The sequence below is a fragment of the Arcobacter lacus genome (genome assembly GCF_003063295.1).
Classification (GTDB): domain Bacteria; phylum Campylobacterota; class Campylobacteria; order Campylobacterales; family Arcobacteraceae; genus Aliarcobacter; species Aliarcobacter lacus.
Genome location: NZ_MUXF01000010.1, coordinates 1 through 115,343, shown reverse-complemented (window position 1 = coordinate 115,343; position 115,343 = coordinate 1). Strand labels below are relative to the sequence as shown.

General features: G+C 26.3%; 119 protein-coding genes and 1 pseudogene (1 of these 120 running past the window's edge). 62 read left to right on the top strand and 58 right to left on the bottom strand.

The annotated features are described in order from the left end of the window. From hslU to B0175_RS06110, 4 genes are all read right to left on the bottom strand, one after another. Window positions 1–983, bottom strand: the 5' portion of a protein-coding gene (gene hslU, locus B0175_RS06125) for an ATP-dependent protease ATPase subunit HslU (RefSeq protein WP_108527757.1). It extends 346 nt beyond the left edge of the window; 983 of the gene's 1,329 nt are visible here — the first part of the coding sequence; its start codon is at window positions 981–983; the stop codon falls past the left edge of the window. 7 nt (window positions 984–990) lie between these two features. Continuing rightward, window positions 991–1,527, bottom strand: a complete 537-nt coding sequence (hslV, locus tag B0175_RS06120) for an ATP-dependent protease subunit HslV (protein WP_004509157.1) — start codon at window positions 1,525–1,527, stop codon at window positions 991–993. Between the two features lie 5 nt (window positions 1,528–1,532). Then, a complete protein-coding gene (gene rplI / locus B0175_RS06115) occupies window positions 1,533–1,979 on the bottom strand; it encodes a 50S ribosomal protein L9 (RefSeq protein ID WP_108527756.1) in 447 nt (148 codons plus the stop codon). A 73-nt stretch (window positions 1,980–2,052) separates the two neighbouring features. Beyond that, window positions 2,053–2,679, bottom strand: coding sequence for a recombinase family protein (locus B0175_RS06110; protein ID WP_108527755.1), 627 nt, complete (start codon window positions 2,677–2,679; stop codon window positions 2,053–2,055). A gap of 210 nt (window positions 2,680–2,889) precedes the next feature. Here B0175_RS06110 and B0175_RS06105 point away from each other — a divergent pair, with 210 nt between their 5' ends. The 7 genes from B0175_RS06105 to B0175_RS06075 are packed head-to-tail and all read left to right on the top strand — an operon-like array spanning window position 2,890 to window position 9,009. Continuing rightward, window positions 2,890–3,444, top strand: coding sequence for a UbiX family flavin prenyltransferase (locus B0175_RS06105; protein WP_108527754.1), 555 nt, complete (start codon window positions 2,890–2,892; stop codon window positions 3,442–3,444). Between the two features lie 3 nt (window positions 3,445–3,447). Then, window positions 3,448–3,942, top strand: coding sequence for a pantetheine-phosphate adenylyltransferase (gene coaD / locus B0175_RS06100; RefSeq protein ID WP_004509152.1), 495 nt, complete (start codon window positions 3,448–3,450; stop codon window positions 3,940–3,942). Next, on the top strand, window positions 3,933–4,502 hold the full coding sequence (gene tmk, locus B0175_RS06095) for a dTMP kinase (RefSeq protein ID WP_108527753.1): 570 nt from the start codon (window positions 3,933–3,935) through the stop codon (window positions 4,500–4,502). The genes coaD and tmk overlap by 10 nt, the downstream gene beginning before the upstream one ends. Continuing rightward, window positions 4,492–5,733, top strand: coding sequence for a histidine--tRNA ligase (gene hisS / locus B0175_RS06090; protein ID WP_108527752.1), 1,242 nt, complete (start codon window positions 4,492–4,494; stop codon window positions 5,731–5,733). The genes tmk and hisS overlap by 11 nt, the downstream gene beginning before the upstream one ends. Beyond that, on the top strand, window positions 5,734–7,545 hold the full coding sequence (speA, locus tag B0175_RS06085) for a biosynthetic arginine decarboxylase (RefSeq protein WP_108527751.1): 1,812 nt from the start codon (window positions 5,734–5,736) through the stop codon (window positions 7,543–7,545). Beyond that, window positions 7,535–8,269 (top strand): serine O-acetyltransferase, encoded by a 735-nt coding sequence (gene cysE, locus B0175_RS06080; RefSeq protein ID WP_108527750.1) that lies wholly within the window; start codon window positions 7,535–7,537, stop codon window positions 8,267–8,269. Before speA ends, cysE begins: the two co-directional genes overlap by 11 nt. A gap of 2 nt (window positions 8,270–8,271) precedes the next feature. Continuing rightward, window positions 8,272–9,009 (top strand): sulfite exporter TauE/SafE family protein, encoded by a 738-nt coding sequence (locus B0175_RS06075; RefSeq protein ID WP_108527749.1) that lies wholly within the window; start codon window positions 8,272–8,274, stop codon window positions 9,007–9,009. 24 nt (window positions 9,010–9,033) lie between these two features. On the opposite strand, the gene B0175_RS06070 is transcribed toward B0175_RS06075, so the two are convergent. Further along, on the bottom strand, window positions 9,034–9,288 hold the full coding sequence (locus B0175_RS06070; protein WP_020847789.1) for a helix-turn-helix domain-containing protein: 255 nt from the start codon (window positions 9,286–9,288) through the stop codon (window positions 9,034–9,036). A gap of 93 nt (window positions 9,289–9,381) precedes the next feature. Beyond that, on the bottom strand, window positions 9,382–9,789 hold the full coding sequence (locus B0175_RS06065) for a PAS domain-containing protein (protein WP_108527748.1): 408 nt from the start codon (window positions 9,787–9,789) through the stop codon (window positions 9,382–9,384). A 424-nt stretch (window positions 9,790–10,213) separates the two neighbouring features. Here B0175_RS06065 and B0175_RS06060 point away from each other — a divergent pair, with 424 nt between their 5' ends. Both B0175_RS06060 and uvrA read left to right on the top strand, forming a co-directional pair. After that, window positions 10,214–10,615, top strand: coding sequence for a hypothetical protein (locus B0175_RS06060; protein WP_228156073.1), 402 nt, complete (start codon window positions 10,214–10,216; stop codon window positions 10,613–10,615). Window positions 10,616–10,716: 101 nt separating this feature from the next. After that, window positions 10,717–13,530: an excinuclease ABC subunit UvrA gene (gene uvrA, locus B0175_RS06055; RefSeq protein ID WP_108527747.1), complete on the top strand. Its 2,814-nt coding sequence runs from the start codon at window positions 10,717–10,719 to the stop codon at window positions 13,528–13,530. Window positions 13,531–13,588: 58 nt separating this feature from the next. Here the strand turns inward: uvrA and B0175_RS06050 are convergent, their stop codons facing one another. Next, entirely contained in the window at window positions 13,589–13,960 is a 372-nt protein-coding gene (locus B0175_RS06050) for a hypothetical protein (RefSeq protein WP_108527746.1), read from the bottom strand. 129 nt (window positions 13,961–14,089) lie between these two features. On the opposite strand from B0175_RS06050, the gene B0175_RS06045 reads away from it, so the two are divergent. Further along, window positions 14,090–16,453: a helicase HerA domain-containing protein gene (locus tag B0175_RS06045; protein WP_108527745.1), complete on the top strand. Its 2,364-nt coding sequence runs from the start codon at window positions 14,090–14,092 to the stop codon at window positions 16,451–16,453. A 15-nt stretch (window positions 16,454–16,468) separates the two neighbouring features. Here B0175_RS06045 and B0175_RS06040 read toward each other — a convergent pair whose 3' ends face one another. The 4 genes from B0175_RS06040 to B0175_RS06025 are packed head-to-tail and all read right to left on the bottom strand — an operon-like array spanning window position 16,469 to window position 19,715. Further along, a complete protein-coding gene (locus B0175_RS06040; protein ID WP_108527744.1) occupies window positions 16,469–16,873 on the bottom strand; it encodes a DUF4878 domain-containing protein in 405 nt (134 codons plus the stop codon). Beyond that, window positions 16,870–17,445: a YiiX/YebB-like N1pC/P60 family cysteine hydrolase gene (locus B0175_RS06035; protein ID WP_108527743.1), complete on the bottom strand. Its 576-nt coding sequence runs from the start codon at window positions 17,443–17,445 to the stop codon at window positions 16,870–16,872. The genes B0175_RS06040 and B0175_RS06035 overlap by 4 nt, the downstream gene beginning before the upstream one ends. A gap of 19 nt (window positions 17,446–17,464) precedes the next feature. Continuing rightward, window positions 17,465–18,550: an AI-2E family transporter gene (locus B0175_RS06030; protein WP_108527742.1), complete on the bottom strand. Its 1,086-nt coding sequence runs from the start codon at window positions 18,548–18,550 to the stop codon at window positions 17,465–17,467. Window positions 18,551–18,584: 34 nt separating this feature from the next. Continuing rightward, the gene (locus B0175_RS06025; RefSeq protein ID WP_108527741.1) at window positions 18,585–19,715 is read right to left on the bottom strand and encodes a hypothetical protein; all 1,131 of its coding nucleotides are present in this window, start codon (window positions 19,713–19,715) and stop codon (window positions 18,585–18,587) included. A gap of 154 nt (window positions 19,716–19,869) precedes the next feature. On the opposite strand from B0175_RS06025, the gene B0175_RS06020 reads away from it, so the two are divergent. The 3 genes from B0175_RS06020 to B0175_RS06010 all read left to right on the top strand — a co-directional run bounded on the left by B0175_RS06020 (window position 19,870) and on the right by B0175_RS06010 (window position 26,183). Then, the gene (locus B0175_RS06020) at window positions 19,870–22,764 is read left to right on the top strand and encodes an Eco57I restriction-modification methylase domain-containing protein (RefSeq protein ID WP_108527740.1); all 2,895 of its coding nucleotides are present in this window, start codon (window positions 19,870–19,872) and stop codon (window positions 22,762–22,764) included. A 5-nt stretch (window positions 22,765–22,769) separates the two neighbouring features. Then, on the top strand, window positions 22,770–25,124 hold the full coding sequence (locus tag B0175_RS06015; protein WP_108527739.1) for a DUF2971 domain-containing protein: 2,355 nt from the start codon (window positions 22,770–22,772) through the stop codon (window positions 25,122–25,124). 177 nt (window positions 25,125–25,301) lie between these two features. Continuing rightward, entirely contained in the window at window positions 25,302–26,183 is an 882-nt protein-coding gene (locus B0175_RS06010) for an ORF6N domain-containing protein (protein WP_108527738.1), read from the top strand. 22 nt (window positions 26,184–26,205) lie between these two features. Here B0175_RS06010 and B0175_RS11245 read toward each other — a convergent pair whose 3' ends face one another. Continuing rightward, the gene (locus B0175_RS11245) at window positions 26,206–26,358 is read right to left on the bottom strand and encodes a hypothetical protein (RefSeq protein ID WP_210004284.1); all 153 of its coding nucleotides are present in this window, start codon (window positions 26,356–26,358) and stop codon (window positions 26,206–26,208) included. Window positions 26,359–26,390: 32 nt separating this feature from the next. Here B0175_RS11245 and B0175_RS06005 point away from each other — a divergent pair, with 32 nt between their 5' ends. Next, window positions 26,391–27,209: a hypothetical protein gene (locus tag B0175_RS06005; protein ID WP_108527737.1), complete on the top strand. Its 819-nt coding sequence runs from the start codon at window positions 26,391–26,393 to the stop codon at window positions 27,207–27,209. A 47-nt stretch (window positions 27,210–27,256) separates the two neighbouring features. Here the strand turns inward: B0175_RS06005 and B0175_RS06000 are convergent, their stop codons facing one another. Next, entirely contained in the window at window positions 27,257–28,753 is a 1,497-nt protein-coding gene (locus B0175_RS06000) for an autotransporter outer membrane beta-barrel domain-containing protein (protein WP_108527736.1), read from the bottom strand. A gap of 105 nt (window positions 28,754–28,858) precedes the next feature. On the opposite strand from B0175_RS06000, the gene B0175_RS05995 reads away from it, so the two are divergent. Next, window positions 28,859–30,724: a 7TM diverse intracellular signaling domain-containing protein gene (locus tag B0175_RS05995; protein ID WP_108527735.1), complete on the top strand. Its 1,866-nt coding sequence runs from the start codon at window positions 28,859–28,861 to the stop codon at window positions 30,722–30,724. Continuing rightward, on the top strand, window positions 30,714–31,421 hold the full coding sequence (locus B0175_RS05990) for a response regulator (RefSeq protein ID WP_108527734.1): 708 nt from the start codon (window positions 30,714–30,716) through the stop codon (window positions 31,419–31,421). The genes B0175_RS05995 and B0175_RS05990 overlap by 11 nt, the downstream gene beginning before the upstream one ends. Window positions 31,422–31,431: 10 nt before the next feature. On the opposite strand, the gene B0175_RS05985 is transcribed toward B0175_RS05990, so the two are convergent. The 9 genes from B0175_RS05985 to B0175_RS05945 all read right to left on the bottom strand — a co-directional run bounded on the left by B0175_RS05985 (window position 31,432) and on the right by B0175_RS05945 (window position 38,827). Continuing rightward, entirely contained in the window at window positions 31,432–32,133 is a 702-nt protein-coding gene (locus B0175_RS05985) for a glutamine amidotransferase (protein WP_108527733.1), read from the bottom strand. A 74-nt stretch (window positions 32,134–32,207) separates the two neighbouring features. After that, complete coding sequence (locus B0175_RS05980) at window positions 32,208–32,858, bottom strand: energy-coupling factor ABC transporter ATP-binding protein (protein ID WP_108527732.1); 651 nt, start codon at window positions 32,856–32,858, stop codon at window positions 32,208–32,210. Further along, complete coding sequence (locus B0175_RS05975; protein WP_108527731.1) at window positions 32,855–33,499, bottom strand: energy-coupling factor transporter transmembrane component T family protein; 645 nt, start codon at window positions 33,497–33,499, stop codon at window positions 32,855–32,857. The genes B0175_RS05980 and B0175_RS05975 overlap by 4 nt, the downstream gene beginning before the upstream one ends. After that, window positions 33,496–33,972: a hypothetical protein gene (locus B0175_RS05970; RefSeq protein WP_108527730.1), complete on the bottom strand. Its 477-nt coding sequence runs from the start codon at window positions 33,970–33,972 to the stop codon at window positions 33,496–33,498. The genes B0175_RS05975 and B0175_RS05970 overlap by 4 nt, the downstream gene beginning before the upstream one ends. After that, window positions 33,969–34,571 carry a cobalt transporter CbiM gene (cbiM, locus tag B0175_RS05965; RefSeq protein WP_108527729.1) on the bottom strand — a complete coding sequence of 201 codons (603 nt, stop codon included), beginning with the start codon at window positions 34,569–34,571 and terminating at the stop codon, window positions 33,969–33,971. Before cbiM ends, B0175_RS05970 begins: the two co-directional genes overlap by 4 nt. 1 nt (window position 34,572) lies before the next feature. Continuing rightward, entirely contained in the window at window positions 34,573–35,298 is a 726-nt protein-coding gene (locus B0175_RS05960; RefSeq protein ID WP_108527728.1) for a DUF4198 domain-containing protein, read from the bottom strand. A gap of 97 nt (window positions 35,299–35,395) precedes the next feature. Beyond that, window positions 35,396–36,643 (bottom strand): L-lactate MFS transporter, encoded by a 1,248-nt coding sequence (locus B0175_RS05955; protein ID WP_108527727.1) that lies wholly within the window; start codon window positions 36,641–36,643, stop codon window positions 35,396–35,398. Window positions 36,644–36,682: 39 nt separating this feature from the next. Further along, complete coding sequence (locus B0175_RS05950) at window positions 36,683–37,597, bottom strand: class I SAM-dependent methyltransferase (protein ID WP_108527726.1); 915 nt, start codon at window positions 37,595–37,597, stop codon at window positions 36,683–36,685. A gap of 42 nt (window positions 37,598–37,639) precedes the next feature. Further along, window positions 37,640–38,827, bottom strand: a complete 1,188-nt coding sequence (locus B0175_RS05945; RefSeq protein ID WP_108527725.1) for an acyltransferase family protein — start codon at window positions 38,825–38,827, stop codon at window positions 37,640–37,642. 185 nt (window positions 38,828–39,012) lie between these two features. Here B0175_RS05945 and B0175_RS05940 point away from each other — a divergent pair, with 185 nt between their 5' ends. Both B0175_RS05940 and B0175_RS05935 read left to right on the top strand, forming a co-directional pair. Continuing rightward, window positions 39,013–40,182 carry a FecR family protein gene (locus B0175_RS05940; RefSeq protein WP_108527724.1) on the top strand — a complete coding sequence of 390 codons (1,170 nt, stop codon included), beginning with the start codon at window positions 39,013–39,015 and terminating at the stop codon, window positions 40,180–40,182. 4 nt (window positions 40,183–40,186) lie between these two features. Beyond that, window positions 40,187–41,500: a tetratricopeptide repeat protein gene (locus B0175_RS05935; protein ID WP_108527723.1), complete on the top strand. Its 1,314-nt coding sequence runs from the start codon at window positions 40,187–40,189 to the stop codon at window positions 41,498–41,500. Here the strand turns inward: B0175_RS05935 and B0175_RS05930 are convergent. From B0175_RS05930 to B0175_RS05915, 4 genes are read right to left on the bottom strand one after another with little or no spacing between them, the layout of a single operon-like run. Then, window positions 41,497–43,668, bottom strand: a complete 2,172-nt coding sequence (locus B0175_RS05930; protein ID WP_108527722.1) for a CHASE2 domain-containing protein — start codon at window positions 43,666–43,668, stop codon at window positions 41,497–41,499. The two genes, B0175_RS05935 and B0175_RS05930, sit on opposite strands and share 4 nt — an antisense overlap. After that, on the bottom strand, window positions 43,655–45,988 hold the full coding sequence (locus B0175_RS05925; protein WP_108527721.1) for an HD domain-containing phosphohydrolase: 2,334 nt from the start codon (window positions 45,986–45,988) through the stop codon (window positions 43,655–43,657). The genes B0175_RS05930 and B0175_RS05925 overlap by 14 nt, the downstream gene beginning before the upstream one ends. 58 nt (window positions 45,989–46,046) lie before the next feature. Beyond that, entirely contained in the window at window positions 46,047–46,940 is an 894-nt protein-coding gene (locus B0175_RS05920; protein ID WP_210004282.1) for a cation diffusion facilitator family transporter, read from the bottom strand. A 3-nt stretch (window positions 46,941–46,943) separates the two neighbouring features. Then, complete coding sequence (locus B0175_RS05915) at window positions 46,944–48,110, bottom strand: pyridoxal phosphate-dependent aminotransferase (protein WP_108527719.1); 1,167 nt, start codon at window positions 48,108–48,110, stop codon at window positions 46,944–46,946. An 81-nt stretch (window positions 48,111–48,191) separates the two neighbouring features. Between B0175_RS05915 and B0175_RS05910 the strand changes: the two genes are divergently transcribed. Continuing rightward, on the top strand, window positions 48,192–48,785 hold the full coding sequence (locus B0175_RS05910) for a M48 family metallopeptidase (protein ID WP_108527718.1): 594 nt from the start codon (window positions 48,192–48,194) through the stop codon (window positions 48,783–48,785). Here B0175_RS05910 and B0175_RS05905 read toward each other — a convergent pair. After that, the gene (locus B0175_RS05905; protein ID WP_108527717.1) at window positions 48,769–49,185 is read right to left on the bottom strand and encodes a DUF721 domain-containing protein; all 417 of its coding nucleotides are present in this window, start codon (window positions 49,183–49,185) and stop codon (window positions 48,769–48,771) included. The genes B0175_RS05910 and B0175_RS05905 overlap by 17 nt on opposite strands. Window positions 49,186–49,283: 98 nt before the next feature. On the opposite strand from B0175_RS05905, the gene B0175_RS05900 reads away from it, so the two are divergent. The 3 genes from B0175_RS05900 to B0175_RS05890 all read left to right on the top strand — a co-directional run bounded on the left by B0175_RS05900 (window position 49,284) and on the right by B0175_RS05890 (window position 53,106). Beyond that, window positions 49,284–50,735, top strand: coding sequence for an L-aspartate oxidase (locus B0175_RS05900; protein WP_108527716.1), 1,452 nt, complete (start codon window positions 49,284–49,286; stop codon window positions 50,733–50,735). A gap of 64 nt (window positions 50,736–50,799) precedes the next feature. Further along, a complete protein-coding gene (gene guaA / locus B0175_RS05895; protein WP_012012645.1) occupies window positions 50,800–52,335 on the top strand; it encodes a glutamine-hydrolyzing GMP synthase in 1,536 nt (511 codons plus the stop codon). Between the two features lie 48 nt (window positions 52,336–52,383). Continuing rightward, window positions 52,384–53,106 (top strand): hypothetical protein, encoded by a 723-nt coding sequence (locus B0175_RS05890; RefSeq protein ID WP_108527715.1) that lies wholly within the window; start codon window positions 52,384–52,386, stop codon window positions 53,104–53,106. 157 nt (window positions 53,107–53,263) lie between these two features. Here B0175_RS05890 and B0175_RS05885 read toward each other — a convergent pair whose 3' ends face one another. Further along, window positions 53,264–54,967, bottom strand: coding sequence for a protein adenylyltransferase SelO family protein (locus B0175_RS05885; RefSeq protein ID WP_108527714.1), 1,704 nt, complete (start codon window positions 54,965–54,967; stop codon window positions 53,264–53,266). Window positions 54,968–55,054: 87 nt separating this feature from the next. Here B0175_RS05885 and B0175_RS05880 point away from each other — a divergent pair, with 87 nt between their 5' ends. The 4 genes from B0175_RS05880 (at window position 55,055) to B0175_RS05865 (ending at window position 57,680) form a co-directional block, all read left to right on the top strand. Further along, on the top strand, window positions 55,055–55,510 hold the full coding sequence (locus tag B0175_RS05880) for a hypothetical protein (RefSeq protein WP_108527713.1): 456 nt from the start codon (window positions 55,055–55,057) through the stop codon (window positions 55,508–55,510). Window positions 55,511–55,519: 9 nt separating this feature from the next. Next, on the top strand, window positions 55,520–55,867 hold the full coding sequence (locus B0175_RS05875; RefSeq protein WP_108527712.1) for a hypothetical protein: 348 nt from the start codon (window positions 55,520–55,522) through the stop codon (window positions 55,865–55,867). Between the two features lie 69 nt (window positions 55,868–55,936). Then, the gene (locus B0175_RS05870) at window positions 55,937–56,302 is read left to right on the top strand and encodes a RidA family protein (protein ID WP_108527711.1); all 366 of its coding nucleotides are present in this window, start codon (window positions 55,937–55,939) and stop codon (window positions 56,300–56,302) included. 76 nt (window positions 56,303–56,378) lie between these two features. Further along, window positions 56,379–57,680, top strand: coding sequence for a M99 family carboxypeptidase catalytic domain-containing protein (locus B0175_RS05865; RefSeq protein WP_108527710.1), 1,302 nt, complete (start codon window positions 56,379–56,381; stop codon window positions 57,678–57,680). A 26-nt stretch (window positions 57,681–57,706) separates the two neighbouring features. Here B0175_RS05865 and B0175_RS05860 read toward each other — a convergent pair whose 3' ends face one another. After that, entirely contained in the window at window positions 57,707–57,901 is a 195-nt protein-coding gene (locus B0175_RS05860; protein WP_108527709.1) for a YgaP family membrane protein, read from the bottom strand. 156 nt (window positions 57,902–58,057) lie between these two features. Between B0175_RS05860 and B0175_RS05855 the strand changes: the two genes are divergently transcribed. Continuing rightward, window positions 58,058–58,759, top strand: coding sequence for an alpha/beta fold hydrolase (locus B0175_RS05855; RefSeq protein WP_108527708.1), 702 nt, complete (start codon window positions 58,058–58,060; stop codon window positions 58,757–58,759). Between the two features lie 81 nt (window positions 58,760–58,840). Then, window positions 58,841–59,434 carry an FAD-dependent oxidoreductase gene (locus B0175_RS05850; protein ID WP_108527707.1) on the top strand — a complete coding sequence of 198 codons (594 nt, stop codon included), beginning with the start codon at window positions 58,841–58,843 and terminating at the stop codon, window positions 59,432–59,434. 16 nt (window positions 59,435–59,450) lie between these two features. On the opposite strand, the gene B0175_RS05845 is transcribed toward B0175_RS05850, so the two are convergent. After that, window positions 59,451–60,059 (bottom strand): hypothetical protein, encoded by a 609-nt coding sequence (locus B0175_RS05845; RefSeq protein WP_108527706.1) that lies wholly within the window; start codon window positions 60,057–60,059, stop codon window positions 59,451–59,453. 157 nt (window positions 60,060–60,216) lie between these two features. Here B0175_RS05845 and abc-f point away from each other — a divergent pair, with 157 nt between their 5' ends. The 3 genes from abc-f to B0175_RS05830 are packed head-to-tail and all read left to right on the top strand — an operon-like array spanning window position 60,217 to window position 63,785. Beyond that, the gene (abc-f, locus tag B0175_RS05840) at window positions 60,217–62,166 is read left to right on the top strand and encodes a ribosomal protection-like ABC-F family protein (protein WP_108527705.1); all 1,950 of its coding nucleotides are present in this window, start codon (window positions 60,217–60,219) and stop codon (window positions 62,164–62,166) included. Window positions 62,167–62,204: 38 nt separating this feature from the next. After that, the gene (locus B0175_RS05835) at window positions 62,205–62,648 is read left to right on the top strand and encodes a GatB/YqeY domain-containing protein (protein ID WP_108527704.1); all 444 of its coding nucleotides are present in this window, start codon (window positions 62,205–62,207) and stop codon (window positions 62,646–62,648) included. A gap of 21 nt (window positions 62,649–62,669) precedes the next feature. Next, the gene (locus B0175_RS05830) at window positions 62,670–63,785 is read left to right on the top strand and encodes a GGDEF domain-containing protein (RefSeq protein ID WP_108527703.1); all 1,116 of its coding nucleotides are present in this window, start codon (window positions 62,670–62,672) and stop codon (window positions 63,783–63,785) included. Between the two features lie 5 nt (window positions 63,786–63,790). On the opposite strand, the gene B0175_RS05825 is transcribed toward B0175_RS05830, so the two are convergent. The 11 genes from B0175_RS05825 to B0175_RS05775 form a co-directional block, all read right to left on the bottom strand. Beyond that, on the bottom strand, window positions 63,791–64,936 hold the full coding sequence (locus B0175_RS05825) for a sensor histidine kinase (RefSeq protein WP_108527702.1): 1,146 nt from the start codon (window positions 64,934–64,936) through the stop codon (window positions 63,791–63,793). Beyond that, window positions 64,926–65,585 carry a response regulator transcription factor gene (locus B0175_RS05820; RefSeq protein WP_014468550.1) on the bottom strand — a complete coding sequence of 220 codons (660 nt, stop codon included), beginning with the start codon at window positions 65,583–65,585 and terminating at the stop codon, window positions 64,926–64,928. The genes B0175_RS05825 and B0175_RS05820 overlap by 11 nt, the downstream gene beginning before the upstream one ends. Next, complete coding sequence (locus tag B0175_RS05815) at window positions 65,582–66,517, bottom strand: cache domain-containing protein (protein WP_108527701.1); 936 nt, start codon at window positions 66,515–66,517, stop codon at window positions 65,582–65,584. Before B0175_RS05815 ends, B0175_RS05820 begins: the two co-directional genes overlap by 4 nt. Window positions 66,518–66,543: 26 nt before the next feature. Continuing rightward, window positions 66,544–67,536: a c-type cytochrome gene (locus tag B0175_RS05810; protein ID WP_108527700.1), complete on the bottom strand. Its 993-nt coding sequence runs from the start codon at window positions 67,534–67,536 to the stop codon at window positions 66,544–66,546. Between the two features lie 74 nt (window positions 67,537–67,610). Next, a complete protein-coding gene (locus tag B0175_RS05805) occupies window positions 67,611–70,469 on the bottom strand; it encodes a type I restriction endonuclease subunit R (RefSeq protein WP_108527699.1) in 2,859 nt (952 codons plus the stop codon). Window positions 70,470–70,471: 2 nt separating this feature from the next. Continuing rightward, window positions 70,472–71,503 (bottom strand): RhuM family protein, encoded by a 1,032-nt coding sequence (gene rhuM / locus B0175_RS05800; RefSeq protein WP_108527698.1) that lies wholly within the window; start codon window positions 71,501–71,503, stop codon window positions 70,472–70,474. Window positions 71,504–71,539: 36 nt separating this feature from the next. Further along, window positions 71,540–71,947 (bottom strand): hypothetical protein, encoded by a 408-nt coding sequence (locus tag B0175_RS05795; RefSeq protein WP_108527697.1) that lies wholly within the window; start codon window positions 71,945–71,947, stop codon window positions 71,540–71,542. Continuing rightward, window positions 71,948–72,739, bottom strand: a complete 792-nt coding sequence (locus B0175_RS05790) for a hypothetical protein (RefSeq protein WP_108527696.1) — start codon at window positions 72,737–72,739, stop codon at window positions 71,948–71,950. It lies immediately after the preceding gene. A 10-nt stretch (window positions 72,740–72,749) separates the two neighbouring features. Continuing rightward, the gene (locus B0175_RS05785) at window positions 72,750–74,006 is read right to left on the bottom strand and encodes a restriction endonuclease subunit S (protein ID WP_146175185.1); all 1,257 of its coding nucleotides are present in this window, start codon (window positions 74,004–74,006) and stop codon (window positions 72,750–72,752) included. A 13-nt stretch (window positions 74,007–74,019) separates the two neighbouring features. After that, window positions 74,020–75,579: a type I restriction-modification system subunit M gene (locus tag B0175_RS05780; protein ID WP_108527694.1), complete on the bottom strand. Its 1,560-nt coding sequence runs from the start codon at window positions 75,577–75,579 to the stop codon at window positions 74,020–74,022. A gap of 52 nt (window positions 75,580–75,631) precedes the next feature. Beyond that, entirely contained in the window at window positions 75,632–76,411 is a 780-nt protein-coding gene (locus B0175_RS05775; RefSeq protein ID WP_108527693.1) for a TIGR02757 family protein, read from the bottom strand. Between the two features lie 72 nt (window positions 76,412–76,483). Here B0175_RS05775 and B0175_RS05770 point away from each other — a divergent pair, with 72 nt between their 5' ends. Further along, complete coding sequence (locus tag B0175_RS05770; RefSeq protein WP_108527692.1) at window positions 76,484–77,305, top strand: SDR family NAD(P)-dependent oxidoreductase; 822 nt, start codon at window positions 76,484–76,486, stop codon at window positions 77,303–77,305. On the opposite strand, the gene B0175_RS05765 is transcribed toward B0175_RS05770, so the two are convergent. Genes B0175_RS05765 through B0175_RS05745 form a run of 5 tightly spaced genes read right to left on the bottom strand, consistent with a single transcriptional unit; the run spans window position 77,302 to window position 81,467 of the window. Continuing rightward, window positions 77,302–77,943 (bottom strand): hypothetical protein, encoded by a 642-nt coding sequence (locus B0175_RS05765; protein ID WP_108527691.1) that lies wholly within the window; start codon window positions 77,941–77,943, stop codon window positions 77,302–77,304. The two genes, B0175_RS05770 and B0175_RS05765, sit on opposite strands and share 4 nt — an antisense overlap. A gap of 12 nt (window positions 77,944–77,955) precedes the next feature. Further along, the gene (locus B0175_RS05760; RefSeq protein ID WP_108527690.1) at window positions 77,956–78,756 is read right to left on the bottom strand and encodes an ABC transporter permease; all 801 of its coding nucleotides are present in this window, start codon (window positions 78,754–78,756) and stop codon (window positions 77,956–77,958) included. Window positions 78,757–78,761: 5 nt separating this feature from the next. Next, window positions 78,762–79,355 (bottom strand): 16S rRNA (guanine(966)-N(2))-methyltransferase RsmD, encoded by a 594-nt coding sequence (gene rsmD, locus B0175_RS05755; protein WP_108527689.1) that lies wholly within the window; start codon window positions 79,353–79,355, stop codon window positions 78,762–78,764. A gap of 18 nt (window positions 79,356–79,373) precedes the next feature. Then, entirely contained in the window at window positions 79,374–80,918 is a 1,545-nt protein-coding gene (rny, locus tag B0175_RS05750; protein ID WP_108527688.1) for a ribonuclease Y, read from the bottom strand. Between the two features lie 12 nt (window positions 80,919–80,930). Beyond that, on the bottom strand, window positions 80,931–81,467 hold the full coding sequence (locus B0175_RS05745; RefSeq protein WP_108527687.1) for a 5-formyltetrahydrofolate cyclo-ligase: 537 nt from the start codon (window positions 81,465–81,467) through the stop codon (window positions 80,931–80,933). Window positions 81,468–81,528: 61 nt separating this feature from the next. On the opposite strand from B0175_RS05745, the gene B0175_RS05740 reads away from it, so the two are divergent. From B0175_RS05740 to B0175_RS05730, 3 genes are read left to right on the top strand one after another with little or no spacing between them, the layout of a single operon-like run. Then, on the top strand, window positions 81,529–82,080 hold the full coding sequence (locus tag B0175_RS05740) for a TlpA family protein disulfide reductase (protein WP_108527686.1): 552 nt from the start codon (window positions 81,529–81,531) through the stop codon (window positions 82,078–82,080). Between the two features lie 12 nt (window positions 82,081–82,092). Further along, window positions 82,093–83,022, top strand: a complete 930-nt coding sequence (ftsY, locus tag B0175_RS05735; RefSeq protein ID WP_108527685.1) for a signal recognition particle-docking protein FtsY — start codon at window positions 82,093–82,095, stop codon at window positions 83,020–83,022. A gap of 19 nt (window positions 83,023–83,041) precedes the next feature. After that, window positions 83,042–83,887, top strand: a complete 846-nt coding sequence (locus B0175_RS05730; RefSeq protein ID WP_108527684.1) for a hypothetical protein — start codon at window positions 83,042–83,044, stop codon at window positions 83,885–83,887. Here the strand turns inward: B0175_RS05730 and B0175_RS05725 are convergent. Next, window positions 83,884–84,447, bottom strand: a complete 564-nt coding sequence (locus B0175_RS05725) for a YqiA/YcfP family alpha/beta fold hydrolase (RefSeq protein WP_020847728.1) — start codon at window positions 84,445–84,447, stop codon at window positions 83,884–83,886. The genes B0175_RS05730 and B0175_RS05725 overlap by 4 nt on opposite strands. 117 nt (window positions 84,448–84,564) lie before the next feature. Between B0175_RS05725 and radA the strand changes: the two genes are divergently transcribed. Next, on the top strand, window positions 84,565–85,914 hold the full coding sequence (gene radA / locus B0175_RS05720) for a DNA repair protein RadA (RefSeq protein ID WP_004509068.1): 1,350 nt from the start codon (window positions 84,565–84,567) through the stop codon (window positions 85,912–85,914). Window positions 85,915–85,928: 14 nt separating this feature from the next. On the opposite strand, the gene B0175_RS05715 is transcribed toward radA, so the two are convergent. Then, on the bottom strand, window positions 85,929–86,333 hold the full coding sequence (locus B0175_RS05715; protein WP_108527683.1) for a thioesterase family protein: 405 nt from the start codon (window positions 86,331–86,333) through the stop codon (window positions 85,929–85,931). Between the two features lie 94 nt (window positions 86,334–86,427). Here B0175_RS05715 and ybeY point away from each other — a divergent pair, with 94 nt between their 5' ends. Beyond that, complete coding sequence (gene ybeY / locus B0175_RS05710) at window positions 86,428–86,850, top strand: rRNA maturation RNase YbeY (protein ID WP_108527682.1); 423 nt, start codon at window positions 86,428–86,430, stop codon at window positions 86,848–86,850. A gap of 25 nt (window positions 86,851–86,875) precedes the next feature. Here ybeY and B0175_RS05705 read toward each other — a convergent pair whose 3' ends face one another. Further along, the gene (locus tag B0175_RS05705; protein ID WP_108527681.1) at window positions 86,876–87,277 is read right to left on the bottom strand and encodes a Fur family transcriptional regulator; all 402 of its coding nucleotides are present in this window, start codon (window positions 87,275–87,277) and stop codon (window positions 86,876–86,878) included. 195 nt (window positions 87,278–87,472) lie between these two features. Here B0175_RS05705 and B0175_RS05700 point away from each other — a divergent pair, with 195 nt between their 5' ends. The 11 genes from B0175_RS05700 to B0175_RS05650 are packed head-to-tail and all read left to right on the top strand — an operon-like array spanning window position 87,473 to window position 98,743. Further along, window positions 87,473–89,041, top strand: a complete 1,569-nt coding sequence (locus B0175_RS05700; protein WP_228156072.1) for an endonuclease/exonuclease/phosphatase family protein — start codon at window positions 87,473–87,475, stop codon at window positions 89,039–89,041. Beyond that, the gene (murJ, locus tag B0175_RS05695; protein WP_108527679.1) at window positions 89,041–90,342 is read left to right on the top strand and encodes a murein biosynthesis integral membrane protein MurJ; all 1,302 of its coding nucleotides are present in this window, start codon (window positions 89,041–89,043) and stop codon (window positions 90,340–90,342) included. The genes B0175_RS05700 and murJ overlap by 1 nt, the downstream gene beginning before the upstream one ends. A gap of 57 nt (window positions 90,343–90,399) precedes the next feature. After that, window positions 90,400–92,109: an ABC transporter ATP-binding protein gene (locus tag B0175_RS05690; RefSeq protein ID WP_108527678.1), complete on the top strand. Its 1,710-nt coding sequence runs from the start codon at window positions 90,400–90,402 to the stop codon at window positions 92,107–92,109. Window positions 92,110–92,154: 45 nt separating this feature from the next. Next, window positions 92,155–93,213: a quinone-dependent dihydroorotate dehydrogenase gene (locus tag B0175_RS05685; protein WP_108527677.1), complete on the top strand. Its 1,059-nt coding sequence runs from the start codon at window positions 92,155–92,157 to the stop codon at window positions 93,211–93,213. Continuing rightward, the gene (locus B0175_RS05680; RefSeq protein WP_004509059.1) at window positions 93,213–94,547 is read left to right on the top strand and encodes a M16 family metallopeptidase; all 1,335 of its coding nucleotides are present in this window, start codon (window positions 93,213–93,215) and stop codon (window positions 94,545–94,547) included. Before B0175_RS05685 ends, B0175_RS05680 begins: the two co-directional genes overlap by 1 nt. Window positions 94,548–94,570: 23 nt before the next feature. Continuing rightward, window positions 94,571–95,458 carry a 4-hydroxy-tetrahydrodipicolinate synthase gene (gene dapA / locus B0175_RS05675; protein ID WP_004509058.1) on the top strand — a complete coding sequence of 296 codons (888 nt, stop codon included), beginning with the start codon at window positions 94,571–94,573 and terminating at the stop codon, window positions 95,456–95,458. After that, a complete protein-coding gene (locus tag B0175_RS05670) occupies window positions 95,458–96,237 on the top strand; it encodes an enoyl-ACP reductase (protein ID WP_108527676.1) in 780 nt (259 codons plus the stop codon). The genes dapA and B0175_RS05670 overlap by 1 nt, the downstream gene beginning before the upstream one ends. Continuing rightward, window positions 96,237–96,779 (top strand): CDP-diacylglycerol--glycerol-3-phosphate 3-phosphatidyltransferase, encoded by a 543-nt coding sequence (gene pgsA / locus B0175_RS05665; RefSeq protein WP_210004280.1) that lies wholly within the window; start codon window positions 96,237–96,239, stop codon window positions 96,777–96,779. The genes B0175_RS05670 and pgsA overlap by 1 nt, the downstream gene beginning before the upstream one ends. A 9-nt stretch (window positions 96,780–96,788) precedes the next feature. Further along, a complete protein-coding gene (rseP, locus tag B0175_RS05660) occupies window positions 96,789–97,847 on the top strand; it encodes an RIP metalloprotease RseP (protein WP_108527674.1) in 1,059 nt (352 codons plus the stop codon). 11 nt (window positions 97,848–97,858) lie between these two features. Then, complete coding sequence (locus B0175_RS05655) at window positions 97,859–98,539, top strand: YggS family pyridoxal phosphate-dependent enzyme (RefSeq protein WP_108527673.1); 681 nt, start codon at window positions 97,859–97,861, stop codon at window positions 98,537–98,539. Between the two features lie 3 nt (window positions 98,540–98,542). Further along, window positions 98,543–98,743: a hypothetical protein gene (locus tag B0175_RS05650; protein ID WP_004509025.1), complete on the top strand. Its 201-nt coding sequence runs from the start codon at window positions 98,543–98,545 to the stop codon at window positions 98,741–98,743. A 2-nt stretch (window positions 98,744–98,745) separates the two neighbouring features. Here B0175_RS05650 and B0175_RS05645 read toward each other — a convergent pair whose 3' ends face one another. Further along, the gene (locus tag B0175_RS05645; RefSeq protein ID WP_108527672.1) at window positions 98,746–99,390 is read right to left on the bottom strand and encodes a beta-carotene 15,15'-monooxygenase; all 645 of its coding nucleotides are present in this window, start codon (window positions 99,388–99,390) and stop codon (window positions 98,746–98,748) included. 113 nt (window positions 99,391–99,503) lie between these two features. On the opposite strand from B0175_RS05645, the gene B0175_RS05640 reads away from it, so the two are divergent. Genes B0175_RS05640 through B0175_RS05615 form a run of 6 tightly spaced genes read left to right on the top strand, consistent with a single transcriptional unit; the run spans window position 99,504 to window position 102,670 of the window. Continuing rightward, window positions 99,504–99,950 carry a phosphoribosyltransferase gene (locus B0175_RS05640; protein ID WP_108527671.1) on the top strand — a complete coding sequence of 149 codons (447 nt, stop codon included), beginning with the start codon at window positions 99,504–99,506 and terminating at the stop codon, window positions 99,948–99,950. 11 nt (window positions 99,951–99,961) lie between these two features. Then, window positions 99,962–100,345 carry a DUF423 domain-containing protein gene (locus B0175_RS05635; protein ID WP_108527670.1) on the top strand — a complete coding sequence of 128 codons (384 nt, stop codon included), beginning with the start codon at window positions 99,962–99,964 and terminating at the stop codon, window positions 100,343–100,345. After that, on the top strand, window positions 100,346–101,101 hold the full coding sequence (locus B0175_RS05630; protein WP_108527669.1) for a Rossmann-fold NAD(P)-binding domain-containing protein: 756 nt from the start codon (window positions 100,346–100,348) through the stop codon (window positions 101,099–101,101). 49 nt (window positions 101,102–101,150) lie between these two features. After that, window positions 101,151–101,651 (top strand): YajQ family cyclic di-GMP-binding protein, encoded by a 501-nt coding sequence (locus B0175_RS05625; protein ID WP_004509020.1) that lies wholly within the window; start codon window positions 101,151–101,153, stop codon window positions 101,649–101,651. An 11-nt stretch (window positions 101,652–101,662) separates the two neighbouring features. Then, complete coding sequence (locus tag B0175_RS05620; protein WP_108527668.1) at window positions 101,663–102,244, top strand: NUDIX domain-containing protein; 582 nt, start codon at window positions 101,663–101,665, stop codon at window positions 102,242–102,244. A gap of 3 nt (window positions 102,245–102,247) precedes the next feature. After that, the gene (locus tag B0175_RS05615) at window positions 102,248–102,670 is read left to right on the top strand and encodes a c-type cytochrome (RefSeq protein WP_014468488.1); all 423 of its coding nucleotides are present in this window, start codon (window positions 102,248–102,250) and stop codon (window positions 102,668–102,670) included. Between the two features lie 9 nt (window positions 102,671–102,679). Here the strand turns inward: B0175_RS05615 and B0175_RS05610 are convergent, their stop codons facing one another. Next, complete coding sequence (locus B0175_RS05610; RefSeq protein ID WP_108527667.1) at window positions 102,680–103,690, bottom strand: phospholipase A; 1,011 nt, start codon at window positions 103,688–103,690, stop codon at window positions 102,680–102,682. A 107-nt stretch (window positions 103,691–103,797) separates the two neighbouring features. Here B0175_RS05610 and rpe point away from each other — a divergent pair, with 107 nt between their 5' ends. The 3 genes from rpe to B0175_RS05595 are packed head-to-tail and all read left to right on the top strand — an operon-like array spanning window position 103,798 to window position 105,834. Further along, window positions 103,798–104,439 carry a ribulose-phosphate 3-epimerase gene (rpe, locus tag B0175_RS05605; protein ID WP_004509016.1) on the top strand — a complete coding sequence of 214 codons (642 nt, stop codon included), beginning with the start codon at window positions 103,798–103,800 and terminating at the stop codon, window positions 104,437–104,439. Further along, entirely contained in the window at window positions 104,436–105,029 is a 594-nt protein-coding gene (locus B0175_RS05600; RefSeq protein WP_012012589.1) for a phosphoribosylanthranilate isomerase, read from the top strand. Before rpe ends, B0175_RS05600 begins: the two co-directional genes overlap by 4 nt. Continuing rightward, the gene (locus tag B0175_RS05595; protein ID WP_108527666.1) at window positions 105,016–105,834 is read left to right on the top strand and encodes a 3'-5' exonuclease; all 819 of its coding nucleotides are present in this window, start codon (window positions 105,016–105,018) and stop codon (window positions 105,832–105,834) included. Before B0175_RS05600 ends, B0175_RS05595 begins: the two co-directional genes overlap by 14 nt. A 23-nt stretch (window positions 105,835–105,857) precedes the next feature. On the opposite strand, the gene B0175_RS05590 is transcribed toward B0175_RS05595, so the two are convergent. The 4 genes from B0175_RS05590 to B0175_RS05575 are packed head-to-tail and all read right to left on the bottom strand — an operon-like array spanning window position 105,858 to window position 108,750. Then, window positions 105,858–106,442, bottom strand: a complete 585-nt coding sequence (locus tag B0175_RS05590) for a 2-oxoacid:acceptor oxidoreductase family protein (protein ID WP_108527665.1) — start codon at window positions 106,440–106,442, stop codon at window positions 105,858–105,860. Between the two features lie 10 nt (window positions 106,443–106,452). After that, window positions 106,453–107,286: a 2-oxoglutarate ferredoxin oxidoreductase subunit beta gene (locus B0175_RS05585; protein ID WP_108527664.1), complete on the bottom strand. Its 834-nt coding sequence runs from the start codon at window positions 107,284–107,286 to the stop codon at window positions 106,453–106,455. Between the two features lies 1 nt (window position 107,287). Beyond that, complete coding sequence (locus tag B0175_RS05580; protein ID WP_108527663.1) at window positions 107,288–108,418, bottom strand: 2-oxoglutarate synthase subunit alpha; 1,131 nt, start codon at window positions 108,416–108,418, stop codon at window positions 107,288–107,290. An 8-nt stretch (window positions 108,419–108,426) separates the two neighbouring features. Further along, window positions 108,427–108,750, bottom strand: coding sequence for a 4Fe-4S dicluster domain-containing protein (locus B0175_RS05575; RefSeq protein ID WP_108527662.1), 324 nt, complete (start codon window positions 108,748–108,750; stop codon window positions 108,427–108,429). Between the two features lie 230 nt (window positions 108,751–108,980). On the opposite strand from B0175_RS05575, the gene B0175_RS05570 reads away from it, so the two are divergent. From B0175_RS05570 to trpC, 4 genes are read left to right on the top strand one after another with little or no spacing between them, the layout of a single operon-like run. Continuing rightward, window positions 108,981–109,697, top strand: a complete 717-nt coding sequence (locus B0175_RS05570; RefSeq protein ID WP_108527661.1) for a tRNA1(Val) (adenine(37)-N6)-methyltransferase — start codon at window positions 108,981–108,983, stop codon at window positions 109,695–109,697. Continuing rightward, window positions 109,690–110,073 (top strand): YkgJ family cysteine cluster protein, encoded by a 384-nt coding sequence (locus tag B0175_RS05565; RefSeq protein ID WP_108527660.1) that lies wholly within the window; start codon window positions 109,690–109,692, stop codon window positions 110,071–110,073. The genes B0175_RS05570 and B0175_RS05565 overlap by 8 nt, the downstream gene beginning before the upstream one ends. After that, window positions 110,049–111,356 (top strand): tetratricopeptide repeat protein, encoded by a 1,308-nt coding sequence (locus tag B0175_RS05560; RefSeq protein WP_108527659.1) that lies wholly within the window; start codon window positions 110,049–110,051, stop codon window positions 111,354–111,356. The genes B0175_RS05565 and B0175_RS05560 overlap by 25 nt, the downstream gene beginning before the upstream one ends. Continuing rightward, entirely contained in the window at window positions 111,353–112,144 is a 792-nt protein-coding gene (trpC, locus tag B0175_RS05555) for an indole-3-glycerol phosphate synthase TrpC (protein WP_108527658.1), read from the top strand. Before B0175_RS05560 ends, trpC begins: the two co-directional genes overlap by 4 nt. On the opposite strand, the gene B0175_RS05550 is transcribed toward trpC, so the two are convergent. Further along, window positions 112,141–112,968, bottom strand: a complete 828-nt coding sequence (locus tag B0175_RS05550) for a LysR family transcriptional regulator (protein WP_108527657.1) — start codon at window positions 112,966–112,968, stop codon at window positions 112,141–112,143. The genes trpC and B0175_RS05550 overlap by 4 nt on opposite strands. Window positions 112,969–113,060: 92 nt before the next feature. Here B0175_RS05550 and B0175_RS05545 point away from each other — a divergent pair, with 92 nt between their 5' ends. After that, window positions 113,061–113,273 (top strand): tautomerase family protein, encoded by a 213-nt coding sequence (locus B0175_RS05545; RefSeq protein ID WP_108527656.1) that lies wholly within the window; start codon window positions 113,061–113,063, stop codon window positions 113,271–113,273. Window positions 113,274–113,289: 16 nt separating this feature from the next. Here B0175_RS05545 and B0175_RS05540 read toward each other — a convergent pair whose 3' ends face one another. Together B0175_RS05540 and B0175_RS11390 are read right to left on the bottom strand one after the other, a co-directional pair. Beyond that, on the bottom strand, window positions 113,290–113,694 hold the full coding sequence (locus tag B0175_RS05540) for a PAS domain-containing protein (protein ID WP_108527655.1): 405 nt from the start codon (window positions 113,692–113,694) through the stop codon (window positions 113,290–113,292). 10 nt (window positions 113,695–113,704) lie between these two features. Then, window positions 113,705–114,454, bottom strand: a pseudogene (locus B0175_RS11390) (methyl-accepting chemotaxis protein); the annotation flags it as partial. Window positions 114,455–115,343 lie beyond the last annotated feature (889 nt).

Genomic DNA, 115,343 nt, shown 5'->3' with positions numbered 1-115,343 from the left:
CTTAAAGGAAATCTTCCTTGAAGTTCAGGAATCAAATCACTTGGTTTTGATACATGAAATGCACCAGCTGCTATAAATAAAATATGATCTGTTTTTATTTGTCCAAATTTTGTTTGAACGCTACTTCCTTCAACTATTGGAAGTAAATCTCTTTGAACGCCCTCTTTTGATGGATCTTGTCCATTATTTTTTTTACCAGAAGCGATTTTATCAATTTCATCTAAAAAGATTATTCCACCGTTTTCACATCTTTTTAAAGCTTCAATTTTTATTGCTTCTTGGTCAAGTAAACCTTCACTTGCAACACTTCTTAATAAAATTTTGGCATCTTTGATTGTAACTTCTTTTTTGATTTTATCTTTATTTAAACTACCAAGCATTTTATTTAAACTTTCTTGCATAGAGCTCATATCAAAAGGTAAACTTGAATCAATTATTTCAACATGTGCTTTTTTAGGAAGTTCTATCTCGATTTTCTTATCATCTAAAGAACCATCAAGAAGCTTTTTTTCCATAGTATTGTATGTTTTAATAAAAGCCTCTTTTGCACTATCACTCGCACTATCAGGAAGTGGTGGAACAAGTTTTTCTATGATTTTTTTATTTACTTCATCATCAATTTTATCTTTGATTTTTTCTTCAAATTCTTTTGTTACTAGATTAATTCCTTCATATACTAAATCTCTAATCATAGATTCAACATCACGACCTACAAATCCAACTTCAGTATATTTACTCGCTTCCACTTTTACAAAAGGTAATCCCATCATTTTAGCAAGTCGTCTTGCTATTTCAGTTTTACCAACACCAGTATTCCCTATCATTAGAATATTTTTTGGCATTATCTCTTCTTGAAGTTTTGGCTCAACTCTCATTCTTCTATATCTATTTCTTAAAGCTAATGCTATTGTTTTTTTTGCATCTTTTTGCCCAATGATATAATCATCTAAATAAGCAACTATTTGCTTTGGTGTCATATCCATATTATTTTTAATCCTCTAACTTTAATATTTTTATATTTTGATTTGTATAAATACAAAGTTCTCCAGCAATCATAAGTGACTCTTTAACTAATTCTTCTTCATCCAAACTTGAGTGTTTTGCTAAAGCTCGTGCTGCAGAAATAGCAAAGTTTCCACCACTTCCAATACTAGCAATTGCTCCATCTTCTGGTTCAACGACATCACCATTTCCACTTAAAATAAATATTTTTTCTTTATTTAAAACTATCATCATAGCTTCTAATCTTCTTAAAACTTTATCTTTTCGCCACTCTTTAGAAAAAGCAATAACTGATTTTAATAAATCACCTTTACAAGCTTCTAAATGTCCTTCAAACATATCAAAAAGATTAAAAGCATCAGCTGTACTTCCAGCAAATCCAGCTAAGATTTGGTCTTTATAAAGTGTTCTAATTTTTGTTGCGTTTCCTTTTAAAACAGTATTTCCAAAAGTAACTTGACCGTCACCTCCGATTACTGCTTTGTTTTTACCTTTATATGCAAGTATCGTTGTAGCATCAAACATACAAATTACTCCGCAATTACATCAATTTTTAATTTTGCATGAATTGAATGTCCTAATTTACAATCAACTTCATAAATTCCAATAGTTTTTATTTTATTATCTAATGCAATATTTTTTTTATCAATCATAATTGAAAATTGTTGCTCTAGTGCATCACTAACTTCTTTATTTGTTACACTTCCAATTAAATGCCCATTTGCTCCAACTTTATGTTTAATTGTTAATTTTGTAGCATTTAATTTTTCAGCTAATTCTTTAGCTTGTGCTATTTCTTGTTCTTCTTTAAGTGCTAATTTCTTTTGTTCTGCTTTATGTTTATTTAATACTTCAGTCGTTGCGTGTAACGCTAAACCTTTTCCTATTAAAAAATTTTTTCCATATCCATCAGCTACTTCTTTTATTTCACCAGCTTTCCCTAAACTTTTTACATCTTTGATCAATAATACTTTCATAAATTCTCCATTTTTTGTTAGTAATTTTTATTTTACTATATTTTTTTTAAATCATAATAAAGAGGTTTTTAACCTATTTATCATTTACTTTATCTTTTATTTTTCTTTTTTTAACATAATTATTAAGCCCAATATGATTGTTATAACCTAATAATTTTGATATTTTTCTTACACTTAATCCTACACCTAAAAGCTCTTCGATTTTATCTCTTTGTAAATCAAACTTAGATTTTTGAATTGTTCCTTTTGGTTTACCTAAAGCCATACCATTTAGTTTTTTGGCTGTTAGTGCCTCTTTTGTTCGTAGACTCATCAACTCTTTTTCTAAAGTTACAGTCATAGAAATAACGCCCAAAATCATCTGAGTTAACATATCTTTATCATCTAATAAATCAAGATTTTGTTCCACAACTAAAATCCTAATTTTGTTTGATAACAAAAATTTTACAATTTCTAAAATAGTATCTATTGTTCGTCCAAAAACATTTAGATTTGCAACTACAATTATTGAGTTTTTTTCACAATTTTCTAATAATTGTAAAATATTCTTTTCTTCAGCTGGTGTGCCTATATTTATCTCAATATTTTTATAAACTTGCAAATTTTGTTTAACAATATACCCTTGAATTGCTTCTTTTTGTTCTTGAGTATATTTATCGTTATTTTGATTATTTCTAATATAAGTAAAGATTTTTGACATAATAAATCCTTTTTTATTAAGTAAATTTAAAATATTTTTTATTAAACAATATGTTTAATTTTTATCAAAAATTTATACAAGATGTTAGCACTTATAAGATTAATTCAAACTTACAAATTACTACTTTTATAATTAAAGAAATTTAATCGATTGAATTCAAAGTTGTTTTTTGATACTATCAACTTTCATATATAAAATCAAAGGTTTTCATTGAAAATAACAGTGGCAATTTCAGGTGCTAGTGGAGTTAATCTTGCTTTAAACTTTATAAAACAAATTCCAAAAGATTTTGAGGTATTTGTAGTATTTTCTAAAAGTTCAAAAAGAGCTTTAAAACTTGAAAATAATATATCAACAAAAGAACTATTTAAAGATGAAAAAAATATAACAATATTTAAAGATTCTGATATTGGTGCAAGTATTGCATCTGGTTCTTTTAAAGTTGATAAAATGATTATTCTTCCATGTAGCCAAAATACTTTAGCAAAATGTGCAGTTGGAATAGCAGATAGTTTAATAACTAGAGCTTTTACAGTAATGCTAAAAGAAAAAAGAGAGATTATAATTGCTCCTAGAGAGATGCCATTTAATCCAATTTCATTAAAAAATATGTTGAAACTATCAAAATTAGGAGTTACAATTGCACCTCCAATTTTAGGATATTATAGTAATCAACAAAGTTTAGAAGATATGGAAAATTTTTTGATTGGAAAATGGTTTGATTTATTAAAAATAGATAATACCTTATACAAAAGATGGAAATAGATTATGTCAAAAGAGATAAATACAAATATTGGCTCATATAAAAAAGCTATTTATAGTGGTACTTTTGATCCAATTACAAATGGTCATTTAGATATTATAAAAAGAGCAACAAATATTTTTGATGAAGTAGTTATTGCTGTTGCAAAAAGTGAATTAAAAAAACCTATGTTTTCGCATGAACAAAGAGTAGCATTTGTAGAAGCTGCAACTTCTCATTTAGAAGGTGTTAAAGTTTTAGGTTTTGATACTTTGCTTGTTGATTTGGCGGCTTCTTTAGAGATTAATACAATTATTAGAGGATTAAGAGCTGTTTCTGATTTTGAATTTGAGTTACAAATGGGATATGCAAATTCATCAATAAACAAAAAATTGGAAACTTTATATCTTATGCCAACACTAGAAAATGCCTTTGTTAGTTCTACAATAGTAAGAGAAATCATAAGATTTAATGGTAAATTTGAACATTTGGTTCCTGCAAGAGTTGTGCAATGTATGTAAGTATCGAGGGAATTGATACTGCTGGAAAATCAACTCAATTAAATATCTTAGAAAAGAAGTTTCCAAATGCAATTTTTACAAAAGAGCCAGGAGGAACAGCTTTAGGTATAAAATTAAGAGCGATGGCACTTGGTGGTGAAGCAAAATCAAGTATTGCAGAGATGTTTTTATTTTTAGCTGATCGTGCTGAACATATTGAAGAAGTTATAAAACCAAATAAAAATAGTTTGGTTATTTCTGATAGATCGGTAGTTTCTGGAATTGCTTATGCAAATCAATTTGAAATAGATAAATTAGTAGAATTAAATTTAATAGCAACTTCAAATATTTTACCAACACATATAATTTTACTTGAATTAACACCAGAAGAGCTTAAATTTAGACTTTCACAAAAAGCAAATGATTCAATAGAATTAAGAGGAATTGATTATTTAATAAATATTCAAAATAGAATGAAAGAAACAATAAAAAAATTAAATGTTAATCATATTTTTATAGATGCAAGTTTAAAAATAGAAGATATAGCAAAAACAATAGAGGATTTTTTAAATGTCAAATAGTGAACAAAAGAGTACAAAAACTATTCAAAGTTTAAGAGGTATGAAAGATATAGTAAATGAAGAAAGCACTTTATTTACTTATTTTATTGAAAATGCTTCAAAAATTGCTAAAAATTATGGATTTTCATATCTTGAAACTCCACTTTTAGAAGAGACAGCTTTATTTAAAAGAAGTGTAGGAGAAAGTAGCGATATCGTAAATAAAGAGATGTATCAATTCATAGATAAAGGTGAAAATGATGTTTGTTTACGACCAGAAGGAACAGCAGGAGTTGTAAGACACTTTGTAGAAAAAAAACTTGATCGTGCTGGTGGAAACTATAAATGGTACTATTATGGGGCTATGTTCAGATATGAAAGACCTCAAAAAGGAAGACTAAGAGAGTTTCACCAATTTGGTTGTGAAGTATTTGGAATAGACTCAGTTTACGAAGATGCAAATATAATTATTATGATAAAAGAAATTTTAGACTTCTTTGGTATAGGTTTTATTTTAAAGTTAAACTCACTGGGTTGTAAAGAGTGTATGCCTCCATATAAAGAGAGCTTAGTAAAACATTTAACATCTTTTAAAGATGAACTTTGTGAAGACTGTAATAGAAGGATTTTGACAAATCCAATCAGAGTTTTAGACTGTAAAAATGAAAAATGTCAATCATTATTGGTAAATGCTCCAAAAATTACAAATAATTTATGTAATTCTTGTAATGATGATTTTGAAAAATTAAAAGAGATTTTAGATTTTAATAATATCTCTTATGAAATTGATTCAAATTTAGTAAGAGGACTTGACTACTATAACAAAACAGCTTTTGAGTTTGTAAGCAATGAAATTGGTGCTCAAAGTGCAATAGCTGGTGGTGGAAGATATGATAGATTGGTTGAGTTTTTAGGTGGAAAATCAACAGCTGGAATTGGATTTGCTATTGGTATTGAAAGATTATTAGAATTAATAAAAATGCCAAAAATAGAAGAGGATATAGTTTATCTTGGTGCGCTTGATGAGAAATCTTTAAATACAGTAATAAAAACTGCAACAAAAAAGAGAAAAACAACAAAAACTTTAGTAGAATACACGCCACGAAGCTTTGGAAAACATTTTGGAATAGCTGAAAAGCTAGGAGCAAATATTGTTGCTTTAATTGGTGAAAATGAACTTAATAGTGGAACAATTTATATAAAAAATATAAAAACACAAGAACAAACAAATAAAAAGTTAGAGGAATTTTAAGTGAATAGTAAATATGGTATAGACATCTGGAGTGATGGTAACTTTTTTATCGAAGATGGTGTTGCAAAAATAAATCATGATTGCAAACCTTCGATTATTTCAATTGTAAAAAAGATAAGAAAACAAGGGTTTAAAGGTCCTTTACTTCTTAGATTTCCACATATTACAAAAAAGCAGATAAAAACACTTTATACCACATTTAATTCAAGTATCAAAGAGTATGATTATAAAGGAAAATTTAATGCTGTTTTTCCTCTAAAAGTTAATCAATTACCAAACTTTGTTCATCCACTTGCAAGCGCTGGTAAAAAATACAATTATGGATTAGAAGCTGGAAGTAAAGCTGAATTAATCATAGCTATGACTTACAATAATTTAGGAAGTCCAATTACAATAAATGGATTTAAAGATAAAGAGATGATCCATTTATGTTTTATTGCAAAAAGTATGGGACATAATATCACTATTATTATTGAAGGTTTAAATGAACTAGAAATGATAATTGAAGTTTTAAATGAAACAAAATTAGAATCTCCAAATATTGGATTAAGAGTAAGACTTCATAGTGGAGGAAGTGGTTTATGGGCAAAAAGTGGAGGTATAAATTCTAAATTTGGATTAACTTCTACTGAAATTTTAGAAGCTTATGAACTTATGGAAGAGAATGATTTAGTAGACTATTTAACTATGATTCACTTCCATATTGGTTCAGCTATGAATTCAATCAAACCACTAAAAAAAGCTTTAAGAGAATCTGGTCATATTTACGCAGAACTTAAAAACTTAGGAGCGATTAATCTATCATCAATAAATATTGGTGGAGGATTAGCAGTAGAATATAGTGCTTATGAAAGAACAAGATTCTACTCTCTTTCAGAGTTTGCAAATGATGTTGTTTTTACATTAAAAGAGATTGCTAAACAAAAAGGTGTTGATGAACCAAATATTTTTACAGAATCTGGAAGATTTATAAGTGCGGCTTCAACTGTACTTATAACTCCAGTTCTTGAACTATTTTCAGCAGAATATGAATTAAGTCACTTGAAATTAAAAAAAGTAAATCCTCCTTTAATTGCAGAATTACATGAGTTATTTAAAGATATGACTAAAAAAACAGCTTATGAGTTTATGCACGATAGTATCGACCACATGGAATCACTTTTAACTCTATTTGATTTAGGATATATTGATTTACAAGATAGATCAAACGCTGAAATTTTAACTCATCAAATTATAAAAAAAGCTATTTCATTACTTCAAATAGATGATTATGAAGAACTTAAAAAATTTGATAAAAATATTCAAGAAAAATATCTATTGAATTTTTCATTATTTCAATCATTGCCTGATTATTGGGGAATAAATCAAGAGTTTCCTATCATGCCAATAACTCATTTGGATAAAAAACCAACAAGAAGTGCTTCGTTATGGGATATTACTTGTGATAGTGATGGAGAAATTCCTTTTGATATGAAAAAACCTCTATATTTACATGATGTAAATCTAAATAAAGAGGATTATTTCTTAGGATTTTTCAATGTTGGAGCATATCAAGATACTTTAGGAATGAAACATAATCTTTTTTCACATCCAACAGAAGTAAATGTTGTATTTAAAGAGGGAGAAGTTCAGCTTGAAAAGATTTTAGAATCACAAAAAATCATCGATATTCTTGAAGATATAGATTATGATACAGATGAAATAAAAATGATTTTAAATAAAAATCTAGCTCCTGAAATATATACAGAATTAGAAAAATATTTAAATCAAAATAGTTATTTAAAAACTATTTGGAGCTATTATGACGAATAAAAAAGACTTAACTTTATGGCAACAAATAAAAGAGGATTTTAGTGTTCCAAAACTAAATGACCCTGCATTTGACTCAAACTTTGAGATATTTTTTAACTATCCTGGAGTTTGGGCAATAATAAATCATAGAATTGCTAATAGACTATATAAAAAAGGGTTCAAAAAACTAGCAAGAATGATGACTGGTATTTGCTCTATTTGCACAAAAACAGATATTCATCCAGCTGCAACTATTGGCAGAAGAGTTTTTATTGATCATGCTATTGGTGTTGTTATTGGATCTACTACTATTGTTGAAGATGATGTTTTGATTTATCAAGGTGTAACTTTAGGTGGAGTAAGTCTTGATAAAGGTAAACGACACCCTACTATTAAATCAAATGTAGTTATTGGAAGTGGTGCGAAAATATTAGGAAATATTACAGTTGGGCAAAACTCAAAAATTGGAGCAAACTCTGTTGTTGTGGTAGATGTTCCTGATAATTCAACTGCAGTTGGAGTTCCTGCAAGAATTATTAGAAAAGATAAAAAGATTTGTAAACTTGCACATAATGAACTTCCAGATATAAATAAAGAGATGTTTAAATATTTAATAGAAAGAATCTCTATTCTTGAAGTAGCACTAAAAGAACAAGAGGGAATTGATGTGAGTGAAAAAGATGCAAAACTTGAAAAAGAGTATAACTCTTTTATAGAAACTTTAAACTCTACTAAAAAGGCGTGATTTTGGATTATACATTAGTTATTTTAGGGTTAATTACTGGATTTACTTCTGGTTTTTTTGGAATTGGTGGAGGAAGTATATTAATTCCTATGCTTTTAGTTTATGGATTTATGATGAAAGAAGCTGTTGCAATATCTATTATGCAAATGGTTTTTTCATCAATTTATGGTTCAATCATAAATGCGAAAAAAACTAAAGGGCTTTTAAGAGATGGAACTATTTTAGGAGTTGGAGCAAGTATTGGAGGAATAGTAAGTGGATATTTTTTACCTGCTGTTCCAGATATCTATTTACAATATCTTTTTATAGCTTCTTTACTTTATACAGTTTATACAATATTCAAAGCTCCAGCTTCACAAAGCATAGAACAAGATGATAAAAGCTTTTTAGTTTTACTTCTTATTGGTATGTTTGTTGGAGTTATGGCTATGAGTATTGGGATTGGTGGTTCTTTATTACTTCTTCCAATTTTAGTTGGATTTTTAAAATATGACTTAAAAGTTGCAACGGCTTTAGGACTATTTTTTGTAATTTTCTCATCTATTGGTGGATTTATTTCAACTTCAATCTTTGGAAATATGCTTTATTTAGAAGGAGCAATGGTTGGTATTGGTTCACTTATTGGAGTTTACTTTGGAATCAAAGTAAAGGACAGAGTAAAATCAACTTCATATAAAAAATATGTTTTACTTCTAAACCTTCTAGTTTTAACTGTAACAATTTATAAAACATTCTTTTAATTCAAAAGAATGTTTTAGCACTATTCATTCTTTAAAAAATTCTTCCATTTTTACATCAAATAACTTAGATAATTTAAGTAAATGAAGCAAATTAAAATGCTTTCCATGTGCATTATTTTCAGTGTTTGCATAAAATCCTGAGGATTTTTGTCCAATAGATAAAGCAACTTCCAACTGACTTAAATTTCTTTCTGTTCTCAATCTTTTAACATTTTTAGATATCAATTCAAAAAAATCTTCAATCTCTTTTTCTGTTACTATCTCTGGTAAATTTATCATATTATTCCTATTTTCAAAGATATTATTTACACGAAGCAGAAGAATTAATTATTTTATAATTTTTTATTAATTCTTCTTTTAACTAAAAAATTTTTAAGAAGCTTTCTCTTCTTTCATCCAACCTTTATATAAATATTCGGCTCTTTCTATTTCATCTCTTGAAGCTTTTCTTCTACAAGATAAATAACCATTTGCTCCATTTTGAGTAATAAAAGGATAAACAGTAGCATAAACCCAATAAAATCCTCCAGATTTTGTAGCATTTTTTACATATCCTGTCCATACTTTACCACTTTTTACAGTATCCCATAAATCTTGAAAAGCAACTTTTGGCATATCTGGATGTCTTACAATACTATGAGGTTGTCCTATTAACTCATCTATTCCATATTCTGCTATTTTACAAAAATCACTATTTGCAAATAATATAACACCCTCTTCATCCGTTTCACTAACTAAAAATGCATAATCATCTAATACCGTTTCTTTTTGCGCAACCACATTGAACTCCTTAGAATTTTTTATTTTAACCTAACAAAATTACAGATTAGCTACTTTATAAATTATTGAATTATTATATAAAAAATAATTAATAACACCCTTTTAAATTGTATAATTTTTAACATTTTATGAATATTCATTCAAATTTTTATTTATTTTATAATTTATTTTCTTTGTTAAAAATTAGTTTCATCAAAATATTTTCTTTTTTTCTCCTAAATTTTAGTCTCTATACTATATAATTCGGAAAAATTAAACCTAAAAAGGTATTCAGATAAAAAATTCAAAAATAAAAATAGTCCTTATTTTACTTTTTTTACTTATTGTAGGAATAATTAGTTTATTCTTCATTCCTCAAACGCAAGAGCATGTAGTTTATTCATTTGTATTAATTTACACTAGTACTATTTGGATTTATAATACATTGTTAACTCCATATCCACTTCCTATATGGTTATTATTAATTATCTCTATTTTAGCTTTTATTAGTGTAATAAAATTTTTATTGTTATTTACAAATAATAAAAAAGCAGAATATACTAAGTATGTAAAAGATTCTATCTATGATGCAACTTGGAGATGGAACTGGAAAAAAGATGGTATAGTTGATTTGCAATGTTATTGTCCAAAATGTGACTCAATGCTAATATATGATGAAAGTTCTTGCCACACGAGATATACAGATGTTATAAAAACAGATTTTATTTGCGAAAAATGTGACTCACAAATAATAACAAGTATTCATGGTGGAAATAAAAAATATGCTATTAATACTGTAAAAAGAGAAATTCAAAGACGAATTAGAACACAAGAATACAAAATCTAAGACATTTTAGATTTTGTTTTTTTAAAATTTAAAATATCTATTAATAGACAATTATATATATCTATCTTATAATATCAGCTTCAAAATTTTAAAGGCAAAATATGAACGATACAATAAAAATTTTTAATGCTAAAGAAAATAATTTAAAAAATATAAATCTTGAAATTCCAAAAAATCAACTTATAGTTTTCACTGGACTTAGTGGAAGTGGAAAATCAACACTAGCTTTTGATACACTTTATGCAGAAGGGCAAAGAAGATATATTGAATCTTTATCATCTTATGCCAGACAATTCTTAGATAAGGTTGGAAAACCTGATGTTGAAAGAATAGAAGGTTTAACTCCTGCAATTGCAATTGATCAAAAAACAACATCAAAAAACCCTCGTTCAACTGTTGGAACAATAACTGAAGTTTATGACTATTTTAGACTTTTATTTGCAAGAATTGGTAAACAACACTGTCATCAATGTGGAAAACCTATCTCTCAAATGAGTGCTAGTGATGTTATAAATCAAGTTCTAACACTTCCTGAAGAATCAAAAATAGTAATTCTTGCTCCTTTGGTAAATAGAAAAAAAGGAACATTTGCTGACCTTTTAGAAAGTCTTAGAAGCAAAGGTTATGTAAGAGCGATGATTGATGGTGTTATGGTTAGACTTGATGAAGATATTGAACTAGCAAAAACTCAAATGCACACAATCAAAGTTGTAATAGATAGAGTTACAGTAAAAGAAGAAAACAAAGATAGAATTGCACAAGATGTTGAAAAAGGTCTAAAAGAGAGCTTTGGAGAACTTGAAGTTGAAATAGCAAACTTTGAAGAAGTTGGAACTGAAAAATTAATCCACTACTCTGAACATATGGCTTGTTTTGACTGTAAAATTTCTTTTGAACCTCTTGAACCTCTATCATTTTCATTTAACTCACCCAAAGGTGCTTGTCCTGCATGTGATGGACTAGGTATTCGATATACACTTGATATGAAAAAAGTAATAGATGAAGATTTAACTATCGAAGATGGAGCTATCAAAATCATCTATGGATTTAACAAAGGTTTCTACTTTAAAATGCTGATTGCCTTTTGTGAACAAAATGATATAAATATAAAAATCCCTTTTGGTGATTTGGAAGAACATCAAAAAAAAGCAATACTTCATGGAACTGTTGATGAAGTAACATTCTTTTGGAAAAAACATAAGTTAGTAAGAAAATGGGATGGAATAGTAAAATTAGCCTATGATATGATAAAAGATGAAAAAGAGATGGCTGAGTTTATGACTGAAAAGAAGTGTGACGCTTGTAATGGAAATAGACTAAAACCATCATCTCAAAGTGTTTTTGTAGCAAATAGAACAATTCCTGATATTTTAAATATTCCTATTGAAGATGCCCATACTTTTTTCCAAGATGAAAAAAACTTCTCTTATTTAAGCGAACAAAATAGGATGATTGCAACACCTATTTTAAAAGAAATACGTGAAAGAATCTTCTTTTTATTTGATGTAGGACTTGGATATATAACTTTAGGAAGAGATGCACGAACTATAAGTGGTGGAGAAGCTCAAAGAATAAGAGTTGCTTCACAAATAGGAAGTGGATTAACAGGAGTTATGTATGTACTTGATGAACCATCTATTGGACTTCACGAAAGAGATACAAACAAGCTAATCAAAACTTTAAGAGCATTACAAGAAAAAGGAAATACTGTAATAGTTGTTGAACATGATAAAGAGACTATTCAAGCAGCAGATTTTATTGTTGATATTGGACCAAAAGCAGGTAAATTTGGAGGGGAAATTGTATTTGCTGGAACATTAAAACAGATGAATAAAGCAAAAACTTTAACTGCACAATATGTAACTGGAGCAAAAAAAATCGACTATGTTCACAACAGACCTCAAGAAGAGTTTATAGAAATAAAAAATGTAACTATCAATAATATAAAAAATCTTGATGTTCAAATTCCACTTAAAAATCTTGTTTCAATAACAGGAGTTAGTGGAAGTGGAAAATCATCTTTAATTTTACAAACTCTACTTCCAGTTGCAAAAGAGCTTTTAAATAGAGCTAAAAAAGTAAAAAAAGTAGATGGAGTTGAGATTGAAGGTTTAGAAAAACTTGATAAAGTAATCTATCTTGACCAAAGTCCAATAGGAAGAACTCCACGAAGTAATCCAGCAACTTATACTGGACTTATGGATGATATTAGAGATCTGTTTGCTAAAACAAAAGAAGCAATGCTTAGAGGTTATAAAATAGGAAGATTTTCTTTCAATGTAAAAGGTGGAAGATGTGAAAAATGTCAAGGTGAAGGTGAAATAAAAATAGAAATGCACTTCTTACCTGATATTATGGTGAAATGTGATGCTTGTCAAGGACAACGATATAATGCTCAAACTCTAGAAATTATGTATAAAGGGAAAAATATCTCTGATGTACTTAATATGAGTGTTGATGAAGCTTTAGAATTTTTTGCAAAAGTACCAAAACTAAAAGCAAAACTTCAAACATTAAGTGATGTAGGTCTAGGCTATATAACTTTAGGACAAAATGCTATTACACTCAGTGGTGGAGAAGCACAAAGAATAAAACTGAGTAAAGAATTAAGTAAAAAAGATACTGGAAATACTTTATATGTTTTAGATGAACCAACAACTGGTTTACACTTTGCTGATGTTGATAGATTAACAAAAGTTTTACATCACTTAGTTGAACTTGGAAACTCTGTACTTGTGATTGAACATAACCTTGATGTTATTAAAAACTCTGATTGGGTTATTGATATTGGACCAGAAGGTGGAAGTAAAGGTGGTAAAATTGTAGATGAGGGAACTCCTGAATTTTTAGCACAAAACCACAAAAATTCTGGATCATATACAGGTTATTATCTTGATAAAGAAATAAATAATTAAAATAAAAAAAGGATAAAGTATTAAAACTTTATCCTTTTTTACTTTTTACTCAAAAATTCTATGCTTGTGAATTTAAGCTCTCTTGTAAAGCTTGCATATTAGCTTTTACTTTCATCATTTGTTCAGTTGGATATTGATTTTCAACACTTCCTCTTTCAACTTTTACATAAAAATCTCTTGAACTAGAGTTATATCCAAAATTTGTATTTGATATAAGAACTTCGTATTTACTAGCTGTTGATGGCTGTTGATTTTGCACTTGTTGTGCTGCTGAACTCTCTTTTGTTTTTTCTATTGCTTTTTGCTGAATACTCTCTAAATTCTGCTTATTTTTTATTTCAGCCGATTGAGATGATGTTTGTACTTTTTGTACTTCCAAAGCTTGGTTATCTGTAAACTGATTTAGTTTAGGTACCATTCCATAGTCCATATTTAAGCCCTCCTTTCTTAATATTAGATTAGATATAAAATTATACTAAAAAAAAATAATTTTTACAAATAAAATTTATTATTAACAAATATATATTATAATAAATACATCAACTACTAAAGGTTTATTATGACTGACTCATTTGACTATGAAAAATTAAAACTTTTTTATATAGGAAAGGAAAAAATAGATGATAAATTTGTTCCTTTAGTTTATAAAAATAAAGATTTATTAACTCATGCAGCAATTATAGGAATGACGGGAAGTGGAAAAACAGGACTTGGAATTTCACTTTTGGAAGAAGCAGCAATTGATAATATTCCATCAATTATAATTGATCCAAAAGGTGATATGACAAATTTACTTTTAACATTTCCCTCTTTACAAGGAAGTGATTTTGAACCTTGGATAGAAGAACAAGATGCTTCAAATAATGGTTTATCAGTAAAAGAATTTGCACAAAACACTGCAAATTTGTGGAAAAATGGATTAGAAAAAGATTTTCAAAGTGCTTCTAGAATAGAAAAACTAAAAAACTGCGCTGATTTTACTATTTATACACCAGGAAGTGATGCTGGAGTTCAAATATCAATTTTATCATCATTTAAAGCTCCAAATAAAGAAGTTATTGAAGATAATGATTTACTAGTTTCTTTGGTAAACTCGACTGTTTCATCAATTTTATCTTTGATTGAAGAAAAAAGTGATACTACTTCAAAAGAGTCTATTTTAATCTCTTCAATTTTTATGAACTATTTTAGAGAAAATAAAGATTTAACTTTAGAAGAGTTAATTACATTGATTGTTACTCCTCCTTTTTCAAAAATTGGAGTTTTTGATTTAGAAACATTTTTTGCTCAAAGTGAAAGACTCAAACTTGCTTTAAAATTAAATAATATTATTGCAAATCCATCTTTTAAAACTTGGATTGAAGGTGAAAACTTAGATATTTCAAATCTTCTTTATGATGAAACAGGAAAAGCAAAAGTTTCGATTTTTTCAATAGCGCATCTAAATGACTCTCAAAGAATGTTTTTTGTAACTTTACTTTTAAATCAAATGGTTGCATGGATGAGAAGACAAGAAGGAACAACTTCTTTAAAAGCCCTACTTTATATGGATGAAATATTTGGATATTTTCCACCAAACTCAAATCCACCATCAAAACAACCTATGCTAACACTTTTAAAACAAGCAAGAAGTTTTGGAATTGGAATTATTTTATCTACTCAAAATCCAGTTGATATAGACTACAAAGGTTTAGCAAATATTGGAACTTGGTTTATAGGAAGACTTCAAACAAAACAAGATAAAGAAAAAGTAATTGATGGTTTAAGTAGTGCAAATGAAGGAAATCTAAATAAAGATGAAGTTATGAATCTAATATCAAATTTAGAAAAAAGAAACTTTATTCTTAAAAATATAAATGAAGATGGCATAAAAATATTTGAAACAAGATGGGCTTTATCATATTTAAAAGGTCCAATTTCAAAAGATGGCATAAAAAAACTTATGAGTGAAAAGAAAAAACAAAATATTCCAACTCAAAAAGTAGAAAATGAAAACCAAACAACGCAAATAAATATAGAAAAAGGTATTCCAAAACCTATAATAACTTCTAATGTAACTGAAAGATACCTATATAGTTCACAAAATAGTGCTTATTATTTACAACCTTATTTGATTTGTTCTTGTGATGTTCATTATATTGATGCACCAAAAAATATTGATGTTGAAGAAAAAATATCATATAAAATATATTTAGATGAAAATATGAAAAATATTGATTTTGAAGAAAAAGAAGAACTAGAAAATAACTCTTTTGAAGAAAAAGAAAAACCAAATTCTTTTTATTATGAGCTACCTAGTTTTGTACAAAAAGAGAAAGATTTAAAAGTAATAGAAAAAGATTTTATGGATTATATTTATAGAAATTCAAAAATTGCTTTGTATAAAAATGAATTTTTGAAAATAACTTCAAAACAAAGTGAAAGTTTAAATGACTTCAAAATTAGACTTCAAGATAGACTAAATGAAAAAATAGACTTAGAAGTTGAAAAACTAAAAATAAAATTTGTAAAAGAAAATGATTCTTTAGAAACTAAACTTTCAAAACTTTATGAAAAATTGCAAAAAGAGGAACTTCAAGCAACATCTACTACAACAGATACAATTATTTCGATAGGAACTTCTCTTTTAGGAGCTTTTTTTGGGAAATCAGTTATAAATAAAACAAACATTGGGAAAGTTGCAACTAGTGCAAAAGGTGCTTCAAAAATACTAAAAGAAAGAAATGATGTAAAACAAGTTGAAAATGAAATATTACAACTTCAAGAACAAAGAGATAATTTAAAAAGTGTTCTTGAAAATGAAATTGAGAAAATCAACTCAGCAAATCAAATCTCAAACTTTTCTATTGAAGAGATATTTATAAAACCAAAAAGAAGTGATATTTATAATACGAAACTTGCACTTTTATGGCAGGAGCAATAAAAAGAGAATCTCTTTTTATCTGCTATAAAAAGACTTTAGATTTAAGTTTACTTTCCATTGTTCTTCTATTTTACTTACATGAATTTTTTCTCTTATAATTTTTCCATCTTTTGTGTACTCTTCAACTGTTACAACTGTTGTTGTTGGATCAACTTCTAAACTATCAACAACTTTAAACTTTGAAAATTTTTGAAAACTATCTTTCATACAATCTGATAAATCTTTAGTACATTTTGCAAAAGATATATTCATAATATCTTGAGTTGATTCTGTTGAATACTTGTGATAATCTTCTACATTTCCCTCTTTTACAGAATAAAAAAAGTTTTCAGTTGCATCAGCTGCTGTTTCTTCAAAACAACCACTAAAAAAAGTTAAACTCACTAAGCTTAAAAAAATTATTTTTATAAAGTTTTTCATATTTTTTCCTTAAAATCTATCTCATATCTTTTTTTCAATTTACTATTTTTGATTATACTATCTACTGTAATAATTTTTTTGTTATCTATATTTTGTAAATCTGTATATAAATTTTCACCATGTAGTTTAAAAAAAACTTCATTAATAAATTCTGTATTATAAAGCTTATCATGGTTATTTTTATAAAATTCAAGAATAGCCAATAAAACATTTTTATCAATATCTGTAAAATATTTATAAACAGCTATTTTATCTGAAGATTTTACAAAATCTTCGACTTTTTGAGCCTTAAGAAAGCTTTGTTTTTCACCACTTTTTAGATAAAAAACAACTGCATCATCACCACTTGTTACAACTATTCCAACTTGAGAATAACCCAAATTATCAATACTAAAAGATTTATCGATAACATCATCATCTTTTTTTCTAAAGATAATATCACCATTTTGAAGTTTAGCTGATAATTTTGCATCTTCATTTATATTTTTATATTTATCTGAATGCATAAATTGGTTTAATTGATAAATTGCTGCAAAAAATAAAACTACTAATGCAAAAAGTCTAACTACCATTATTTTATTTTCCTGTATTTTATAATAACTTTTTTAAATTATCTTCTTTTTTATCGAATATTTTTCCATCTTCTGATAATAAAATAGCCAAAGTTTTTGTACTTTCAAATTGAGAAAGAATAATCAATAGAATCATCATTATTGGAACAGCTAAGAACATACCAATTGTTCCCCACATCGCTCCCCAAATAACTAAAGATAAAATCACTACAAATTGAGATATGTTTAATTTATTTCCCATAAGCTTTGGATAAATTATGTTCCCTACTACAAATTGGATAATAACTAAAGCCGTAAATAATCCCACTATATCAGAATAATCTGTAAATTGAATTAAAGCAAATATTGTAGGTATTAAAACTGCAATTATACTTCCAATAGTTGGAATGAAATTTAAAATAAAAGCAATAAATCCCCATAAAACAGCACCTTGCAAAGAAAAATATTGACAAATTATAAAAGTTAAAAATCCTGTTACTAAACTTACTATTGTTGTTATCAAAATATAAGTTCTAACACCTTTTGAAACAGAAGTTAAAATATGTTCTGCTTTTTGTCTATTTTCTTCTTTATTAAAAAGTGCATTTAGTTTTTGATTAAAAAACTGTTGGTCAATAAGTAAAAATAACACATATAAAAATATTTGTACTAAATTACTAAAAATTGAACTAAAAGCTATAAAAATTTTGTTTAAAGCACTTGATAAATTAAACTCTTGAAAAAACTTTTCTAATGGATTTTTTAAATCAATAGAAGTCATTATAGATACTTTTTCAATAACTATATTTATTTTTGAATCAAGTTGAGAAACAATAGAACTCAACTCCATCATACTTGAAGTTATAAATGCTCCAACTTTAATCATAAAATAGATGATTATAAATAAAGACAAAGGAATTGCAATTATATTTAATATCTTTTGTTTTATAAAAGGAACTTTTTTTATCTCATTTGCTAAAGCATTTATCAAAAACCAAATAAAAAACGCTATTGCAATAGGAGTTAAAATACTACTTAAACTGTTAAAAGAGTAAATCACCAAAAACATAAAAGCAAAAAAATAAAATGCTTTTGCAAAATTTGTATCATTTTTTAAGTTTTCCAAAATAACTCCTTTATCTTAAAATAAATATAATATTTTATTTAATAAGCGAAATATATTTTAAGATATGTTTTATATTATCAACTGTTAAATGGTGTTTTTCTTCTAAAATTTTCATAAAAAATCTAACTTCTGCATTTGTAAATCCATCAAGTTCTTTGTCTTTTATAGAAACTTCATTTTCTTGAAGTCTTACTCTTTTCAATTTATCATTTGTCTCTTTTACATAATAAACTATATCAATTTGTGTTTGATTTACTTTTTCTAAAGTTACAATAATCCTATTTGACCTTGCTTCTAAATCAAACTCTTCATATAAAACTTTGAACTCTTCACTTGTTGTATATCCAATATATAATTTTGTGTATATATCAAAATATAAAGACATCTTTGCTGATGAAAAAAATCTCAAATCAACCACAAATCTTGGATTTTGTCTTGAAGTATTTAATATCCATTCTAAAGTAGGAAAATATGGGAATTTTTTATATTTTATTTTATAAGCTTCAATATATTTATCATTTTTTGGAACTTCTAAAGTTTGAACATCGTTTTTTACTTTTTTTGCGAAAATGATTTTTTCTATTAGTTCTTTATCTTCCAAATCTTTTGTAACCCAAATAGTCGCATAAGATGGAAAATTTTTAAGTCCAACTGAACCTTGTGTTACAACTATCAAAGCTTTGATATTTAAAGTTGGAAAAATCATCTTAAGTAAAGCATACTTTTTAACTAATCTTTTATTTAAACTTGCTGTTTTTTTCGATGTGCTCATCTCTACAAAATATAAACTATCTTTTGTAAAAAATAGTGCGTCAAATTCGCTTATATCTTTATATGCTGATTTATATACTATTTGTGAACTACTATCTATTAAAAGTCCACTTTTTATAAAGTGATTTTCTTTAGCTTGATATGGTCCTTTTAATACAAACCTTGTAATTTCATCTTGAGTTAAAACATACTTTAGTAATAACTCATAAATGATATTTTCATAAATCTCTCCAATAAAACTGCTATATGCAGTTATATATGAAATATCATCTTTTGAAGTGTTGTTTTTTACTAAAGCTTTTAAACTTTTATTATCATAAGAGTAATGAAAAAGATTTTCTTTTATATCTTCTATTTCTAGTTGTTTTATTTTATCTGTAATTTCTAATTTCAAGTTTTCTCTTCTAAAATCTATATTTAAGTCTTTTCGATTATATCTAAAAAAACTTATTTTTCATAACATCAAAAATCTTATTATCAAGTTATTTTTTTATTGCATTTTGATAGAATAAATAAAACAATTAAAAACGAGTAAAGGTTTTATTTTTATGTCTATGTTTCAAAAATCAGTAATAAATAGTATCAAACAAGATGAAAGTTTGGTGGCTCTACGATGGGCAAAATTTCAAGAATTTTTATCAAAAGTTGATTATATAAAAACAGTAAAAGAAGAAAAATACCAAGATGGATTTTTAAAAGATGTTTTTGAAAGTTGTTTGGGTTATACACTTGATATGACTAATCCGTCTAATTTTAATTTAGAGCGTGAAAAGAAAAATGAAACAGATGGCAAAAAAGCCGATGGTGTTATTTATGTAGATGAAAAAATAGTTGGTGTTATCGAACTAAAAGCACAAGATACAAAAAATCTTGATAAGATTGAAGCCCAAGCTTTTAATTATCATGCATCACACTCAAACTCAAAATATATTATTATCTCAAATTTTGATGAACTAAGATTTTACATAGATAAAAAAACAGCTTATGAGAAATTTTCTCTTTTTAATCTTGATTATGAAGAGTTTAAAAAGCTTCATCTTCTAATTTCTTTTGAAAGTATTAAAAATGATATTCCTCTAAAAATCAAAGAAAAAACAGCAAGTTTTGAGCAAAATATTTCAAAAGAACTTTATAAAGATTTCTCACATTTTAGAAATCATCTTTTCGAAAATATTATAACAAACAATGAAAACATAGATAAATCAACGCTTCTGCGACTTACTCAAAAACTGTGTGATAGAATAATCTTCATACTTTTTGCAGAAGATAGAGGACTTTTAACTCCAAATACTATAAAACAAATCAGAGAACGACACAGTCAAGATGTTTTTGGTAATCCTATGTATGAATACTATAAAATCTATTTTGATGCTATAAATCAAGGAAATGAAAGATTAAATATTCCAAAATACAATGGTGGTTTATTTTCAAAAGATGAATTACTCGATAGTTTAAAAATAGATGATAATGTTCTTAATATGGAAGCACAAAAATTAAGTGATTATGATTTTGCTAGTGAAGTATCAGTAAATATTTTAGGACATATATTTGAACAATCTTTAACAGATTTAGAAGAGATACAAGCAAATATAAACAATACAGATTTTGACAAAACAAAATCAAAAAGAAAAAAAGATGGAGTTTTTTATACTCCTGAATATATCACAAAATATATTGTTGATAATACTTTAGGCAAGATGTGTACACAAAAAAGAGAAGAGTTAAACTTATCAAATGTAACAGCACCAACAAATCCAAAAAAACTTACAAAAGTAGAACAACAAATAAAAGATAATCTTGAAATATATAAAGATTGGCTTTTTAATCTAAAAATCCTTGACCCAGCGTGTGGAAGTGGAGCATTTTTAAATCAAGCGTTAGAGTATCTGATAAAAGAACATAAACAACTACAAAATGATTTAGCACTTATGGGAGATTTATTCTCATCTTATACAGTTGAAGAAAGCGTACTTGAACATAATCTTTATGGAGTGGACATAAATGAAGATGCTGTTGAAATAGCAAAACTCTCATTATGGCTTAGAACTGCTCAAAGAGGAAGAGCTTTAACTAATTTAAATGATAAGATTATTTGTGCAAATTCTCTTTTAGAAATGCCATTTGAAGAAAATAGTTTTGATGTAGTTATTGGAAATCCACCTTATGTGGTTTTAAATCCTGAATTACTAAAAGATTATAATTTTGTAAAAGGAAATTATAATACTTATATAGCATTTGTTGAAAAATCATTAAAATTATTAAAAGAAGAAAGATATTTAGGTTTTATAATTCCTAATACTTGGTTTTCAGGAGATAATTATTTAGATTTTAGAAATCATATAATTAACGAATTTAGTTTAGATGAAATCATTCAATTACCTTATGATATTTTTGAAGCTTATATTGATACTTCTATTGTATTAGTTTCAAAAAATAAAAATACAGATTATACAAAATGTTATAAATATGATATTAGAAATTATCAAAATGAAATTTCTATTGAAAATTTATTTTCTTTTCCAAATAAAGAATGGATAAGATATGGTAAAGTTTTTTTAAATAATCAATTATTGAAAATAGGAGAAAAGGTATTATTTTCAGAAAAAAATGTTAAATTAGGTGAAATTTCTTTTATAAATAGAGGTTGTTTACCACCAAAAGAAGATGAAAAATTTATTAAATCTGATGAATATGATTTAAGATGGTTTGAAGAACAAGTTTTTAGATACACCATTGAAAAATCTAATTTAATTTCTTATGTAAATTATAATAATTTACGAGAAAATAAACCAATAGAATTATACAAAGCTGAAAAATTATTGGCAAGACAACTTATGAGCAGACAATTTAGAATGAATATTACATATTTAAATGAGGAAGTCGCATTTAAAAAGAATTTATATGCTATTTATAATCTAAATTCAGATTATAAATATTTATATATACTTTCTATTTTAAATAGTACATTATTTAGTTTTGTTCAAATTAACTTTAATACATCTTTACAAAGAGATGATTTTCCTGCATTTAGTCTTAATGATTTTAAAAATTTCAATATTCCAAAAATTGATATAAATAATCAAAAGCCATTTATCCAAAAAGCTAACTTAATGCTTGAATTAAATAAAAAATTGCAAGAAACAAAACAAAACTTTTATGATGAATTAAAACTTGAAAAACTTACAACCAAACTACAAAAATTTGAAGAATTAGAGTTTGATGATTTTATAAAAGAATACACAAAATCAAAAAAAATAAAATTCGCCGATAAACTAGAAGAAAGAAATTTCAAAAACGCTTGGAAAGCCCTTTTTGAAAATGATAAAAAAGAAGTCCTAGAAATCCAAAATCAAATCAATAAAACAGATAAAGAAATCGACCAAATGGTTTATAAACTTTATGATTTAACAGAAGATGAGATTAAGATTGTTGAGGGAAATTAGTTGCTATGGAAGAATTAAAAAAAGCAATACTAGATAATTTATATAAAACAAACTTTTATGAAGCATTGAAAAATATTAAACAATTAGAAAATAATTTTCCAAATAAAGAAGAAATACTATTTTTTTACTATTATTTATATGATTTGATGTACTGGATTAGTAGAAATAAACAGAATGCTTCATTTGATGAAATAGAAAAATCTAAAAATAAATATTTTGAAAAAATAATACAAAAAAATGGAAATGATAAATCACAAAGTTATCTTCAATTATATTTATTTTTAAAAGAAAATTTTACAATATTTAACCGTTTTATATGGTTTAGAAAATATGAAAAAGAGAAAGATTTATTAAATCACGTATTACAAGAAAACCCTAAAAATCTTGATGCACAATTTTATTTGCTTTTTATTGATAAAGAAAATAAAAAGTGCTTTGATTTTTTGATGAAAAATATATTAGATACTCAAATTGTACAAAAATTTATAGATAATCTTCGGTACAAAGATGAATATTTAGATGATATTCAAAAACTTAGGGAAAAATACAATCTTACTACAGAACAAAGTGAGTTATTTTATAAAAAAGAAAAAAAAGACTATGAGGGTTTATATTGTTATTTCAATAAATATAAAGAAAGAAAAAATAAATATTTACATATTATAACTTATGGAAAAGTTTGTTTTGAATTACAAAAGTACGAGGAAGCAATAGAATATAATGAGAACAAAAAAGATAAGAGTAGTAATGATTTTTTTATACTTGGTGAATGTTATGAAAGAATAGATAACAAAAGAAAAGCAATTCAGTGTTATAAAAATTATTACAACAATTTTCGTTCAGGCTATTGGAAAAATGGTATTAATAAATTATTTGAACTTCACGCTTATGATGAAATAAAAGATATACTAAAAAAAGAAAAATCTAGTCTACATGAGATAGAAAAAACTTTTTTTGAAGCTAAGATATTAAATATTGAAAAACAATATACAAATAGCATAAATCATCTTAGCAGTTTAACTCATAAATTACAAAATCATCACGATGACTTGAAAAAAGATATTTATTTTTTGTATATACAAAATAATTATGAACTAACATTGGATTACATTGAAAAATCATACCAGAGAATAATTGATGAAAAAGATTTTGAAGCAGATGATATATTTGGATTAAGTTATTCTATTTTATCAACTTTTAACGAGATGAAAAAATATATAAAAAAGCTTAACATAGAATATAAAAATGAGTTTAGAAAAGAAGCTAAATCATACCTTGATAAAATTCGTAAGTTATATATCAAAAAAATAAGAATGATTTATAAGGAATCTAAAAAACAAAATATTAAACTTAGTGATGATAGAAAGCTTTATTATCTCTCTGCTTTTATAAATACAAAAGCAATAAAAGAAAGAATTGATATTTATAAAAATAAAATTAAAATAGAACCCGATAATCCTAAATATTTTTTAGAACTTGGAAAGTTAGAATATCAAAAATCAAAAAAAACAGACAAAAAGTATAAAAAAGCCGTCAAATCTCTTGAAAAATCTATAGAATTAGCAAATAAATATTTTGTAAATCTTGATGGTGAATCTGAATTATTATTGGTGAAAATCAAAAAATCAAAAGGAGAAAAAAAGAGTTATTTTGATAAAAGTATTAAAGACTATTTATTTTATAACTCTTTTCAAAAAGACATTTACACAATATTTTTTGAACAAACTTTATATAAATATCAAAGTTTCTCTTTAAATGCCTTATCAAGTTTATCGGAGAATTATTTATATTTTCCAACTCCCGAACAACTTAATGACCCTTTTGATGTTGCATCAGAATCTTTAGAGAAACAGTTTAAAAATTTGAAATTAAATAAAAGTGATTTTAAACTATGTTCTTTGTCACAAATTAATGATAATAAATTGATGTGGTCGCATTATACACAAGAGCATAGTGGAATATGTGTTGGATATAAATTTTTATATTTGCCAAATTATGTTGGAAAATCTAAGGTTAAATATCAAAATACTAATTTAGTTGAAAAAGATATATTTAATGGTATTTTAGATTATTGGACTATTAAATCGGAAGATTGGGAATACGAGCAGGAAGTAAGATTATTACATTATGGTGATAAACAAAAGATACATTATACTTTTGATGTTAGTGAAGCTATTGAAAAAAATATAATAGCATTACAAATAGAATCTATAATTTTTGGTTTAAAATTTCAATATGAAGCTAGTATAAAACCTATAATTTTAGAAATTGAAAAAAAGCAAAAGAAAAAAATAAATCTTTTTAAAGCAAATCAAAGAAAGCAAAAGTTGGTATTAGAAGAAGTAAATGAGAAAAAATAAAATGATAATAGATACAAGAATAAAAATAAAAGAAGCAACTTTTTGCTTTTTTTCAACTCTTGACTGAAACTTGTTTCGTGCTAAACAAAAATATTAAAAAAATAACAAATTGTAATATTTTTAATTATTACTTTAAAAAATTTATATAATTCTTGCATAAATTCAAAAGGCTAAAAAATGCAAGAACTTATAATAAATGAAAACAATATAAAAGATAAAATTCATACAATAAGAAACCAACAAGTAATTTTAGATAGAGATTTAGCAGAACTTTATGGAGTGGAAACAAAAGTTTTAAATCAAGCAGTAAAAAGAAATGAAGCAAGATTTCCAAATGATTTTATGTTTCAACTCTCAAAAGAAGAATTTGAAAATTGGAGGTCACAATTTGTGACTTCCAATTCTGATAAGATGGGACTAAGAAGACCACCTTATGCTTTTACAGAACAAGGTGTTTCTATGTTAAGTGCTGTTTTAAAAAGTGATATAGCAATTGATATAAGTGTCAAAATCATAAGAGCATTTGTGGAAATGAGAAAGATGATTAATTCAGATAATGCTTTATTTTATAAAATTGATTTTTTAGAAAAAAGACAAATTTCCTATGAACTAAAAACAGATACTAAAATAAACCAAATATTAAATGCATTAGAAGATAAATCTCTCAAACCTAAACAAGGGATATTCTACGATGGGCAAATATTTGATGCTTATGTTTTTGTAAATGATTTGCTAAAAAATGCAGTTGAAGAAGTAATTTTGATAGATAATTATGTAGATGACACAGTTTTTACTCTTTTTTCAAAATATCCAAATATTAAAATAAAAATCTATACATCAAATATCACAAAACAAATTAAACTAGATTTCCAAAAATATCAAACTCAATACAAAAATACGGAACTTTTTGAGTTCAGAAACTCCCATGATAGATTTTTAATTATTGATAAAAAAGAAGTTTATCATCTAGGAGCAAGTATTAAAGATTTAGGTAAAAAATGGTTTGCTTTTTCAAAATTTGAAATAGAAAATTTAAAGATTTTGGAGAGATTGAAATAACAAATTGAAATATTATTAAGTTCTAATCAAACCTTTTAAAATCATCATCTTCACTTCCATCTTTTTTTCTATTTTTAAATTTCCACATAGTAATAAAATACTTCACACTTGCAAAACTCAAAAACAAAGCTAAAATAAAAAAAACAACATACATCAATATCACAACCGTTTGCATATTTTTTCCTTTTATCTTGTATAATCTATTTTATGAAAACATTTATTTTAAATAACATAAACAAGCTTATTTTACTACTTTTTTCTTTGATTGTTTTATTTCTTGCTAGTTCTTTTACTATTGATGAAAGTGCAAAAAAGATGGTCGATGAATCATTTAAACAAGCTGTTATTGTATTTGGAAGTGCAAAAGCTTTAAATGGTGTGATTTCTCTAGCTCAAGGAACGCAAATAAATCTGCCTTTTGTGGTTGTAGCTATTGGGCAAATACTTGACCCAATAAATGACTTAGTAGAGCAATTTTCTCTTATAATGCTCGCTAGTTTAGTTTCACTTGGTATTCAAAAAATCTTACTAAATTTTGTAACAAATGAGATATTTAACTACATATTATTTACTTTTATTATCATCTTTAATATTTGGCTTTTCAAACGATTTACAAATGATGATAAACTAAGAACTCTTTTTTTCAAAATTACATTTATTTTTATCTTTTTGAGATTTTCTATTCCTATGATTAGTTATGTAAATGACTTTACCTATAACTATTTTGTAAAACCACAATACAACATAGAAGTTTTAAATGACAATATTTTAAAAGTAACAGATGATGTAAGTAAAATCAACCAAAATGCAATAGAACAAAAAGAAGAGAGTTCATTTTTTGGAAAAATAACTGAAAAATTTGATTTAAGCTTTTATGAAAAGAAAGTTGATGAGTATAAAAATGCAGTTGATAACTCAAGTGAATATATGATAGATTTGATTATAGTTTTTATATTCCAAACTATTTTATTGCCAATAGTTTTTTTATATATTTTGTATATTTTAGCTAGAAAGATTATTTTATAAGAAAAGATTTTACTACAAAGCTATGTAGTAAAACTCTCTTTTTTATTTTAGAATTTATATGTATATTTTAGTGAAACTACATGGTTCAAATAGTCTTCACCTTGTCCTTGTAGGTTATAATTCAAGCTTACATTTGACAATTTACTCAAATCATTCTCATACCCTACTCCTACATCATAACTCCATCTTCCATTATCTATTCCTTCTGTATCAAACGACAATCCACTTGCTCCTTGATAAGAAGAACTTACGATATTATTATCATCTCTCAAGTCATATCCTAATCCTACACTTCCTGTTAATCTTGACTCTTCATCTATTTTATAATATCCCATTGTTCCCAATCCTACTACAAATTCACTCGAACTAAATTTATTTACATTTAGGTTAAGAGCATCTGCTCCTGTCTCTGTATAACTTGGTGTTTCAAAGTGTCTATACAACGTCGAAACATATGGTTGCAATAAAATTTCTTCATTTACTCTAAAATCTCTTACTAATTTCAAGTCTACTGATGCTATTTTTGAAGTATAATCTGCTTTTGCTGTTTGGTTTACAAATTCGATATCTCTATTTGTATCTGTCTTTTGCCAAGAGTATCCTACTTGATACAAGAAGTTTGTTTTATCATCTATTACTGGTACATTCCCATATACAATTAAGCTATACACATCTATATCTGATTTTTGAGATACATTATTTACATCTACATCTGCATTTGTATAGAAAAATCCTAATCCTATCTTTTGGTTTGTTGCGTACTCACCATCTACTCCAAATCCCAATCCATATGTTTTTATATCAAATCCATTGATATTATCTTTATTATTTTGCTCTCCATAAGATCCATATGTTTTTATCCATACATTCTTCTCATTTATCATATCATCACCTGAGTTCAATCCTGTTCCATTTAGGTTTACATTTTGTCTTTGTGTGATTATATTACTTACATTATTTGAGATTTGTGTTGCTGCTGTAAAGCTTGAAGTTGTTGTTTGTGGTGTTGTACTATCTACTGCTCTTGCTACATCTTTATCTGTTCCTAATTTATTTAATGCACCTTGTACATCACTATTTGTATCATATAGTTTTTGTAGAACTCTTGCTGCATTCCCTGCATTTTTATTATCACTTGATAGTGTATTTACTGATTGTGATATTGTTTGTGCTTGAATTGCTGTTAAAGACAATTCATCTCTAGTACCATTATAAAGAGAATATTCAAAATCTAAAAGTGCTGAATTATCTTTTATTGTTAAATTATTAACCATAATACTATCAGCAGATAGAATCCAAAGAGTATTTCCCACATATTTTAAATTATCAGCATTAGAATCAACCAATACATTGATTGCTTCACCTGAAAATGATACTGCTGGAAGGTCATAGAGAGCTGCGAATAAACCATTTTGATCACCATAAACCCAAACATCAAATTGATCTGAACTTGTAAAATACTCTGGACCAGCTGCATTTGCAAAACTAAATGCACCACTTAAAAGTAAACTACTAACTAAAAATGAAACTCTATTCTTTTTCATTATTTTCTCCTTGTTTTTTATTTCCAACAATTATAAAAAAAAGTTGTCGGAATGCTGACGGATTTGAAATATATTTTTATGATATAATCACATTTTGGAGTTTTTATGCGTAAATTTTTTATTATTTTTTTTATATTCTTGTCTTTTTTGTATGCAAAAGATTTAACACTTAACTTAGATAATCAAACAGCTGTTTATGACAATTTTAAAATAGAGTATTTCTTCGATAAAACGGAACTTCTAACCATCAATGATTTAGAAAAAAAAGAGTTTGAAAATGTCTCTAAAAATAGTTTTTCTTTGGGCTATTCAAAACAAAATGTTTGGCTAAAAATAAACTTATTTAATCAAAGTGATAATGAAGATTTTATTTTGACATTAAATGAAACTTTTTATGAAAAAGCAAATTTATATTATAAAAAAGACGGAAAATTGATAGAAATAAATAATGGTTTATTTTTACCACTTGAAAAAAGAGAAGTTAGATACAACAAACTATCATTTAAACTAAATCTTGAAAAAAATAGTAAATATGAGATTTTTATTTTATTAAATGGAAAATATTCATATTTTGGAAAAGTTTCAATTTTAAAAGAGAACTATTTTAAAATAAACAGCTTTCTTGATATGAATAATATTTATTTACTTATATTTGGCACAACATCTATAATACTTATTTTTAGTCTAGGATTATGGATATCTTTAAGAGAAAAGATTTATTACTATTATTCAGGATATACATTTTTCAATATTATATATCTAATCAAAATGAGTGGTTTGTTATCTTTTGTAAATCTTGAAGAGTATATCTATGTTCTTCAATCATCTGCGGCATTTTTAGAAGGTTTTTTGATCCTTTTTTCGCTTGAATATCTAAATACTAAAAAATACTTAAGTAAATATCATAAATATTTAAGACTGTTTTCTATTCCATATTTTTTAATAGGTTTTATACTTATTTTTGATTATCAACCTTGGAATCAAATCTTAAATATAATGTCATTACTAATAATCGTTGTTTTTTTACCTTTATCTATATATCTTTATTTTAAAGGACACAAAAAAAGTGTTTACTATACTTTGGCTCTACTTTTATATTTTTGTTTAGCAATGCTATTTTTACTTATGATACAAGGAAAACTTGGATATACAAATCTAACTAGATATGGTTTAGTTTTTGCTACAACTTTGGAAAATATAATCTTTTCTATTATGATAATAAGTAGATATAACGATATGAAAAATAAAGAAATACAATCGCAAGAAGAACTTATAAATATCAAAATCAATCAAGAAAATATCTTAAAAAATGAAGTTATAAAAAGAACAGATGAACTAACACTTACAAATAACAAACTTTCAAATCTTTTAAAGGAAAGAGAACTTTTACTAAAAGAGATTTTACATAGAGTAAAAAATAACTTTCATATGATTATTGGTATTTTGCATTTTGAAAGTCAAAAACACAAAAATACAGATATATTTTCAGAACTAATGAATCGTATAAAATCTATGTCAAAAATTCACGAATATCTTTTATATACTTCAAAAGATTTGAAAAAAATAAAAGTAAAAGACTATTTAAAAGACATTATCCAAAATATAAGTCACTCCTACACAAATAGTAAAATAAATATCAGTTCTATTATCGAAGATTTACACCTAGAACTTGACGAAATAATCTCTTTGAGTATCATAATAAATGAAATAATAAACAATAGTATAAAACATCATAAGAACTCGGAAGATATAGTTATTTCTTTGTCTTTAAAAAAACAAAATAACAAATATGTTCTTGAGATAAAAGATAATGGTGCAGGTTTTAATCTTCAAGAAGTAGAAGAAGGTTTGGGATTGAAGCTTGTGAAAGACTTTGCTTCTAAATTGGCTAATTGCAAATATGAAAACTACTTTAATGAAGGAAATATTTTTATGTTATCATTTGAAATAAGAGGAAATTATGAAATTTGAGAATTATAATATATTGATTGTAGAAGATGAAATCATAGCTTCTGAATATTTAAAAAATATTCTTATTTCACTAAATTTTAAAAATATTTTTGAAGCTAAAAATTCGCAAGGTTGTTTAGAAAGTGTAAAAAATAATAAAATTGATTTAATTTTAATGGATATAAATATAGAAGGTAATTTAGATGGTATAAAACTAGCTAAATTGATAAATAAAAACTCTTTTATACCGATAGTTTACACTACTGCTTACGCAGATGCAGATACCATAAATGAAGCAAAAGAGAGTAATGTTTTTGGATATTTAGTTAAACCTTTTAGTTCTCAAGAAGTTGAAGCTACAATAAATGTAGCTATAAAAATCTTAAGTCGATTTAATGAAAAAACTAATAAAAGCATAGATGACAAATCAAGTATAGTACGAATAAATGAAGATTATTCTTATAACTTTGATACAAAAACACTCACAAGAAATGGTAAAGTTTTTGATTTGACAAAAAAAGAGCTAGTTTTATTAGACTTTTTTTGCCATAACTTAAATCAAAATGTCTCTTATGATGTTATGAGAGAATATATTTGGCATTCAACAAATGTATCATCATCAACTATAAGAGATATAGTTTCTAGACTTAAAAATAAAGTTCCTAATTTGAATATTGAAAATATCGTAAATTATGGATATATATTAAAAACTAATTAGAAGAGTTTTATCATAAAAATAGTTTTTCAAACTCTTTTAATATAGAAGTTGCAATATAAGTATCATCTACTTGATTTAAAAGTTTTTCACTATTGATATCCTTTTTTTTAGAAACTTCTTTTATATATAAACTCATAACATTTTTATCAAATTCAGGATGAAACTGAACTCCCCAAGCACAACTTCCAACTTTAAAACTATGATTTTTATCATGGCTATTTGAAGCCAATCTAATAGCACCTTTTGGAAGTTCTAAAACTGTTTGAGAATGTATAGTATGAGCTTTGAAACTATTTTCAAGTTTTGAAAAAATAGTGTCATTTTTAGCATTTTCATCTAAGTTTATCTCAACTGTTCCAATCTCCATACCAGCTTTATGATAACCAGAAACTCCTCCTAAACTTTTTGCTAGAAGTTGGTGTCCATAACAAATAGCTAAAAGTGGGATTTCTTTATTTACCACATCTTCTAACCATTTTTCAAGTTCTAAACTCCAAGTTTCTTCATCTGTAACCATACTATGAGAACCTGTTAAAATAACTGCATCTGTTTTAGTAAGAGTTGGTAAAATAGCACTTTTTTGAGCATCAATAACTGATACATCTATATTTTTATTTTCAAACTTATTTATAATCCAATCTTCAAAATCATAAAACTCACTTTTTATAGATTCAAAAGTTGAACCACATTTTATAATATATAATTTTTTCATAATTCCCTTATAATTTTAATTTTTGAGTATGAAAAAATAATACTTTGATTATAATTAAGAGTAGTTTATTTTTATTAAATTTTGTGTAACAACTCATTTTCAAGTTTATAAATAGTAGGAGCAAGTTTTTCTATAAAAGATTTATGATGAGAGATGATAATCATAGATTTTTTTTGTGAGTTTAAAATATCTATTATTTTATTTTGAGTTTGTTCATCTAAAGCATTTGTAGGTTCATCTAAAAGCAAGATTTTTGGATTTTTTATAAGTATTCCAGCAAGTGCAACTATCTTTTGTTCACCTCCACTTAACTCGTAAATAACCCTATTTTCTAAGTGTAAAATATCTAACTCTTTTAATATTTCTAAAGCTTTTGTTCTTGCTTCATCTTTGCAAGTTCCTAAAGTTCTTAAGCTAAACATCACATCTTCAATAACAGTTGGACATAAAAAAAAGCTACTAATATCTTGAGGTAAATATCCAACTTCAAAACGAAACTTTTTATAGTCATTTTTTGATTTTATAGGATTGTGAAAAAGTTCTAAAGTTCCATCAAAACAGCTTTCAATTCCTGCGATGATTTTTAAAAGTGTACTTTTGCCAACTCCATTTGAGCCTATGATTGCTATTTTTTCTTCGTGTCCTACATTTAGATTTATATTTTCAAATAAAATAGTATTTTCATTTTTATATGAAACATTTTTAAGTGTGATTGAACAACTCATAAAAAAACCTTTAAAATTAAAGTAAATATTGTAATAAATAGTAAAACATAGTCATATTTTGACAAAGAAAAATCACTATTTAGATAAATCTCTCCATTAAAACCTCTTAAATCAAAACTATCTTTTAGATTTTGTGCTTTTTGCATAGATTTTATAAAAAGTAAGCCCAAAATATTACCATAAGTTTGATAGGTAAAAAGGCTAGTTTTATTACTAAAATTTCTTGAAACCAAAGATATTTTGATATTTTTGAACTCATTTTGAAGTTCTATTATCATCTTCCAAGTAAAATAAAATGCACTTATGAATTTTTTTGGAAATTTAAGTAAAAAGAATCCTCTTATAATATCCAAACCTTTTGAGTCAAAAAACAGCAATAAGTTAAAAAATATGATGATATTTGTTCGTAAATAGATATTTATAGCTTCATAAAAATCAGCTTGAAACCAAACAAAAATAAAAATTGTAAAAATAAATAGATTTAAAAATAGTAGCTTTTTTAAAACTTCTAAAGAGTTAGAAAAATTAACAGCTACTAAAAAAATTATAGGTAATAAAAAATATATATTAAAGTTAGAAAAACTTGCACCTAAAGTAAAAATAAAAGCACAAATAAGTGAAATAGCAGGATTAAATCTCAACGTTTAACTCTTTTTAGAAAAATAAAAATTAATGCTATTAAAATAAGCCCAAAAATAACTTTAAAAATCTCAAAATAGTTTAGTTGTTCTTCTAAAACTTTGATATGATTTTTTAGTTGTCTATTCTCTTCTTGAAGTTTATTTATTTCATCATTGCTATTAACTTCAACTTTTTCATCTTTTATAGTCTCTTTTACCTCTTTTGAAACTATATGCCCTGCTCCTGCATCAACTAAAACAGTAAGTTCTTCGATATTTGTTTTGTAATTGTACTCGCCATTTTCATTTAAAACATCAGAAAATATAAGATTTCCATCTTTATCTTTTATCTCAAACTTACAGTTTATACAACCTTTTGCATTTGCAAAATATGAATTGATAAATAGATTTCCATTTTCATAATCTAAAAATAGATTTATTTTATGTGCAAATAGAAAAATAGGAATGATTGATATTAATAAAAACTTCTTCATAAACTTGTTTCCTTTAAAAGTTTTGGCATACTTTTTTTGATATAAAGTAGTAAAAACATAGTTACTATTCCTTCTAAAATCATAGTAGGAATATTTACTGCAATTATAGAATAAGCAACAGCTAGATATTCATCTTTTGAAAAAACTAAAACAGTAAATAAAAGTAAACTTGAGATAAAAACTCCTAAAAATCCAACTAAAAAGAATTTAACTTTTTCATTTAATTTTTTTAAAATTTCTAGTTTAAATATCAAATATACTAAATACGCTGGAAGTGCCATAACTAAAATATTTGCTCCAAGAGAGCTAATTCCTCCAAAACCTAAAAGTAAAGCTTGAAGTATCAAAGCAATAGCAATACTAATAAAAGCTAAACTTCCTAAAAAAATACCAATAAAACCTATAAGCATAAGATGTATTTGAGTAACTCCAAAAGGAATGTGAATAAATGAAGTTACAAAAAACAAAGCACTCATTGAAGCAACTAAAGCTATTTTTTCATTTGTTAAGTTTTTAAATGAGTAAACGCAAAAAGCTAAAGTAGCAACTGCACTAACAGTTGCTACTTCAATACTGATTATTCCATCGCTTATATGCATTTTAGTATGCTTTTATCCAAAGTAATGCACCATTTTCAATTGGATATTTTTTACCTTCAAAATCTTTTTCACCTTCTTCAATTAGTGCTGCAAATCCCCACCAACCTTTGTGATTCATAACAAATGAAAAAACTCCATTGTCATCAGTTTTTACAACTTGTGTTATATGAGCATCACTTGGAGCTTTTAGTCCAAATTCATTATATAATTCAACTTCCACTTCTACATTTGATGCTGGTTTTCCATCATGTAAAACTTTTCCTTGAAAAAGATTTCCAGAATATAAAGCAAAAGGTTTTACCATAGGAATAATCTCATATTTTAAACCTAATGGCTCATCCCAACCATCTTCAACTCCAAAAGCACTAACTATTATTTTTGGAACATGAGAAATATATTTTTCTTCTGCTGGTTCAAAATATGGTTGTGGTTCAACAAAAAATTTATAAACACCTGGTTTTTTAATCTCATAATTTGTAGCCCAAGCTTTATGATCAAACTTTTTTGTTTGAGTTAAAGGTAAAGCATTTTTTGTTGATTCTAAATAAATACCAACTGGTTTTTCCATAGTCATACCAGTTTGTTCAAATGGATGAATAAACATAGCATCTATTTTGATATTTGCCTCTTTTTTATCATTTACATTATCTGTACTTGAAATTGTTGTTAAAAAGTGTGCATTTGCAATAGCAGCAGCAACAAAAAAAGAAAATATTGTCTTTTTCATAGTGTTATCCTTATATAAAAATTGCTTCAGATTATATTTATAAGGCTTTTATATAAATATAAAAATTGACAATTCTTATATACTTTTGGAACAACTTTTAGTGTTTATTTGCTTTTTTTCTTTTTATTGACTTAATATTTATAATCATTGCTATTGAAACAATAAATGCAATTATAAAAAATCCTGCAAAAACATAAAGTGTTTCAGAATAACTTCCAGTTCTATCTTTTACTATTGAAATAATAAGTGGTCCAACAAGTCCAGCTGCCGCCCAAGCTGTTAAAATATAACCATGAATTGCACCAAGCTCTTTTGTACCAAAAATATCTCCAATATATGCAGGAATTGAAGCAAATCCTCCACCATAACAAGTCATTATGAAATATAAAACAACTTGAAATACTACGATTTCAGTAATCGATGGCAACATATAAAAAGCTACTATTTGAGTAGCAAAAAATATTACATAAACAACAGGACGAGTGATATAATCACTTATTGCTGCCCAAACAAGTCTTCCTGCTCCATTAAAAATTCCCATTAAACCAACAGCTGCAGCTGCTGCAATAGCAGATATTCCTAAAACTTCTTGTAATAAAGGAGATGCAACTCCAATAATAGCAATACCACAAGTAATATTTATAAATAGCATCACCCAAAGACCATAAAATCTTGGTGTTTTAATAGCTTGTGCTAAAGATAGATTTTCTAAATCCTCTTTTAGTTTTTTCTTACCCTCTTTGATTTTTTGCTCAAATTTTTTAGGTAAATACTCATCATGTGGTTTTTCTAAATAAAGTGCCGATGAAAACATAACCACAAAATAAATAGCACCTAAAATAAAAAATGTTCCAGCTATTCCAACTGCTTCAATTAAGATTTTGATTGCTGGTCCCCAAACAGCAGAAGCAAATCCAAATCCCATAATAGCAAGTCCAGTTGCCATACCTCTTTTATCTGGAAACCATTTTACAAGTGTTGAAACTGGTGAAATATATCCTATTCCTAAACCACAACCACCCAATACTCCATAAAAAAAGTATAAAAGCATCTTTGATTCCATCATTATTGCAAGTCCAGAACCCATAGTTCCTAAACCAAAAAGTGAAGCTGCGATGATTGCTGAAACTCTTGGACCATTTTTTTCAACAAATTTTCCCATAAGTGCAGCACTAAGTCCTAAAAAGAAAATAGCAATACTAAATGCAATAGTAACATCTGTTAAATCCCATTGCATTTGAGTTTGGATTGGTTTTACATAAACACTCCAAGCATATACTGAACCTATACAAATATGTACTCCTACAGCACTTAATGCCATAAGCCAACGATTTTTTTCTATCATTTTGTCTCCCTAAAATAAAGCTAAGATTTTAACTAAAAATTAATTAGAGTTCTGTTTTTTAAATATAAGATTCTTTAATGATTTTTCTTCATTATTTGTGATAAATTCTTTTAAATTTTCTAGTCTTTTTTCAAATTTAAAAGTAGGAGCAAACTCTTCAAATTTCTGTTTTATAAAATCACTATCAAGTTCAGGAGCATTTAAACACGATAAAACTATACAGTTTTCGCTTGCAAGTTCAGGAAGTTTTTTTATGATTTTTTCATAATCTTTTGTTGCTGCAAAACTTCCTTTTTGAAAAGATGGAGGATCAATTATGATAATATCATAAGGTCCTTCTTTTTTTATTCTATTCCATGATTTTAAAATATCATAAGGCATAAATTTTACTTTTTTAGTATCAAGGTTATTTAGATGATGATTTTCTCTTCCAGTTGTTAAAGCACCTTTTGCCATATCTACATTTACAACTTGTTTTGCTTTTGCATTTATTGCAACGACACAAAAGGCACAAGTATAAGAAAAAAGATTTAGAATATTTTTATCATTACAAATAGAACTTATATATTCACGCCCTATTTTCATATCTAAAAAAATTCCGATATTTTTGTTAAAAAAGTTAATTTTATATTTTAAACCATTCTCAACCACGATATAAAAAGGAGGAATTTCTCCAATAATAGCTTCATTTAATTCATCTTTTTTATATTTTTTTTGCACAATAAATGTTTTATAGTTATAAGCATTTGCAATATCTTTTAAAGCTTTTATGATTTCATTTTCATCGCTACTTTCTTCAAAAAAGGTAGCAAATAAAATCTCATTTAAACTATCAACTGTTAAATAATTAAAATCTTCGTAAAAATTGCCACGTCCGTGAAAAACTCTTTTGATTTCAAATGTTTTATTTTCGAGATTATTTTGTATAAGTTTTTTTAAGTTTTCTATTTTCATATGTTATAAAAAAAGTAAGCTTAAAAGCTTACTTTTAAAAGATTATTTTGCTATTTTATCAACCCAAGCGCTGATTGGTTTAACAATTTTATTTAATAACATACTTACTAAAATAAATGCAACTAACCAACAAATAACAGCAGCCCAAGATGGTAAATAGTCAAAGAAGAAATCATATCTTCCAATTAAAGGCCAGTGGATTAAATATACTTCGTAAGAATAAACTCCATAAATTGCTAAAAATTTATTATCAACTTTTTTAAGTACAAAAATCACAATAAATGCCATCATAATAACTAAAGACATTAATTGTTCAACATAGAAACCTTTTACAAAAATTGCACTTAGTGTTGGCCAAGAATTTGCTGTTGTATGTAGTGATACATAATAAACAACTACAAACATTAAAGCAATGATTAAATATCTTACTAATCCAACTTTTTTTAGTCTAAACTCTTTTATAAAAGTAACAAACTTGTTTTCTTCACCCTCTTTTACTTGAAGTAACCAAGCAGCGATTATTCCCATAGGAAACGCTAAAGTGTGTAATCTATGAAGCCAATTATCTCCTAAATCTCCAGGATTAAATGTTCCAATAATTGTTGCAATAACAGCTAATATAAGAGCTGTCAACCATGGTTTCTCTTTGAAAAATACGATTGGAAATAATAAATAAAACATTATCATCCATGTAATATACCAAAATGGTGAGTTAACATCTCCAAAACCTAATGCAGTTGGGAAAAATCCTAACATTGATCTAAATATATAAAGAGCAATTGAACCACCTTCACCTGTTGTAGTTAAAGATGTAGCCATATAATACTCTTTTAAAAATATTGCATCTGCTGCAAAAATGATGATTAAAGCTACCCAAAATGGAATAAAGATTTTTATTACTCTTTTTTTATAAAAATCAAGAGTTTTCATAGGTCTTTTAAGCATTCCAACACTTAGTCCATATCCTGACATAAATAAGAATAGATCAACTCCAACTCCAGCTATAATTGACAATGGAAATAAAAAGTCAGCATTTGTAACTTTCATATATGCAAAGTGTGCAAATACAACTGTTAATATTCCTAAACCTTTTAACTCATTTGTAACTGATATTGGAAAAACATCTGTATGTTGAGATTTCTTAAAAGTAAGAAATAAAACTAGTAATACAACTGCAATAACTATATTTGTAGATAATATCGTATCATCTGTAAGAGTAATTGGACCCATAAGTTATGCAACCTCCCTATTGTTTTTTTTAAAATCGGCGGATTATAGCCTAAAGTCGATTACAATTTAATAAGAAAAATAATTTTTTACCTATTTAATAATATTTTAAGATTATAAAAAAATTATTTTGATATTATTATAAATATCTTTTATTATTATTATTATAAAAAGCACAAGGGAAAATCATGCTAAAAATATTTACATTACTGCTTTTATTTGCTTCTTTTTTATTTGCAAATGTAGGAACAGTTTCTTTAGTTGAAGGGAAAGCTACTATTCTAAGGAATGGACAAACTCTTAATGCAAATATGGGTGATAAAGTAGAGAATAAAGATATTATTTCTACTCAAGTAAACTCAAAAATAAAAATTACTTTTATTGACAACACTATTGTTACTATAGGAAAAGAGTCTAGTTTAAATATAGAAGAGTATATATTTAACTCAAAAGAAGCTAAAACAGAATTAAATGTCTTAAAAGGAGCTTTCCATACAATAACTGGACAAATTGGAAAAGTTAATCCAGATAAATTTAAACTAAAAACAAAATCTGCTTCAATTGGTATTAGAGGAACTGAATTTTATGGTGATGAAAATAGAATAGTTTGTACACAAGGAAGAATCGTTGTTCTTTCAAATGGTATTTCAGTAGATGTTCCTGCTGGAAATTATATAAATATATTTGCAAATCAAAGACCATCTGTTGCTTTACCTCTTCAAAATGATACTTTAAATGATATAGATGAAAGATTAAATGTAAATAATCAAAATAATAATTCTAATACTAATAACTTCAATAACAATCCAAGTTCTCCTTTAGCCTTAGAAAATCCAGGTTTAAATAATCAAGAAAATGTTGATAATCAAAACTCTTGGGGAGATTGGAATGAAGATTTACAAGCTTTGCTAGATGAAAAGAATAATGCAGCTTTAAATAATTCGATTCAAGATGCAACTAATAATAGTGTACTCAGTGTAACTGATCCTTCTTATGTTCAAAGTTTAATAGATGCAGCAAATTCTACTCAACTATCTTTTTCAGGAACAATCTCTTCGACAAACTTAAATCCAGGGGAAACTATTGTAAGTAACTCTATTTTTCTTAATATTTATTTGGGAGGAGGTAGTAATTATATAGATGGAAATTATACTTTTAGTACGAACCAATTAAGAAATTATAGCGGTACTTTTTTCACTAGCACTATAGATAAAGATGGATTTTCGGCTTCAGATTATAGTGATAGCTACATAAATGGGAAATTTTATGGTCAAAACATTAGTAGTGTAAGTGGTACTATAAATATGCAAGATCCAGGTGTTTCATCACTAAGTGGAACATTCTCAGCAACAAGGTAAAACTATGAATAAAAAATTATTATCATCTTTCATTTTAAGTACTGTTTCTTTAACTTCAGTTTTAGCAAATGAGAATTACTCAAATGAGCATTTTCAAAAGGCTATTGAGAGTTATCAAAATAGATTATTTCAAGATAGTTATATCCTTCTTCAACAATATACAAAAGAAAATAAATTATCATCTGATACAACTTTTATGCTTGCAAGAAGCGCTTATGAAATAGGTAAATTTAGTGAAGCTTTAAATTTATACAAAAGTATGTTAAAAGAGAATCCAAATAACAATAGAGTAAAACTAGAACTTGCTCAAACATATTTTCAACTAAAACAATACGATGAAGCAAAAGCTTTATATGAAGAGGTTTTAAAAGAGCCTGATTTACCCCAAAATGTTAGAAAAAATATCGAATTTACTTTAAATTCACTTGACAAAAAATCTCAAAAAAATTTTATAAAAACAACTTTAGGTTTTGGATATGGATTTGACTCAAATGTAGATAATAATTCAAGTGATGATTATGCATATTGGGGAAATATTCCTTTAAGTATAGAAGATAAAAAAAGTGATCACGTTACAGAGTATATTCTTGCTTTAAATCATACATACAAACTAAAAGATGATTTAACTATTGATAATAGATTTGTTGGTTATATTCAAAAATATAACAACGAATATGATAATGATTTAAGTCTTACTGTTTTTGGAACTGGATTGTCTTACTATACGCAAAAATCGAAACTATCTTTAGCATTTGATTATAATTATGTTTGGTTAGACAATAGCACTTATTTGAATAATTATATTCTAACTCCATCATTTGACTATCAAATTGATGCAAATTTGATGTATAAAACTAAACTAAAATTAATCAAAAAAGATTTTAAACAAACGCAATATGAATTTAGAGATTCAACATATTATGAATTACAAAATAGTCTTGCATTCTTAACACAAGATTTTGGAATAAATACATTTAGTTTTACATTTGGAACAGATAATAAAGATAAAGGAAGCCACTATAATGTGGATTATGACTTTGCAAGTTTAAGATATGAAAATATGTATCCACTTACAAAAAGTACAATCTTAACAAATGGCATTGAACTATATAAAGATATTTATAAAGAAAATGAAGAGTTTTTATATGGAAACAAAAGAAAAAATGACAAAGTTATTTATGATTTAGGAGTTATTCAATCTATAAATAAAAATCTCTCTTTAGGAGCAACTTTTAGATATATAAATAATGACTCTAATCAAAATATCTATGAATATGATAAATATGTAGTAAAATCAAATATTTACTACTCTTTCTAAGCTTTTGTTGTATGCTCATAAACACCATCAAAATTCTTTGGTGGTGTTTTTATAAACTCTTTACATCTAGTTATATAAATCTTATAAATATTTTTATTTGTTTTATTTTCATTGTTTTCTAAACTTTCAAATATTTCTAATGCATTTATAAAATCACTATTTTTGTAAAACTCTATTGCTTTATGATATAAGTCTAACTCTTCTTTTAAACTTTCTTTTGCTTCACCTTTTCCTAAAACTTGCCAGATTTCAACTGGTTCATTTTTTCCTTTTACTTTTACCAAATCTAAAAATCTAAATATATATTTTTCTTGTAATTTATCTTTCGTAAAGTTTGAAATATTTAACTTAGAATCATAATATTTACATAAAGATTCAACTCTTGAACCAAGATTTATTGTATCTCCTATAACTGTATAATCACTTCTTAAACTACTTCCCATTTCACCAACGATAACAGTTCCTGTATTTAGACCTATTCCTATATCTATTTTTGGTAAATTCTCTTTTTGAAGTTCAACATTTAACTTTTCTAATACTTCAAGTTGTTCAAGACTTGCTTTTAAAGCTAAATCACAATGATTTTTTATATCAATTGGAGCATTCCAATAAGCCATAATGGCATCACCAATAAATTTATCAATAGTTCCTTGATATTTGATAATAATTTCACTCATAGGTTGCATATATCTATTTAAAAAACTTATTAACTCTTTTGCATCAAGTTTTTCCGAAATATTTGTAAATCCTCTAATATCACTAAAAAATATTGTTACTTCTTTACTTTTTGCACTAAACTCATTTTTATCAATATTTTTTAAAATATCATCCATAACATTTTTTGAAACTTTTGAGGCAAATTTTGCTTTTATAGCCTCTTCTTTTTTTATATTATAAAAATAATCAAATAAAGTAGTCATAATAGATGCAATTAAAACTGTAGCTATAGGAAAAAGTATATTTAAAACAATTCCATAGTCAAATAATAAGTTATAAACTAAAAAAAGATAACTTATAGTAAAAGAGACAAAAATTACAGGATTTGCCCAAAAAGCAGTATAAGTTGTAAACATTACTACTATAAAAGATAAAATAAATATTATTAAAATATTTGTACCATCAAGCCATGATGCTTTATAAATAAAATCTTGCATTAAAATATTATCTATTATATTTGCATGAACTTCAACTCCAGGAAAAATAGAATCAAATGGGGTTGCTCTTAAATCAAAAAGTCCAGCTGCACTAGTTCCTATAAGCACAATTTTTCCATCTATATCATTTTTATCAAAACTATTATTATAAACATCAACTGCACTAATATATTTAAAACTTCTTTCAGCACCTCTAAAGTTTATTAACATTCTTCCATATCTATCAGTTGGGATTGAAATATCATCCAAAACAATATTTGATATTCCATTTTCATCATATTGAACTACAACTTTTTGTACATTGTTTATAACTCTAATAACTTCCAAAGCTAAAGAAGGATAAATATTTTCATCATATGAAATAATCAATGGAACACTTCTTATAATTCCTGTATCATCTGGAATATTATTGAAAAAACCGCTTGAGTAACCTTTATTTTGAATTTGAGGTATATTTAAAATAGTATTATAAGCTTCTATTAAATAGTTTTTATCTTGAGGTTTGTCTTTTTCTATAAATATTGCTGGAATTTGAGGAACTTTAACATTTGAATTATCTTTTTTTACTAAATCAAACTGATAACCTAAGATAACTGGCGAATTCTCAACTGCATTTGCAAACTCCAAATCATAATTAGAAGCATCTTTTTTTACAATTTTTAAATCTTGTAAAATTTTATGTGGAGAAGTTCTATCTTCTTCTGCAAAAACAATATCAAATCCAACTATTCCAACATTAGCTAAAGTTAAATTTTCTAAGATTTTGGCTAGTTTATCCCTACTCCAAGGCCATTGTCCTAAATTTTTAATCGAATCTTCATCGATATCAACTATAACTATATTTTCATTATTAGGAAGTTCTCCTCTAATTGTAAATAAATAATCTCTTAATCTATTATCTAAAGAATCAGGCAAGGCAGGGAAAAATATATAAAAAGCTGAAAGAAACAGTGATAAAGATAAAGATAAAGTAAAATATATTGAAAACTTTTTTATTTTTTTATTTAAAATCATCTATTTGCTCTTTTAATAACTCTTCATCTATATAAGTTTTTAAAGCTTCACTATCTTTAAAAAAAGCTAATAATTTTCCATCAATTTCTCCATCTTTTACCATAAAATCCAAAATTCTAAATACTTCTGAAAGTTTTTTAGTCTCTTTATATGGTCTATCATTTGATGTCAAAGCTTCAAAAATATCAGCTAAAATCATAATTCTATCTTCTAAAACCAGCTCTTCTTCACTTAATCCTCTTGGATAACCTTTTCCATTTAATTTTTCATGATGATTTACAGCAATATGCATTACATTTTCATATTTTTTAGGGAAAGGCAAGACTGATAACATATCATAAGAAAGTTGTGCATGAGAGTTCATCTTATCTTTCTCTTCATTTGTCAAAGTACCTTTTTGAATTGATAGATTATATTTTTCTCTTTCATTTATTAAAGAAATTAATTCACCATTTTTTAAATATTTGTATGAAGATATTTTTTCAATTTTTTCCAAATCTTCTTTTTTCATAAATTCTGAACCAATATTAGATTTTTCAATAAATCTAAAATCATCTTCTAAATTAGAAATCTTAACTTCATATTCTTCTTTTGTAATAATATTTTTTAGATATTCTATTTCAAAATCTCTTTTTAAAATTTCTATTCTCTCTTTGATTATTTCTATTCCATCAACCACATGTTGTAGTTTTGTAGCTTTATCAATAATCCATTCTGGCATTGAAATTTTACCAATATCATGAAGTTTTGCTGCTAATTCTATCTCTTTTAAATTGTTTTTTGAATATTTTACATTGTTATAAACAGTTTCATCTAAAGAGATTGATTGTGCAATTAATGGTGCTAATTTTGCCATTTTAGTAATATGATTTAAAGTATGTTTTGATTTTGCATCTATTGCACTTGCTATTGTAGAAACAAAAGATTCTAAAAACTTTTCTAAACTAAGTATTAATTGACTATTTGTTAAAGCCATCGCAGCTTGAGAAGATAATGCTTTTATTATTTTTTCATCATATTCATTATACGAAATTGTTTCTGTTTGATTTATATTTTTATTTATTAGTTGTATTACTCCTATTACATCTTTTTCATGGTTTATTAAAGGAATAACTAACATCGATTTTGATCGATACCCCGTTGACTTATCAAAGTTTTTTGTACCTTCAAAGTTATAGTTTTCGCACTCATAAACATCTGGAATATTAATAATTCTATTTTCTAAAGCAGAAACAACAGCAACCATAGATTTATTTTCTTCTCCATCTTCCAAGTATAAAGGTAAAGAGTTCCAAGAAATTTTCTCTTTTCCTCCCAAATAAATGTTCAAACTATCATTTTGAACTATTTTAAAATCTAAATATTTTTTATCATCAGATTTTATATATAAAGTTCCTCCATCACTATGAGTTAGTTCTCTAGTTAAAGTTAAAATCATTTCGTATAATTTATCTTTATCCAATTCACTTGATAATTCTAAATTTATATTCATAATTCTTTCAAATATTGTATGGTCCAATAATTCATAATCTATTTTCCCACTATTTATATGAATAATATCTCCATCTTCTAAAATTTTTCCACCATTTTTAAAAACTTTTATTTCATTTAATTGAGTTTTTATCTCTTCTAAATATAAATGTTTAATATGGTAAATAAATATTTGAATATCTCTATTTATTTTATTTAACATCTCTTTTAATGTATTTGGCGTTAAATGTTTACTATCAAATGCAAGTTTTTCCATTCTATTTGGAAAAGAACACTCAATAATCAACAATTTTATTTTTTGATTTAAATTTATCTCCTCAACTATTTTTTCATTTATATATGTGTCACCACTTATAATATAAGCCTCTTTTTCATCTTTTGTAATAACAAATCCAAATGAACCTTCAATATGTATTGCATTTATAGCTTTTATTCTATAGTTATCAATAATAGTTTCTTCATTTTCTTTTATTTCCTTGAAAGCTAAGGATTTCTTTTCACTTCCAATTAAATTTATTTTAGAAAAATCAGGCCAAACTTTATCATTAAAAGTATGTTCTTTTAAAACTTCAATCGTTTCTTTTGAAGCATAAATAGTAAGAGTTTCTTTTCTGTTTTCAAAAAAACTATCTAATAAAAAAGGTAAATCGACTATGTGGTCAGAATGTGAATGAGTTAAAAATATATGATTTATTAGTGAAGATTTATCACCTAAAATATTAATAACATTTCCTGTATCAATAATAATATCTTTTGATATTTGGAATGATGTTGTTCCTAAGTTCTTTGATTTACTTCCACTTGAGCCTAATATTTTTATATAATTCATCTATTTCATTTCCTTAAGTCGTTCATAATATAAGATTATAACAAAAATAATTTATTTTTTAGTTATTAATAATAAATTTATCTACTTTTAAATCATCATAAGGATCAAGATGAATAGTAATATTCCAATCTCTTTTTTTATCTAGCTTTCTTATTTTTGATTCTATTGAATCACTAACTTTATGAGCCTCTAATAAAGAAATTAAACTATCAAAAACTAAATGCACTTCAACAAAAGTTTGATTTGCAGCTTCTCTTGTTTTTAATAAATGGAAACTATGAACTTTTTTATTTTCTTTTATTATTGTTATTATTTCTTGTACAACTTTTTCATCAACTGCACTGTCAAGTAAAACCATAACTCCATCATAGATTAATTTATAAGCAGAAAAGATTATGTATATAGCAATTCCTGCACCAATAAGTGCATCAATAATTTCATAACCTGTAAAATAAACAAGTAAAAGAGAAATTAAAACTGCTAAAGTACTAAAAACATCAGTTTTATAATGCAATGCATCTGCTTTTATAACCATACTATTTGTCTTTTTTGCAATATAATTTAGATATAAAACTAAAATAATTGTAATAGATAAAGAGATAATCATCACTAAAATAGAAATACCTAAATAAGAAGAAGTTTCCCCTGTATATGCTTTTAGAAATGCTTGATAAAGAAGAAACAATCCTGAAATAGAAATAATCGTTCCTTCAATTACAGAAGCTAAAGCTTCAATTTTTCCTCTTCCATAATTAAATCGTTCATCAGCAGGTTTTTCAGACTTTGAAATTGCAAAATAGTTAAAAATAGATACAAACATATCTAAAACAGAATCTATTGCTGAAGCTAAAACAGCAACAGATCCACTTGCAATTCCAAGTATAAGTTTGAGTAGAGTAAGAACTGCTGCAACACTAGATGAAACAGCAGTAGCCTTTTTTTGTGGAGACATCATTTACTTTTGAGTAAATTCTTTAATTCTTTTTACACCTTCTTTAATTACATCTAAACTTGTAGCAAATGAAAGTCTAGCATAACCTTCCATACCAAATGCAAGTCCAGGAACCAGTGCAACACCTTTTTGCTCTAATAAATCTGCACAAAATTTCATCGAATCATTGCTTATTTTTTTGATATTTATGAAAACATAAAATGCTCCATCAGGTTCATAACAAGATAAACCATCTATTTCATTTATTGCTTTTACAATATAATCTTTTCTTTTTTCAAATTCAGCTCTCATCATTTCTATGTCTTTATCTGCTTCACCTTCAAGTGCTGGAATAGCAGCATATTGAGTCATAGTATTAATATTTGATGTTACTTGACCTTGAAGTTTTGTCATAGCTTTTGCTAATGCAACATTTGGTGTTGCAACATAACCAAATCTCCATCCAGTCATCGCAACAGCTTTACTTAAACCATTTATTGTAACTGTTCTATTGTACATATCAGCACTAACTTCAGCTGCGGCAGTAAATTTTTTCCCATTGAAGATGATTTTTTCATACATTTCATCAGAGAAAACGATAATATCTGTTCCTTCTAAAACTTTTCCAATAGCTGTTAATTCTTCTTTAGAATAAATCGAACCTGTTGGGTTTGAAGGAGTATTTAACATCAAAATTTTTGTTTTTGGCGTAATAGCTTTTTTTAATTGCTCTGGTGTAATTTTAAAGTTTGTTGTTTCATCTGTTTCAATAAATACAGGAACTCCACCAGAATATTTTACTTGTTCAGGATATGTAACCCAATAAGGGCTTGGAATAATCACTTCATCACCATTATCAATTAATACTTGACAAAGATTAAATAACGAGTGTTTTGCTCCATTACTTATTACAATTCCCTCTAACTTATAATCTAAATTGTGGTCTTTTTTTAATTTGTTAATAATTGCTTGCTTAGTTTTGATAATACCTTCTACTGCCGTGTATTTAGTTTGTCCTTCATTAATAGCTTTTATTGCTGCATCTTTTACAATTTGTGGCGTATCAAAGTCAGGTTCACCTGCACTAAAACTTAGTATATCTTTACCTTGAGCTTTTAGCTCTCTTCCTAAGGCTGTAATTGCCAAAGTAAGTGATGGAGATAGTTGCTCCATTCTGTTTGCAATTTTCATTATTTTTCCTCAAATCAAATTATCATTATATTTTGTATATAATAGTGCTGGATTTTATCTAATCATTCCTTAAGGATAAACTTGAGTTTTCAAATAGAACTAAACGAAAAACAAGTAACAGTCAAACTTGTAAATAAAAAAAATGTAAAACATTGTTATATCAGAGTTTTAAAAGAAGATTTAATAGAAATAAAATCAAACATCTATTTTTCGCTATATGATGCAAAAATTTTAGTAGAAAAAAGAAAAAATTGGCTTGAAAATGCTATAAAAAAAGTTTCAAAAAATGCACTTTTAGAAGATGAATTTTTATATTTAGGTGAAATAAAAAAATTACAAGATTTTAATATAAAAAATTTAGATAAATTTTATAAAAATGAGATAGAAAAAATTTTGCCAAATATAGTTGAAACATTTTCTAAAAAAATGGATTTATATCCAACTTCAATTAGTTATAGAAAAAATAAAAGAACTTGGGGTTCATGTAACTTCAAAAATGGTCTAAATTTCAATATTTTACTTATGAAATTTCCACTTGAAATTATGCAATATGTCGTAATTCACGAGCTTTCTCATATAAAACATAAAAATCACTCAAAAAACTTTTGGAATTTAGTAGAAAAGTATTGTCCAAACTACAAACAAATAGAAAAAGAGTTTAAGAATTTTTTATAATATCTCTAATATTTTCAAATTTTTTAAAAATCTTTTCATCTTTTGCTTTATTTTCAAAAATCCCATAACTTTTCTCTTCATAAAAAGGTTTTTGTTCAAGCTCTTTTTCTTTTTTTTCTACTACATTCGTCACAAAAAAAGCTATCTCTTCAACATTTGCAATTTTAAAATTTTTTAATAATGATTTTATATCTGCTTTGTTATACTCAAACTCCATTTTATAAACAGGATGAGTTAATACGAAATATAAAGTTTGATTTTTAATATAAGCAAACTTTACACCTTTTTTTAGTTTTAAAGGAAGCACATCAATAAACTTTACAATTAAAGAATATGTATTAAACTTCTTGAATTCAGGATAATTTTTAAGATGACTAAGTATTTCACTAATTTTTTTCATACGCTAATTATAGCGAGTTTTATATTATCATTTAGTGGTTGTGGTTATAAAGCTGACCCAATTTATGTTTCTTCTGATAAACAAGAACAAACAAACAAATGATTTACGATTATATAATAGTTGGAACTGGAGTTGCAGGACTAAATGCAGCTAGACTAATTCCTAAAGATAAAAGAGTTTTAATTCTTTGTAAAATGTCTACTTGGAATTGTAATACTTTTTGGGCACAAGGTGGAATAGCAAGTGCAGTTGATGAAAGTGATATTCCAACTCACATAAAAGATACTTTAGAAGCTGGTGTAAACTACAATGACAAAGAAGCTGTTGAGCTTTTAAGTCATAAATCTATTTCTACAATCAAAAATTTAATCCATGATGGAATGAAGTTTGATTTAAATAAAGAAGGAAAACTAGCTTATACAAAAGAAGCTGCTCATAGTAGAAATCGTATTTTACACGCAGATGGTGATGCAACTGGAAGAATGATTCATATCTTTTTGCTTGAACATTGCCAACATGAAATTGTAACTCAAGCTGTTGTTTGTGATTTACTAATAAAAGATGACATTTGTTATGGTGTTCAATATTTTGTAAGTGAAACTGAACAAAAAGTTGCTTTCGCACATACAACAATACTTGCAAGTGGTGGAGTTGGTTCTATCTATAAATATCATACAAATTCAACAGCAAATGCAGGTGAAGTACAAGGAATTATTTCTGAAAAAAATCTTCCTTTAAAAGATATGGAGATGATGCAATTTCACCCAACAGTTGTAAAAGGAACATCTTTTGCAAGAAAACCTCTTTTAAGTGAAGCTTTAAGAGGTGAAGGCGCGCATATTGTAGATGAAAACGGATATAGGTTTTTATTTGATTATCATAAAGATGGAGAACTAGCTCCTAGAGATGTAGTTAGCCGTTCTATTTTTGATTATCATAAAAAAACTGGATTAAAAATATTTTTATCTTTTGAAACTTTTGAGAAAAAGGCATTTAAACAAAGATTTCCAAATATTTATGCAAACTTAAAAGATTTAGGTTATGAACTTCCTTTTGAAAGAGTTCCTATAAGTCCAGCTTTTCACTACTCTATGGGTGGAGTTAAAGTAACAATGCAAGGAAAAATAAAAGGAATGAAAAATCTTTATGCAATAGGTGAACTTGCTTGTACAGGAGTTCATGGAGCAAATAGATTAGCTTCAAATTCACTTTTAGAAGGTTTAGTTTTTTCTGAAATTGCTGTTGAAACTTCAATGAAAGAAAACTTTAAAATCGATCCTTCAAATTATGATAAACCTATCATAAACTTTGTTAGAAATAAAGAAATAGACAAAGATATAAAAGATGATTTAAGAAAAATCATGTGGGTAAATGCAGGAATTGTAAGAATTCCTAGTGAACTTAAAAAATCTTTAGAAAAAATTGAAGAGTATCTAAAAAAAGATGTTGGACGGCTATTATATCTTAGACTTTTAACAGCAAAATCTATTTTAAAAGCTGCTTTGAATAGAAAAAAATCGCTTGGCGCTCACTTTATAAAAGAAGATTAAAACGAGTTTAGATAAAATTTACGATTAAAAATTAAGAGTTAAACACAAAAAAGGAAAATATCATATGAAACATGTACCAATAGTAGTCTTAGATTTCGGTAGTCAATATACTCAAATCATTGCTAGAAAACTTAGAGAAGCAGGTGTTTACTCTGAAATAGTTCCTTATAATGAACCTATTGGAGATATAGTAGCTAGAACTCCAAAAGGAATTATTCTATCAGGTGGACCAGCATCTGTTTATGCTGTTGATGCTTATCATCCAGATACTACAATATTTGAATTGGGTCTTCCAATTTTAGGTATTTGTTATGGAATGCAACTAATCTCTCAACACTTTGGTGGAAGTGTAATTCCAGCAAGTCATCACGAATATGGAAAAGCTAAATTACAATTTGAAGTTGAAAATCCAATTTTCAAAGATACACAAGATGGTCAAATTGTTTGGATGAGCCACGGAGATAGAGTTGAAAATATCCCTGCTGGATTTGAAAAAATCGCAACAAGTGAAAATTCTCCATTTGCAGCTATTGCTGATATAAATAGAAATATTTATGCATTCCAATTTCACCCAGAAGTTTATCACTCACAAGAAGGAAGCAAACTTCTTAAAAACTTTGCTAAACATATTTGTGGTTGTGAATCTACTTGGAATATGGGAAGTTTTGCAAAAGAACAAATAAAACAAATCCAAGATAAAGTTGGAAATAAAAAAGTATTATGTGCAGTTTCAGGTGGAGTTGATAGCTCAGTTGTAGCAACTTTATTAGCAGAAGCTATTGGAGAGCAAGTAATTCCTGTATTTGTAGACAATGGACTTTTAAGAGCAAATGAAAGAGAACAAGTTGAAACTATGTTCAAAAGTAGAGGTGTAAATTTGATCACTGTTGATGCAAGTGAAACTTTCTTATCAAAACTAGCTGGAGTTACAGATCCAGAGAAAAAAAGAAAAATCATTGGTGAAACATTTATCGAAGTATTTGATGTAGAAGCAAAAAAACACTCTGGAATTGAGTTTTTAGCACAAGGAACTTTATATACAGATGTTATCGAATCAGTTTCTGTAAAAGGTCCAAGTAAAACTATCAAGTCTCACCATAATGTTGGTGGTCTTCCTGATTGGATGAAATTTGAACTAATTGAACCTCTAAGAGAAATCTTCAAAGATGAAGTTAGAGCTTTAGGATTAGAACTTGGTCTTCCAAAAAGTATGATAAGCAGACATCCATTCCCTGGTCCTGGTCTTGCTATTAGAATCATGGGTGAAGTAAATAAACCTGATTTGGAACTTTTAAGAAAAGCTGATGTTATCATGCTTGATGTATTACATTCAACTGGATATTATGATAAAACTTGGCAAGCATTTACAGTATTATTAAATGTAAAATCTGTTGGAGTTATGGGTGATAATAGAACTTATGATAATACAGTTTGTGTAAGAATAGTAGATGCAACAGATGGTATGACAGCAACTTTTGCACATATTCCACATGAAATACTTGAAACTATCTCAAGAAGAATTATCAATGAAGTTGATGGAATCAATAGAGTAGTTTATGATATCTCATCAAAACCACCAGCAACTATTGAGTGGGAATAAAATAGAGCATTATCTTTTTGCTTGATATTGTGTCAAATAAGGATATCAATGTATATAAAAAAGATAACAGCATTTATAATCGCTCTTTTTACTCTTTTGTCTGGAGTTATTGCAGTTTATTTATTTTCAGACCAAAAATATTCTGAGATTTTTGGTTCTGATGACAATAATATACAAATTATAAATATGAAACTAATACCAAGCATGCACTTTTTAAATAAAGAGTTTGATTTTTATGGAAATACCAATATTGCCATAACAGCAAAAAACTTTGGAAATACCAAGATTCATATAACATCTTATACATTAAATATCAATAGTAATAAGAAGCTAGAAGCAAAATCATATGCTAAAGGAGAAAGAATACTTGATACTGATCCAAAAGAATCCAGTTCAATATTTATTGAACCTGGTGAAGAAAAAACTTTTTATTTATCAAAAAGTTTGTCTTTAAAAGATGTCATACCATTCTTTTATACAGATAAATTTAAAAACTCTATTTATTCTAATTTAAATAATGGTAATTATTTATTACACAATATAGAAATTAATGATTATTTTAATTATGAATTGAAAAAAATATATCAGAATTCAGAGATTGAAATACAATTATTTACTGGATATAAAAAGCTTATTAAAGAGCATAAAGTAAAACTATCAGATGGAATAACAATATTTGATAATAATGGAAAGTTTCAACATGATACTTTTCTAGCAAAAGTATTTGCAATACAGACTAATGATTATAATTATATCTTACAATTTAAATAGAATAGGAAAGAACTAGTTTGAGGAATTAAAGTGAAATTTATTCTCAACTTTGTATACTTTTCAGTGAAATTATGGAAAAATACACAAAATAAGAGAATAGGCTAAAGGTTGTTCACACAGTTTATTTTATACTCCCAAAAGTTATTTAAAATATAACTTATGACGAACAACTCACATAAGATATTCCAGCTATTCCAAAAAAATCTCTTGGTTTTTTAGTATAGTATTTCTCTTCTATCTCTTTTGTTTGTTCTTCATAAGGTTTTGTCATTATCTCTTGTAGTTCATTTACTGGTTCATAGTTTCCATTTTGTGCTTCTTGATAAGCCCAAACTAGATGCCATTCTCTTAAAGTATATTTTGGATTGGTTAGTTTCATTTGATTTGATAGTTTTTGTTTTGATTCTTCATCATTTACATTTATTTGTGATTTCCACTTTTCTAGCCAACTATTCCATCTTAGTTTGATATTTTCATCTTTCAAATTTTCATAAAAACTTTTTTCAAGAGTACTCAAATTATGGGGAATATTTGATAATTCTCTAAAAAATATTGTGTAGTCAACTTTTGTATCTATCATAAGATTTATTAGTTCTTCAAACAGTTCAACATCAAACTTATCAAGTCCAAGTTTTTTAGTCCACATATTTTGCATCTTTTCTTGCATAACTTTGCTAAAGTTATTTTCGATTTTTTCAAGTTCTTCTAAAGTTTCTTTATTTGAACTAAGTAGTGGTTTTAAAGCACTACAAAATGATTTGAAGTTTTTAAAAGCTGCAAGGGGTTGATTGAAAAATGAAAAGTGCATTCCTCCACCAGTCCAAGATTGATATTTTGGCTCAAACATCTCTATAAATCCAAATGGACCATAATCAAGTGTAAAACCACCAACTGCACAGTTATCACTGTTGAAATTTCCTTGACAATATCCAACTCTTATCCAATTTGCTACTAAAGAAGTAAGACGATTTTGAAACTCATTTGCTAGTAGTATTATCTTTTCTTCTAAACTCAAATCTTTATTGATTACTTCACTATATTCTCTATCAATCAAATGTAAAACAATCATTTCTAACTCTTTTAAAGCATTTTTATGTTCATTTTTTCTTGCACGTCTTCCAAAAAGTTCTATTTGCCCAACTCTTAAAAAAGAAGAGGCAACCCTTGTTGTAATCGCAACATCTTCTTCTATCATAACTTCAGGGTCTTTTGAGTAAGAATTCTCATTGAACCAAGGTCTAGTTACCTGCTCTTTTTTAGAAGTAAATAGAGTCAAAGACCTTGAAGTAGGAATTCCAAGTGCCTTTATGTGTTCTTGAGCCAAAAACTCTCTTACACTTGATCTTAAAACTGCTCTTCCATCTGCACCTCTACAATATGGCGTTCTTCCTGCACCTTTTAGTTGAAACTCCCATCTTTTACCATTTATTACTGCTTCTAAAACAGAGATTGCTCTACCATCTCCATAACCATTTCCCGTTTGAAAAGGGCATTGAGCATAATATTCTGTTCCATAAATAGAAAGCGCATATCCTGTTGCCCAACCTATATTTTGCATAGGTTTTGAGATATTTGACATATCTCCTGAAAAGAGTTTGATAAAATCATCTGATTTTAATAAGTTTTCACTAAAGCCTAACTCTTTAAAAAAGTTAATGCTATGAGAAATATATATTGGCTCTTTGATAGCAGTTGGACTTACAGGAACATAATGTCCACTAAAAACCTCTCTTGGAAATTTGTTATCTCCATTGTGTTTTGCATCAGGGTCGCTGTTTAGATTTTCTATAAAAGAGTAATCACTTAAATTAGTAAGTTCATCAAAAGTTTCTATATTTTTTTTATTGTTTTCATTAATCATAATATTTTCCATAAATTTTTTTATTTATCAAAATTTTAACAAAACTTATTATAATCTGCCTAAGTTATTATTTTATAGGAAACATAAATGCAAGAAAATGAACTAAAAGCCTTCATAAAAGAAAATTCACCTTTGATATATGAGTACATTAATAGTGAACTATTAAAAGATATTGGAGTTATGTCATCTGATTTTTTTGTGAGACTAATTGATGAGTTTTTTAAAAAAGAAAATAAAATTTATGATAAAAATATAACAGCTGATACTTTAGGATATTATCTGATTTGTGAAGTTTTAGGAGAAGCAAAACAAGCTTTTCCATTTTTTAGAAAAGATACTTTGAGTTTAGATAAGATTTTTAGTGAAGCAAAGGTTTATTTTAATCATGTGAAATTTTCTATAAAAGATGATATTTTTACTATCTCTTTAGTTCAAACAAAAGCAGGTGTTTCTACTTTAGATAAAGAACTTATCAAGTTTTCAAAAGATTTTCCAATGAAAACTTCCGGTTTGCAAAAGTTTATAGAAAAACAGACTTTATAAAGGAAGTAAATGAAAATCTCTTATCATCGAAGACGCAAAATAAAAACAAGAAGAATAGCCATAAGAGATTTGATTTTAAGAGGTATTGAAAATCCAATAGATTTAGCCGAAAAGTTAAAAGTTACAGTTCCTACCATAAAAAGAGATTTGGAAGCCATTAAAACTATGGATGAAGAGGATTTCAAGTTTCAAACAAGACAAACATCTCAAGAGATACTTGAAAAAAAAGATTTGATATTAAAAATGTTAGATGATGAAAATTATTATAATGAAAATGGTGAATTAAATATATCAAAAATCACAAATGAACTAAAAACAAGTAGAGCAACTGTTATGTCAGTTTTAAATGGAGAATAAAAATAGATTTAAAAACAATTTTATCTTTTTTAATTACAATAACATCAATTATAAATTAGGAATAAAACAATGAAAATTCATAGAATAAACCCATGTAAAAGATGGTCAGATATAACAGTTTTTAATGGAATAGGAACTTTTACAGAAATTGCAGATAGTGATACAAGTGCAGATATAAAAGGTCAAGTAAAACAAATATTTGAGCAAGCGGAAGCTAGTTTAGGTTTAATAGATAGTGATAAATCAAGAGTTTTAGCTGTTACTATTTATATAACAGATTTTGCAAACTTTGAAGACTTAAATGAGATTTGGGATGAATGGTTTCCACAAGATTGTGCACCAAGTCGTGCATGTGTAAAAGCAGAACTTGTAAATCCACAATTATTAGTTGAGATGACATTTACAGTAGTAGCTGGTGAAAAATACCAATCATAATTAAACCACATCTAAATAGCGTTTTGATATTATACAAGCCATTTTTGATAATTTGTATTAGAAACTTAGGAGAAATATGAAGTTTATTGTTGTTATTTTACTTTTAGTAATCAACCTTTTTGCTGTAACAAATAGAGATTTCAGCATCTACAAAAAAGAAGCTCAAACACCAAGCCACACTTTGCTTATAATTGGTGGAATTCATGGAGATGAACCAGGAGCATATTTTGCACCTGCATTTTTTGAGAAGTATTATAAAATCACAAAAGGAAGTGTTTGGGTTATACCAAATATAAATGGAGATAGTATCATTGCAAATCAAAGAGGAATTTATAATGATATGAATAGAAAATTTAGTGTTATTGAAAAAGATGATCCTGATTATTTCATAATTGAAAGAGTAAAAAAGATTATATTAGATAAAAAAGTTGATTTGATTTTAAATCTACACGATGGACATGGTTTTTATAGAGAAACTCATGAAAATGCAATATTCAATCCAAAAGCTTGGGGACAAGCTACTATAATAGATCAAGATAAGATAAATGGACTTGATAAATTTGGTGACTTAGACAAAATTGCAACTCAAGTAAAAAACAATCTAAATAGTGATAAATTATTTCAAGAATTCCACTCTTTTGGCGTAAAAAACACTCAAACAAAATTCAAAGATGAGCAAATGCAACTTTCACTTACATATTTTGCTGTAACAAATAATAAACCAGCATTTGCAATAGAAACAAGCAAAAATATCACTGATTTAACAGAAAAAGTTATTTATCAATTAAAATCAATAGAAGAGTTTATGAAAATCATGGAAATCGAATTTCAAAGAGATTTTGATATAAATAATTATGAAGAAGTTAAAAAAAGACTTTTTGATTTTGGTGAAGTAAAAATAAATGAAAATATCGCTTTTGACTTAAGTGACAGTAGAAAAATATTAAGATTTGTACCTTTAAAACAAGAAAACAATGAATTTAAATTTGAAAATTCTTTAGGTGCTACAAAAATAGTTGATAATAAATATGAACTATATATTGGAAACATAAATGTAACAAATCTTTTTCCTCAAATTTTTGACGTAAAAGAGTATAAAGATACTATAAAAGTTGAAGTAGATGGAAAAGTTATAAATACAAAACTTGGTGAAATAGTAGATGTAAAAAATAGTTTTAAAATAGTAAGAAATGACTTTTTTAGGATAAATGTTATTGGATTTAGTAAAACTGGCGTTGACAGTGAAGATGATATATTACTAAAAAAATCTGATATGGTTGACAGCTTTTCAATAGATACAAATAATAAACAATATAGAGTAGAATTCTATAAAGACAATAACTTTTATGGGATGATTACTATAAACTTCGTAGAGTAAAAAAGAGGATTTATCCTCTTTTCTTTTTAAGATTTCACTTTTGGTGCACATTTCTTACTGATAATACAAACTGGACAAAAACCAACTAATCCTATAACTAGTGGAATAATCCCTAAATAAAACCACACAATTCCTGTAAAATATCCAATAGCTATTAAAACTAATCCAATAATAATTCTAAATGGTCTGCAAAATGCTCTTATTTTCTCATATATATTCATTTTATTCTCCTATTAATAAATTTTTGCAAATTATTATATAACTATTCTTAATTTATTATAAATAAGTAAAACTTATTTTATTTAGATAAAGAAATATTAGTTAAGTCTATTTTTTGTACAATCTTAAAAATTTAAACTTTATATTTAGGCCTTATTGTGAAAGAAAAAATATATTTTATTCCTGGACTTATGACTGATAATAGACTTTGGAAAAGAGTTTTACCATTGCTTGATGATAAATATGAGATCATTCATATTTCTATACCTCAAAGTACAGATTTTGATGAAATAAATAAAATTCTTTTTGAAAAATTTAAAAATGAAGAAAAAATAAATCTTTTGGGATTTTCTTTAGGTGGTTATATTGCTTCATATTTTGCAATAACATATCCACAAAAAATAAAAAGACTTTTTATGGTTGCTGCAACTGCAAGTTCAACTCCAATTGATGAGTGTGAAAAAAGAAAAGAGCACTTAAAAAAAGTACAAAAAGGTAAATTAAAACTAAGTTACAAAAAAGCTTTATCTTTAGTTGAAGAAAAAAATCAAAATGATGAAGATTTGATAAAAACGATAATTGATATGTTTGATGAATTAGGAAAAGAGACTTTTATAACTCAATTAACATCTACACTTAATAGAAAAGATATCTTTGAAAAACTAATAAATTTAGATTTTCCTATTTGGATATTTTATAGTAAAAATGACCGACTTTTAAATAAAAAAGCTCTAGAAAAAATAAATCTTTTAGAAGATAAAATAAAAATAATCTCACTTGAAAGTACAAGCCATATTATACCTTTGGAATATCCTCAAGATTTAGCAAAATATGTAAAATTATGGATGAATACATTTTGAAAACTATTATCATAAAATTTAAGAAGCTTATTATTAGACAAGTAATATACTAACAACTCAAAATTTTATAAAGGATTTGATATGAAATATGATGTAATTATAGTTGGAGCAGGAGCTGCTGGATTTGGTTGTGCATTAACACTTGCTAGCGCAAATGACAAATTTGATTGGGCAAAAGATAAAAAATACCTAATTTTAGATAACAACAAAAGTGACTTAAATGTTGGAAGATATTGTAATGTTGCAGGTGTTGAATTTGGAATAAATGGAGTTGATTTATTAGAGAAAATGAAAAAACAACTTACAAATTATAAAGATTGTGAACTAAAAAATACAACTGTTTCAAAAATATCAAAAAATGGTGATACTTTTTCAATCACAAGTGAAGCTGGAACTTTCGAAGCAAATATTGTTGTACTTGCAACAGGTTTACATAAATTTGAAATCGAGTGTGCGGGTGTTGAAGTAAAAGATAATAACTTTGTTCCAAAACCAAACTTAATCTATTTAGCAAATAAAAACAATATTATTTCTGAAAATCTATATGTTGCTGGACTTGCTAGTGGTGTTCCTACAATGTTTGCTTGCGCAAGTGGAGATGGAACAAAAGTTGCTTGTGATATTTTCGAAAAATGGGCAGGAAAAATAGCTGTTGTTCACGATGTAAAAGCTTAATAAAAAAGGAAGAAGATTATTCTTCTCCTTTTAATGACTTAATTTTTTCATCAATTAAAGCTAAAGTTCTTTCTTGAGTTTTATATGAAATCTCAGGAAGTTGTCCTCCAAATAGTTTTTCAGCTTCTTCAAAACCTTTTACTATTCCTTCTCTTCCTTTTTGTAAAAGTTCCAAATCATCACCTGCAAAACTAAGTACAAAACCTGCAACTCTATCAGAAGTTTGAGTTACTCCAAAAAATCCATCTTCACTTACAAGCTCTGTTGCTTCATCTTGAGACAATTGTAAAATTGGTTTTCCTTGATAACCTAAATCACTAAGCGTTAAACCATCACTTGTTCCACCATTTAAAAAACTTAAAACATCATTTTGATCACTTGTTAAGCCCGTTAAACCAAATTGAGCAAGACTATTTGTTTTTGAAACATTTGAAGCGTTCATTTCAAATAAAATATATTGAGCATTCATTGATATAGCAACTTTTGTTGCAGAATCATTTACTATTTCTTCTAAAGATTTTTCTTTAGTTTCTGATTGGTTTGCAGTTGTCGAACTACTTACACCAGCATTTGAATTTTGTTTAAATGTATTTAGAGCTTGACTTGTACTATTTGAAACTTCCATAAAAACTCCTTTTATTTTTTTAAATTATACATTTCTTAAAATTAAATTAAACTTATAATTATTTTTTATTTTATGATTGAAAATCATCTACCTTAAAAAGCCATTTCTAACACTTTTTTTGATAAAATCCACACTTCAAAATAAAGGTTTTTTATATATGGCACTAATCGACATTCAGAATATTTCAAAACAATACGATACTAAAGTTATTTTAAAAGATGTAAATTTCACTTTAAATAGTGGACAAAGAATTGCAGTTATTGGGCAAAATGGTCAAGGAAAATCTACACTTTTTAAAATAATTATGAGAACAGTTGAACCTGATAGTGGTGAAATGGCTATCGATAAATCAATAAAAATCGAGATGCTTGACCAGCAACCAAAATTCAAAGCAAACTTAACAGTAAGAGAAGCAATTGAAAATCAACTAACTGAACTAAAAACTGCAAAAGTAGAATACGAAAAAATCACAAATGAACTTATGACGAACTATGAAGATGACGAGTTATTAAGAAAACAAAGTGAATTGGCTTCTTTTTTAGAGTTTCATAATGCTTGGGATTTAGATAATATGATTGAAAGAGTTTTAATTGAATTTCAGTTAAAACAATATGAACTTAAAGATGTAAACTTGCTTAGTGGTGGAGAACAACGTCGAGTTAGTCTTGCAGGGCTTATTTTGAAAAAACCTGATGTTTTACTTTTAGATGAACCTACAAACCACCTTGATGTTTATATGGTTGAATTTTTAGAACAACTTTTATTAAAAAACAATTTCACTTTACTTTTCATCTCTCACGATAGATATTTTATTGACAATATCGCAACAAGCGTTGTTGAAGTTGATGGAGGAACATTAAGAAAGTTCAATGGTGGATACTCTTCATATTTAGAGCAAAAAGCTCAAATTTTAGAAAATATGCAAAAAGAACATGAAAATCTTTTACGAATGGTAAAACGTGAAGCTCACTGGATGCAACACGGAGTAACAGCCAGAAGAAAAAGAAACGAAAGAAGAAAATCTGAATATTTTGATTTAAAACAAAAAGCAAGATCAAATCCTGCAGCTATTAGAAAAATGAGCCTTGAATTACAAAGAGAACAAAAATCTTTTAATGGTGAAGAAAAACAACAAAATAGAAAAAAAATGCTTTATGAATTGGACAATGTTTATAAATCATTAGGTGAAAAAGAGTTAATCCAAGACTTTACAACTAGAATTTTACAAAAAGATACTATTGCAATAGTTGGACCAAATGGAAGTGGAAAATCAACTTTATTAAAAATTTTTATGGAAAAACTAAAAATTGATAAAGGAACTTTTAAAAAAGGTGATTTTAACATAGGATATTTTGACCAACAAAGAGATAGTTTAGATGATAATAAAAATTTATTAGAAACATTCTGTCCAAATGGTGGAGATAGAGTAATCCTCGATGATGGAAGAAATATGCATGTTTTTGGATATTTGAAAAACTTTTTATTTCCTAGAGAATACCTTGATAAAAAAGTTGGAGTTTTAAGTGGTGGAGAAAAAAATAGAGTTGCTCTTGCCCTGCTTTTTACAAAAAAAGTTGATTGTTTGATACTTGATGAACCAACAAATGACTTAGATATTCCTACAATAAATATATTAGAAGAGTATTTACAAAACTTTCAAGGTGCTTTGATATTTGTATCACATGATAGATATTTTGTAGATAAAATAGCAAAAAAACTCTTTGTATTTCAAGGGAATGGTCATATTATGGAGAGTTTTCAACCTTATAGTGAATACTTAGAGATTGAAAAAGAGCTAAAAGAACTTGATTCTTTAGAGTTTGAAATAGAAAAAGAAAAAACATCTGTTCAAGTTCCTCAACAAGCTAAAAAACAGACAAAACTATCATACAAAGATCAAAGAGAATATGATTTATTACCAAAAGAATTGGAAGAATTAGAGACAAAATTAGAAGAAATAAATAACTGCTTAGCAAATCCAAAATGTTATGAACAAAAAGGAATTGTTGCTATTTCAAAAGAGTTAGAAGAGACTAAAGAACTATATGAACAAAAGGTTGAAAGGTTTTTAGAACTAGAAGAGCTAATTGAGAGCTTTAATTCATAAAAAGATATAATAAAAAATAATTTAATAAGGGAGTTTAAATGAGTTTAAAAGAACAATTAAATGAAGATTTAAAAACAGCAATGAGAGAAAAAAATGTTGTTAAAAGAGACTCTATAAGAGCAATAAATACAATGATAAAACAAATTGAAGTTGACGAAAGAAGAGTTTTGGATGATGCTGAAGTAATCAAACTGATTCAAAGAGGAATAAAACAAAGAGAAGAAGCAATAGCACAATATAGCGCTGCTTCAAGAGATGATTTAGTACAAAAAGAGCAAGAACAAGTTGATGTATTTATGATTTATTTACCAAAACAACTAAGTGATGAAGAGTTAGAATCTGGAATGAAAGAAGTAATCAGTGAAGTTGGAGCAACAACAATAAAAGATATGGGAAAAGTTATGGGAGTTGCATCTAAAAAATTTGCTGGTGTTGCTGATGGAAAAAGAATAAATGAAATGGTTAAAAAGCTTTTAGCATAAAATATTTTTAGGAATGAAATAGTGAAGAGATTTTTGAGTCAATTAAATGAAATAGAAATAAAAGAAGTAGCAGAAAAAAAGATTGATAGTTTAGAAAAACTAATTATTCTTCTACTAAAAAGAGTCCATCCGCAAAATATTGAAGTTTTAGCATCTATATTAAAACAAGCCTTACTTCCTTCTATTAGTGTTGAAGTAGATGATGAAATAGAAAAATTATTTGTAGAAATTGAAAAAAATCCAAACCTTTTATTCAATAAAGCTGTTCAAATTCATATAGAAAAACTGATTTTAAAAAGATTTGAAAAAGACAAATTAGTTGTTGTTCAAAAAACTTCTGATATTTCAAAACTTGTTTTAATGATGGAAGAATATTTTAATGAAGCTATTTCAAGTAATGGATCTGGAACAAAAAACATTTTAAATATCAGAGAAAAAATAGAGTCTATAAATGTAGCTAAAGATGGAATTGATGCTTTATCAAAATTACAAAATGAACTTGTAAATGCAGCTTCAATGATAGAAAAAGAGATGAGTTCCGTTACAAATAAACTTGAATCAGGAAAAAGTCAAATTCAAGCTTTAGAAGAAAAAGTTAAAAGCTTAGAAGATGAACTTACAAAAACAAAAACTGAAAATATGACAGATCATTTAACTGGTGTTTTAACTAGACGAGCTTTTAGTGATGAGATTAAAAGAATAGAAAGTTCATATAATAGAATAAATACTCAATATGCTGTGATATTTTTCGATTTAGATCACTTCAAGATTTTAAACGATACTTATGGACATGAATGTGGTGATGTGGTATTATCTACATTTGGAAAGATTTTAAATAAAACGGTAAGAGAACATGATTTAGTTGGTCGTTATGGAGGAGAAGAGTTTATTGCTATTATTCATTTCAATTTGAATAGAGAGCTTTTACAATTTTTAAAAAGAATCAAAACAATAGTTACTGAAAATAGTTTTTTATATCAAGATAAAAAAATTAGAATCACTTTTTCAGCAGGAGTTGCGATAAGAAATAGCTATCCAACTTATGAAAATGCATTACAAAAAGCTGATACACTATTATACAAAGCAAAAGAATCAGGAAGAAATAAAATACTACTTGAAAATGGTATGGAGATTTAAAAAAATTAATTTTTCAAAAAACTATAAACAAAAGTAGTTCCCTCTTCTACTTTTGAAATAACTTCTATTTTTATATCATTTTTGTCACAAATATTTTTTACAATACTAAGCCCTATTCCAAAACCACCAGTTATTTTATCACCTCTATAATATCTTTTAAAAATACTAGAAGTATCTTTTATACCAACACCTTCATCTTTAAATGTTAACTTCAAATCTTCATTCACTGTTTCTAAAATTACAGTTATATTAGAGTTTTCTTTTGAGTATTTTATAGCATTTGAAAGGTTGTTATCTATTATTCTATAAAGTTCTATTTCATTGAAATTTATTTTGATATTTTTTTCTATAAATTTAGTAAAACTAATATTTTTTGAAGTAGCTAAGTCATTGAAAAATTCAACTCGTTTTTCTAAAAATATTGATAGATTTATAGCTCTTTTTTCATCTTTTACAGCATTTTGTTGCATATAATATTCTAAATCTTCATAAATAACTGTCATATTTTTTAGTGCTGATTTTATTCTTAAAATATTTTTATCATTTTTAAGTCTCATTTGAAGCATATCTGTATTTATTCTTGCAACACCTATTGGAGTTTTTAGTTCATGCATTGCATCTTTTAAAAAATCATCTAAATATTGATTTAGTCTTCTATATGGTTCAATACTTTGTTTTATAATAAAAAATGATGATAAAAATAGAAAAAAACTAATAGTTAGAAGCAAAATTATCGCATTATAAATAACTTGAGAGTTATCTATATCTTTACAAACTATCAAGTTTTTTGCTTTTAAAATATTTTCATTCAAATACTCTTTATAACAAAACTCATCTTTTGTTTTGAAAAACTCACTTTCAAAATGAATTTCATTTTTTAATAAAGAGAAAATCACTTCATTTTTTTCACCAATTATTGCTGATGTAAAAATATTTGAACGAGGATAAAAAAATAGTTCATTATTCTCTTTTTTAAAATTTTCAATTTTTGTCACAACTAAATTTGCATAGTTTTTCAAATCTATTTTATCTTTAATTGTTTGATTTTCAAAAGAGGCATCAAGATAGAAATATATAGGAATAAAAGCGATAAATAGAGTCAAAAATAGCTGTATTATTATATACTTTATCTCATATTTGTTATTTATCAATCTTATATCCTACAAATCTTTTTGTTTTTATAAAATCTTTATGAGTTTTTTCTCTAACTCTTTTTATACACATTCTAATATCAGAATATGAGATATCTTTACTTTCCCAAACTACTTCATGCAAAGTTTCAATTGATACAAAAAAACCTCTATTTTGAATAAGTAAACTCACAAGCTGGCTCTCTTTTAAAGTTAAATCAACTATTTGATCATTTGAATATAAAATAAATTTTTTCATATCAAATTTAAAATCAAATGGCAAAATTATCAAATCATCATTTGTTTTGAAACAGTTTTTTATCAACTGTTCTATTCTAAATTTTAACTCTATCATATCAAAAGGTTTTCTAATATAGTCATTACATCCAAGTTCATAACCATGACTTAAATCTTTAATATCTGTTAAAGAAGTCAAAATAATAATAGGAACATCGATTTTCTCTTTTCTTACATATTCAACCAAAGAAAAACCATCCATTCCAGGAACTCTAATATCTAAAAGAAGTAAATCATAATAGTTTTCAAAAATAGCATTTAAAGCATCATCACCATTTTCAAAATCATCAACATAAAAGTCTAACTCTTCTAAAAACTCTTTTATTGATACTTTATATAAATAATCATCTTCTAATAACAAAATTTTTATCATCTTATAATTATCTCTTTTTTTTCTATCTCTTCTTTATTCTTTATATCTGATTTTATATTTATATCACCTTTATATTCATATCTTGGCAAATAACTAAATTTTTGTTTATCTTTATCAAATCGAATCATCAACAAACCAATACTTTGTTTATCTACATCACCTAAAGGTATTTGTGTGATTATTTTATTTTTATTTTCATAATAGAACTTTTTATTTGATAAATACTCTTTATTTGATAAAAGAAAATCAAAAAAGCTTCTATCATATTCATCTTCTATTACAACATAATCATATAAAAATGCACTATTTTGATGTGATTTTGCTATTTGTAAATACTCTTTTTCAAGTAAAGCTATAATATCTATTCCCATATATTTTAGTCTATTTTTTAAATCACTATAATCCATAATAACTTCAATAGTTCCTATATATTCACCACTTTTATTAAATATAGGAGCAATAGCTTTTATGTTAAATCTTTTACCCAATTCATTTGAAACATACGGTTCTTTTGTCTCTTTTACTTTTACTAATCCTTTTCTAAAACTCTCTAAACTCAATCCACTATCTTTATCTTCCCAACTTCGTACAAATACTTTTAAATCTTTTGTGTGTATTTGTACTTGTAGATTATTTTGATTGCTATATGTTTTTATAATTTCTAATAGTTTTAAAATCTCTTTTTTTAACTCTTTTGGTTTATCTTGTTCTAAATTATCTATTATATTTTGATTTTTTGAAAATAAAATTGCTAATGATAAAGCTTGATTTTTTTGATTTGTAAGTTCTTGTTGTACAAGTTCAACTTGGTTTGAAACGAAAATATCTATTTCATTTTGTTCTATAATATTATTATATTTGTTTAAAAAATAAAGAAGTGTAGATATAACTACAACAAAAAGAAAAATGAAGTTTTTATATGTTTTATTCAAAAGAGTATCCTTTTAGATACTCTTTTTTATTTTTTAATAAGTTTTCCATATGGTCCAAATTTGCCTTCAATTGGATCTTGTCCTTGTCTATAAACATCAGGAGCTTTTACAACCTCATCTGGGAAGTCTTTATTTCTATTCGCTTTTTCTGGTCTATCATGTTCTTCTAGATTTATATAAGCTGCAACATTATATGCTTCTTCATCTGTTAAAAGAGGATTTTCATGTGTAGCACCTAAAGGCATATTTGCTTTAATAAAATCTGCTGCTTTTAGAACTCTGAACATTCCTGCACCTTTGTTATAGCTATCTTTTCCCCAAAGTGGTGGATACATATATCCATTAGCTTTACCTTCATTTTTGATACCTTCACCATTTACACCATGACAAGCTGCACATTGCATATCATACACAACTTTTCCTTTAATAGGATCAGCCGCTTGAGTTTGTGTCATTTTTCTATCAACAGGAGCTAAACTTTGACCTTCAACTTTAGCACCAATAGGAACACCTTGGCTTAACCAATACATATAAGCTTCCATAGCTTTCATCTCTTTACTATCAAGTGGAAGTGGTTTTCCATTCATACTTCTTTGCATACAACCATTTATTCTCTCTGCTAAAGTTCCAATAGTATTTTCTCTTGGTCTATATTGTGGAAAAGACGCAAATACTCCAACAAATCCAGCTGAATATGTTTTTGTTCCTGCATCTAAGTGACAGCTTTGACATGCAAGGTTATTTCCTGCGTATCTCATTTTTTTATTTTCAACTTCAGGTCCTATATACTTGTAAGTATGAACTACTAACTCTTTTCCATATTTGATTAAATCACCAAATTGATTATTTGGAATAGTACTTTCATCTGGAACTTTCCACTCTATTTTTGGTCCTTCGTATTTGTATCCAATATCGTTTCTTTCTTTGATAAGATTTTTATCAAATTTAACAACCTCATCTGCAAATAATGAACTTACAGCTAATGCACCAAATAATGCAACAGTTACAATCTTTTTCATAAATAATTTCCTCCTACTATTTATCTTAAAAAGACTATATCATACAAACATAACTTGAAAGTAACAAACTGTAATTAAACAAAATTATAAAATTTTTCTACAAACTCTACTATTTTATTTAAAACTTTAGGTATTACTATTTTTCTTTCTAATAACTTTGGTTTTGTTTCAAGGATATTCACAATATCATCACTCATAGGTTTTCTTCCATCATAAAGATAGTTTTCAACTAATTCTTTTGTTTTATCTATATCAAGTTTCTCTTCTAAACATAACTCATTAAAAGCAATATCTTTTTTACTATCTATAAATTTAAAAAATTCTTCTTCTATATTTTCAATCTCAATTCCATCCAAAGTAGTATTTATAAACTCTTCAATTAGTTCTTTTTTACTTCTTAATTTTGGATTTGAATTTATTAGATTATTAATATTTTCTTTTTGTACTGTTTTATCTTTAGTTTTAGTTTGAGTATATTTAGCTAGTAATTTTAAAATATACGAAACATTTATCTCATCTTTATGAATAAGTTCTAATTCAAAATCTACATCTTTCAAAATAGATACTTTTCCATCTTTTGCATTTTTTTCACTTCTGATTTTGTCATATAAATCAAGATATTTTGATTTATAATCTTCAAATTGTTGTTCACTAATAGTTAAATCAAACCATTTAAAATCAGCAAATCCTTCTAAAATATTTTTAACTCTTATTAGTTCTCTAAAAGTTTTTATAAATTCAAGCTGGATATTTTCATCTATAATCTTATCTATACTACTCACACTTGGAGCTATTTGTAAAAGTTTCATAAATATTTCATTACATTTTTCCATATAATATTCATATGGTTCCATTAAAACTTTATCTTCATTATCTTGATTTGAAAAGAGAGCTATTGCTTCATCTGTATTATTTTTCAAGTTTCTAAAACAAATTATATTTCCTTGTGATTTTTTTTCATTTAAAATCCTATTTGTTCTACTAAAAGCTTGGATTAATCCATGATATTTCAGATTTTTATCTACATATAAAGTATTTAATGTAGGAGCATCAAATCCAGTTAAGAACATATTTACAACAAGTAAAATATCTATCTCTTTTTTCTTTGTTCTTCTTGAAATATCATCATAATAGTTATAAAAACTTTTTGTATCTTTTGTTGTATAGTTTGTATCAAAAAGCTTATTATAATCACTTATATATTCTTCTAACTTATCTCTTGAGTGTTGGTTTATATTTGATTCAATTACTGTAAAATCACTCTCATCTACACTATAAACTCCATTTGCATCTTTGTCATCTTCATTTGTACTATATGAAAAAATGGTTGCAATTTTAAGATTATGGCTTTTTGCTTTAAAAGCTTCATAATACTTACATAAAACCTCAACGCTACTAACACACATCATAGAATTAAACTCTTTTGAATGAGTTTTTCTATCGTGATTTGCCAAAATATAATCAACTATTTTTTCAATTCTTCTATCACTTTCTAAAAGTTCTTTTGTATCTATACCTTCAACTTCAATATCTATCTCATTTGCACTATCTTTTTTCTTATATCTTCCTACATATTCAACACAAAATTTTAAAACATTTTCATCTTTTATTGCATTTGTTATTATGTATTTATGAAGTTTTTCTCCAAAAAGTTCTGCTGTTGTTTTTTTACCAAATTTATTTCCTAATGCATTTTCTTCAAATATTGGTGTTCCTGTAAAACCTATAAGTTGTGCATTTGTAAAAAATTTAACAATATTTTTGTGAGTTTCTCCAAATTGACTTCTATGGCACTCATCAAAAATAAATACTATCTTTTTATCTTTGATTATCATCATCTCATCTAAATATCTTTTTTTAGAAATAGCACTATTTAGTTTTTGGATAGTTGTGATTATAAGTTTACTATTTCTCAACTCACCTTTTTTATCTTTGTACTTATCTAAAAATTGATTTACGAGAATTTTTGTATTATCCGTACCATCTACACTTCCTGAACTAAAGCTATTGAACTCTTTTGTAGTTTGAGAATCCAAATCTTTTCTATCTACTACAAATACTACTTTTTCAACTTCACTAAGATTTGTAAGAATTTGAGAAGCTTTAAATGATGTTAGAGTTTTTCCACTTCCTGTTGTATGCCAAATATAGCCATTTTTATTTGTATTTTTTACTCTATTTATGATAGCTTCAACTGCCCAAAATTGATATGGTCTTAAAACCATAAGTATTTTTTTAGCTTGTGCTAAAACTATATATCTACATATCATTTTAGATATATGACACTTTTCTAAAAAAACTTTTGTAAAAGCACTTAAATCTGTGATATTTTTGTTGTCTTCATCTGCCCAAAAAAATGTTTGTTTAAATGACTGTTTTTTGTTGTTTGAGTAGTATTTTGTATTTACTCCATTTGAAATTACAAAAATTTGAATATATGAGAATAAAGCACTATTAAAACTATATGAGTGTCTTTGGTATCTGTTTATTTGATTAAAAGCTTCTTTTAGCTCTAATCCTCTTCTTTTTAACTCTATTTGTACAAGTGGTAAACCGTTTATTAGAAGTGTTACATCATATCTATTTTTATATTTTCCTTCTATTGTTACTTGAGAAGTAACTTGAAAGATGTTTTGACACCAGTTTATGCTATCTAAAAACTCTATATAGATAGTTGTTTTATTGCCATCTTTTAAAAGTGCATATTTATCTCTTAAAATAGTAGCCTTTTCAAAAATATCACCTTTATTTAGATGATTCAAAACTCTTTGAAATTCTGTTTGACTTAAAGTTGTTTTATTGTGAATTTCAAGTTGTTTTTTTAGATTTTCTAAAAGCTCTTTTTCATCTTTTATATAAACTTTTTTATAATCCAAACTCTCTAATTGTTTGATTAAACTCTCTTCTAATAATGCCTCACTTTGCTTGCTCATATTTATTTTCCTAAATTCTTTATATCAGCTTCTAATTCCTTAAAGCTTTCAATTCTTTCTAATTCCTTTTTATTTTCCTTATATTTTAGATACTCTATTTCACTCTTTTGCTTTGCTATTTCATGACTTATTTTACCTGCATTTTGTAAAAGCTCTCTTCCATTTAAAGATAGTATTATATCAAGTCTAGCTATCCAATCTTTCATATGCATAGGAATTCTTTGACTAGCCATAGTTTCAGCAAATGCTAAATATTGTTCTACTAAAAGACCTAAAAGTTTTATCTCATCTTCACAAAGATAATTTTTTGCAATACTTACATCTTTTTTTGTGATATATTTACTATCTTTATCAAAAGAACTCATTCCTAAAAGGTGCTTTGAAATATCAATTCTATTGAAAATAAGTTCAGCTGCTGTTTGATTTGAAACCGCCCAAAGAAGTTTATTTTGAACTATTTTAAAAAACTCCACTGTCTTTTCATCTTTTGGATCATAATCTACACTTGTCATATAAATATCTTTTATTTTCTGATAAAAAAATCTTTCAGAGATTCTAATATCTCTAAGTCTTTTTTGTAGTTCATCAAAATATTGCATTTGTGTACCACTTTTAAATCTATCATCATCAAGAACGAAACCTTTTTCTATATACTCTTTTAGTTTAGAGTTTGCCCAAACTCTAAATTTTGTACCAATATTTGAACGAACTTTAAAACCAAGAGCTATTATCATATCAAGGTTATAGTGTTCTATATCTCTTGTAACCTCCCTGTCTCCTTCAATCTGAACTGTTCGGAAATTCCGAACAGTTGAATTTTTATCCAATTCTTCATCTTCAAAAATAGCTTTTATATGTTCACTAATAGTCGATTTTGCTTTTCCATAAAGTTTACAAATCTGTGCTTGGCTTAACCAAATATTTTCATTTGAAACTCTTGTTTCTATTTTTGTTTTTCCGTCAATGGCTTCATAAATAATTATATCTGATGACGATAAATTATCTTTTAGAAATGCTTCACTTTGTGTGTTCATATTTTACCTACAATTTAATATTTTTTATTTATGAAATTACTTTTCATTTGTTGGATGAATAAATATTTTTAATAATTCATTAGTTGTTTTATAAAAACAATAAATAGTTCCAATAATAATTGGCATAACGAAAATATATTTATATTCAGATGTAACTAAAAATAATATTGTAATAGAAGCTACTTCAAAATATATAGAATGTTTATAGAAATCTTTTAATCTATGTAATTCTGTTCCATAGTCTTTATTTTTTCTATCATATAATGATTTTTTTAATGCAGAATTAAATATTATGGAAAGAGAAGTAATTTTAAAACCTATCATTATTGATAAAAAAGTAATAATATTAGAATACTCATCATATTTTTTATCGAAAACTATATATCCTAATAAGAAAGCTATGACAATAACTATTAAAAATATTTTAAAATCTAATCCTTTCATTTATAATTCCTTTAATAAATTATTTTTTACTTCATCATTTAAGTATTTTCCATTTTCATCTTTATTAATTTGTATTTCAATTTTTCGACTAAAACTATCATTATTAAAAATTATTTCAAAATTATCTTCGTCATTACCTCTAATAATTAAATCCTTTAATGTATTGTTCTCTTTTTCCACAAATAGACCTTTAATAAAGTCTACTAATTGATTTGACTTTGTATATTTTGCAGATATTGTAAATTCATTTGGTGAATCTATCCCTGTTAAATCTTTCAAAGCTTCTCTTTTTTTACTATCAAAACTAAAAAGATGCTTTGTTTCTGTAAAAGTAATTTCATTTACTCCTTCTAAAATAGATATAAATTCATCTTTTGTCTTTTGTATTGTTTTAAAGCTAAATTTTTGATTTATTTTTTCTTTAAAAACTATACTTAAAGTATTCTTTTTCTTAGAATTTGAAATATATAATAAATTTCTTTTGAAACAATATAAACAAAAAAATTGTTGTATTAATTCTGCTTCTGTAAGTTCTCTATCATTTTCTCTTTTTTCTCCTGTTACAATATCAGTTAATTTATTATCACGAGGATTTGGTTTACCAAAATCAAAAGAAAACCATACATAATCATTCGTTTTCTCAACAATTACTTCATAATAAATACCATCAATTAAAATATTAAAATTATCTTCCATTTCTTTAAATGTTTCATATGTTGGATATACAAATCTATCTCCTGTAGTTTTTGTTTCTTCAATAACTTGAAAAATATTAAAATATAATTTTTCCATTTTCCAATCCTTATACAAACATATGTTGTAAAAGAGATTTTTTAAACTCTTTTGTTTTTTGTAATATTTTTTGATTTTCTTCTATTTTATCATCTATTGAAGATAAAAAGTTTGCTATTTTATTTTGTTCTTCTAAGCAAGGAAAATTTATTTTTATGAGAGAAAAAGATTTCACGGAAATAGTAAACCTTGTGATTCCTGTTGAAAATTTAGCTAACTGATTTAATACACTAGGTATATTACAAAAATAATGAGAATACAAAATATCTATTCTTATTTTAGGTCTAAATCTCATTAAGTGATAGCTATAAACTGCATTATCTAAATCTTCAAAGATAACAACTGAATGCCCAATATCATTTGACGTTTCAGAAGATGGTGTAAATAAAATATCTCCTTTTTGAAGATTACAACTTGAAATTTGGCTATCTGTTGCAGTTACAATTTGAAAATTTTTTATAGTTCTATTATTAATATTTTTATGCTTATAAACATCCATATAATTTATCAAAAATACACTTTTTTCATCATCTTTACTTATCTTATCAATACTACTAGTTTGAAATATTCCAATATCTCCCAACTTTTTTTCTTCCCATTCTGGAAATTCATTTCCATCATCAGCTTTAAATCTAATCTCTTCATTAAATATTTTTTGTATCATACCTTTTTTGTATTGTTGTAGAAGTTCATCTTTTTTTATTAGTTGTTCTATTTTTGTATCAACAGAAGTTAAAAATGAAGCTATTTTTTCTTGTTCTTTTTTTAAAGGTATTGATGCTTTTATAAATTTAATTTGATTAATAGATAAATTAGGTGGTTCGCTACCTAAAATAAAACTGTCTATTTTATTAATAAGGTTAGTTTGCTGTAAAAAATAATATATAAAATCTAAAGATTCTCTAGTTATTATTTTTCCGACTCTTTGGTTTAACAATGAACCATTATAGATATCATCAATTTTTGCTATTTTTAACATACCATTTAATATTGGTCTTGTTAATGCCAATACATAATCATTCTTATTCAATAAAAACTTTGAATACTTTTCTTTAAAAATTTTAGGTAAAAAACATGGTGTATCATATTTCATTCTTTGAATACCTACATCAGCAATTTTTAACCATCTCACCCCTTCATTAGTTATATCACTACTTGAAAATGCAAATCCTTGAAAAATATTAAAAATTTTTTCTAATTCTTTCTCTTCCCATTCATCAATAAACTCTTTAAATCTTAATTTTGGTACATTTATATTTTTACTCATTTTCAAATCTTCTTTAAAATGGTGTAGCAATACCAAGTTCTTTACAAAAAGTGGCTATTGTTTCATCTGTTTTTTTCATACTCTGTTCAAGTTCTTTTAGTTCATTACAAACTTTGTCTAAATCAATAATTTCTTCTTCATTAAATGTATCAACATATCGTGGGATATTTAGGTTATAGTCATTTTCTTTTATCTCTTGTAAATTAGCAAGATATGAATACTTTTCTATTTGTTTTCTACTTTTATAAGTATCTATAATCTTTTGTATATCTTGCTCTCTTAAAAAGTTTTGATTTTTTGCTTTTTCAAAATCTTTTGAAGCATCAATAAAAAGTATATTATCACTATGAACTCTACACTTTTTAAATACTAAAATACAAGTAGGTATAGATGTACCATAAAAAATATTTGAAGGAAGTCCTATAACAGCATCAAGATAGTTTCTATTTTCTATTAAATACTCTCTTATATGTCCTTCAGCTGCTCCTCTAAACAAAACACCATGAGGAAGTACAACTGCCATTGTTCCATTATCATCAAGATGATGTATCATATGAGTTACAAAGGCAAAATCAGCTTTTGAAGATGGAGCTAGTTTTCCATATTGGCTAAATCTATCATCATTTAAAAATAGATTATTTGCACTCCAATTTGCACTAAAAGGAGGATTTGCAACTATGGCTTCAAACTTTATATCAATATGTTGAGGATTTTCTAAAGTATCTTCTTGTTTTATGTCAAACTTTCTATAATGAATATCATGCATTATCATATTCATTCTTGCAAGGTTATATGTTGTTCTATTTAACTCTTGTCCGTAAAAGTTTGATACATCTTTTACCTCTTTTGCTACTCTTAAAAGCAAAGAACCACTTCCACAAGTTGGGTCATAAACTGATTTTAATCTCTCTTTTCCAACTGTTACAATCTTTGCTAAGATTTTAGAAACTTCTTGTGGTGTATAAAACTCTCCTGCTTTTTTTCCTGCACCTGCTGCGAATTGTCCTATTAGATACTCATAAGCATCACCTAAAACATCTCTATCATGATTCTTTAGTTCAAAATTTACTTTGTCTAAATGAGATAAAACTTTAGATATTAAACTATTTCTTTGTTCAACAGTTCGTCCTAACTTCGTGCTAGTCAAATCTAAATCTTCAAATAGATGAATAAAATCATCTTCACTTTCAGTTCCCATAGTTGAAGTTTCAATACTTCTTAAAATTTTTGTTAAATCATCTAAAATAAAGTTATTTGAGTCTTCATTTCCTTTTTTTGCTATATAAGAAAAAAGTTCATCAGGTCTTAGAAAATATCCAAGTTTTTCAACAGACGCTTTTTTTATATCTTCTAAAATTTCATCTTTTTCTTCATGATTTAAAACATCAAAATAAGTCATATTATCAGGTTCTAAAATCTCATTTGTATAATCTACTATCTTTTCAGATAAATATTTATAAAAAATAAATCCTAATATATAATCTCTAAATTCATCTGCATCCATCTTCCCTCGTAAAGCATTTGCAATATTCCAAAGTTGTTGTTCTAATATCTTTTTTTGTTCTTCACTCATCTTTTATTATCTCTATTTTTCTATTTAGTATCGTTTTATTATATCAAAAGTATTATACAATTTTCTCTTGTCCTAACCTATATATCGCAAAATCGTATTTAATTGGGTCAAGATTATCAAATTCTTTTAGTTTATCAGTTATCATCAAGGCTGATTTTAAATCATAGTTTTTTCGTGTCAATAATCCTAGCTTTTGACTTACTTTAAAAGTGTGAGTATCAAGAGGAAGTATCAAATCTTTTTTATCTATATTTTTCCAAAGTCCTAAATCAAGATTATCATCTCTTATCATCCATCTAAGATACATATTCCATCTTTTATATGGAGCATTTCCATTCTCTTTTATAATTCCTTGTTTATCTCTTTTTAGTGGACTTGAAACTAAAAAAGTAAAACCTTGAGAGTTATGATTTGCTACTTTAAAAATCTTTTGGATTAAAGTATCAATACCTTCTAAAATTGAGTTCTCTTTTTTGTAAGCTTCATAAAATAAGTTTTGTAAACTATTTTCTTGTTTCATTCGTCTAAAAGTTTTAAATATAGATATCACATCAGCACTATTTTGAAATCTATAATAGTGATTTTTAAGTTCTTTTTCTATTTTTTCTTCGCTTTCATTTAAAAGTGAAAAGTCCAAACTATCCAAAAACTTAACTATCAACTTTGCATTTCCATAAGCAAACAAAGCACATAAAAGTATGATAAACTCATCATCATATCTTCTTGCAACCAAAAGAGGGTCTGGTTTATCATAACTTATTTCAAAACTACTATTTCTACTATTTACTTCTATATCTAAAAGCTCTTTTATCTCTTTATCTTTTTTTGTCATAAAATCCCTAAAATTTATCAAAAATATATTTGGTTATAATACCATTTCAAAAAAATAATATGGATTAAAAATATGCAAAATATACTAATTACAGGTTGTTCAAGTGGAATTGGACTTGAAACTGCACTTATTTTAAAAAATAATGGAATAAAAGTTTATGCAAGTGCAAGAAAAGACAAAGATATACAAATGCTAAAAGATTTAGGATTTATTACTTTTAAAATTGATGTTAGAAATAAAAAAGAGATAGAATTTGCACTAAAAACTATTTTAGAAAATGATTTAAAACTTGATTGTGTTTTCAATAATGCTGGTTTTGGACAACCAGGAGCCGTTGAAGATTTGAGTGTAAAAACTTTAAAAAAACAGTTTAATACAAATTTTTTTGGACTTCATGAAGTAACTATTCAAGCTATGAAAATATTTAGAAAGCAAGGATATGGAAAACTTATACAACATAGCTCTGTTTTAGGAATCATTGCTTTAAAATTTCGAGGTGCTTATAATGCTAGTAAATATGCTATTGAAGGAATAAATGACACTTTAAGACAAGAAGTTATGGGCTCAAATATTTTTATAAGTACTATAAACACTGGTCCTGTTACTTCAAAATTTAGAGAAAATGCTCTAAAAAATTTCAATAAAAATATAAAAACAAAAGGGAGTTTTTGGGAAGAAACTTATAATTTAGAACTTAAAAAAAGACTTGAATCAAAAGAAGACAAATCACTTTTTAATCTTCCTCCTTCAAGTGTAGGAAATGTAGTTTTAAAAATAATGAATAGTAAAAAACCAAAACCAAGATATTATGTAACAAAAGCTACTCATATTTTAGGCTTTTTCAAAAGAGTTCTAAGTACTTCTTTACTTGATAAACTGCTAAATAAAATTTAATTTTTTTTCATCTGTAAAATCAATCTCATAACTACTTGCCGAATAGCAATATTTGAGGCTTTTATTAAAGCCTCTTTTGAATAAAAAATCTCACTTTCATTAAAAACATAATTATCAGAAAATAAAATATTATCTTTTGTATCTTCATAAACAATTTTATTGTTTTTATCTACTATTTTTAGTTCTATTTTTAGTTTCATTTGTGCTTTTGAAGAAAAAATTGCAGTTTCTAAACTATATTTTGGAACAAAAAGGTAGATAGTATAATCACTACCAAAATTAGAAAATTTATTTTTAAAAACTTCATCATTTTTCATTTGAAACTTAAACTCATTTTCTATCATAGAAGCTAAAGAGATGTTGTTTTTATAAAAAGCATCTTGCATTCTCAAATCTTCATTATTTGAAAACTGAGGTATAAAAGTAGTACTTAAACCAACTCCAACATGATGAGAAACCATACCACCAACTCCAAGCCCAACTAAAACAGGAGAGTTATAAGTTTGAGGTACACCAGCAACTACAATATTATTTAAAGATATAGAATTAACTTCATTAAAATTTAAAGATTGTTTAGAACTACAAGCAGAAAATAAAAATACAAAACACAAAAAAAGAATTAACTTTGTTTTTTTCATAAAAAAATCCTTTTAACTTTTTATTATTTCTTTTCTATTTGCTAAGTTTTGTAGATAATCACTTATTTGGATTAAACAAAAAGTTATTACAAATATCATAAAACCCGGGAAAAAGCTAACCCACCAAGCTATATCAATAACAGCTTTTCCATCACTAAGCAAACTTCCCCAACTCATATTTGGAGGATTTATACCAAGTCCTAAAAATGACAACCCAGATTCAGCTAAAATAGCTCCACCAACTCCAAAAGTAAAAGATATAAGAAAAATAGGAGCAAGAAGTGGAGCAAAGTATTTAAAAACTATTTTAAAGTTTGAAATATTTGATATTTTCAGAATTTTGATATATGGTTTATTACTTATAGCAAAACTCTCACTTCTTATCATTCTTGACATTCCCATCCAACCAGTTATTGATATTACAATAATCAAAATAATTGAAGAAGCTTGAATATACGATACCAATGCTAAAAGTAAAAAGAATGTTGGAAATGTCAAAAACAAATCAATTATTATTGTTATAGCTCTATCAACATTTCCTTTTAAAAATCCTGCAGTTATCCCAATAAACAATCCAACAAGAGAAGAAATAGAAGCAGCTAAAAAACCAATAATTAAAGATGTTTGTCCACCTTCAAGAACTCTTGCTAAAACATCTCGTCCAAGTCTATCTGTACCAAATAGATGTTCAAAAGATGGTGCTTGTAAAATCTTAGTTGGATTTAATTCAAAAGGAGAAACAGTATAAAAAATAGGAAGGAAAAAGATAGTTAAAACAACTACTATTAAAATTCCTAAAGCTATTTTAAACATATTTTTTACTTCGTATAAGAAAAATAAGAGAGTGAACTTTTACCAAATTTTCTTGTTTTATCTAAAGAAAATTTTCCTAAAGTTTGAGGAACTTCTAGTTTTGATACATGTTCAATTATAATCATAAAAATATTATCAGCTTCAATATTTTCTATCATATGAAAAGATTTTTCATAAATATCATCCATTCCTTCTCTATAATCAAATGGTGGATCAACATATAAGATGATTTCATCTTTTGAATTTTTCATAAAGTCTAAAATCAAAGGAGTTTGAACAAAAGCATTTCCTTGAATAGTTTGACACTTTTCTATATCAATAGATTTACAGTTTCTTACTAAAATAGAGTAAGAGTTTTTATCAAGTTCTATAAAATAAGATCTTTTAGCTCCTCTACTGATTGCTTCAAGTCCAATAGAACCACTTCCTGCAAAAGATTCAATAAATATTTTATCTATGATATCAAACTGTAAAACATTAAAAACTGACTCTTTTAATGCAGATTTTGAACTTCTAGTAACATCTAAAGATGGTAATTCTAAAACTTTTCCTTTATAAACACCAGCAATTATTTTTGTAGTTGGTTTATTATTTCCCATTATTTCCCCTTTATGAGATTATCTTGCATAACTTTCTGCTCTAGTTTCTCTAATTACATTTACTTTTATTTCACCAGGATATTGAACTTTTTCTTCTATCTCTTTTGCTATTTCAGTTGCTAATAAAACTGCTTCATCATCATTTACAAGTTCCGCTTTTACTATAACTCTTACTTCTCGTCCTGCATTTATTGCATAAGCATTTAAAACACCAAGTTTACTTGTAGAGATATTTTCTACCTCTTCCACTCTTTTTAAGAAACTTTCAAGTACTTCTCTTCTTGCTCCTGGTCTTGCAGCACTAAGTGCATCAGATGCACAAACAGCTGCACTTTCTACATTTATAGGTTCTTCATGTCCATGATGAGCATAAATTGCATTTATAACTGTATCACATTCATCATATCTTTTACATATTTCTGCACCTAAATCAACATGACTTCCAGGAGCTTCATGAGTTAACGCTTTTCCTATATCATGTAAAAGCCCTGCTCGTCTAGCAAGTATTGCATCTCCTCCCATTTGAGAAGCCAAAAGTCCTGATAAATGAGCAACTTCTAAAGTATGAGCAAGTGCATTTTGCCCATAAGATGCTCTATATCTTAGTCTTCCTACAAGTTTGATAAGTTCTGGATGCATAGTTTTTATTCCTAATTCCATCACAACATCTTCACCCTCTTTTTGGATATTTTTATCAAATTCTGATTTTACTTTTTTATAAATTTCTTCTATTCTAGCAGGTTGGATTCTTCCATCTTCAAGTAGTTCTCTTATTGTTTTTGTAGCAACTGCTCTTCTATATAAGTTAAATGATGAAACAGTTATTGTATTTGGTGTATCATCAATGATAATATCAACACCTAAAAGCATCTCTAATGCTTTTATATTTCTTCCTTCTTTTCCTATAATTTTCCCTTTTGTTTCTTCATCATTTAAAGGAATATTATTTATAAGTCTTTCAGCTGCAAATTCTCCTGCATATCTTGTAACAGCTTGAGATAGCATATTGTTTATTTCATTTTTTGTATTTTGCTCTGCAATTTTATATCTTTTTCTAAATATTGATGAAATCTCAGCTCTTGAATCTTCTTTAACTTTTTTTAGCATCAACTCTTTTGCTTCACTTTGAGTTAATCCACAGGCATTTTCAAGAATTTTTATAGCTTCTAAAGTCTTTTCTTCATAAGTTTTCTTTTGTTCTTCAAGTCCATCTTTTAAAGTAGTAATCTTTCTATTCTTTTCAACTATTTGCTCTTTTTCAAGTTTTATAGCCTTTAATTCTGACTCTAAATGTTCATTTAACTCTTTTTCTTTTTTCTCTATTTTAGAGAGCATTGTTTCATACTCTCTTTTTGCACTTTTAAATTCCCTATCGCATTCTATTTTTGCTTTTAATTGTGCATCCTTTAAAGCCATTTCTGCTTCGTGTTCAATTACTTTTGCTTTTGCTTTTGCTTGCTCAATAAAAACCTCAAATTTTGCCCTATCTAATTTTCTCACAACAAAAATACTAATTGCTGAACTAAATGCTCCGACAATTATTGCTACTATCAAATCTTCCATTTTATTTAAACCTTAACTTGTAATAATATAATCTGCTTTTATATCGTAATTATCACTTAAAATACTATTACTTTTACAAAGTACTAATTGTGTAAAAATTATCGTTGGTTTATAATTCAATTTGTCAAAAAATCTATCATACATACCTTTTCCATAACCTATTCTTTTATTTAGCACATCAACTCCAACAACTGGAACAACGGCAACATCAATTTTTTTAGGTTTAGCAAACGAATTATTTGGCTCTTTTATTCCAAATTTCTTTTTATGCAAAGGAAGTCTATATTTCACTGCTTTAAAACTATCCAAGTACATAAATGGTACATAAACATTCTTTTTATATTTTCTTAAGTTATTTATTAAAGGTCTAACATCTACTTCCATACCCAAAGGTATGTATAATAAAATATTTTTCGCCTTACTATTTTTTATAAACTTATCAATTTTTTTTACAATAATTTTGTTTTTATAATACTTTGTACAAAAAGAAATAGATTCTATTTTTTTTATACACGATTTTCTAAAATCACTTTTGTGATTCTTCTCCATATTTAAGCCTCACTTAGGTAAAATCTCTACCTAATAAATAATTTTACCTAAAGGAATTGAAATGAAGTTTAAAACTTTAGCATTTTTGTCTATTTTAACTATTTTATTTTTTACAGGTTGTGATTCGAAAGATAATAGTCAAAATAAAGGACAAACAGAACAACCAGATAGAAAAACTGAATTTCAACTAGAAACAGCTGATAAACAAACAGTTAATATCACTTTATTAAATGATAAAATAGTTTTCAAAGATTATCCAAATAAAATAGTTTTATTAAACTTTTTTGCAACATGGTGCCCACCTTGTAAGGCTGAAATTCCAAATTTAATACAACTTCAAAATGATTATAAAAATGACTTTGTAATTGTATCTATCTTACTTGAAGACATGAAAACACACGAAGAACTACAAAAATTTATTACAACTTTTAATATAAATTATCCTATTACGAATGCTTCTGAAAACTTTGATTTAGCAAAAAGTTTAGGTGGAATAAAATCTATTCCAACAATGTTTTTAGTTGACAAAGATGGAAATGTTTTTCAAAAATATGTAGGTTTAGTTCCTAGTGAAATGATGGAAATTGATATTAAAAAAGTATTAACTAAGTAGGAGTTTATATCGATGTTTAGTTTTTTTAAAAAAGATGAAGCTTTAGAAGTTGAGAAAAAAATAGAAGAAGACAAATCTTTTTTTTCAAAAGCTTTAGAAAAAACTTTTTCAAGCATAAAAAATGTTGTTCCTCAAAAGAAAGAGAAAATATCTTTTGAGGAAATTGAAGAGTTACTAATCGAAGCAGATATGGAATATGAAATCATAGAAAAAGCTATGAATGGACTTCCTGATATGATTACAAGAAAACAACTTCGACATAGACTTGTAATGCTTTTTGAACATGCTCCAGAAGTTAATTTAGCAAATACAAAACCATTTGTTAGATTAATAATTGGTGTAAATGGAGCAGGTAAAACTACAACTATTGCAAAATTAGCAAATAAACTAAAAAAAGAAGGAAAATCTGTAATTTTAGGTGCTGGTGATACATTTAGAGCAGCAGCAATAGAACAACTTTCAACTTGGGCAAATAAACTAGATATTCCTATTATAAAAACTCAACAAGGACATGATGCAAGTGCAGTTGCGTTTGATACGATTAGTGCTGCAGTTGCTAGAAATATTGATGATGTTATTATTGATACAGCAGGAAGATTGCAGACACAAACAAATTTAAATAATGAACTAAAAAAGATTGTTAAAGTTTGTTCAAAAGCTATGAGTGATGCGCCTCATCAAAAATTACTTATTTTAGATGGAACTCAAGGAAATAGCGCTATTGCACAAGCTCGTGCATTTCACGAAATAGTTGGAATTGATGGTATAATAGTTACAAAACTTGATGGAACTGCAAAAGGTGGAGCTTTATTTTCTATATCAAATCAGTTAGAACTTCCTATTTTTTATGTAGGAATTGGAGAAAAGCAAGATGATTTAATTGAATTCTCACCTGATAATTTCGTAGATAGTTTACTTGATCAAATCTATATTTCAGAATAAAATAAAAAAGGAAAATTAAATGAGAACAAAAACAAAGAACTTTTTTGAAGATTTATTTCTACTTTTAATAATAGGAGCTGTGATATTTTTTGTATATTTTTTCTTTTTCTCGGATGATGAAAAAAGTGAAAGTCTACTAACAAATAGTGCTGTTCAACAAAAAATTGAAGAAACAAAACCAATTATTAATGAAATAAAAGGAAAAATTGAAGATAAAGTTGAAAAGATGGTTTCTGTAACAAAAGAAGATTCTACACCTGAGCAAAACGTGCAACAAACTGAAGAAAACACTATTCACAAACACGAAATGATAAATAATGAAATAAGAGAAGAAAGAAAACTTGAAACCATTCCTACAAATGATAATATAAACCACCAAGAAGCTACAAAAGAAATAATATCTTCTACAACACAAAAAGAAGAACCAAAAACAGAAATTATAACAGAGACACCAAAATCTACTGAAACTTTAAAAAATAGTGAAGTCATAATTAGTGAAGAAGCTGGAAAAATTGAAAGTAAAACTTCTGATTCTGAAATACAAAATGTTCAAACAAATGAAAACGAAAATAAAGATACAAATGATAAAGCAAATATTGATCAATTTTTCAAAGATTTCGAAAGAAAAGTTTATGATAATATAGAAAAAAATGTAGATAAATCAACGTTAAGAAGTGGTCAATTTGTAAATATTAGAGTTACATTTTTAAAAGATGGTAGATATGAACAACTAACTTATGTAGATGGAAATATAGACTATTTTAACCTTATAAAATCTTCAATAGAGAAATCTTTTCCTGTTTCTATCGAAGAATCTATAAAAGGACATTTCCCAAGATATTACAGAATGAAAATAGAATTCTAATTATAAAAAAAACTATTTATTTTTCTAAAATATCTTTCAATTCCATCAAAAGAGTGGCTTCCGCCCTCTTCTACAATAAGTTCAGTATCCTCTAATTTTATCGCTGCTTCATTAAAATCTAAAACTTCATCTTCTTCTTGTAATAAAGTTATAAAATTTTGTGGATTTTTTAGATCTTCAACCTTATAATTTTTTAATGAATTTATATGACTTTGAGTAAATTCAAATCGAGAATTATCATAATAATTTGTCACAAATTCAACTCCTTCATATCTATGCAAAGTATTCCAAGGATTAACAGCAGGATTTATTAAAACTGCTTTTAAATCATATTTATTTGCCAAATATAAACTATAAAAACCACCTAAAGAAGAACCAATCAAATATACATTTTCATCTTTATTTAAAGAAAATTCTATTATTTGTTCTAAAGTATCAATAGCTAAATTTGGAATTGTAGGAAGAGAAATAGTAATTATCTCTTCTTCAAAATACTCTTTAAATTTTTGTGCTTTTGAACCAAATCCACAACTAGCAAAACCATGAATATAAATTATCATTTTATTTTTCCTAAATTTTTAAATAATAATACTCAAAAAAGTATTACATATTGAAATATTTCATAAGATACAAAAGAATTTTAGATAAAATCAACAAAATTTTTAAAGGTTTTTTAGATGGCAAAGAAAAAAATTTCACTTTTTGAGTGTCAACATTGTGGAGAACAATCATCAAAATGGCTTGGTAAATGTCCAAATTGTGACTCTTGGGATAGTTTTATTGAATTAAACCAAGAACAACAAGAAGTATTAAAACAAACTATAAAAGTTTCAAATTCAACTTCTAAAGCAAAACCAATTACAGAAATTTTACAAGATGATGTTTCAAGATTTTCTTCTTTTAACTATGAATTTGACTTAGTTTTAGGAGGAGGAATAGTTCCTGGAAGTTTAACTTTAATTGGAGGAAGTCCAGGGGTTGGGAAATCTACACTTTTGCTTAAAGTTGCAGGAAGTATTGCAAAAAGTAATAAAAAAGTTTTATATGTTTCAGGAGAAGAAAGTGCTGGTCAGATAAAACTAAGAGCAAATCGACTTGAAGCAAATAGCGATAATCTATTTTTATTAAGTGAAATTAAACTTGAAGAGATTATGGATGAGCTATTAAGGGAAGATTATGAAGTTTGTATTATTGACTCTATTCAAACAATTTATTCTTCAAGTTTAACTAGTGCACCAGGAAGTGTTTCACAAGTAAGAGAAATCACTTTTGAACTAATGCGTAAAGCAAAAGAGTCAAATATTGCTATGTTTATAATTGGACACATAACAAAAGATGGAAGTATTGCAGGTCCTAGAGTTTTGGAACATATGGTTGATACAGTTTTATATTTTGAAGGAGAAGCTAGTAGAGAATTACGAATGTTAAGAGGTTTTAAAAATCGATTTGGTTCAACTTCTGAAATTGGTATATTTGAGATGACAGCAGAAGGACTTATAAGTGCAAAAGATATAGCTTCAAAATTCTTCGATAAAAATAAATCACAAAGTGGTTCAGCATTAACAGTATCAATGGAAGGAAGTCGAGCAATAATTTTAGAAGTTCAAGCACTTGTTTGTGAAAGTACTTATCCAAATCCTAAAAGAAGTGCAACAGGATTTGATACAAATAGGCTTACAATGCTTTTAGCATTACTTGAAAAAAAGATTGATTTACCACTAAATAATTATGATGTTTTTATAAATATTAGTGGAGGAATTAGAATAAAAGAAAGTAGTGCTGATTTAGCTGTAATTGCTGCAATAATTTCAAGTTTTAGAGATAGACCAATTTCAAAAGAGTCTGTATTTATTGGTGAAGTTTCACTAACTGGTGAAATAAAAGATGTTTATTCTATTGATATTAGGCTAAAAGAAGCTCAAGCACAAGGAATAAAAAAAGCTGTAATTGCACAAAAAACAAATCTAAAATTAGATATTAAAACTTTTGCAGTTGATGAAGTATCTAAAATGATAGAGTTATTTTAACTCTATCATTTAATCTATTTCTCTACTCTTTTTTTTGCACCATTCATTAATCTTTCATTAGAAACTATTGCTCTTGTGTGAGTTCCATTTCCTATAATTCCACCACTATCAACAACCTCTATTTCAAATTTAAAAAGTTTTCCTTCCATTCCTATAAAAGTCGCAGTTGAAATAGCAGTATCTCCTTCTAAAGTAGGAGCTAAATGTTTTATATTAACTTCTACACCAACACTTAACTCACCTTCTTTTAATAAAGGTAACATCATTTTTGCAGCGCTACACTCCATTAAGGCAACCATTCTTGCAGTTGCAAAAACTTCTGGAAATGCATCATCTTTTGATATTTGTAAATTTGCAGCTAAATCTTTATTTAAAACTTTATAATCAATTGTAGCTTTTGTTCCAATCTCTAAACTCATTTTTCTCTCCTTAATGTTTTAGGTAAATTAATATTACACTTTAACTTATTAATTTTTAGTTATAATTTCTGTCAAATTTTATTATGGATAATTTATGATTGATATAGAAAATGGTACAGAATTTGAAATAGAAATTTCAATTCTAGAAAATATAACAAAAGCTCTTACAAATAAAGATATTGAACTAATTGTAGTTAAAAATGATGAAATTCAAGAATTAAACAAAGAGTATAGAAATATAGATAAACCAACAGATGTTTTAAGTTTTCCTATGGATTTAGAAATATCAAATATGCCTTTACTTGGTTCTATAGTAATTTCAACAGATTTTGTAGAAGAAAAAGCAAAAGAATATAATCATAGTTTTAATGAAGAGTTTACTTTACTTTTTATACATGGACTATTGCATCTTTTAGGTTTTGATCATGAAATTGATAATGGTGAACATAGAATTAAAGAAGAAGAGCTGATAAAAAAATTTAATCTACCAGATAGTTTAATAGTTAGAAATTCTTAAAATAGTCTAGATAAACTAGACTATTCTATAAACATTTAGTACAAATACCACTTATTACAATATTTGTAGAATTTACTTTAAATGAGCTGATTTTTGAAACTTGCTCTGCAATATCAGAAGAATCAAGCATAACATCTTCAATATGCCCACAACAAGAACAAACTAAATGTGCATGTTCTGCTTTTACTAATTCATAAACAGATTTTGTTTCTGGAATTTTCACTTCTGAAAGAAAAACCTTCTCTACCATTGCATTGATGTTTTTATAAATAGTAGCCAAAGAGATAGATGGAAACTTAGCTAATAATTTTTTATATAAATCATCAATATTCATATGTCCATTTTTGTAAAGTTCTTCAACAATTGCTACCCTTTGAGGAGTAACTTTTAAATCATAATCTTTTAATAAATTTGTATAATTTGTCATAATCTTTTTCCTTTGCTGGAATAATATCCTAAAAAATGTTAATCTTTTTTAATGTTATTATACCATAATTTTTTTCATAAGATAATATTTTTCTTCTCAAATATTTTGAATAGCGTTTATTATACAAAATTTTTTTAACTTTTACCTCTTAAAAATTTTATCTTTGGTAATATTTCAAAAATTTTGGAGAATATTTTGTTAAAATTTTTAATCATTTTTATTTTTTCTATCTCTTTATATGGTTCAAACCTAAAAATCGCGTCATATAATGTAGAAAACTTTTTTGATTTAACTTACGATAAAAGTGAATATGATGAATTTATTCCAAATAACAACTCTTTATGGAATCAAAAAAATTTTAATATAAAATTAAATAATTTAATAAAAGTTATTGATGATATAGATGCAGATATAATCGGTTTACAAGAGATTGAAAACAAAGACTTGATGCAACTTTTACAAAAAAAACTACCAAAATATAAATACTTTTCTTTTATAAAATATCCAGATTCAGCTGTTGGCTTAGGATTTTTATCAAAAATTGAGATAAAAAACTCTTCAAGCATTGATGTAAAATTTACCAATAAACTTTTTAGACCAATTTTAGAAACAACTTTTATTTATGAAAATATTGAATTTAAAATATTTAATAATCATTGGCCATCAAAAGCTTCTGCAGAAAATTATAGAATAAAATACGCAAAAACTTTGCAAGATAGATTATTAAAACTTCCAAAAGATTATGATTATATTCTTTTAGGTGATTTTAACTCTAATTACAATGAATTTGAAACTTTTAAAAAAGATTTAAAACTAAATTTAACTTCAGGAGTTACGGGAATAAATCATGTTTTAAATACTACAATTGACGATCACTTTATAACTTATGATGATATTTTAAAAGAAGAGAAAAAAGTTCACTATAATCTTTGGTTAGATATAAAAACAAGTGAAAGATTTTCTACAAAATTTAAAAATCAAAATAACACACCTGATAATATAATCCTTTCATCATCACTTTTTGATAATAAAAATCTTACTTATATTAAAAAATCATTTGAAGTTTTTAAACCTAATTATTTATATGAAAATGGTGAAGTTAAAAGATGGAAAATGACTCAAGATAGAAATATTAAAATTCATAAAGGAGAAGGTTTTTCTGATCATCTTCCAATTTTTGCAAAATTTTCTATAAATGAAAATATAACAAAAAACAATCCACAAGTCGAAGAAAATTTAAGTACAATATCATCTTTATATAAAAAAGAGAAATTAATTGAACCAATTTTTTTAAATGATGTTATTGTAATTTATAAAGATGATGAAAAAGCAATAATAAAAAAAGAAAATGATAGAGCAATTTATATCTATCAAAATGCAAAAGATTTAAAATTAGGACACTCTTACAATCTTCAAATAAATCAAATTTATGATTTTTTTGGATTAAAAGAGATAAAAGATTTTTTTATTTCTAAAGAAAATAAAGAGATAAAAAATTATAAAGATTTATATTTAGATGCCTCAAATATAGATATTTTTGATTTCAAATATGAAAATGAAGTTATTACAAATTTAACTGGAATGGTAAAAAATGGAAAACTTTATATCAATGAAAACAAGTTTATTAAACTTTTTGCAAAAGATAAAAATATTTTGCCTAAAGATAATGAAAAAATCACAATTTTAAATGCACAATTAGGTTCATACAAGGGAAATATGCAAATCATTTTACATCAATTATCAGATTATAAAGTAGAAAAATAATGTTATTAAAATCAATTTTCACAAATAGTTCAGGTATTTTAGTTTCAAGAGTTACAGGATTTGTAAGAGATTTATTAACTGCTTCAATTTTAGGAGCAAATGTATATTCTGATATATTTTTTATAGCATTTAAACTTCCAAATCTATTTAGAAGTATTTTTGCTGATGGAGCTTTTACGCAAGCTTTTATTCCTTCTTATGCAAAATCTAAACATAAAATTAGATTTTCATCAATAATATTTTTACAATTGATTTGTTTTTTACTAATCTTATCCTTAATTGTTACTATGTTTTCACATCTTGTTGCAAAAGCTTTTGCTATTGGATTTAGTCAAGAAACTATTGATTTAGCTGCACCACTTTTTGCTATAAATTTTTACTATTTACCTATTATTTTTACAGTTACTTTTATGGCTGCACTTTTACAATATAAACACCGTTTTGCAACAAGTGCATATTCAACTGCTTTATTAAATCTTGCAATGATATGTGCTTTATTAATATCAAAAAATATGGATAAATATGAAATTACTTTTTATCTTTCTTATGGTGTTATTTTTGGAGGAATTTTACAAATAATAGTTCATATGTATTCAATAAAAAAAGCTAATTTATGTAAAATATTTCACTTTAAAAAACATAAGAAAAAAGAAGAAACAAAATTTTATAAAAACTTTTTTTCAGCAACACTCGGTTCTTCAACTATGCATATTTCAGCATTTATTGATACTTGGTTAGCTTCACTTTTAGTAAGTGGTTCAATATCTTATTTATATTATGCAAATAGGATTTTCCAACTTCCGCTTGCTATTTTTGCGATTGCAACTTCAATAGCCTTATTTCCAATGATAGCAAAATCAATAAAAAATAAAAATGAAGAAAAAGCTCTAAGTTTAATGAAAAAATCATCTCTAATTTTATTTGTACTTCTAAGTATTGCTACAATAATTGGGATTGTTTTTGATAACTTTATAATTAGAATTCTTTTTGAAAGAGGTGCATTTTCTAAACAAGATACTGTAAATACGGCACTAATTTTAACTATGTATTTAATAGGGTTACTTCCTTTTGGTTTGGCAAAAATATTTTCTCTTTGGTTGTATGCAAAAGAACAACAATTACTAACAGCAAAAATATCAATGCAAAGTTTAGCTTGTAATATTGTTTTTTCATTATTATTGATAAAACCATTTGAAGCAGCAGGTCTTGCTTTCGCAAGTACTTTAAGTGGTTTTATTTTATTTTTTCTTACAATTAAAGCATTTGGATTTAATAACTTTATAAAAATGTTTAAAAATTAAATTTAGTAAGATTAAGTTATAATCTAAGCCTTATATACAAAATTTGTTAGGATAACTATGCGAAAATTTTTTAAACAATATATCCCTTATTATAAAAATTATAAATTAGAATTTTTTTACTCTTTTATTGGGATTATTCTTGTTGCATCTGCAACTGCAGGGACAGCTTATGCAATTCAACCATTATTAGATGATATTTTTATAAAAAAAGATGCTCAAATGCTTTATATTATGCCTATTATTGTCATAATTCTTTATACAGCAAAAGGTTTCGGTGGTTATATTCAAGCTTATTTTATTTCGTTTATTGGTCAAGATATTACAAGAATTGTAAGAGATAAACTTTTTTCTCATATTCTAACTTTAGATATGGATTTTTTTCAAAAAATTCATGGTGGAGAACTTGTAAGCAGAATCGTAAATGATATAAATAGAATTCAAAGAGCCATTTCAAATAATCTTGCAGAAATAATTAGAGAAACTCTTACGATATTTGGACTTGTAGGACTTGTTATTTATCATTCACCTGAACTTGCATTTTATGGTTTAATTGTTTTACCACTCGCTGTTTATCCTCTTTCTCGACTAGCAAAAAGAATGAAAAAACTATCTTTTAAATCTCAAGAAAGTAACTCAGATATCACTTCAAGTTTAAATGAATCTTTTAACAATATTGAAATAATAAAAGCAAATTCAACTGAAAAAGTTGAAGTTACAAAGTTTTCTGTTCACAATATGTTATTTTTCAAATACAATATGAAAGCAGTAAAAACAAATCAGCTAACTTCACCTCTTATGGAAATTATTGGTGCTTTTGCTTTTGCAGCAGTTATTATTGTTGGTGGTTCAAAAGTAATTTCAGGAGAACTTACAACTGGTGAATTTAGTTCATTCATAGCTGCTCTTTTTATGCTTTATACCCCAATTAAAAAAATTTCTAATCTTTATAATGGTATGCAAGATGCAATTGCTGCAAATGAAAGAATCAACGATATGTTTTCAAAAAGACCCTCAATTATTTCTGGAGATATAAAAGAGATTGAAGATATGAAAGAGATTCATTTTAAAAATGTTGAATTAAAATATGATGATTTTGTAGCACTAAAAAACATAAATTTAGATGCAAAAAAAGGAGAAACAATAGCTCTTGTAGGTGATAGTGGAGGAGGAAAATCCTCTTTAATAAACCTAATTGTAAGATTTTATGATACTACAAATGGTGAGATTTTAATAAATAATAATTCTGTAAAAGATTTAGATTTAAAATCTTTAAGAGAAAATATTTCAATAGTAACACAAAGAGTTTATATTTTTAATGACACAATAGCTGCAAATATTGCTTATGGTTACGAAATTGATGAAATAAAAGTTATTGAAGTTTTAAAACAAGCTCATGCATATGATTTTGTAATGCAAATGAAAAAGGGAATTCATACAATCTTAGATGAATTTGGTACAAATTTAAGTGGTGGTCAGCGACAAAGAATAGCAATAGCAAGAGCTTTATATAAAAATCCAAAAATTTTGATTTTAGATGAAGCAACATCAGCACTTGACAATAAAAGTGAATCTATAATAAGTCAAGTAATTCATGAAGTTAGCAAAGATAAAATAACTTTTATTATTGCGCATAGATTAAGTACGATAAAAAATGCTTCAAAAATTGCAGTATTTAAAAGCGGTGAAATAGTTTCAATTGGAACTGAACAAGAACTAAAAAACAGTTGCACAGAATACCAACGGTTATCTAATTCAGCTAATATTTGATGATATTTAGATAAAATGTCCAACTTTTTAGAAAAAGGATAAACTTTGATTAGCTATGAAACAATAAAAAAAGTATTATTTAAATTTCAGCCAGAAACTGCCCATCATATAGCAGAATTTGGGCTAAAAACATTAGGTAAATGTTTTATTTTAAAAAATAAAATGGAAAAAGAAAATTATATTTTTAATCCAAGATTGAACCAAAAGATTTTTGATTTAAATTTTTTAAATCCAGTTGGATTAGCTGCAGGTTTTGACAAAAATGCAACTATGATAAAATCTATGAAATCTTTAGGTTTTGGTTTTACAGAGATTGGAACTGTGACTTTGCTTCCTCAAGATGGAAATCCAAAACCTAGAATGTTTAGATATGCTGAAGCTAAATCTGTTCAAAATGCTATGGGATTTAACAATCTTGGTGCACATGCTGTTTTAAAAAATCTAAAAAAAGTTTATCCTTTTGAAATACCAGTTGGTGTAAATATTGGAAAAAATAAAATAACTCCTGAAGAGTTTGCTTTAAGTGATTATAAAAACTTAATTAAAAAATTCCATAAAATAAGTGATTATTTAGTAATAAATATTTCTAGTCCAAACACTCCAAATTTAAGAGATTTACAAAATGAAAAGTTTATTACAGAATTATTTACTATGGCAAAAACTTTAACAACAAAACCAATTTTATTAAAAATTGCACCTGATATGGAAGTACAAACAGCAATAAATTTATGTAAAACTGCTGTTGAAGCAGGTGCAAGTGGAATAATTGCAACAAATACAACAATTGATTATAGTTTAGTACCAAATTGTCAAAACTTTGGTGGTTTAAGTGGAGCTTGTTTAACGCAAAAATCTTCACAACTTTTTAAAGAAATAGCACGGGAATTATTTGGAAAAACTATTTTAATTTCAGCTGGTGGTATTTCAAATGGTGCTCAAGCTTATGAAAGAATAAAAAATGGTGCAACTTTAGTTCAAGCATATTCAGGACTTATTTTTGAAGGACCTGAAATGGTTAGAAAAATAAACCAAGAGATTTTAGAACTACTTGATAAAGATGGTTTTGAAAATATTCAAGAAGCTATTGGAGCTAATTTAAAATAATGAATTATATAAAAAATCTATTCAAAATATTTTTTGTTCAACTTTTTTTATTAATAATAATATCGGGAGAATCAATGGGTAGTAACTTACCAAAATATTATACAAAAACTTTAGAAAATGGTCTTGAAATAGTAGCAATCCCTATGAAAAATGGTTCAGATGTAGTATCTACTGATGTTTTTTATAAAGTTGGAAGTAGAAATGAAAAAATGGGTAAAAGTGGAATTGCTCATATGTTAGAACATTTAAATTTCAAATCTACAAAAAATTTAAAAGCTGGCGAATTTGATGAAATTGTAAAAGGATTTGGAGGAGTAAACAATGCTTCTACATCTTTTGATTACACTCACTACTTTATAAAATCAAGTTCAAAAAATATGGATAAATCTTTAGAATTATTTGCAGATTTAATGGAAAATCTTACACTTAAAGATGAAGAATTCCAGCCAGAAAGAGATGTAGTTGCAGAAGAAAGAAGATGGAGAACAGACAATAATCCAATGGGATATTTGCAATTTAGATTATTTAACAATGCTTATATTTATCATCCATATCATTGGACTCCAATTGGATTTATGAATGACATTAAAAATTGGACAATTGAAGATATAAAAGATTTTCATAGTACTTATTATCAACCAAAAAATGCAATAGTTGTAGTTGCAGGAGATATAGATAAAGATGAAATTTTTAAATCAGTTGAAAAACATTTTAAAAATATCAAAAACAGTAAAGAAATCCCATCATCTATCCATACAACAGAACCAGAACAAGATGGTGCAAAAAGAGTAACTATTCATAAAGAATCAGCTGTACAAATGATAGCAATCACTTATCATATTCCAAATTTTGAACATGAAGATCAAGTTGCACTTTCAGCATTAAGTGAACTTTTAAGTAATGGTAAAAGCTCAATTTTACAAAAAAAATTAGTTGATGAAAAAAGATTAGTTAATACTATTTATGCTTATAATATGGATTTAAAAGACCCTGGATTATTTATGTTTATGGCTGTAGCAAATGAAGGTGTTGATGCTTTAAAAATAGAAAAAGAAATTTTAGATACAATTGCGCAAATTAAACAAGGACAATTTGAAGAAAAAGATATAAACAAAATAAAAATCAACACAAAAGCTGATTTTATTTTTTCACTTGAAAGTTCAAGCGAAGTAGCTTCTTTATATGGTTCTTATTTAGTAAGAGGAAATATAAATCCTCTTTTAAATTATGAAAAAAATGTAGAAAAATTGACTAAAAAAGATTTAATTGATGTTGCAAATAAATATTTAATTGAAAAAAACTCAACAACAGTTATTTTAAAAGAAGAAAAATAATCTACTAGTAAAAAAGGATAAGTATGGATATTATTACCGGTTCTATGACCGCACTAATTACACCATTTAAAAATGGAAAAGTTGATTTACAAAAATATGAATCTTTAATAAAAAGACAAATAGCTCAAGGAATAAATGCTGTTTCACCAGTTGGAACAACAGGAGAAAGTGCTACTTTATCACATAAAGAACATAAAGAATGTATTGAAGTTGCTGTTGCAACTTGTAAAAACAGTGGTGTAAAAGTTCTTGCTGGTGCTGGTTCAAATGCAACTCATGAAGCTTGCGATATTGCTAAATTTGCTCAAGAAGTAGGAGCAGATGGAATTTTATCAATTGCTCCATATTATAATAAACCAACTCAAGAGGGATTATATCAACACTATAAAGCAATAGCAAACTCTGTTGAACTTCCTTTGATGTTATATAATGTTCCAGGTCGTACAGGAGTTGATTTACTTCCAGAAACAGCAATAAGACTGTTTGATGATGTAAAAAATATTTATGGAATAAAAGAAGCAACAGGAAGTTTAGAAAGAGCAACTTCATTAATATCAGCAAGAAAAGATTTTGTAGTAGTTTCAGGAGATGATAGCGTTGATTTTCCTATGCTTGCAAGTGGTGCAAGAGGAATTATCTCTGTTACTTCAAATCTTTTACCAAACTTGAAATCAAAATTAGTAAGTAGTGTGCTAGAAGGTGATTATAAAACTTCATTAAGTATTCATAATGATCTTTATGAACTAAATAAAACTTTATTCTGTGAAAGTAACCCTATTCCAATTAAAGCTGCTATGTATTTATCTGGATTATTAGATAGTTTAGAATTTAGACTACCATTGACTAATCCAAGTGCAGAAACAATGCAAAAATTAGAAAAAATTTTAATAAAATATGAGGTAATAAAATAATGAATAACAACATGCAAGGGAAAACTTTAGTAATTTCAGGTGGAACAAAAGGTATTGGTAAAGAGTGTGTTTATAAATTCGCAAGTAATGGTGTAAATGTAGCATTTACTTACAATTCAAATGGTGAAGTAGCTCAAGAAATCTGTAAAGATGTTGAGAAAAAATTTGGTGTAAAATGTTGTGCATATCCATTTAATATTTTAGAGCCTGAAAAATATTCTGAACTATTTGAAGAAATAGATAAAGATTTTGATAGAGTAGATTTCTTTATTTCAAATGCAATGATTTATGGAAGAGCAGTTGTTGGTGGTTATGGTAAATTTATGAAATTAAAACCAAGAGGATTAAACAATATTTATACTGCAACAGTAAATGCTTTTGTATGTGGAGCACAACAAGCAGCAAAAAGAATGCAAAAAATTGGTGGGGGAGCGATAGTTAGTTTAAGTTCTACAGGAAATTTAGTATATATTGAAAATTATGCAGGTCATGGAACAAATAAAGCTGCAGTTGAAGCGATGGTTAGATATGCTGCAAATGAATTAGGTGAATTTAATATTAGAGTAAATGCAGTTTCAGGAGGTCCAATTGACACTGATGCTCTTAAAGCATTTACAAATTATGAAGAAGTAAAAGCAAAAACTGCTGAATATTCTCCATTAAATAGAATTGGTCAACCAGAAGATTTGGCACAATCTTGTTATTTCTTATGTACAAATGATGCTTCTTGGATTACAGGTCATACATTAATTGTTGATGGTGGGACAACATTTAGATAATGAGAAAATCATTAAATCTTCCAAATGCTTTAGCACTTTTTAGAATAGCATTAGCACCGCTAATGCTATGGTTTTTTATTGATAGACACAATCCTATTTTCTCTTCTTGGCATCCATCTTGGTTCGATTATTTTGCAGGTTTAGTTTTTGTAATAGCTTCTGTTACAGACTTTTTTGACGGTTTTATTGCAAGAAGTTGGAACCAAATGACAAAATTGGGTGGAATATTGGATCCACTTGCAGATAAAATGCTTGTACTTGCAGGTTTTTTAGGACTTATGGTAATTGATAGAGCAAGTGCTTGGGCTGTATTTTTAATCCTTTCAAGAGAATTTTTTATAACTGGACTAAGAGTCGTTGCTGTAAGTGAAGGTAAAAATGTAGCCTCAACAATGGCTGGAAAAATAAAAACTGTTGTTCAGATGTTTGCTATTGGATTTTTAACTATGAATTGGCCATTTGCGACAGAGATTTTATGGTTAGCAGTTATTTTAACTATTTACTCTGGTTACGAATATACGAGAGATTATTTCAAACTCTAAAGGTTTTTTTTGGGTACTATTACTTTTTTATTAGTTTTATCATTTTTAGTATTTTTTCATGAACTTGGTCACTTTTTAGCTGCTAAGTTTTTTGGTGTAAAAGTGCATACATTTTCTATTGGGTTTGGAAAACAAATCTATTCAAAATATTGGAAAGGTACAACTTGGCAGATTGCTCTAATTCCACTTGGTGGATATGTAAAAATGAAAGGACAAGATGACTCAAATCCAGCTTTAATTGAAGATGGAGAGGATTCATATAATGCAAAAAAACCTTGGCAAAGAATTATAATTTTATTTGCAGGTCCATTTGCTAACTTTATTCTTGCTGCAATTTTGTACTTTATAATAGCTCTATCAGGAGCAAATACTTGGGCTGCACAAGTTGGTAGTGTTCAAGAAAATTCTCCTGCATTTATTGCTGGTATAAAAGCTAATGATGAAATTATTAGAATAAATGACATAGATGTAAAATCTTGGGAAGAAATAGGTAAAGTTATTACAACAACACAAGGTGCTTTACAATTTTTTATAAAAAGAGATAATCAAGTTCTAATAAAAACTATAAATCCAGAGATTTCAGATAGTCAAAATATGTTTAGAGAAAATGTCAAAAAAAGAATGATTGGAATTAGCCCAAATGGAAAAGTTATAACTTTAGATTTATCTTTTTCTCAATCTTTAGTTTTTGCTTATGAAAAAACTATCTTTGCTTCAACTGTAATTTTTCAAGGTGTTCAAAAACTAATTTCAGGAATAGTTCCTACAAGTGAAATAGGTGGTGTTATTAGCATAGGAAAAGTCATTTCAGATGCAAGTGAAAGTTCTATCATCGCACTACTTACAATTACAGCTTTAATTTCAGTAAATCTTGGTGTTTTAAATCTTCTTCCTATACCTGCACTTGATGGTGGACATATTATGTTTAACTTATATGAAATGATAGTAAGAAAAAAACCAAGTGATAGAGTATTTGTATTTTTGACTATAATGGGATGGATGATTTTGGGAAGTTTGATGCTTCTTGGAATTTATAATGATATTAATAGAATATTCTTAAATAATTAAAAGAGTAAAAAATGGATAAAAAAACAGCAACAAAAAATCTAGATAATCTGATAACAAAAGTTGAAGGTGCAAGATTAAAAATTTCAGAACATCATATTGTAAAAATCATTGGTATCTCAAAATACTCTACAACACAAGATATAAAAACTCTTTATGAAGCAGGTCAAAGAGCTTTTGGAGAAAACAAAGTTCAAGATTTAAAACAAAAAAGTGAAGAATTGAATGAACTTCCTATTGAATGGCATTTTGTAGGAACTTTACAAAAAAATAAAATCAATAATCTAATAGATTTAAATCCAACATTAATACACTCTTTAGACTCTTTAGATTTAGCGCAAGAATTAAATAAAAAGTTAGAAGCTAAAAACAAAAAACTATCTTGTTTACTTCAAATAAACTCTGCAAATGAAGATACAAAATCTGGAGTTGAAGCAAAAGATGCTATAAAAATTTATAAAGAGATTTTAGAAACTTGTCCAAATATCATACTAAAAGGTGTTATGTGTATTGGAGCAAATTCAACTGATATAAAACTGATAAAAGAGTCATTTAAAATTACAAAAAATATTTTTGATGAATTAGTTCCTTTTGGAGCAAAATATTGTTCTATGGGAATGAGTAGTGATTTTGAATTAGCAATTGCATGTGGTTCAAATATGATTAGAGTTGGCTCTACTTTATTTAAAGAGTAAATTATGAAACCAACTGTATACCTAACTTTTTTAGCATTTTTTACGTTTATTGGGATTATTATTTATAATAAAGGTATTGAAAAACAAGAGAAAAAAGTAGTTGTTGCCCCTTGTGAAGATGCAAAAGTATTTCAAGAAGTAAAAGAAAATCCGAACAAACTCGATGAGTTAATCATCGAAAAGTGTACGGATAATCAAAAATAGTTCTAAATCTTTTCCTTTACAAGATATTTGTAAATTAAATAAGCTGAGTAAAGTATTAAACCATAAGCTAAAAGTTCTGTTCCTTCTTCAATCATTGCTTTTACTTCATATACATAGTTATCTTTCATAACATGTTTCCAAAAACTTCCCATTCCAAATAATCTTGAAAAAACAACTAAAAACATAACTGAAAATATCATTAGTTTCATATCTGGAATTTTTAAATAAGTTGCTAATTCTAAAACACCTTTTTTCCAATCTTTAAATGTATAAATTATTGCAATTAAAGCAACAAAACCTGCCCAAGGGGCCCAAAAACCATGGTAAACAAGATCAAAAATATCATCATTTTCTCTAATAAAAAGTACAAGATAAAAAGCTGCTATTAACATACTAGCATATTTTAAATCGGGTCGTTTTTTTGATAAACGAACAAAAATAACTATTGTTGAAAATAAAAAGATTAATTGAAAATATTCTATTAATGAATTTTCTTGATTAAAATTCCCAAAGAATTTAATATCAAATCTTAAAATTACAGGAATGATTGTACAAATAATTGCAACAACAAAAAGGTATTTTAAACTATCTATAATTATATTTTTTGCTTCTTTTAAATCAATTTGATTATGATTCTTACCTGACATAACTAACCTTATAAAAAAAATTAAGCACGAAGTATACAACAATTACATTTTGGTTACAATTAATCAAATTTTTAATAAAATAAGCGCTTGATTCGAATTTTAAAGGTCTAATATTGGAAAAATTATATTATAGTTATGAAATATTTAAAGATGATACACAAACTTTAGTGAACAAATGTAGAGATTTTAACCCAGAAGTTTTATTGGCAGTTGCAAGAGGAGGATTAACACTTTCTCACTTAATGGCTCAAGCTTTAGATATTAGAAATTTATTTAGTATAAATTGTGTCTCTTATGACAAAGATAAACAAATATCAGCTCCAAATATTTTTAATATACCAGATTTAACAGATGCAAAAAATGTTTTAATAATTGATGATATAGTGGATTCTGGGAAAACTATGAAAGAAATAATAAAAATATTAAAAGAAAAGTTTCCAAAAGTAGAATTTAAACTTGCAACAATTTTTTATAAAAAAACAGCTGTTATAAAACCTGATTATTATGTAAAAAATGCAGATGTTTGGATTGATTTTTTTTGGGAAGTTGATGTTAAATAAAAAGGAAAAAAATGACAATAAATAAACAAGCAAAACTATTTTTAGCAATTTGTGCTTTTATGATGGCTTTAGCTATAGCTTTAGGTGCTTTTGGAGCTCATGGATTAAAATCAGTTTTAGATGAGCAAATGTTAAAAGTTTATAATACAGGTGTTCAATACCATTTTTATAACACTTTAGGACTTTTTGCAGCAACATTTATTTATATATTAACTTCAAAGAAAAAAATATTTATATCGATGATTTTAATTTTAATTGGAATGAGTATTTTTTCTTTTTCTTTATACTTATTAACTATTTTAAACATGCCAATTTTAGGAGCAATTACACCAATTGGTGGAACACTTTTAATTATTGCTTGGTTAATTTTAGTTTATGGTATTTTAAAAGATTAAATGAAACTTACTATTTTAGGTGCAGGTTGGTTAGGCTTTGAATTAGCAAAAAGCTTAAAAAATGAGTATAAAATAGTAGTTTCATCAAGAAGTGAAGAAAAACTAAAAATATATGAAGATGAAGGTTTTTCTTCATATATTTTAAATGAACAAAATTTTGATTATATAGAAGAACTTCTAAATACAGATTTTTTGTTTATAAATTTCCCACCTTCAAAGTTTGAAAATTATTTATCATTTTTAGAAAAAATTTACTCTTCTAAAAATATATCAAATATAAAAAAAATCATATTTATTAGTTCAACTTCAATTTATCCAAATATAAATGGAGTTTTTACTGAAATTAGTGAAATCAATAATCCAAGTTCTCAAATAGTTTTTGAAGCAGAAAATTTAATAAAAGAAAAAAGTGATATTATTTTTAGAGTTTCAGGTCTTGTTGGTGATAATAGATATTTTGGAAAAAGAAGTGCAAATAAAGAGGTTGAATTTCCATTAACTCCTATTAATTTTGTACATAGAGAAGATGTAATAAAAGCCACAAAATTTGTTTTAGAAAACAATATATCTGGTATTTTCAATCTTTGTTCAAATGAACATCCAACAAAAAAAGAGATTTATAGTTTTAATGCTAAAAAACATGGATTTAAAATGCCAATTTTTAATTCAAATCAAACTTTTTTAAATAGAATTATAGATGGTTCAAAAATAGAAAAATTAGGCTTTGTTTATAAATACAAAAGTCCTTATTTTTAAATTTTTACCAAAATGATGTTAAAATCTATACAAAAATAAAGGATTATTCGTGGCAGTAAAAGAACACCAATTTGATATTTCAGCAAAACTAGATATGCAAGAGATGAAAAATGCAGTAATTCAAGCTCAAAAAGAGATAGATAATAGATATGATTTCAAGGGAATTACAAAAGATATTGACTTAAATATTGGAGCTAAAACTTTAGTTTTAATCTCAACTAGTGATAATAAAGTAGATGCAATGTTAGATATCTTAATTTCAAAAATGAATAAAAGAGGAATTTCTATAAACTCTCTTGAAGAGATAAGAAAAGAAGATTCAAGTGGAGCGAATAGAAAATATAGTTATAAAATAGTTGATAGTATAGAAAAAGATGAAGCAAAAAAAATTCAAACAGAAATTAAAAGCTTAAAACTAAAAGTAACAGCGGTGAATCAAGGTGATGAAATAAGAGTTACTGGAAAAAACATAGATGATTTACAAGCTGTAATGAAACACTTAAAAAGCTTAGATTTTAAAGCACCTTTAGTTTTTGATAACTTTAGATAGAAGAAGAGTTAATGACAAATATAATAGAAAATTTAGAAATTAGTACATTAGAAGATACAAAATTTATAAAACCTTTAAAAGTTACATTTAATCTAAATGGCAAAAAAAAGACTTGGGAAGCAGTTAGAAGCCATGATAGTGTATCTATACTTTTATATCATACGCAAAAAAATGCTATCTTACTTGTAAAACAGTTTCGTGTTCCTGTTTATTTAAATGATAAATCTCAAACTTTTACTTATGAGTTATGTGCTGGTTTGGTTGATAAAGAAAAATCTCTTGAAGAAATAGCTATAGAAGAAATAGATGAAGAGTGCGGATATGAAGTAAATAAAAAAGATATACAAAAAGTTACCTCTTTTTTTACAAATGTTGGAATTAGTGGAGCAAAACAACACCTTTATTTTGCAAAAATAGATGAAAGTATGAAAATTCATGATGGTGGTGGAGTAAATGATGAACAAATAGAGTTATATTTTCTTCCTATAAATTCAATAGATGAGTTTATTTTTGATGAATCAAAAGCAAAAACTCCAGGACTTATCTTTAGCCTTTACTGGTTTTTAAAAAATAAAAATGAATTAGGTTTATAAAAAATGAGAATTTTAATTTTTTTATCTATTTTTCTTTTTTCAAATGCTTTTAGTGAAGATGAATTACTAGACATAAATAACTCATTTATTACAAAATATGAATATGGAAAAATGCTTTTTAATAATCCAAGAGGAATTGGTTGTAGTAAATGTCATGGAGATGATGCAAGAGGAAGAAGAATTGTAGATTTCAAACAAGAACATGATAAACAGATGTTTAATTGTACTTTAATTGCTCCAGATATAAAGTATGTTGATTATGAAACTTTTTCAAAAAAAGTAAACTCAAAAAAGAATGAAAATTTAAAATTCCCTAAAGAACAAGTTTGTGATAAATTAATATATTATGCAAATGTTATGCCAACATATTTTTTGGTTGAAGAAGAAATAGAAGCTATTTATTATTATATTCAGAATATGAAATAATAAGATAGCTTATCTTGATAAAGCTATTCCCAATCCTACATTATTTATTTCTCTATCATAATCAATTAAACTATTTCCATATCCATAAAAATATTGAAACATCCCATAAACATTTTTAGCATGTAAAAACTCTGGAAGAGGAAAAGTCCAAGTAAATTCAACTGCACCTTTATTATTTTCATTGAATTTTAGATTATCTCTTAAAAGCAGTTCAAAAGTGTGTTGTTTATATGCATAAAGTAAAGTTAAATCACCATATCCATAATAATCTTCAAAATCTGGATTATCGTCTTTATCTTTACTTTCAGGAATTCTATACCAAACTCTAGGAATTACAAAAATATCTGAAAATTGGAAATATCCTTCTAAATATAATCTATTTAAAGAACGAGATTCTTCACCATCTTTTCCATTTGAAGAGTGCATAGCAGATATTTTATAAGCTTTTAAAGAACTCTCTTTATCATAAGGAATTTGAACAAAAAGTTCTGGTTCATAGTTTGTTTCTCTAAAAGGAGCAGAACTTTTTGCTACTTGCCAAAAAGATTTTTGAGTATAAGCTGCACTTATTGTCTCATCAAAACCAAACAAATTATGATAAATTGGTTTTTCAAAGCTTACTTGAAAAGTTGTTTCTATATTTTCTCTATCTTCTATGTTATTAAAAGTATAAGTTGCTGGCAGTAAATAATTCTTTTTATATGGGTGAATATCAAACTCTTTTGTAACAAGTTGCTCAATATTTTTATTTGTATTTTTATCTTCTGTTTTATCAATCTCTTTTTGGTAAAAATCTCTTTTTAAAGTTGTAAAACTTTCAAATTCTAAGTTTTGTTTTTCATTTAAATCATTTACGTATTTATCTTCTTTTGAAACTTTTAAATTAGCTATCTTTTTATATAAAATCATAGCTTCTTTATATTTTCCTTGATTTTCTAAAGCTTGTGCTTCTTCATAAATATTATCCACTTCAACTGCAAAACCAAAAGAACAAAGAGCTAAAAACAGGAGTTTTTTCATAGATATTTTACCAATAATAATTTTTTACTGAATTTTACATCATTATACTTTATAAAAGAGTTTAAATGGTATAATCTGCCAATTTTTAGAAAAAAAGGTTTATAAAAATGCTTGTTGCACCTTCGATATTGTCAGCTGATTTTGGAAATTTAGCAAATGAAATAAAAGCTATTTGTGATGCTGGTTGTGATTTAGTTCATGTTGATGTAATGGATGGACATTTTGTTCCAAATATGACTATTGGTCCAGTTGTTGTTGAACCAGTTGCAAAAGTAGCCTCTAAACCTCTTGATATTCACTTAATGGTTGAAAACAATACATTTTTTGTAGATTTATTTGCTCCATGTAAACCTCTTTATATATCTTTTCATATTGAAAGTGAAAAACATCCTCATAGACTTATTCAAAAGATTAGAAGTTATGGAATAAAACCTGCAATAGTTTTAAATCCACACTCAAGACCGCAAGAGATTGAATATTTACTTGAAGATTTAGATATGGTTTTATTAATGTCAGTTAATCCAGGATTTGGTGGACAAAAATTTATCCCAAGCGTAGTTGAAAAAGCTAAAGAATTAAAAGAGCTTATAAATAAAAGAAACCCTAACTGTTTGATAGAAGTTGATGGTGGAGTAAATGATAAAAATATAGAAATACTAAAAAATGCTGGTGTTGATATAGTTGTTGCAGGAAGTTATGTATTTGGAAGCGATGATTATGAAAAAGCTATAAAGAGCTTAAAAATATGAGAATAAAAATTTGTGGAATTACAAATCTAAGTGATGCAATAAATGCAATAAATGCTGGTGCAGATGCATTAGGATTTGTATTTTATAAAAAATCTCCAAGATATATAGAACCTTTAAAAGCAAAAGAAATAGTAGAAGAAATTGCTCCATTTGTGCAAACAGTTGGTCTTTTTGTAAATGAAAGCCTTGAATTTATAAATGAAACTTGTAAAAACTCTAAAATGCAGTTGGCTCAAATAATAGATGATGAAAATACTTTAGATTATTCAAAACTAACAGTAAAATATATAAAAGTTTTAAGAGTAAAAGAGAAAAAAGATTTACAAAATTTAGAAAATCAATACTATTTAATTGATGCTTTTGTTGATGCTTTTGGAGGAGCAGGAAAAAGAGTTGCTTTAGAATTTTTCAAAGACTTAGATTGTTCTAAATTTATTCTTGCTGGTGGATTAGATGCTCAAAATTTAAAAGAACTTAATGGTTTTGGTTTTTATGGCGTAGATGTAAGTAGTGCAGTAGAGATTGAAAAAGGGAAAAAAGATAAACAAAAAATGATTGATTTTGTAAAAGAAGCAAATGAAATCTCTTAAAAAAAAATATATACTAAAACCAAAAACTACTTTTTTAGATATTTTAAAAAGATTATTAAAAGAGCCAATAGCTTATGATGAATTTTTAAATCTTCTTGAAATCTCAGCTGATAGATTCTATGATAATAGTAATTTGGAGTTTGAACTTTTACTAATAAATGGTTTACCTCTTGATATAAAAGATGATTTTGTATTTTTAAAAACTACACAAACTTTAATTTCTGAACAAACTTTTTGTTTTGTTGATATAGAAACAAATGGTGGTACTCCAAAAAAAGGTTTCCAAATTATAGAATTAGGAGCTGTAAAATACAAAAATGGTGAAGTTTTAGATAGCTTTAACTCTTTAGTTTTTGCAAAAGAGATTCCTCCATATATTCAAGAAGTTACAAAAATAACTCCTTCTATGTTAGAAACTGCTCCTAGAATAGAAAAAGTTTTAAAAGATTTCAAAGAGTTTTTAGGTGATGATGTTTTTATAGCACATGATATAAAGTTTGATTACAACTTTATTTCAGACTCTTTTGAAAAATATAGTTTAGGAAAACTTTTAAATAGAAAACTTTGTACTATTGATTTGGCAAAAAGAACAATTAAATCAGAAAAATATGGCTTGAGTTCTCTAAAAGAACTTTTAAATATCGATATAGAAAACCATCATAGAGCATATTATGATGCTTTAACAACACAAATAGTTTTTGAAAAATGTTTAAAAAATATAGATACAAATAAAATAAAAACAGTGGAAGATTTAATAAATTTTTCTAAAAGTGATAATATTATAAAAAATGAAATTAAAAGATAGAATCTTATCTATCTTTTAAAATTTTATGCAGATTTTTTCTTTGCTTCGTCAGCTTCTTTAGCGTATTTTAAACCCAAATCAAAAGCTTTGTTATTTGTTTCATGCAATTTTTCTGGAACTTTTGAAAGCATTGTTTGTCTTAAAACTTCATTTGGAATTGTTTCACCTGTAAAATAGTTTGCTATTGATAAAGCTAAAACTGATTGAGTAATTACATTTCCAACTTCATCTTTTGCAATAGTAATAATTGGAATTTCAACAATATTCCATCTTTTTTTATCTTCTTGCGTAGGTTTTACTAAATTTGGTTCAATTACAATTGTTGCTCCATCTTTTACACCTTTTTTAAATTGATCATAAGAAATTTGAGCAACAGATAACATAAAATCAATTTCACCATCATTTGCATAAGGATACAAAATTTCATCATCTTGTAAAGTAATATCAACAACTGTTGGTCCACCTCTTACTTGAGATGTATAAGTTGCTGTTTTTAACCCATAACCACCATTATTGATTTTTGCAGCAGCAAAAATTGCTCCCGCAAGAAGTACTCCTTGCCCACCAACACCTGTAAATCTCATCAATGTTCTATTATTTGCTGACATAATATACTCCTTATAACTCAACCATAGTTTTGTTTTTATGTGCTTCTTTTACTTTTTCATAAGCTTCACAATATTCCATAGCTTCTGTATCTTGTTTTAAAACTCCTGTTGGGAATTTACCAATTTTTTCACTTTCATCAAGCATATCAAATTTAGTTTTTGAAATAGAGATTTCATCAATCCACTCTAAATTAGCCATAGCTGTAGCCATTTTATTTTTTCTTCCTAAATTGATGTGACAATTTGAGAATACTTCAACAAAAGAAAAACCTTTATGTTCAAAAGCTTTTACTAATGATTTTTCTAATTTTTTTGGATCAATCATAGTTTCTCTTGCAACAAATGAAGCACCTGCTGCTTCAACAAGTTTACAAGCATCAAATGTAGGATCTATATTTCCTCTACTCATAGTAACTGTCCACATTCCTTGTGGAGTTGTTGGGCTTGTTTGAGAATTTGTTAATCCATAAATAAAATTATTTATAACTATATATGTCAAATCAATATTTCTTCTACTTGCATGAATTGTATGGTTTCCTCCAATAGCAAGTCCATCTCCATCTCCACCAACAACAATTACTTTTTTATCAGGGTTTGCTAATTTTATTCCTGTTGCATAAGCTAATGTTCTTCCATGAGTTGTATGAACAGTATTACAATTTATGTATGAAGAAAATCTTCCAGAACATCCAATTCCAGAAACAACACAAACATCATCCATATTCCAACCCATTTTTTCAATAGCTCTAATTACAGCTTTTAAAATAACTCCATCACCACAACCCCAACACCATAAAGTTGGCATTTTATCAGTTCTTAAATATTCATCATAGTTAAAAGCCATCTTACATTCCTTTCACTTTTTCAATAATTTCTAGTGGAGATAGTGGTCTTCCATTTGCTTTAAATAAAGTATCAAAATCATCTCTTAGAGATACTCTTTGAACTTCTAAAGCAAATTGCCCCATATTTAACTCTGCAACTAAAACTTTTTTAAATTTATTCATTAACTCTTTTATTCTTTTAGCTGGACTTGGCCAAATTGTTTTTGGTCTAAACATTCCAACTTTAATACCTTCTTTTCTTAATCTATTAATTGCTTCAGTAACACCAAGTGAAACTGAACCATATGCAATAATCATAATATCTGCATCATCTAACATGTATTCTTCATTTAATTCTAATTCATCTAAGTGTGCATCAACTTTTTTAAATAACCTTTTCATTAAAGCATCACAAACAAGTGCATCTTCTGTCGGATGTCCAGTTGGTCCATGATGAAGTCCAGTAAAATGATATCTATAACCTTCAAACATAGGATTTAATACTGCTGGTTCATCTTCTCCAACTCCATAAGGTTTATAATCTTTTTTATCACCATCAAATCTTTTTCTATAAACTCTATTATTTTCAACTTCTTCCAAATCAGGAATAACAGCTTTTCCACTCATATGTCCTATTGTTTCATCCAATAAAACAAAAACTGGTTGCATAAATCTATCTGCTAAGTTAAATGCTCTTACTACCTCAGTATAGCATTCACTTAAATTTCCAGGAACTAAAGTTATAGATTTAACATCACCATGAGTTGGATTTCTTGCTTGTAAAATATCTCCTTGAGAAACTCTTGTAGGAAGTCCAGTTGAAGGACCTCCTCTCATAACATTTATAACAACTAAAGGAACTTCAGAGATATACCCTACTCCTAAATTTTCAGCTTTTAGTGAAATTCCAGGTCCACTTGATGCAGTTAATGCTCTTTTTCCTGACATTGCTGCACCTAAAGCTGTACAAATTCCAGAAATTTCATCTTCCATTTGGATTGAAACTCCTCCACGAGCTGGAAGCGCTGAAGATAGAACGTGCATTATTTCACTAGATGGAGTAATTGGATAACCTCCAAAAAACTCACATTTTGAATCAATTGCAGCTTTAGCTGCGAGTTCATTTCCTGTTGTAATTAATTCTCTTGCCATAATTTTCCTTATTTATCTTCATCTAATATTCTATATTTATTTTCAATTATTTTTTCTCTTCTTGTTTTTGCCTCTTCTGATAACTTAGCAAATTTAAATTCTTTTCTATCGGCAACAAAAATAGCAAAATCTGGACAAGCTAATTCACAGTCACTACACCCAATGCAAGATTCAGGATGAACAACAGTTATCATTGAACCTAAAGTAGAGTGAACTTCTTGTCTCATAGCTAAAACTCCAGCTGGGCAAACAGAAACACATTTATCACATGCTTTACATCTATTTTCATCAACCCAAACAGGAGTATTAGCGGGAGCTTCTATATTAGACATAATATATCCTTAAATATTTTTTTTAATAATAATGCGAATAATACAATAAACAATCAAAAAATGGGTTAAATTTTGAACTTTTTTTTCATATTTTTCGAAATTTAAAAGGCTTTTTAAGGTAATTTAAATTATTACTTATTAGAAAAATTTATATTAAAAATTTAACTTAGATTAAAAGTTTTATTTGAATAACTTAGATATAATTGCGTCAATTAAATTAAGGAATTTTTTTGGTTTTATATCAACCTGTAAATGGATATTGTTATAATAGTGATACACATTTTTTGTTCAATTTTATTTGTGAAAATTTAAAAAAGTATAAAAATGTTAAGGGTGAAGTTTTAGATATTGGAAGTGGTAGCGGAATTTTAGGACTATTAGTTGCAAAAGAGTATGAAAAAGTAAATTTAAATCAATGTGAAATTCAAACTGCATTTCAATTTTTTTCATCAAAAAATGCACAAACAAATAAAATAAATGCAACTTTGTATAAAGGTTCTTATAAAGATTTTGATTTTGATAAAAAATTTGATATTTGTATATCAAATCCACCTTTTTATCATAGTGATGTAATAAAAAGTGAAAATGAATCTTTAAAAATAGCAAGATATAATGACTCTTTACCTTTAAAAATACTTATTGAAAAAACTTCTAAAATTTTAAAAAATGATGGAAAGTTTTTTTTCTGTTATGACTGTAAACAATTGAATGAAATTTTACTTCTACTAAGTGAATATAAATTTAATCTTGAAGCTTTACAGTTTGTACATCCAAAAGTATCAAAAGATGCAACTTTAGTTTTAATTTATGCGAAAAAAGATTCAAAGTCTTTAACAAAAATATTTAATCCTTTGATTGTTTTTGAAAAAGATAATTTATTTACAAAAAATGTTGAAAATATTTACAAAAAATCTTCGACACATAGTATAAAGGTAAATTTTGAGTGATTTAATAAAAAAAGATGGATATAATTTTGCATTTTCACCAAGTGGTTGTAATAGTTGTAATGGAAACTGTTGTATCGGTGAAAGTGGCTATATTTGGATTAATTCAAAAGAAATAGAGACATTGGCATTACATCTAAATTTGTCTAGCGAAACTCTAAAAAATAGATTTTTAAACAAAATTGGATATAAATATAGTATAAAAGAGGTAAAATTAGCTTCAAATAACTTTGCATGTTGTTTTTTTAATTTAGAAAAAAAACAGTGTTCAGTTTATGAGGCAAGACCGATACAATGTAGAACTTTCCCTTTTTGGGAATATTTTAAAGAAAATGAACAAGAGGTATACAAAGAGTGCCCAGCTATAAAAAAATTATAATTTTTTGCTTTTTTTTAGCAACTATATTTATTGGTTGCAGTATAAAAGATACTAATTTAGAAAACAAAGAGCAATCTAAAAATTTTGCAAAAGTACAAACTAAAAATTTTGATTTTGAAAATTACTATATTATGTATGCTTTAGAATTAGAAGAACAAAAAATGTATGTAAATGCAAGAGATATGTATCTAAAACTATTTGAAAATACAAATAACTATGAATATTTTGTAAAATATTTAGCAATTACAACTCAATTGAATGAGTATGATTTAGTAAAAGAAAAAGTTTCAAAATATATGATAGAAAATATAAAAGAAGAAGAAATAATTTTAAGATTATATTCTTACTCTTTATTTAAATTAAATGAAATTGATGAAGCTATTTCAAATGCAAAGAAATTATCAAAAAAATATGAAAGTGCAATGAATTATGAGCTTTTAGGAACAATTTATTTGGCTAATAAAGATTTTAAAGATGCCCATGATAGTTTCGAAAATGCTTTAAAATTTGAAGATTCAAGTGGAATAATACTTACTTTAACAAATATTGAATTTTTTCAACTAAATGAAAAAGAAGATGCAATAAAAAGAGTAAAAGATTATATTCCAAAAAGTGAATATGATTTCAACTTATCACTTCAACTTTTAGCTTTTTATGAAAATCTAAATGAAAAAAATAAAATAGTTGAATTTCTAAAAGAGATGTTTGTTTACTACAAAAAAACGGATAATGAATTACTATTAAATAAAACAAAAGCACTATTTTGGAAATACATAGATAAAAATATAGCAATATCTTTTTGGGAAGAACAAAAAGAAGAAGATGAATTTTTATTAAATTTTTATAGATCAACAAACCAAATGCAAAAAGCCTATGATTTATTGACAAAACTATATAAAAATAGTAGTAATATTGACTTCTTGGCACAACAAGCAATTATAGAATTTGAAACAGCAAATGATAAAAAAAGTGTTTTAAAAGATGTTCTTTCAAAATTTGATTTAGTAATGAAATCTTCAAGCTACCATATCTATCAAAATTATTATGCTTATATTTTAATAGATTATGATATAGATATTAAAAAAGGGCTTGAATTAGTAAAACAAGCCTTAGAACAAGAGCCAACAAATATTGCTTATCTTGATACATTAGCTTGGGGTGAATATAAAGCAAAAAATTGTAAAGAAGCTTATTATTGGATGAAACAAATCGTTGATGAAGTTGGATTAGAAGATAGTGAAATAAAACTTCACTGGGAAAAAATACAGGAGTGCAAAAAATGATTTTAGATGAAATTATAGAAAAAACAAAAGAAGATTTAATTTTAAGAAAAGAAAAACTAAGTTTTGAAGAATTAGAAAAAAAATTAAAAACTATTAACTCAAAACCAAAAGATGTAAAAACATTTTTAAAAAGTACAAAAGAAGAGCCAATAAGAATTATTGCTGAAGTAAAAAAAGCAAGTCCAAGTAAAGGAATTATAAAAGAAGATTTTAACCCACTAGAAATTGCTTTAGAATATAGTCAAAATGGGGCAAATGCAATTTCAGTTTTAACAGAACCTCACTATTTTAAAGGTAATTTAGAATATTTATCTACTATTAAAAATAGTGTTTCAACTCCTCTTTTAAGAAAAGACTTTATTGTGGATAAATATCAAATAGCTGAAGCTTTACTTTATGGAGCAGATTTTATTTTACTTATTGCAAAAGCTTTAAATGAAAAAGAGTTAAAAGAGTTATATGAATATGCAAGAAGTTTAGATTTAGAAGTTTTAGTTGAAATTCATGATAATGAAGATTTAACAAAAGCTCTAAATTCAAATGCAACGATTATAGGAATTAATCATAGAAATCTTGGTACTTTCGAAATGGATATGGCTTTATGTGATAAGTTAATTCCTCTTATTCCAAAAGATAAAATTATAGTTGCAGAATCAGGAGTAAGCGATACTGAAGTTATAAAAAGACTTCATAAAGTTGGAGCTGATGCATTTTTAATTGGTGAACATTTTATGAGAGTTCCTTCAATTAAAGCTGAATTAACAAAATTTAAAAATACATTAAATTAAAATTTATAATCTTCTAAATACTTTTTTATTTTTGGAAGATTATCAACTCTACAAATCATACAAGTAGGAAGATTTGCAATATCTTTTGATAGTTTTGTTATATGTAAATCTTTTTCATAATTTAACTTTTTTATTATGCTAAGTGGTAAAATACTCTTACCCATACCAATTTTAATACAGCCCAATATTGTTTCATAATTTCCAAATTCTAGAACTTTATAATTCTCATCTAAAAACTGTTTTAAATAATTCTGTCCAAATTCATTATAAGCACAACCATTTTTAAAAGATAAAAAAACATTTGGAGATAAATTATCTTTTGATTCAACAACTGTTATTATTTCATCAATTTTATTTAAAATCATAAAATCTTCATTTTTTGGTTCACCACTTACAAATGCAATATCTACTTTATATTCTAAAAGTTTTTTTGTAATCTCTTTTGTTGTATCTGTTATTAATTCTAAACTAATATTTGGAAAATCTTTATGAATTTGGGATAAGAAAGGAATAATTCTAACTGAAGCATTTGATTCTGTTGAACCAATAATCAAATGTGTTTGTTGATTCATATTTTTCATTTCACTATTAGCTATTTCAATTCTTTTTACTATTTCTAATGCATAAGGATAAAGTTTTTCACCCTCTTTTGTTAAAGTAACTCCTTTAGGAACTCTATAAAATAAAATTAGACCAAGAGATTTCTCAAGTTGTTTTATTCTTGAAGTTATATTTGATTGAGCAAAGTTTAAATTAATTGCTGCTTTAGTAATACTTTTTTCTTTTGCTACTTCTACAAAAACTTTTAATAAATTAGAATCCATCACTTTTCCTTATATCATCAATCAATATTTTATATTTGACATAAAATCACTTTTAGTGATATTATAGCTGAGTTAGAAAAAAAGGAGATAAAATGCCAGTAATAAATATAAAAATGACAGAAGAAGATGGTGGAGCAACAAAAGAACAAAAAGAGAAATTATCAAAAGGTATAACAGAACTATTTGCACAAACATTTAATGGAAGAGGAGCCTCAACAGCAATTGTAATTATAGAAGAAGTAAGTACAGATAATTACTCAATAGGTGGTAAGACAATTAGTCAAATAAGAGCAGAAAAAAAATAGAAAGTTTTTAATCTTTCTATTTAGCCATCTTTTCTTTTTCAACTAACTCTTTATATAACTTAATATGTTGTTCAATCTCTTCTCTTGAAGCTTTTCTTCTACAAGATAAAAATCCATTTTTACCGTCAGCAATAGTAGTAGGAAAAACTGTTGCGTAAACCCAATAGTAATTTCCTGATTTAGTTGAATTTTTTACATATCCTGTCCAAACATTTCCACTTTTTACTGTTTCCCATAAACTTTTAAAGGCTGCTTTTGGCATATCGGGATGTCTTACAACATTATGTGGTTTACCAATCAATTCATCTACACTAAATTCTGCAATTTTACAAAAATCATCATTTGCAAATATTATATGTCCTTTTTCGTCAGTTTCACTAACTAAAAAAGAATAATCATCTAGTAATATTTCTTTTCCCATTATTATTTCCTTAACTTACTTTTTTAGTTTTTGCAGTTTGAACTAATGCTTGAGCCATATGTAATGTTTCATTTGCAATATCCGCAACTTTATTTGCTTCATGTGCATTTTCTTGCGTAACTCTATCAAGCATGGAAATTGCATCATTAATTTGTTCTATACCTTGTAATTGCTCATTTGAAGCAACACTTACATCTTGAATAATATCTATAGTTTCTGAAATAAGTTTATTCAAATTATCGTATCCTTTACTCATTTCATCAGAAATTCTTTTACCTTGATTTGCTTTACTTGTTGCATTTTCTACAAGTTCTTTTATCTCTTTTGCAGCTTCTGCACTTCTACTTGCTAGGTTTCGTACCTCTTGTGCAACAACTGCAAATCCTTTTCCTGCTTCACCTGCAGTTGCAGCTTCAACAGCAGCATTAAGTGAAAGAATATTTGTTTGAAATGCTATTTGATCAATTACACTTATTGCTTCATTGATTGCTGTTACTTGTGCATTTATTTCATCCATTGATACATTTGTCTGATTTGCTAATTTTTCACCTAAAATAACAGAATTTTTTACATCATTACTTAGATTTGCCATTTTTGAAGCATTTTGAGTATTATTTTTTGTTATAGAAGTTATCTCTTCAAGTGCAGCTGCTGTTTGTTCTAAAGAAGCTGCTTGCTCATTTGCCTTTGCTGCTAGACTTTCAACACTTTTATTCATTGTTGTGGAATTACGTTCTAAAAGATTTCCATTTTGTAAATTGCTTTTTGCATTTTCATTTAATTCTTTACCTAAATGATTAATTCTTTGCATTGTAAGTAACATTTTACCTTTTAAAATAGGATCTATATCCATTTGTGAACGATAATCATCTTGTGCATATTCTCCAACTATTTTAACTAATTCTTCCATATTTTTATTAGTAGTTGCTAACATCTGATTTACTACTCTTTTTAATGTATGAATCATAAAATTATTAGAATCTGCATGTATTTGTGAAGTATACATCCCTTGAGAAACTTTATCAAGAGCAATTACAACTTCACCTAAAACATGCATATCATCTTTTCTCATAACATCAAATTTTTCAACATATTTATTTAATTCTTTTAAAATTTGACCAATATCATCATTTTTTATATATTCAGCTCTTCTTATATGATTTGTTCTAAAAAATACAAAATCCATTAAATCATCAATATATGATTTAATTCTATCAATTCCACCAACTACTCTTTTTTGAGAGTTATAACTAAAATAAAACAAAGCAATTGCAAAAATAATATTTACTACAATGATTGACGCTATCTGATTTTCACTTAAAATAGCAACTGTACTAAGTATTATAAATCCCAATTGACCGATAAGCATATTCAGAAAAATTCTCATTTTTGTAGGCAAATTTACAAGCATCAAGGTTCCTTTTAGTAATTAAATTAAATTTTAGAAATTATATAATAATTTTAATAAAATAATCGAAAGAAGAGGGTTTGATAAATAGTGTAAATAAAAAGAATAAAGAGGGCTAAAAAAAAAGCTTACCATTAGATACAAAAAAGTGTATGTAAAGGTAAGCTTTATGGAAAAAAACTTAAAGAGCTGGCGATGACCTACGTTTCCACAAGGGGACCCTGCAGTATTATCGGCGATG

What these genes read in the sequence shown, in the direction of transcription:
- ftsY (WP_108527685.1), top strand. Translation starts at nt 82,093, where the DNA reads ATGTTTAGTTTTTTTAAAAAAGATGAAGCTTTAGAAGTTGAGAAAAAA.
- rplI (WP_108527756.1), bottom strand. Translation starts at nt 1,979, where the DNA reads ATGAAAGTATTATTGATCAAAGATGTAAAAAGTTTAGGGAAAGCTGGT.
- B0175_RS05650 (WP_004509025.1), top strand. Translation starts at nt 98,543, where the DNA reads ATGAAACCAACTGTATACCTAACTTTTTTAGCATTTTTTACGTTTATT.
- B0175_RS05690 (WP_108527678.1), top strand. Translation starts at nt 90,400, where the DNA reads ATGCGAAAATTTTTTAAACAATATATCCCTTATTATAAAAATTATAAA.
- B0175_RS05950 (WP_108527726.1), bottom strand. Translation starts at nt 37,597, where the DNA reads ATGAAAATAGAAAACTTAAAAAAACTTATACAAAATAATCTCGAAAAT.
- B0175_RS05655 (WP_108527673.1), top strand. Translation starts at nt 97,859, where the DNA reads ATGGATAAAAAAACAGCAACAAAAAATCTAGATAATCTGATAACAAAA.
- abc-f (WP_108527705.1), top strand. Translation starts at nt 60,217, where the DNA reads ATGGCACTAATCGACATTCAGAATATTTCAAAACAATACGATACTAAA.
- B0175_RS05580 (WP_108527663.1), bottom strand. Translation starts at nt 108,418, where the DNA reads ATGGCAAGAGAATTAATTACAACAGGAAATGAACTCGCAGCTAAAGCT.
- B0175_RS05770 (WP_108527692.1), top strand. Translation starts at nt 76,484, where the DNA reads ATGCAAAATATACTAATTACAGGTTGTTCAAGTGGAATTGGACTTGAA.
- B0175_RS05955 (WP_108527727.1), bottom strand. Translation starts at nt 36,643, where the DNA reads ATGATAGAAAAAAATCGTTGGCTTATGGCATTAAGTGCTGTAGGAGTA.
- B0175_RS05880 (WP_108527713.1), top strand. Translation starts at nt 55,055, where the DNA reads ATGCAAGAAAATGAACTAAAAGCCTTCATAAAAGAAAATTCACCTTTG.
- B0175_RS05860 (WP_108527709.1), bottom strand. Translation starts at nt 57,901, where the DNA reads ATGAATATATATGAGAAAATAAGAGCATTTTGCAGACCATTTAGAATT.
- B0175_RS05725 (WP_020847728.1), bottom strand. Translation starts at nt 84,447, where the DNA reads ATGATAATTTATATTCATGGTTTTGCTAGTTGTGGATTTGGTTCAAAA.
- B0175_RS05670 (WP_108527676.1), top strand. Translation starts at nt 95,458, where the DNA reads ATGAATAACAACATGCAAGGGAAAACTTTAGTAATTTCAGGTGGAACA.
- B0175_RS06020 (WP_108527740.1), top strand. Translation starts at nt 19,870, where the DNA reads ATGTCTATGTTTCAAAAATCAGTAATAAATAGTATCAAACAAGATGAA.
- B0175_RS05760 (WP_108527690.1), bottom strand. Translation starts at nt 78,756, where the DNA reads ATGTTTAAAATAGCTTTAGGAATTTTAATAGTAGTTGTTTTAACTATC.
- B0175_RS06070 (WP_020847789.1), bottom strand. Translation starts at nt 9,288, where the DNA reads ATGATAAATTTACCAGAGATAGTAACAGAAAAAGAGATTGAAGATTTT.
- B0175_RS05905 (WP_108527717.1), bottom strand. Translation starts at nt 49,185, where the DNA reads ATGAAAAAAATTAGTGAAATACTTAGTCATCTTAAAAATTATCCTGAA.
- B0175_RS05885 (WP_108527714.1), bottom strand. Translation starts at nt 54,967, where the DNA reads ATGATTAATGAAAACAATAAAAAAAATATAGAAACTTTTGATGAACTT.
- B0175_RS05865 (WP_108527710.1), top strand. Translation starts at nt 56,379, where the DNA reads ATGAAGTTTATTGTTGTTATTTTACTTTTAGTAATCAACCTTTTTGCT.
- B0175_RS05790 (WP_108527696.1), bottom strand. Translation starts at nt 72,739, where the DNA reads ATGGAAAAATTATATTTTAATATTTTTCAAGTTATTGAAGAAACAAAA.
- rny (WP_108527688.1), bottom strand. Translation starts at nt 80,918, where the DNA reads ATGGAAGATTTGATAGTAGCAATAATTGTCGGAGCATTTAGTTCAGCA.
- dapA (WP_004509058.1), top strand. Translation starts at nt 94,571, where the DNA reads ATGGATATTATTACCGGTTCTATGACCGCACTAATTACACCATTTAAA.
- B0175_RS05600 (WP_012012589.1), top strand. Translation starts at nt 104,436, where the DNA reads ATGAGAATAAAAATTTGTGGAATTACAAATCTAAGTGATGCAATAAAT.
- B0175_RS05780 (WP_108527694.1), bottom strand. Translation starts at nt 75,579, where the DNA reads ATGAGTGAAGAACAAAAAAAGATATTAGAACAACAACTTTGGAATATT.
- rpe (WP_004509016.1), top strand. Translation starts at nt 103,798, where the DNA reads ATGCTTGTTGCACCTTCGATATTGTCAGCTGATTTTGGAAATTTAGCA.
- B0175_RS05805 (WP_108527699.1), bottom strand. Translation starts at nt 70,469, where the DNA reads ATGAGCAAGCAAAGTGAGGCATTATTAGAAGAGAGTTTAATCAAACAA.
- B0175_RS05785 (WP_146175185.1), bottom strand. Translation starts at nt 74,006, where the DNA reads ATGAGTAAAAATATAAATGTACCAAAATTAAGATTTAAAGAGTTTATT.
- rsmD (WP_108527689.1), bottom strand. Translation starts at nt 79,355, where the DNA reads ATGGGAAATAATAAACCAACTACAAAAATAATTGCTGGTGTTTATAAA.
- B0175_RS05630 (WP_108527669.1), top strand. Translation starts at nt 100,346, where the DNA reads ATGAAACTTACTATTTTAGGTGCAGGTTGGTTAGGCTTTGAATTAGCA.
- B0175_RS05995 (WP_108527735.1), top strand. Translation starts at nt 28,859, where the DNA reads ATGCGTAAATTTTTTATTATTTTTTTTATATTCTTGTCTTTTTTGTAT.
- B0175_RS05925 (WP_108527721.1), bottom strand. Translation starts at nt 45,988, where the DNA reads ATGAATTATATAAAAATATTAGGCTCAAGTGGAAGTAAATCAAAGAAC.
- B0175_RS06040 (WP_108527744.1), bottom strand. Translation starts at nt 16,873, where the DNA reads ATGAAAAACTTTATAAAAATAATTTTTTTAAGCTTAGTGAGTTTAACT.
- trpC (WP_108527658.1), top strand. Translation starts at nt 111,353, where the DNA reads ATGATTTTAGATGAAATTATAGAAAAAACAAAAGAAGATTTAATTTTA.
- B0175_RS06045 (WP_108527745.1), top strand. Translation starts at nt 14,090, where the DNA reads ATGACTGACTCATTTGACTATGAAAAATTAAAACTTTTTTATATAGGA.
- B0175_RS05715 (WP_108527683.1), bottom strand. Translation starts at nt 86,333, where the DNA reads ATGAGTTTAGAGATTGGAACAAAAGCTACAATTGATTATAAAGTTTTA.
- B0175_RS05970 (WP_108527730.1), bottom strand. Translation starts at nt 33,972, where the DNA reads ATGAAGAAGTTTTTATTAATATCAATCATTCCTATTTTTCTATTTGCA.
- B0175_RS05940 (WP_108527724.1), top strand. Translation starts at nt 39,013, where the DNA reads ATGCTAAAAATATTTACATTACTGCTTTTATTTGCTTCTTTTTTATTT.
- hslV (WP_004509157.1), bottom strand. Translation starts at nt 1,527, where the DNA reads ATGTTTGATGCTACAACGATACTTGCATATAAAGGTAAAAACAAAGCA.
- B0175_RS11245 (WP_210004284.1), bottom strand. Translation starts at nt 26,358, where the DNA reads ATGCAAACGGTTGTGATATTGATGTATGTTGTTTTTTTTATTTTAGCT.
- B0175_RS05960 (WP_108527728.1), bottom strand. Translation starts at nt 35,298, where the DNA reads ATGAAAAAGACAATATTTTCTTTTTTTGTTGCTGCTGCTATTGCAAAT.
- tmk (WP_108527753.1), top strand. Translation starts at nt 3,933, where the DNA reads ATGTATGTAAGTATCGAGGGAATTGATACTGCTGGAAAATCAACTCAA.
- B0175_RS05615 (WP_014468488.1), top strand. Translation starts at nt 102,248, where the DNA reads ATGAGAATTTTAATTTTTTTATCTATTTTTCTTTTTTCAAATGCTTTT.
- radA (WP_004509068.1), top strand. Translation starts at nt 84,565, where the DNA reads ATGGCAAAGAAAAAAATTTCACTTTTTGAGTGTCAACATTGTGGAGAA.
- B0175_RS05890 (WP_108527715.1), top strand. Translation starts at nt 52,384, where the DNA reads ATGTATATAAAAAAGATAACAGCATTTATAATCGCTCTTTTTACTCTT.
- B0175_RS05680 (WP_004509059.1), top strand. Translation starts at nt 93,213, where the DNA reads ATGAATTATATAAAAAATCTATTCAAAATATTTTTTGTTCAACTTTTT.
- cysE (WP_108527750.1), top strand. Translation starts at nt 7,535, where the DNA reads ATGACGAATAAAAAAGACTTAACTTTATGGCAACAAATAAAAGAGGAT.
- rhuM (WP_108527698.1), bottom strand. Translation starts at nt 71,503, where the DNA reads ATGAACACACAAAGTGAAGCATTTCTAAAAGATAATTTATCGTCATCA.
- B0175_RS05595 (WP_108527666.1), top strand. Translation starts at nt 105,016, where the DNA reads ATGAAATCTCTTAAAAAAAAATATATACTAAAACCAAAAACTACTTTT.
- B0175_RS05620 (WP_108527668.1), top strand. Translation starts at nt 101,663, where the DNA reads ATGACAAATATAATAGAAAATTTAGAAATTAGTACATTAGAAGATACA.
- B0175_RS05585 (WP_108527664.1), bottom strand. Translation starts at nt 107,286, where the DNA reads ATGGCTTTTAACTATGATGAATATTTAAGAACTGATAAAATGCCAACT.
- hisS (WP_108527752.1), top strand. Translation starts at nt 4,492, where the DNA reads ATGTCAAATAGTGAACAAAAGAGTACAAAAACTATTCAAAGTTTAAGA.
- B0175_RS05740 (WP_108527686.1), top strand. Translation starts at nt 81,529, where the DNA reads ATGAAGTTTAAAACTTTAGCATTTTTGTCTATTTTAACTATTTTATTT.
- B0175_RS06110 (WP_108527755.1), bottom strand. Translation starts at nt 2,679, where the DNA reads ATGTCAAAAATCTTTACTTATATTAGAAATAATCAAAATAACGATAAA.
- B0175_RS05590 (WP_108527665.1), bottom strand. Translation starts at nt 106,442, where the DNA reads ATGTCAGCAAATAATAGAACATTGATGAGATTTACAGGTGTTGGTGGG.
- B0175_RS05645 (WP_108527672.1), bottom strand. Translation starts at nt 99,390, where the DNA reads ATGTCAGGTAAGAATCATAATCAAATTGATTTAAAAGAAGCAAAAAAT.
- guaA (WP_012012645.1), top strand. Translation starts at nt 50,800, where the DNA reads ATGAAACATGTACCAATAGTAGTCTTAGATTTCGGTAGTCAATATACT.
- B0175_RS06005 (WP_108527737.1), top strand. Translation starts at nt 26,391, where the DNA reads ATGAAAACATTTATTTTAAATAACATAAACAAGCTTATTTTACTACTT.
- B0175_RS05945 (WP_108527725.1), bottom strand. Translation starts at nt 38,827, where the DNA reads ATGGGTCCAATTACTCTTACAGATGATACGATATTATCTACAAATATA.
- pgsA (WP_210004280.1), top strand. Translation starts at nt 96,237, where the DNA reads ATGAGAAAATCATTAAATCTTCCAAATGCTTTAGCACTTTTTAGAATA.
- B0175_RS05810 (WP_108527700.1), bottom strand. Translation starts at nt 67,536, where the DNA reads ATGAAAAAGATTGTAACTGTTGCATTATTTGGTGCATTAGCTGTAAGT.
- B0175_RS05540 (WP_108527655.1), bottom strand. Translation starts at nt 113,694, where the DNA reads ATGGGAAAAGAAATATTACTAGATGATTATTCTTTTTTAGTTAGTGAA.
- B0175_RS06010 (WP_108527738.1), top strand. Translation starts at nt 25,302, where the DNA reads ATGCAAGAACTTATAATAAATGAAAACAATATAAAAGATAAAATTCAT.
- B0175_RS05775 (WP_108527693.1), bottom strand. Translation starts at nt 76,411, where the DNA reads ATGACAAAAAAAGATAAAGAGATAAAAGAGCTTTTAGATATAGAAGTA.
- B0175_RS05875 (WP_108527712.1), top strand. Translation starts at nt 55,520, where the DNA reads ATGAAAATCTCTTATCATCGAAGACGCAAAATAAAAACAAGAAGAATA.
- B0175_RS05985 (WP_108527733.1), bottom strand. Translation starts at nt 32,133, where the DNA reads ATGAAAAAATTATATATTATAAAATGTGGTTCAACTTTTGAATCTATA.
- B0175_RS05550 (WP_108527657.1), bottom strand. Translation starts at nt 112,968, where the DNA reads ATGGATTCTAATTTATTAAAAGTTTTTGTAGAAGTAGCAAAAGAAAAA.
- B0175_RS05765 (WP_108527691.1), bottom strand. Translation starts at nt 77,943, where the DNA reads ATGAAAAAAACAAAGTTAATTCTTTTTTTGTGTTTTGTATTTTTATTT.
- B0175_RS05795 (WP_108527697.1), bottom strand. Translation starts at nt 71,947, where the DNA reads ATGAAAGGATTAGATTTTAAAATATTTTTAATAGTTATTGTCATAGCT.
- B0175_RS05575 (WP_108527662.1), bottom strand. Translation starts at nt 108,750, where the DNA reads ATGTCTAATATAGAAGCTCCCGCTAATACTCCTGTTTGGGTTGATGAA.
- B0175_RS05870 (WP_108527711.1), top strand. Translation starts at nt 55,937, where the DNA reads ATGAAAATTCATAGAATAAACCCATGTAAAAGATGGTCAGATATAACA.
- B0175_RS05635 (WP_108527670.1), top strand. Translation starts at nt 99,962, where the DNA reads ATGACAATAAATAAACAAGCAAAACTATTTTTAGCAATTTGTGCTTTT.
- B0175_RS05730 (WP_108527684.1), top strand. Translation starts at nt 83,042, where the DNA reads ATGAGAACAAAAACAAAGAACTTTTTTGAAGATTTATTTCTACTTTTA.
- ybeY (WP_108527682.1), top strand. Translation starts at nt 86,428, where the DNA reads ATGATTGATATAGAAAATGGTACAGAATTTGAAATAGAAATTTCAATT.
- B0175_RS05845 (WP_108527706.1), bottom strand. Translation starts at nt 60,059, where the DNA reads ATGGAAGTTTCAAATAGTACAAGTCAAGCTCTAAATACATTTAAACAA.
- B0175_RS05915 (WP_108527719.1), bottom strand. Translation starts at nt 48,110, where the DNA reads ATGAAAATTGCAAACAGAATGGAGCAACTATCTCCATCACTTACTTTG.
- uvrA (WP_108527747.1), top strand. Translation starts at nt 10,717, where the DNA reads ATGAACGATACAATAAAAATTTTTAATGCTAAAGAAAATAATTTAAAA.
- coaD (WP_004509152.1), top strand. Translation starts at nt 3,448, where the DNA reads ATGTCAAAAGAGATAAATACAAATATTGGCTCATATAAAAAAGCTATT.
- B0175_RS05935 (WP_108527723.1), top strand. Translation starts at nt 40,187, where the DNA reads ATGAATAAAAAATTATTATCATCTTTCATTTTAAGTACTGTTTCTTTA.
- B0175_RS05990 (WP_108527734.1), top strand. Translation starts at nt 30,714, where the DNA reads ATGAAATTTGAGAATTATAATATATTGATTGTAGAAGATGAAATCATA.
- B0175_RS05930 (WP_108527722.1), bottom strand. Translation starts at nt 43,668, where the DNA reads ATGATTTTAAATAAAAAAATAAAAAAGTTTTCAATATATTTTACTTTA.
- B0175_RS05920 (WP_210004282.1), bottom strand. Translation starts at nt 46,940, where the DNA reads ATGTCTCCACAAAAAAAGGCTACTGCTGTTTCATCTAGTGTTGCAGCA.
- B0175_RS05610 (WP_108527667.1), bottom strand. Translation starts at nt 103,690, where the DNA reads ATGAAAAAACTCCTGTTTTTAGCTCTTTGTTCTTTTGGTTTTGCAGTT.
- B0175_RS06035 (WP_108527743.1), bottom strand. Translation starts at nt 17,445, where the DNA reads ATGGTAGTTAGACTTTTTGCATTAGTAGTTTTATTTTTTGCAGCAATT.
- B0175_RS05545 (WP_108527656.1), top strand. Translation starts at nt 113,061, where the DNA reads ATGCCAGTAATAAATATAAAAATGACAGAAGAAGATGGTGGAGCAACA.
- B0175_RS05850 (WP_108527707.1), top strand. Translation starts at nt 58,841, where the DNA reads ATGAAATATGATGTAATTATAGTTGGAGCAGGAGCTGCTGGATTTGGT.
- B0175_RS06015 (WP_108527739.1), top strand. Translation starts at nt 22,770, where the DNA reads ATGGAAGAATTAAAAAAAGCAATACTAGATAATTTATATAAAACAAAC.
- B0175_RS05820 (WP_014468550.1), bottom strand. Translation starts at nt 65,585, where the DNA reads ATGATAAAAATTTTGTTATTAGAAGATGATTATTTATATAAAGTATCA.
- B0175_RS05745 (WP_108527687.1), bottom strand. Translation starts at nt 81,467, where the DNA reads ATGGAGAAGAATCACAAAAGTGATTTTAGAAAATCGTGTATAAAAAAA.
- B0175_RS05980 (WP_108527732.1), bottom strand. Translation starts at nt 32,858, where the DNA reads ATGAGTTGTTCAATCACACTTAAAAATGTTTCATATAAAAATGAAAAT.
- B0175_RS06050 (WP_108527746.1), bottom strand. Translation starts at nt 13,960, where the DNA reads ATGGACTATGGAATGGTACCTAAACTAAATCAGTTTACAGATAACCAA.
- B0175_RS05900 (WP_108527716.1), top strand. Translation starts at nt 49,284, where the DNA reads ATGATTTACGATTATATAATAGTTGGAACTGGAGTTGCAGGACTAAAT.
- cbiM (WP_108527729.1), bottom strand. Translation starts at nt 34,571, where the DNA reads ATGCATATAAGCGATGGAATAATCAGTATTGAAGTAGCAACTGTTAGT.
- B0175_RS05835 (WP_108527704.1), top strand. Translation starts at nt 62,205, where the DNA reads ATGAGTTTAAAAGAACAATTAAATGAAGATTTAAAAACAGCAATGAGA.
- murJ (WP_108527679.1), top strand. Translation starts at nt 89,041, where the DNA reads ATGTTATTAAAATCAATTTTCACAAATAGTTCAGGTATTTTAGTTTCA.
- B0175_RS05705 (WP_108527681.1), bottom strand. Translation starts at nt 87,277, where the DNA reads ATGACAAATTATACAAATTTATTAAAAGATTATGATTTAAAAGTTACT.
- B0175_RS06000 (WP_108527736.1), bottom strand. Translation starts at nt 28,753, where the DNA reads ATGAAAAAGAATAGAGTTTCATTTTTAGTTAGTAGTTTACTTTTAAGT.